Genomic DNA, 113,703 nt, shown 5'->3' on the forward strand with positions numbered 1-113,703 from the left:
ATGACATTGCTGAGCGAAGCCGTTGCCGCGTTCCGCCGGCACGGCGCGGTGAAGGTACCGGCACCGTCGCGGGAATTCCGTCAACTGGCAGATGAGGCACGGGCATTGGCGGAGCAGTACGGGGTCCGCCGGGAGCTGGAGTTCGCCGAGACCGGGCACACGCCGCGGCGGATGCGCAACGTCCGCTGCCAGGAGATCAGCGCCCACGGGCGCGCCATCCCCGCCCTGTACGACTCCCCGGAGATCCGCGCCGTCCTCGGTGAGGTGGCGGGCGAGGAGGTCCTCACCTGCCCCTACGAGCCCGAGCGGTTTGTGATCACCGAGCTGCGCGAGTCCGGCGACACCCATGGCTGGCACTGGGACGACTACAGCTTCGCGCTGGTCTGGGTGGTCGACTGCCCGCCGCCGCGCGACGGCGGCTCCGTCCAGTACGTACCCGGCACGACCTGGAACAAGGCCGATCCGCAGCTGCACCGGCAGCTCGCCGCGGGGCCGGTGCGGACCCTGGACCTGCGCCCGGGCGACCGCTACCTGATGCGTACCGACACCACCCTGCACCGCGTCACTCCCCTGCGCCGCGGCCGTCGGCTGATCGTCAACATGGCGTACGCGGCCCGCCGCGACCTGGCCAAGGAGATCAGCCACACGACCATGGACGGCCTCTGGGCCCCGCCGGCGTCACCGGGCGACCAGGCCGGCCGCGACGTCGGTGGTGACGCCGGTCGGCCGGGAGGCGGCGAGTAGCGGATGCGTACGTCCGCGAGAGGGTGGAAGGGTGGGACTGCCATCGAGCGAGGACAGGGAAGGCAGAGCACGTGAGCGACGAGAGTACGTGGCGTGGTGGAGTGATGCGACGGGCGATGCGGGGGCGTGACCCGGGTGAGGAACACCGTGCTTCGACGCCGCTGGAGCTGCTGTTCGACCTGACGTTCGTGGTCGCGGTCTCGCAGGCCGCCGCCGAGCTGCACCACGCGCTGGCCGAGGGGCACCTCGGCGCGGCGCTGTCCGGGTACGCCGCGGTGTTCTTCGCGATCTGGTGGGCGTGGATGAACTTCTCCTGGTTCGCCTCCGCCTACGACACGGACGACGTGCCGTACCGGCTGCTGACCCTGCTGCAGATGGCGGGGGTGCTGGTACTGGCCGCGGGCGTACAGTCCGCATTCGAGCACGGCGACTTCACCGTGGTGGTCGTCGGCTATGTGATCATGCGGGTGTCGATGGTCACCCAGTGGCTGCGGGCCGCGGTGGAGCATCCGCAGGGCCGTGGCGCGGCCGTGCGGTACGCCGTCGGGATCATCGTCGTGCAGGCCGGGTGGATCGCCCGGCTGTGGACGCCCGAGGCGTGGGCGTGGGTCACGTTCGTGGTGCTGGTGGCCGCGGAGCTGGCCGTGCCGGCCTGGGCGGAGTACCGGGGACGGGCCACGCACTGGCACCCCGGCCACATCGCCGAACGCTACGGCCTCTTCACCATCATCGTGCTCGGCGAGGTCATTCTCGCCGCCTTGGCGGCCGTGCGGTCCGCCGTGAGCGAGGGGGGACTGACCGCCGGGCTGTTGATGATCGTCGTCGGCGGTCTGCTGCTGGTCTTCTGCCTGTGGTGGACCTATTTCACCGGCCCCGAGGTCGCCCTGCCGAATCTGAAGACCGCCCTCACCTGGGGATACGGCCACTACGTGATCTTCGCCGCCGTCGCCGCCCTCGGCGCCGGCCTGGAAGTGGCTCTGGGGGCCACGGAGCACCACGGGCACCTGTCCGTCCGGGGCGCGGCGCTGGCCGTGGCCGTGCCGGTGGCGATCGTCCTGGTCGCCCTCGGCGTCCTGCACCGCCTGACCGGCACCGGCGCCGTGGGGCACGAGCTCTTGGTGGCCGCCGGCGCCCTCGTCGTGCTGGCGTTGGGTTTCGCCGCCCCGGGCATCGGGGTGGGCGGCGCGGTACTGGGAATGGGGCTGGCCGTCGCTGCCACGCTGGCCGCCAACCTGATCGGCATCCACCGCCGCACCGCCGCCGCGGCCTGACCCGCGGGGAGCTTTACCAGGAGATTGCCCACCGGCCGAAGACGCCGGTGAGGTGATCAGGAAACTCGGGGAACCGGCAGGTCACACGGCCTGCCGGCGCCCGTGTGCCGTCGGCGGCGGCGCCCGGTCATGGGCGGCCCGGTGCGCGGAACGGCGGTCGGTGCCGCTCGGGGACATCGTCGCCGCATGCGGGAAACCGCCTCCTCGTGCAGGGTGGAGGGAGTGGACCGCACCCGCGCGTTCGGCCGTCACCCGGCCGTCCCCGACGGAAGAGCACCACCGTGACCACTCTCTGCAAGCCCTCCGTGGCCGTCCCCGAACACGAGATCACACTGCGGGACAGCCTCGACCTCGCCCGCAGACTGCACGCGGGAAACCCGCAACTGCCCCTGGTGCTGCGGCTCATCGAGAACACGGGTGTCCGTACGCGCCGCCTGATCCAGCCCGTAGAGCAGACCCTGCGGCATCCGGGCTTCGAGGCCCGCAACGCCCTCTACGTGGAGCATTCCAAACGCCGCGTCCCGCCGGTCGTCGACCAGGCCCTCGCCAACGCCGAGCTGTCCGCCGAGGACGTCGACGCCATCGTCTACGTGTCGTGCACCGGCTTCACGATGCCCTCGATGACGGCGTGGCTGATCAACGAAATGGGTTTCCGCCCGGAGACCCGGCAGATACCGATCGCCCAACTGGGCTGCGCGGCAGGCGGCGCGGCCGTCAACCGGGCCCAGGACTTCTGCGCCGCCCACCCCGGCGCCAACGTACTGATCGTGGCCTGCGAGTTCTGCTCGCTGTGCTACCAGCCCGCGGACGACGGGGTCGGTTCCCTGCTGTCCGACGGCCTGTTCGGGGACGCGGTCGCCGCCGCTCTGGTCCGCGGGACCGGCGGCATTGGAGTACGCCTGGAACTCAACGGCTCGTACCTGATCCCGCACACCGAGGAATGGATCCGTTACGACGTACGGGAGACGGGCTTCCATTTCCGGCTGGACAAGCGCGTACCGACCACCATGGAACCGCTAGCCCCCGCGCTGCGGCAACTCGCGGCCCAGCACCTGTGGAACGCCTCCGCACTGGACTTCTACATCGTCCACGCCGGCGGGCCGCGGATCCTCGACGACCTGAGCCGGTTCCTGGACGTCGCGCCCTCCGCGTTCCGGCACAGCCGGGCCACGCTCACCGAGTACGGCAACATCGCCAGCGCCGTGGTCCTCGACGCCCTGCGCCGGCTCTTCGAGGAGGGCTCCGTCGCGGAGGGCGGGCAGGGCCTGATGGCGGGGTTCGGCCCCGGCATCACCGCGGAGATGACGCTCGGCTCCTGGACGGGCGAGGCCGCTCCATGACCAACGGAGCGGTCCCGCAGGCGCATTGGGACACCCCTCATCAGAGGACACGCCATGCCTTACACCGACCTCCACCAAGTCTCCTCCTCCGAGCGAAGAGCGGCCCCGCCGCCCAAACTGACGGCCCCGGAACGCATGGCGCTGCTCTTCGACGAGGGCACGTACACCGAGCTCGAGCCCCTGCGGCGGCACTGTGCCACCGGCTTCGGGCTGGAGGACAACCGCCCGTACGGCGACGGGGTGGTGACCGGCTGGGGCTCCGTGTACGGGCGCACGGTGTTCGCCTACGCCCATGACTCCCGGGTCTTCGGCGGATCCCTCGGCGCCGCCCATGCCGCGAAGATCCACAAGGTGATGGATCTGGCGCTGACCTCGGGAGCGCCCCTGGTGAGCCTCAACGACGGCGCGGGCGCCCGCATTCAGGAGGGGGTGAGCGCCCTGGCCGGGTACGGCGGCATCTTCCTCCGCAACGCGCGGGCGTCCGGGGTGATCCCGCAGATCTCCGTGATACTCGGCCCGTGCGCCGGCGGGGCCGCGTACTCGCCGGCCCTGACCGACTTCGTGTTCATGGTCCGCGGCCCCTCGCGGATGTACATCACCGGCCCGGACGTGGTGCACGCCGTCACCGGGGAACGGGTCTCCCACGACCGGCTGGGCGGCGCGGACGTGCACAGCGGGGAATCGGGGGTGGCCGCCTTCGTCCACGACGACGAGGCCGACTGCCTCGACGACGTGCGCTATCTGCTGTCGCTGCTGCCGTCCAACAACCGGCAGTTGCCGCCCGAGGAGCCCTCGGCCGACCCGCCCGACCGGGCCTGCGAGGCGCTGCGGGACCTGGTCCCGGCCGACGGCAGCCGCCCGTACGACATGCGCGAGGTGATCAGCGAGATCGCCGACGACGGGGAGACGTTCGAGGTCCACGAGTCCTGGGCGCGGAACATGGTGTGCGCGCTGGCCCGGCTGGACGGTCATGTCGTGGGCTTCGTGGCGAACCAACCGCTGGTCCTGGCCGGTGTGCTGGACATCGGCGCCAGCGAAAAGGCCGCGCGCTTCGTCCAGTTGTGTGACGCCTTCAACATCCCGCTGGTGACTCTCGTGGACGTGCCCGGCTTTCTGCCCGGCGTCGCTCAGGAGCACCAGGGCATCATCCGCCACGGGGCGAAGTTGCTGTACGCGTACTGCAACGCCACCGTGCCCCGCGTCTCCGTGGTGCTCCGCAAAGCCTACGGTGGCGCGTACATCGTCATGGACTCGCGCTCCGTCGGCGCGGATCTCTCCTTCGCCTGGCCGTCCAACGAGATCGCCGTGATGGGCGCCGAGGGCGCCGCCGACGTCGTCTTCCGCAAGGAGATCACCGCGGCCGAGGACCCGAGCGCGGTGCGGGCGCAGCGCATCGAGGAGTACCGCAGGGAGCTGATGCACCCTCAGCACGCCGCCGAACGGGGCCTGGTCGACGACATCATCGACCCGGCCGACACCCGGTCGATCCTGGCCCGTTCCCTCGCCATGCTCCGCACCAAGCACGCCGACCCGCCCCCGCGCGACCACGGGAACCCGCCGGCCTGACGGTTGGTCAGCGACTCACCTCGCCCTGGGCGACCTCGACCCGGTGGTGGAAGTCGAGCACGCCGTCGGCCGCGGCGGAGAAGGAGACGGCCGCGTGGACGGCGAGGAGCAGGGCGATCCAGGAAGCGGCCCGGGTGTGGCGTCGGGGAGCCGCGAGCAGGGCCGCCACTCGCTGCGGGACGGGGCCGGCGGTCGCGGCGGAGGCGAAGTCCGGCCGGGCGGAGCGGGTGACGCCGGTGGCCAGTGCCGCGCGGGCGATGGCCTGCGCGGTCAGCCGCCGGTCCCCGGTCGTGGCGGCGGCGGCCTCGTCCGCGGCGCGCTCCGCGGCGAGCCGGATCGCGGCGCGGGCCGGGCGCAGGCCGGGATGGCAGTGGGCGGCGAGCTCGGCGGCGGCGAGGAAGTAGTGGTGGCCGCCCGCGTTGTGGGCGCGCTCGTGGGCGAAGAGCGCTTCCCGTTCGGCGGGGCCGAGGCTGCGGAGCATGCCCATGGTGACGACGATGCGGTGCGGCCTGCCCGGCAGTGCGTACGCGTCGGGGTCCGGGGAGTCGACGATGCACAGGTCACCCGCCGCGGGCCGACGGGCGGCCTGCCGGTGGGCGACGCGGAACGCGCGGGCCTGACGCAGGGCCGAGCGCGCGAGCGTCCAGCAGCTGACGGCCAGTATGCCGGTGGCCACCGCCGCCGTCGGCAGGACCAGGAGGGCCGACGGGGTGTGGAGCGGGTGGATCAGCTCGCCGAGCCCGGCGAAGAGCGGCACCCTGAGCAGCCCGAGCAGGGCCAGCGCGCCGAGCGCGGCCACGGAGGAGGCGGCCAGGACCAGTACGACGAGCGTCAGTACCCACAGCGCGGCCACGGGCGCGAGCCGGTCGAGGCAGCGGCGGGCGAGCAAGGGCGCGGCGAAGGGCAGCAGCAGCGGGACGAGGAGCAGGACCGTCACTGCTCACCCGATTCCAGCAGGTCCCGCAGGAGCCGCTCGTCGTCGGGGCTGAGCTGGGCGACGAAGCGGGCCAGCACCGTCTCGCGGTCGATGTCCCCGTCGAGCGCGCTGTGCATACGGCGTGCGGTCAGCCCGGGAGCGTCCTGGACGGGGAAGTAGGCGTATCCCCGCCCCTCGCGGGCCCGGCCGGCCATGCCCTTCTCGTGCAGCCGGGACAGGATCGTCGTCACTGTCGTACGGGCGAGGCCGGAGCCGAGCTCCACCTGCACCCGGCCGGGCGTGAGCGGCCCGTCGGCGGCCCAGAGGGCGGCCATCACGGTGGCTTCCAGTTCGCCCGCCGGCCGGCGTTCGTCCTTCGAGTCGGTCATGGGAACGATCCTCACACCGCTATCGTCTACAGTCCAGTAGACCGTCTACAGCATTGTAGTCAGCGGGGTGCGCCTCCCGGCGCGCCCACCCCCGTGATGGAAAGAAGCACGGCCATGATCCTCGCCTTCGACGGCTCCTCCCTCGACGGTTCCGTCTACACCGAGGTGGTGGCCCTCGCCCACCACTCCCCCACCTGGCTGGACGGCCTGGTGTCCGGCTGGTCGGCCTATGGGCTCGCCCTGTTCGCCGTGCTCATGGTGGTCGCGTGGTGGCGCGCGAGAGGCACCAGCCCTTCAGCCGCGGTACTGGCGCTCGCCGCGCCGGTGATCGTGGTCCTGGCGTACGCCGTCGATGACGCGCTGAAACTCGCGGTGCGTGAGGACCGCCCGTGCCAGAGTCTGCATGTGATCACGCTGGAGGCGTGTCCGGCGCCGGGCGACTGGTCCTTCCCCAGCAATCACGCGGCCATCGCCGCGGCGGCCGCGGTCGCGCTGCTCGCCGTCGGGCGCCGCCTCGGCTCGGTCGCCGTCGGGCGTCGTCTCGGCCTGGTCGCCGTACTGGCCGCGTGTGCGATGGCGCTCTCCCGGATCTGGGTCGGCGCGCACTACCCGCACGACGTCGTGGCCGGTGCGCTCGTCGGCACCCTCGTCGCCGCCGCCGCGGTGTCCGTACTGCGCCGGTGGCCGGATGCCGTGGCCCGGCGGATCACGGCCACCCGGCTGCGTCCCCTGCTGACGACCTCATGAACCGCGAGGAAGCATGGGCCACAGGATCCTGATCGTCGAGGACGATCACGCCCTGCGCGACGTACTCCTGCGCGGCCTGCGCGAGGAGGGTTTCGATACCGTGCCCGCGCGGGACGGCGCCACCGCCCTGCGGCTGGCCACCGACGACATCGCCGCTGCCGTGCTGGACGTCGGGCTGCCCGACGCTGACGGACGGGACGTGTGCCAGGCGTTCCGGGCGAACGGCTTCCACTCCCCCGTCATCTTCCTGAGCGCCCAGCACGGGATCACGGACCGGCTCAGCGGCTTCTCCGCCGGCGGCGACGACTACCTGCCCAAGCCTTGCCACCTCGCCGAACTCGCCGCCCGCCTCCGCGCGGCACTGCGGCGCTCCGTTCCCCGCCCGGCCACCCTCGGCGCCCTGACCCTGGACGCCGTCCGGCACAGCTGCACCGCCCACGGCATCCGGATCGACCTGACCCCGACGGAGTTCCGCCTGCTCGCCGCCCTCATGGCGGCGCCCGGCGACCTCGTGCGCAGGCGCGAGCTGATCAGGGCGGGCTGGCCCGAGGGCGCCCACGTCAGCGAGAACACCCTCGACCAGTACCTGACCCGGCTGCGCCGCAAGCTGCGCGGCGCGGACAGCGACCTGACGATCAGCACCGCCCGCGGGCTCGGCCACCGCCTTTCATGACGACATGGGCGTACCCCATGAGGCCGGCCAGGAGGGCGAGAAGTACGGCCGAGGAGCCTGCCGTACCGAGGTCGAGGCCGCCCTTGGCGAGCGGCTTGGTGAGGAAGTCGCCGGCGGTCGCGCCAAGCGGCCGGGTGAGGACGAAGGCGATCCAGAACAGCAGGACGTTCGGTACGACGGGGACGCGCATGAGGACGAGCAGTACCGCCAGCAGCCCGGTGACGAGCAGCGCGCCTCCCGCGTAGCCCAGACCGGAGCTGTCGGACAGGAAGTCCCCCATGGAGGTGCCGAGCGTGTTCGAGACGAGGATCGCCGCCCAGAACAACGCCTCCGCACGGAAGGTGACGATGTCGCGGATCGAGAACGTCAGCCCCGTGCACCTCCAGACCACGAAGATGGCGATCAGGAGCGAGACGAGGATCGCGGCGCCGGTGGGGTACCCCAGCCCCAGCCCCTGCGGCCCCCAGCCCAGCGACGCGGCCCCATTGGTGAGGTACTTTGCGCTGGCGTCCCGGTTCGTGAAGTCGGACATCGTCGTGCCGGCCATGCTGGTCGACAGGATGACGGTCCAGTACAAGAACGGGTGGTAGCGCCGGGACCCGAGCTGGGTGACCAGCGTGACCACGAAGACCACGAACAGCGCGATCGTGGTGAGGAAATAGCCCAGCTGGAGAGTCTGGGCGAAGAGATCACCGGCCGTCTCGCCCAGCGTCGTCGCGGCGATCTTCATGATCCAGAAGGCCAGGGTGACCTCCGGCATCTTCTTCACCGCGCGCCTGCCGGCGTCGGTGGCATTCACATCGGTCAGGACTTCCGCTTCGTGCAACGCCCATCATCCCGTCTGGCACTTCCCGGCGTTCGCCGGCTGCTGACTGTCGCGCCCGACCGTGCCACCCGCAGCCTGAACACATCCTGAACGCCCGATGCCACCTCGACTGTCACGTTCTGCGCCTTCTCCTGGGTCCGCCCGGCGGCTGCCCCTGGGTACGTCGTACGGCTGCCGCCGGCGCGCGGAATTCCCGTACGAAAACGAGAATGAGCGCGAGGTCGGCTGGTACTCGTACGTCGTCACGGCACGAGAGAGGAACAAGGGACAGAAAATGGCACACGGCGGAAACGTCATCGAGGAGCTGACCACCGACCACCGGGAGGTCGACGAAATCTTCTCCCGGATCGAGGCATTGCCGCCCGGTGACCCGCAGCGCAAGGAACTCGCGGACCAGGCCATCATCGAATTGGTACGTCACTCCATCGCCGAGGAAATGCACCTCTATCCGACGGTGCGCCGCTGCCTCGCGAACGGCGACAGCGTGGCCGACAAGGAGATCGAGGACCATTCGTCGGCCGAGCGCACCATGAAGCAGCTGGAGAGCTGCCAGGCCGACGATCCCGACTTCGGCCGGCTCATCACCACCCTCATCAGCGAGATCCGCAGCCACGTCGCGGACGAGGAGAACAACCTCTTCCCCCAGCTGCGGCAGGCGGCGAGCGCGGAGGAACTCGACGAGCTGGGGGAAAAGGTCCGCCAGGCAAAGAAGGCCGCGCCGACCCGCCCGCACCCCGCGGCACCGTCCACTCCCCCCGCCAACAAGATCCTCGCTCCCGGCGCGGGTCTGGTCGACCGGGCCCGCGACGCGCTCTCCGGGCGCGGCAAGGGCCACTGACGTGAATTCGCGCCATGGGCCGCGGCGGCAGCGGGACGCCAGCGCTACGACAGCGGAACGTTAGTCGCCGCGGTCAACCTGGTACCACAGCGGGAACGACTCCGCGGAACTCACACCATCGCACGGGGGACCCCACATGCGTACATTCCAGCTCCGAGCCGCCACTCTGGCCGCCGCCACCGCCGCACTGGCCCTGGGCCTGACCGCCTGCGGCGGCGCGGGCAGCGCCGGCGACAGCGGTGCGAAGGGAACGAAGTCTTCCCCTGCGTACACCGCAAAGGACGCTTCCGGCACCGACACCGGCGTCGCCGCCGCGAACTCCGGCAAGGTCACCAACGCCCATGCCGCCGGCACGCGTCAGTGCGACGGCGACGAGATGTCGTACTCCGTACTGCACCGCTTCCCGAAGCAGCAGGGCGAGCACCTGCTGATCACCGCACGGAACGCCGACTCCAAGCCCTGCTGGGTCACTTCGTATCCGTCCGTCATCCTCGGGAACACCTCGAACGTCCTGCCCCACTCGAAGAAGGACGCCCCGGGCGGCAACACCCGGATCACGGTCCGGCCCGGCGGCAAGGTCTACTCCGCCGTGGCCCTCTTCACCGACAGCGCGAAGACGCACACCTCGTCGAAGCTCTCCCTCGCCATGCGCGACGGGACCGGCGACACCGGCCCGGCCACCGAGCAGGAAGCCTTCAACAGCAAGGGCAAGCCCTCGAAGTTCACCTGGTCCGACGCCGACGTCCTGAACTGGAACACCGCAAAGCCGTACGACTTCTGACCGCTCACCACTCAGGCGCTGCGCGGGCGGGGAGGGACGTCCCTCCCCGCCCGCGCAGCGCGCGGGACCGTCCGTCAGTCGTCGATCGTCTTCATCACGTCGGCGAGGTCCACGAACTTGAAGTCCGTGGCCTTGCGGTCGTCGTCCGCCGGTGCGTCGTGGCCGTCCTGGACGACGAGCAGGCCGTGCGGGTACTTCGCGCCCAGGGGTGCGTTGAGTACGGCGGCTCCGTCACACTCCTCGGAGCCGTCGACGCTCGCCGAGGCGGGGGTGACGCGGAATCCGCCCTCGTACTCGTTGTCGTCGCCCAGCTCACGGTCGTACGCGGCGAAGGTGTTGTCGCCCTGGCTGGAGGCGAGCAGATAACCGTCTCCGTCGTCCTCGGTGAGCAGCGTCAGCCCCTCGACGTCGGCCGTGATCCGGGTGCCGCCGTAGCCGGGGTCGGCGCCCGGGACGCACTCGTCGGTCCCCTCGTCGTACTTCCCCGGAATCCCGTACTCGCGCACCTTGTCGACGAGGTGCGGCGATCCCGTGAGGTCGGCCCGCATCCGCCAGATGCCGACGTCCTCCTGGCCGGCGTAGAGGGTGCCGTTGGCCGGGTCGACGGCCATGCCCTCGACCTGGGGCAGCTCGCCGGGCTCGGCACAGGGCGTCCACGAAGTGCCATTGGGGAGCCGGAAGGCGGACGGCAGGTCCAGGGTGCGGACCTTGTGGTAGCCGACCTTGCCGCCGGGCGCCGCGGTCAGTTCGAGCAGGGCGAGGGTGGTGCGGTTGCGCCGGCTGACGAGGGCGTAGGACCGCCCGGTCGAGGCGTCGGTCCAGGTGGCGAGGCCGTAGGCGGTCTGCTGCTCGTTGATCTCGCCCTGGTCCGCGGAGAACACCGGCGGCGCGGCGGGGTCGGTGACGTCGGTGAGCGGGCCACCAGGCCGGTCCCGGTCGATGCGGTAGATCCGCAGCGTGTCACGGCCGCGGTCGCTGGCCACCGCCACGTCGGCCCGGCCGCCGGACGACAGGCGCAGGCCGTGTACGAGGTCGACGTTGTTGAAGCGGCCGGGGGCGTCGTCCGGCCCCGGCGCGGGCGGTGCGGGGAGCGACTGTACGGGCCGGGCGTCGAGGTCGTAGACCCGCAGTCCGCCCTGCTTGGCCGTGGCGATCACCAGGCTGCGGCCGGGCTCGGCGGCGTCGCGCCAGATCGCCGGGTCGTCCGCGTCGGCGTCTCCGCCTGCCTTGTCGTCAAACAGCGCGGGGGTCTCGGCCTTGGGGCTCACGGCGGGGAGAGCGCCGGTGGTCTGGCCACCGGCCTCGGCGGGCGCGGCCGCGGCGAGGGCGGCGAGGGCCGTGCACAGTAACACGGTGATCGATCTGGCGGGCTGACGGTTGGTCAGTCGGCTGCTCATGCGAACGCTCCTCGGCGTGGGGGGTTGATCAAATACCGTGCTGAGCTTCGGACTTCGGCGTGTCGGTCGGGTGAACACCACATGGACCGGTGCCCGACCGGGGTATGAGCACGCGGTGAATCGGCCCGCCCGAGAGCGTCACCGCGCCCGAAATGAAGTAATGAAGGCACGCAGAAGGCACAACCGTGCCAACCGCCAGTGGGAACGAGCCCAATATCGCCGTGCGGGGCGGCACGGTCAAGAGGGCCTGGGCACTGTTTGAAGTATCGAACAGGCATTTTGAAAAAGGACTGCGCTGCCTCTGTTGCTTGAAGTCGCTTGGCGGTACCTTCCGAAAGCGGAAACCTCAGTGGGAACGATTCCATCAGTCGGCACATGCGTCCCCGTACGCATCCGAGCTGCAAGGAGTCGCTCATGCGACACCCCCCTCGTTTGTTCCTTCTGCTCTCCTCCCTCCTGGTCACCGCGGTGCTCACGACGACGAGCACCGCAACGGCAAGCGCCACCGGGCCCTTCGCCGCGAAGCCCGCCCCACGGGCTGCCGCGGACGCTCCGCCCGAACTGCACGTGGACGGCAGCCGTTTGGCCGATACGACCGGTGCCACCCGCCGCCTGCTCGGAGTCAACCGCTCCGGCGGTGAGTTCATGTGCGTCCAGGGCCACGGCATCTTCGACGGCCCGGTCGACGACGCGTCCGTCGCGGCCATCGCGGACTGGCGAGCCAACACGGTCCGGATACCGCTCAACGAACAGTGCTGGCTGGGTACGGACAACATCAAACCCGAGTACCGGGGCGCCAACTACATCGAACCCGTACGGCAGTTGGTCTCACGCGTCGAAGCACACGGCATGACGCCGGTCCTCGAACTCCACTGGAGCTGGGGCCAGTACACCGGCAACTCCGCCGGCTGCTCCGACATAAACGCCGGCTGCCAGAAACCAATGCCCGACGCGCGCTACAGCCCCGCGTTCTGGACCTCGGTGGCGAACACCTTCAAGAACGACCCGCGGGTGGCCTTCGACCTCTTCAACGAGCCCTACCCGGACCGTGCCACCGCGACCACGACGCAGGCGTGGACCTGCTGGCGGGACGGCGGCAACTGCCCCGGCATCGGCTACGAGGTCGCCGGCATGCAGGACCTGCTGGACGCGGTGCGGGCCACCGGCGCCCGCAACCTCGTCCTGGCCGGCGGCCTCGCGTACGCCAACGACCTGAGCCAGTGGCTCCCGTACGCGCCGCGCGACCCGGCCGGAAACCTCGCCGCCGCCTGGCACGGCTACAACTTCAACGCATGCGCGAACGAGACCTGTTGGGACTCCTCACTCGCGCCGGTCGCCGCCCGCGTGCCCCTCGTGGCCGGCGAGATCGGCGAGAACACCTGCGGGCACGCCTTCGTGGACCGCGTCACGAAGTGGTTCGACGACCGCGGGCTCTCCTACCTCGGCTGGACCTGGAACACCTGGGACTGTTCCGCCGGCCCGGCCCTGATCAGCGACTACCACGGCACACCGACCGCGTACGGCACCGGGCTGCGCGACCGGCTGCGCGCCCTCGACACACAAGGACGGACATCATGAGCCGCACATTCCCCACTCTGCCGCCCCGGCGGCGTACGGCACTGCTCGCCGCCTGCGCACTGCTCGCGGCCGGCGCCGGCACGGCCACGGTACTGAGCCCGGCGGCGAGCGCCGCGGCGCCCGGCTGCACCGCCGCCCACGGCACAGGGCAGGCATTACTCGCGGCCGCCACGTCGGACAGAGCCACCTGCGCGGCCGCACCGGCAGCCGCCAAGGTCGACAATCCGTACGCCGGCGCCAAGGGGTACGTGAACCCCGAGTGGTCCGCGAAGGCCGCGGCCGAACCCGGCGGCAGCAAGGTCGCCAACCAGCCGACCGGCGTCTGGCTCGACCGCATCGCCGCCATCAACGGCGTGAACGGCGGCATGGGCCTGCGCGACCACCTGAACGAGGCCCTGAAGCAGAAGGGCAACGGCGAACTCGTCGTCCAGCTGGTGATCTACAACCTCCCGGGGCGCGACTGCGCCGCGCTCGCCTCCAACGGCGAACTGGGCCCGACCGAGATCGACAAGTACAAGACGCAGTACATCAACCCGATCGCGGCGATCCTCGCCGACAGCAAGTACGCCTCACTGCGCATCGTCACCACGGTGGAGATCGACTCCCTGCCGAACCTGGTCACCAACGTCAGCGGCCGGCCGACGCAGACCCCGCAGTGCGATGTGATGAAGGCCAACGGCAACTACGTCAAGGGCGTCGGCTACGCCCTGAACAAGCTGGGTGCCATCCCCAACGTCTACAACTACCTCGACGCCGGACACCACGGCTGGATCGGCTGGGACGACAACTTCGGCCCCTCCGCCGAGCTGTTCAAGCAGGCGGCGACCGCCGAGGGCAGCACGGTCGACAACGTGCACGGCTTCATCGCCAACACCGCCAACTACAGCGCGCTCAAGGAGGACAACTTCTCGATCAACGATTCGGTCAACGGCGTGTCCGTGCGCCAGTCCAAGTGGGTGGACTGGAACCGGTACGTGGACGAGCAGTCCTTCGCGCAGGCCTTCCGCGACAAGCTGGTCTCCGTGGGCTTCAACTCCGGCATCGGCATGCTGATCGACACCTCCCGCAACGGCTGGGGCGGCACGGCACGGCCCACCGGCCCGGGAGCGAAGACGAGCGTGGACACGTACGTCGAGGGCGGCCGCTACGACCGGCGCATCCACCTGGGCAACTGGTGCAACCAGGCGGGCGCGGGCCTGGGCGAACGACCGAAGGCCGCTCCCGCACCGGGCATCGACGCGTACGTCTGGATGAAGCCGCCGGGCGAGTCCGACGGGGCCAGCAAGGAGATCCCCAACAACGAGGGCAAGGGCTTCGACCGGATGTGCGACCCGACGTACACGGGTAACGCCCGCAACGGCTACCACATGTCCGGCGCCCTGCCGAACGCCCCGCTCGCCGGGCAGTGGTTCTCGGCACAGTTCCAGGAACTCCTGAAGAACGCCTACCCGGCGCTGTAGGCCGGCCACGGCCGGCCGAAACAGCCATGGCCGGCAAGCAACGCGAGGAAGGCGGCTGCCCCACCCAGGAGGCAGCCGCCTTCCGTCTCGTCGAGCCGCACGAAGAGAAGCGCACCACGCTTCTGGGCACGGGGCGGGATGTGACGGGCCGTCAACCGTGCGCCTTACGCTTCGGCACGTCGCACGGACACAGGCGTACGCCCGATGAAGTCCCGTGCGGTACGCGCGAGGTGGGCCTGGTCGGCGAAGCCCGCGGTGGCTGCGGCCAGGGCGGCAGTCGAGTCCGGCAGGTCGGCGATCGCGGTGCGGAGCCGGCCCCATCGGCGCAAGCGTGCAAGCGCAATGCCCACGTCCTGCCGGACCAGGGCACGCAGCCGCGGGGCCGACAGGCCGACCTCGAGGGCGATGGAGGTGATGGGCATGTCCGGATCGCGCACCGTACACAGGTGCACAGCGTGGGCGACTCTCGGATCGAGCAGGGCTGGGCGCCCGGCGAGTGTCCGCAACTCGGCGTATCCGGCGGCCAGATCCACGCAGGTGCCGGGGCCGTCGGAACCGGTGGTACCGAGCGCGGCGAGCAGGCGGCGGACCTCACCGGCATCGAGCCGTATCGGCCCCGGGCAGGAGGGCAGCAGCCAGGAGTCGATGAACAGGGCGAGGTAGGGAGAGGTCGCCGCACAGGCGTGTGCCAGCTGGGGCGGAACGATCAGCCCGGGCGCCGCCACCGTGGGCCGCCCCGGCTGGAGGAGTTCGACATGGCCACCGATCGGCAGCACGGCTTTCCACGCCGGCAGCCGGTGTGGGGCCACGCGGAACGGGCGGGACTCGGCGAACATCGTCGCCTCGGGCCCAGAGGCGAAGACGATGCGGCGATCGTTTTGTTCAAGCGCCCAGGCACGAGGTGAATCGATCATCGTGCCATGCACGCTATCGGTTCCGTTGCCCTGGCGGTGTTCCTGATCGTCACAGGGGTCGCGCATTTCCTGGCGCCCGCCTACTTCCGCACGCTGGTACCCGCGTGGCTCCCCCGGGCGCGGCTCCTCGTCGCCGTCAGCGGGGCGGCGGAGATCGTGGTGGGTGCGCTGGTACTGGTCCCGTGCGGCAGGCAGTCCGGGGGCTGGGCCGCCACCGTCCTGATCACCTCCTACCTGGTGTCCCACGTGGACGCACTGCGCCGCGCGCACCCGGACCGGCCCCGGCTGCTGGAGCGGCCGGTCGGTGCGGTGGCTCGGCTGGTGACAAACGTCCTGTACATCGCCTGGGCGGTTGCCGTGGCCAAGCCGCCCGTACTCACAGTCACAATCACAGTCACAGAGGAAGTCATGCCATGAGTGCCATGAGCCATCGCATCGTCGTCGTGGGCGCCGGTTACGCCGGTCTGCTGGCGGCCAAGCGCCTCGCCCGCAAGCTGCGCCGGAGCGATGTCACGATCACGCTGGTCAACGCCTCGGACCGGTTCATCGAACGGGTCCGGCTCCATCAGCTGGCCGCCGGGCAGCCAGTGGCGGCGCTGTCATTGCGCCAGCAGCTCAGCGGTGCATCGGTCCAACTGGTCGTCGGACACGTGACCGCGATCGATACCACTGGCCGGACCGTGCGTATCGATACCACTGCCCGGACCGCGTGTATGGACGCCGAGCCCCGAGCGGTCGGCTACGACACCCTGGTGTACGCGCTGGGCAGTCGGGCGGCACGGCTCGACGACGTCCCGGGAGCAGCCGAGCACGCGTACGCTGTCGCCGGCCCTGAGCAGGCAACTCGGTTGCGGCACAGGATTGCCGGGATGGCGTCAGGCGGCACTGTCGCGGTGGTCGGCGCAGGCCTGACCGGGTTGGAAACCGCCTCGGAACTGGCCGAGAGTCGCCCCGAGTTGCGAGTCCGGCTGTTCACCGGTGCTGCTGACGCGGGATCCGGGCTCGCGCCACGCGCCCGGACCCACCTGCGGCGCGCGCTCGACCGGCTGGGCGTCTCGGTGCATCCGAAGTCCGTTGTCGCGGCGGTGCGGGAGGACGGCTTGGACACCCGCGACGGCGCGTCGTTCGCCGCTGACGCCGTCGTGTGGACCACCGGGTTCCAGGCGCCGGAGCTGGCGCGCGCGGCCGGATTCGCAACGGACGAGAGCGGCCGGATGCTCGTCGACACCACGCTGCGCTCGATCTCGCACCCCGAGGTGTACGCTGTCGGCGACGCGGCTGCCGCGGTGTCGGTGGGCGGAGCGCCGAGCCGAATGTCCTGCCAGGCGGCCCTGCCCATGGGCCGGGGTGTGGCCGACGTCGTTGCGGCTCGGCTGACGGGCCGGGAACCCGAACCCGTTCGGATCGGTTACACCTTCACCAACATCAGCCTTGGCCGGCGTGACGGTGTCGTCCAGTTCACCCACGCCGACGACCGCCCGCGCAGCCTCGTCCTGACAGGACGCGCCGCGGCGGCCTTCAAGGAGGCTGTCGTGCGAAGCACAGTACGGTCCGGGCCGCGGGGCGAGCCGGCCGGTGACGAGCCGGAGTTCTGAGCCAATCCCCCTACCGCAGAACGAAGTTGTGGCCTTTCGAGGTCCGCTGAGAAACGCGTCAGAAACGCGTCAGGAACGCGTCAGAACCACGACGGTCCGGCGTTCACGTACGGATCCTCCAGGGCGGCCGCTTCCTCGTCCGACAGCCGGAGCGTGAGCGCGTCGACGGCCTGCGGTAGATGGTGCCGCTCGGTGGCTCCGACGATGGACGCCGAGACCAGCGGATTGCGCAGCACCCAGGCGAGTGCGACCTGGGCCATGCTGACGCCACGGGCTTCGGCGAGTTGTTGCACAGTATCGATGACCGGCGCGTCGTGCTCGCTGTCAAAGGACCGCACGACGTGGTCGGTACGAGAGCGGGTGCTCTGCTCGCCGGCGGGGCGCGCAAGGCGGCCCTTCCCGTTGGGCGAATACGGCACCAGCCCCACGCCCATGTCGCCGCACATGGCCATGAGTTCCGGTTCGTCCTGCCTGCGCAGGAGGTTGTACTGGTTCTGCATGGACACGAAGCGGGTCCATCCGCCGAGGTCGGCGGCGTGCTGGAGCTTGGCGAACTGCCAGGCGTACATGGACGAGGCGCCGATGTAGCGGACCTTGCCGGCCTTGACGACGTCGTGCAGTGCCTCCATCGTCTCCTCGACCGGGGTGTCGTCATCGAAGCGGTGGATCTGGTACAGGTCGATGTAATCCGTGCCCAGCCGGGTCAGGGACGCATCCACCTGTTCCAGGATCGCCTTGCGGGACAGGCCCGCACCGCCCGGGCCGTCGTGCATCTTGCCGCGGACCTTGGTGGCGAGCACGATGTCCTCGCGCCGGGAGTACTCGGTGAGGGCGCGGCCGACGATCTCCTCGGAGGTCCCGGCCTGATAGACGTTGGCGGTGTCCCAGAAGGTGATGCCCAGCTCGACGGCCTGCCGGAAGAACGGTACAGCCTTGTCCTCAGTGAGCGCCCAGGGGTGGGCGCCGGGGACGGTCGGGTCGCCGTAACCGCGTTTTCGGTGGTCTTATCGGTGGCCTCAGTGGGTGGTGAAGCCGCCGTCGACCGGCAGGGCGACGCCGATGACGAAGCTGGCGCCGGGGCTGCACAGCCACAGGACGGCCTCGGCGATCTCCTCAGCACGGCCCAGCCTGCCGATGGGCTGCTGCTTCAGGATCTCGGCCATGGCGTCAGCCTGGCTTTCGAGCATGTCGGCGACCATGGGGGTGTCGATCGTGCCGGGGCACACTGCGTTGATGCGGATGCCCTTGGGGGCGTACTCGACCGCGGCGCTCTTGGTCAGGCCGATCACGCCGTGCTTGGAGGCGTGGTAGGCGGCGCGCTCGGGCAGCCCGACCAGGCCGCCGAGGGAGGAGCAGTTGACGATCGCGCCAGAGCCCTGGGTACGCATCTGGCGCAGCTCGTGCTTCTGAGCAGCCCAGACGCCGCGCAGGTTGACGGCGTTGACGCGGTCGAACTCCTCGGCCTTCTCATCGGCGGCGTCGGACGGCGGGGCCTGGATACCGGCGTTGTTGAAGGCCATGTCCAGGCGGCCGAAGGCGGAGACCGCGCGGTCGACTGCGGCGGCGGCCTGGTCCTCGTCGGTGACGTCGCACACCACACCGATGGCCTGGTGGCCGGCATCGATGAGTTCCTTGGCCGCCTTCTCCACGGCGTCCTTGTTGAGGTCGGCCAGGACGACGGCGGCACCGGCCTGGGCGAAGGCTCGGGCGGCGGCCAGTCCCATGCCGGAGGCGGCGCCGGTGACCAGGGCGACCTGGCCTTCGAAGTTGTACTGCGGGTTCACGAGAGGTCCCATCTGCTTGTTGTTGTGCTTTTCCGCGCGGATGCCCAGCGCCCCCCGCAGGGAGAGGCGGGCATCTGCTTCCCTTCCGTCCTGCGCCCTCCGTCCTGCGCCCTGCGCCCTGCGCCCTGCGCCCTGCGCCCGCCAGCGGTGCCGGCGGAGCGGCGGGGTGGCCAGTAGCTGGCCTGCTATCGATGAAACAGCAGGTCACAGGCGCGCGGAAGGACCCCTTGATACGTGTACTGGCAGTACACCCCTCGCACCCCAGGGGCGTCGTAACCTCGAAGACATGGACAACCGAAGCGAGGTCCGCGAGTTCCTCACCAGCCGCCGCGCCAAGATCACCCCGCAGCAGGCCGGCCTGCCCGCCGCAGGCCACCGGCGGGTGAAAGGGCTGCGCCGCGAGGAGGTCGCGATGCTCGCCGGCGTGAGCGCCGAGTACTACGCCCGCATGGAGCGCGGCAACCTCTCCGGTACCTCCGAGGCCGTCCTGGACGCCCTGGCCCGCGCACTGCAGCTCGACGACTCCGAGCGGGCCCACCTCATGGACCTGGCTCGCACCGCGAGCACCACCCGGCGTCCCATACGCCGCCGCACCGCCCAGCCCATCCGGCCCGGCCTGCAGCAATTGCTTGACGCGATGACCGAGGCGCCCGCGTTCATCCGCAACGGCCGCCTCGACGTCCTGGCCACCAACCGGCTCGGCAAGGCACTGTACTGGCCGCTGTTCCAGGACCCGGCCCGGCCGGTGAACATGGCCCGCTACCAGTTCCTCAACCCGGGCGCCGCCGAGTACATGACCGAACTGGACGCACAGCGTGCCACGGCTGCGGCACTGCTGCGCACCGAAGCGGGAAGGGACCCCTACAACCGTGAACTGAGCGACCTGATCGGCGAACTCTCCACCCAGAGCGAGGACTTCCGAACCCTGTGGGCCGCACACAACGTGCGCCTGCACCACACCGGCCTCAAGCGCTTCCACCACCCCGCCGTCGGCGACCTCACCCTCGCCTTCGAGGCCCTGCCCGTACCCAACGACCCCGGCCTCACCCTCACCGCCCTCAGCGCCGAAGCCGGCACGCCCGCCCACGACGCGCTGAAGCTGCTGGCCACCTGGTACGCCACCCTCGATCACAACGAGCCGCACCCGCATACCCGCACCAGGAAGTGAACCAGGATCCCCTCCCGTCTACGGCAACCGCCGGGTTCCGGGGCTGCGCCGGGGCGAGGTCGCGACGCTGGCCGGGGTGAGCGTCGAGTACTACACGCGGCTGGAGCGCGGCAGTCTCGGCGGGGTCTCCGACAGCGTCCTGGACGCGCTCGCCTCCGCACTGCGGCTCGATGACACCGAGCGGGCGCACCTGTACGACCTCGCGCGCGCCGCCAACACGCGCCCCGGCCGGGTGCGGCGCCGTCCCGAGCGGCCGAGTCTGCGGCCCGGGGTGGAGCGCATGGTCGGGGCGATGCCCACGCTGCCGGTGTGCGTGACGAACAGCCGCTTCGACGTCCTGCTCACCAATCCGCTCGGCCGCGCGCTGTACTCGGAGATGTACGCCGACCCGACCTGCGGGGCGAACACGGCCCGCTTCTGCTTCCTCAGCCCCGCGGCGCGACGGTTCTACACCGACTGGGAGCGCATCGCCCAGACGGCGGTGGGGGTGCCCCGGCGAACCCATGCGATCACAGCACTAGCTGAAGTCGAGATCAATCACCTGATAGATGGCGTCCCCCCGGTCAGCGATCTCCCAGGTCGCGAGGAGCACGTGATAGCCGGTGCGCTGTGGCAGTGGCACCTGGTGGGTGGTGGGATTGGAGGGAGTCAGCTCCGTCTGCATCGTCCAATAGGGCTGGGGCGTGAGCTCCACGGAATGGAACGGGTCTGTATCGAACTGGGAGCGCGCCAGGGGCTGGAAGGGGTTCCAGTTCTGCTTGGTGATGAAGTACGACCACCGACGCGTCGGATTGCTTACCGGGAATCGCCATTGCACGTCGAGCGTTTCGCCGGAAGCGACGTGGTGCTTCTGCCAGTGGGTGCCGGGCTCGTCCAGCTGGAAAGCTTCGGCCCTCCCGGCACTGGCGATCCGGCCGTCTGCGGGCGGCGCGGCGCTGGCGACGTCGGATTCGGCAATTCGATCGGTACCACCACTCTTCGTTGCGGGGAAGAACTTTCCCGCCGCAAGTTCCCCCCAGAGCCACTCAGGCAGGGAGGCGAATTCGGCACGGGTGGCTGGAGCGCTGATGTATCCGGGCACAGGAGTTCCTCCGATCGGTGAAGCACCAGTTTCTACGCGTCAGCAGGCGAGATCAACAACTCGATTCAGGCCACCACTGGGGCACTGGCTCAGTTGTTTCGAACGGACCGTCGGAAACGACCTAGGGCCGGCGCGCGTTGTTCGCCCTTTCGAGTGGACGGCCCATCTCCCTGACTACTGGGGCACTAATGTCCCCGTCATACAGAAGGTCACGCCTGCCTACAACGCAGAAGTCACCGGCACCGGCGGGCGCGACGGCACGGCCAAGTCCACTGACGGCAAGCTGGATACGAGACTCTCCACATCGAAGGAGCGGCGGCGCGGGGGGGCGATGGCACCAATCCGGAGCAACTGTTCGGCGCTGCCTACGCGAATGGCTTTCTGGGTTCGGTGAAGTTCGTCGCCGGCCAGCAGAAGATGAGCGACCCTTCGAGGGTTGGTTGGGTTTGCGCGTCGACGAGTGGGCTTCCAGTGCTCTCACCGCATAGGTTCACCGGATTGGTGTCTCCGGGTTCTGCGCCGGTTCAGGGAGCGATCGTGGTCGCCCAGGTACGGAACAGCGTGAGGGCCTCGGCGAGGTTTTCGGGGCCGCACGCGCCGTGGAAGGTCTTCTCAGCGGTCCAGGCCCAGACCCAGTTCTGCAGCTGGTCAAGACGCGCTGGACGCGGGCGTGCGGGACCGGAGGTCGGGCGGCCGCTCGACCGGGGCCGGCACCTCTTCAGCGTCGGTCGGATCGTTGTCATCCCGTCGACGGCGGCCGACGCGGCCGACGAGGTCGAGCAGTTTCCCGCCTACGCCCCTTACGCCATCCCGTACGTGGTGGTGGCGACCCTCGGTGTCGCCTGTGTGCAGGTCGCGCTCGTCGCCGTGTGGGGCCTGCTCGGCATGGTGCGGCACGGGGCGATCTTCACGCCGCGGGAGCCGCGTTCGCCATGCTCACCGTGATCATGCGCGGTCTCCTGCACCGGGCGACGGCGCTCCAGACGGAGATGGCCGAGGTCATCTGATGGCGATCGTCGTCGACCTGGACCGCCGGCTCGCCGAACGCGGCTTGGCGGTAGGGGAGTTCGCCGCCCTCATCGGCATCACCCCGGCCAACCTCGCCGTCCTCAAGAACGGCCGGGCGAAGGCGGTGCGGTTCACCACGCTCGACGCCATCTGCCGCGCCCTCGACTGCCGGCCCGGCGACGTACTGCGCTGGGTACCCGACGACGCCGGGGGAGACGTCCCGCTCCACTGACCCGCCGTGTGTTCTCCGCGTGGGGACGCCGCCGGCCGCCCGCACCGGCCCACCATGGCGGAGGCACCGCCGGGCCACGTATGGGGTGCGGTGCCTCCGCCGGTCGATCCGTATCCGTACTGCCGCTACACCCCGAGGGCGCCGAGTGCCGCCTGCATGGCGAAGACGCCGCCGAGGCCCAGGAGGGCGAGGACCGTGGTGTAGGTGGTGCGTGCCTTGATGGCGTCGAGGACCGACAGGTTGAAGTACTCCTTGAACATCCAGAAGCCGGGGTCGTTGACGTGCGAGAACGCGATGGAGCCGCAGGAGACCGCGAGCACCATCAGCTCCGGGTGGACACCGCTGCCGGCGGCGAGGGGTGCCGCGATGCCCGCCGCGGTGGTCACCGCGACCGTCGCGGAGCCGAGCGCGATGCGCAGGATGGCGGCGATCAGCCACGCCAGGAGGATCGGCGAGACGGTCCAGCCGTCGGTGAGGCTCTTGATGTAGTCGGCGATGCCCCCCTCGACCAGCACGTTCTTGAAGGCGCCGCCGGCACCGATGACCAGCAGGATCATCGCCATGGCCTTGGCCGCGTCACCGCACGACGCGGCCACGTCCCCCAGCGAGCGGCCGATGCGCGGGCCGAACGCCCAGGCTGCCAGGATCAGGGCGAGCAGCAGGGCGACCGGGGCCGAGCCGATGAAGGCGATCAGCGGCATCCCGGCGTGGTGTTCGCCGAGCGCCATCTCGGCCACCGAGGCGCCCGCGATGAGTACCACCGGGAAGAGCGCGACCGAGAGGGACCAGCCCATGCCGGGCATCTCCTCGTCGGTGAAGGAACGGTCGCTGACGAGTCCGGTGGGGATGGACGGGTTCATCCGGCGGACGAAGGCCAGCCGGGGCCATATCAGCGCGATGAGCGCGCCGGCCGGGACGGCGATGAACAGGCCGAAGAAGAGGGTCCTGCCGATGGAGGCGTCGAAGGTGGCAGCGACGGCGGTCGGGCCGGGGTGCGGCGGCAGGAAGCTGTGCATGGTGGACAGCGCGATGGACATCGGCAGGCCGATCCACAGCAGGTTCTTGCCGGTCACCCGGACCAGCGTGAACGCCACCGGCACGATGATGACGAAGGCCACCTCGTAGAACATGGTGACGCCGATGAGCATGGCCGTCACCACCATGGCGACCTGGACCCAGCGGTCGCCGAACCGGGCGGACATGGTGGTGGCGATCCGCTGGGCCGCACCGGAGTCGCCCATCACCCGGCCGACCATCGCACCGAGCCCGATCACGAGCATGGTGTCGCCGATCTGGCCGCCGACGCCCTCGCTGAGGACGTCGGGGATCTTCTCCGGGCTGATTCCCCGGACGACGGCCACGGCCACCGCGACCAGCAGCAGGGCGATGAACCCGTTGAGCTTGAGCCGGGTCATCAGGAACAGCAGCGCGACCACGCTGAGCGCCACGACGAGCAGGGGCATCTCACTTCTCCCTTGAAGTGATGCCGAGACGTGGGCCGCCGGAGGTGAGGACCTGGCGGGCCGGAATCCCGGGTGCTGAGTGGACGGGAAGAGGGTGCGAAGGCACAGGCCGGCTCAGCGCACCAGCGCCGGCCGCTTCGGATCGAACTTCCAGCCGGGGAGGAGGTACTGCATGCCCGCGGCGTCGTCGCGGCCGCCGAGGCCGAGGTCGAAGTAGAGCTGTTCGGCCGCCTCGACGCGTTCCATGTCGAGCTCGACGCCGAGCCCGGGGCGGTCGGGCAGGGCGATGGCACCGTCGCGGATGGCGAGCGGCTCGCGGGTCAGGTGCCGGCCGTCCTGCCAGATCCAGTGCGTGTCGATCGCGGTGATGTCGCCGGGCGCGGCGGCGGCGACGTGGGTGAACATCGCCAGTGACACGTCGAAGTGGTTGTTGGAGTGCGAGCCCCAGGTCAGTCCCCAGGCGTCGCACAGCTGGGCCACGCGGACCGAGCCGTTCATGGTCCAGAAGTGCGGGTCGGCGAGCGGGATGTCGACGGCGTCGGACTTGACCGCGTGGCCGAGCTGCCGCCAGTCCGTCGCGATCATGTTGGTGGCGGTGGGCAGGCCGGTGGCGCGCCGGAACTCGGCCATCGTCTCCCGTCCCGAGTAGCCGCCCTCGCCGCCGCAGGGGTCCTCGGCGTACGCCAGGACGTCGCGCAGTCCGCGCCCGAGCTCGATGGCGTCCTTCAGCAGCCAGGCGCCGTTGGGGTCGAGGGTGATGCGGGCCTCGGGGAAGCGCTCGGCGAGGGCCGTGACGGCGGCGGCCTCGGCGGGGCCGTCCAGTACGCCGCCCTTGAGCTTGAAGTCCTGGAAGCCGTACCGCTCCTGGGCCGCCTCGGCGAGCCGGACGACGGCCTCGGGCGTGAGCGCTTCCTCGTCGCGCAGCCGCAGCCAGTCGTCCTTGGCGTCGGGGTCGTGGCGGTAGGGCAGGTCGGTGCGCGTCCGGTCGCCGACGTAGAAGAGGTAGCCGAGGACGGGAACGCTGGTGCGCTGGACGCCCTCACCGAGCAGTGCGGCGGTCGGTACGCCGAGGTGCTGACCGAGCAGGTCGAGCAGGGCGGACTCGACGGCGGTCACCGCGTGCACGGTGACGCGCAGGTCGAAGGTCTGGGCGCCGCGGCCGCCGGAGTCGCGGTCGTTGAACCGCTCGCGTATCGCCCGCAGCACGGCGTGCGGGTCGCCGACGGACCGGCCGACGACCAGGTCGCGGGCCTCTTCCAGGGTGGTGCGGATGCCCTCTCCACCGGGTACCTCGCCGACGCCGGTGCGGCCCTCGGAGTCGGTGAGCAGCACCAGGTTGCGGGTGAAGTACGGGGCGTGGGCGCCACTGAGGTTCAGCAGCATGCTGTCCTGGCCGGCGACCGGGATGACGCGCATCGCGGTGACGACGGGCGTACCGGCAGGGGGTGTGGTGGTCATGGTGCGGTGCCTTTCGGAGCGGATGCGGCGGGTGTGCCCGGCGGCCGGGCGGCGGTGCCGGTGGTGCCGGGCGGGTGGCGGCGGCTCAGGCGCCGATGCGCCGGACGAGGGCGGTGAGCTGTTCCAGCTCGGCCGGTTCCAGGTCGGTGAGCGGCGCGCGCACCGGTCCCGCCGGGTGGCCGGTGACCGTCATGCCGGCCTTGACGATGGACACCGCGTAGCCCGGCTTGCGGTCACGGATCCGCGTGTAGGGCAGGACGAAGTCGCGGAGCATGCGCAGTACGTCGGTACGGCGGCGCTCCCGGACCGCCGCGTAGAAGTCGAGGGCGAACTCGGGTACGAAGTTGAAGAGGGCCGAGGAGTAGGTGGTCACGCCCACTTCGAGGAGCGGCAGGGCGTAGGTCTCGGCCGTGGGGAGGCCGCCGATGTAGGTGAGGCGGTCGCCCAGCCGGGCGTGCAGCCGGGTGAGGGGGTCGATGTCGCCGACGCCGTCCTTGAAGCCGATCAGGTTGGGGCAGCGCTCGGCGAGGCGGGCGACGGTGTCCGGCGCGTAGACGGCGTTGGACCGGCTGTAGACGATGACGCCGAGGCCGGTGGCCCGGCAGACCGCCTCGACGTGTGCGGCGAGCCCGTCCTGCGGGGCCTCGGTGAGGTACGGCGGGAAGAGCAGCAGGCCGTCGGCGCCGGCGCGCTCGGCGGCCTTGGCGAACTCGACGGCGGTCGACGTGCCGTGGCCGGCCGGGGCGACGATCGGGGTTCCGGCGGGCGCGCTGTCCACGGCGGCGGTGACGACCCGCTCCACCTCCGCCGGGGAGAGCGAAAAGAATTCCCCGGTGCCGCCGGCCGCGAAGAGGCCCGCCACGTCGTACTTGCCGAGGCGTGCGACGTTCGCCCGGTACGCGTCCTCGTCGAAGGCGTGGTCCTCGGTGCGGAAGTGGGTCACCGGGAAGGAGAGCAGGCCGGAGCCGAGGCGTCGGCCCAGGTCAGCAGGGGTGAGGTCGGTCATGGCAGGGGGCTCCTGGCGTAGCGCGGAGACGTGCGGCTCACGCGGCTTCCCGTCCCGGGCGCGGCCCGTCCACGGCCTCCGGAACTTCCGCGGGGGGGGGCGGGGCGCTCGGTGCTGCCCGGGCGGAAGCCGCTTCGAATTGCTGGCCGGAACGTTAAGAGCCTGTTGCGATGCGGGTCCAACACCATTTCGGCATCCTGCGATACCCGGCGCGTATCGTTCCGCGCGCCCGATGGTGCGGTGTCTCACCGGCCGGCACCGAGGCGCCGGGGGCATTCCTCACAGATGCCGCAGGAGGGCGTGCAGGGCCGGGTTGTCATTGGCCTTGCGCCACACCAGGTGCAGCTCGACGGGGGTGGGGTCGGGCAGTTCCAGGGGCCGGAAAGTGATGCCGGAGAACCGCATCTGGGCGGCCGCCTCGGGAACGAAGGCGATGCCCCAGCCCGCGTTGACCATCGCCAGCAGGCTGTGCACCTGGCTGAGGTACTGGGTGAAGCGCGGGGTGACGCGGGCCTCCCGGAAGATGCTGACCAGCAGTTCGTGGAAGTAGCGGGCCTCCACCGGCGAGTACATGAGCACCTGCTGCCCGTCGAAGTCGCCGATGCGCAGCGGATCGTCGCCGGCGCCGAGCGGGTGGTCGCGGGGCACGGCGGCCAGCAGGCCCTCCCGGATGGCGGGGCGGGTCGCCAGGTCGGGCCCGGTGCTGGAAGGGCGGATCATGCCGAGGTCGAGGGAGCCCTCGGTGATCGCTTCGAGCTGGTCGCGGGTGACCTTCTCGCGCAGCACGATCTCCGTGCCGGGCATCGTGGAGCGGGCCACGTCGAGCAGTGTGCCGAGTGCGGAGTAGGCGCTGGCCGCGGTGAATCCGATGGCGATGGCGCCGGCCTCTCCGGCGGAGACCTGCTTGGCGGAGAGGGTGGCCGCTTCGGCCTGGCGGAGGATGTTGCGTGCTTCGTTGAGGAAGGCCCGGCCGGCGGGCGTGAGGCGGACGGTGCGGTTCGTACGGTCCAGGAGCTGCACGCCCAGTTCGTGTTCGAGCAGTTGTATTTGCCGGCTCAGCGGGGGCTGGGTCATGCGCAGGCGCTCGGCAGCCCGGGTGAAGTGCAGCTCCTCGGCCACCGCGACAAAGCTCACCAACTGCACGAGCGTAAACACTGATGCCCTCCCGGTATTGAATCATCCAAAAACTAAGTTGGACGTGGATCAATCGCCGACCTTAGCGTCAGGAAAAACCCACGGAGAGCCGCCCCTCCCCCGCAGACGCTTCGCCACGAGCCCTTGCCGTACCGGGCCGGACTGGCGTATTCCCGCTCCGCCCGCCCACGCGGCCGACGGCGTCCGCAACCGCCTTCCGCTCCATCCGCCCACTACCCCAGGGACACAAGTGGTGACCATGACGCACACAGCCACCTCCGCCGCCGGCCGTCGCGGCGAGGTGACCCTCGACACCATCGCCTGGCTCAAGCTCTCCTCGGTGACCCTGCCGCTGGCCACGCCGATCAGCGACGCCAAGGTGCTCACCGGGCGGCAGAAGCCGATGACCGAGGTGGCCATGCTGTTCGTCGAGATCGAGACCGAGCAGGGGCACCGGGGCATCGGCTTCAGCTACTCCAAGCGCGCCGGCGGACCGGCCCAGTACGCCCACGCCAAGGAGATCGCCGACGAGCTGATCGGCGAGGACCCGAGCGACATCGGCAAGCTGTGGACCAAGCTCGTATGGGCCGGCGCCTCGGTCGGACGCAGTGGTGTCGCCACTCAGGCCATCGCCGCCGTCGACGTCGCCCTGTGGGACCTGAAGGCCAAGCGGGCCGGGCTGCCGCTGGCCAAGCTGCTGGGCGCCCACCGCGACTCGGTGCGCTGTTACAACACCTCCGGCGGCTTCCTGCACACCCCCACGGAGCAGGTCCTCGACAACGCCACCGCCTCACTGGCCAGCGGCATCGGCGGCATCAAGATCAAGGTCGGACACCCGGACGGCAAGGTGGACCTGCGCCGCCTCACCGCCGTACGCGAGCGCATCGGCGACGACGTGCCGTTGATGGTCGACGCCAACCAGCAGTGGGACCGGCCCACTGCCCAGCGCATGGGCCGCGCCATGGAGGAGTTCGGCCTCGTCTGGATCGAGGAACCGCTCGACGCCTACGACGCGGAGGGGCACGCGGCCCTCGCCGCCTCGCTGGACACCCCGGTCGCCACCGGCGAGATGCTGGCCAGCGTCGCCGAGCACTACGAACTCATCCGGCAGAAGGCCGCCGACGTCATCCAGCCGGACGCCCCGCGCATCGGCGGCATCACCCAGTTCCTGAAGCTCGCCGCGCTGGCCGAGCACCATCACCTCCAGCTCGCCCCGCACTTCGCCATGGAGATCCACCTCCACCTCGCCGCCGCCTACCCCATCGAGCCGTGGGTGGAGCACTTCGACTGGCTGGAGCCGCTGTTCAACGAGCGCCTCACGATCAGCGACGGACGAATGCACGTCCCCGCACGCCCCGGCCTCGGAATCACCCTCAGCGAGCAGGCCCGCGCCTGGACGCAGGCCACGCACGAGGCCGGCAAGCGCCCCTGAACCCTCCGTACCGCTCCCCCGACCGCCCGCCCGGCGCCTCGCCGCCGGCGGCACCCGCCCGGCGCGGGCCCCGCTGACCTGGACAGCGCGGGGCCCGCGCCGGGCGCGTTGCGTTCGGCGCGTGGTGCTCCCTGTTCGCTTCGGACGCCGGCGTCCGCCGAGCGGTCAACAGGGAAGCAGTGATGCCCGTTGAGTATTGATGGATGCGAAAAGGGTGTTGGACCTGCATGACTCGCGGCTCGTAGCGTCGTATCCACCGATCGGCACCCCACCCCACGACCAGACAGCGGAGACCACGGATGACGTCCTTCAGCCCGTCGGAGCTCGCCCAGCGCATCGGCTCGGGCCTGCTCTCCTTCCCCGTCACCCACTTCGACGCCGACGACCTCTCCTTCGCCGATGGCGCCTACCGCGACAACATCGAGCGGCTGGCGAAGTACGAGGTCGGCGGGTTGTTCGCGGCAGGCGGCACCGGCGAGTTCTTCTCGTTGACCGCCGCCGAGACCGAGCAGGTGGTGACCGCGGCCGTCCAGGCGGCCCCCGAAGGGACGCCCATCCTCGCCCCGGCCGGCTACGGCACGCGCACCGCCGTGGAGTACGCCAGGGCCGCCGAGCGCACCGGAGCCGACGGCATCCTGCTCTTCCCGCCCTACCTCACCGAGGCCGGGCAGGAGGGCCTCGCCCGGCATGTGGCCGCCGTCTGCCGCGAGACCTCCCTCGGCGTCATCGTCTACGGCCGCGCCAACGCCACGTACACCGATGAAACCCTCGCCCGCCTCGCCGACGAGTGCCCCAACCTCATCGGCTACAAGGACGGCACCGGCGACATCGACGCCATGACCCGCATCTACACCCGGCTCGGCGACCGCCTCACCTACGTGGGCGGCCTGCCCACCGCGGAGACCTACGCCCTGCCGTACCTCGAACTCGGCGTCACCACCTACTCCTCGGCCATCTTCAACTTCCTCCCCGACTTCGCCCTGGAGTTCTACGCCGCCGTCCGCGGCCGCGACCACGACACCGTGCGCACCCTGCTCAGGGACTTCGTCCTGCCGTACACCGAGATCCGCAACCGCAGGGCGGGGTACGCGGTGAGCATCGTCAAGGCCGGCATGACCGCCACGGGGAACGGCGCCGGTCCCGTACGGCCCCCGCTGACCGACCTGGCGGAGGCCGAACTCGCGGAGCTGACCGAGCTGATCGGGAAGCTGCCGGCCACCGCCGCCTGACGCTGCATCACATCGCACCGCACCCGTACGCGCACCCGTACAGAAGGACGATCCCAGGTGACCGCAACACCTCCCCCTCCGCACGAACTCCAGCCCCGGGGCACGATGTTCATCGGCGCCGACGCCGTCGCCGGCACCGGTACGGGCATCCGGTCCCGCAACCCGGAGACCGGCGAGGAACTCGACCCCGCCTACCCCACGGCCTCCCCCGCCGACATCGAGCGGGCCTGCCGGCTCGCCGAGGAAGCCTTCGACGCCTACCGCGCCGTCCACCCCCGGGACCGCGCCCGGTTCCTGGAGCGCATCGCCCATCACCTCACCCTGGCCGGTGACGCGCTCGTCGAGCGCGCCCGGCGCGAAACCGGCCTGTCCGCCGCCCGGCTCGCCGGAGAGGTGGTCCGCACCACCGGCCAGCTGCGGATGTTCGCCGAGGTGCTCGGCGAGGGCAGCTGGCACGGCGCCCGTATCGATCCCGCGCAGCCCGACCGCAGCCCGCAGCCCCGCGTCGACATCCGGCAGCGCCGCATCCCGCTGGGCCCCGTAGCCGTGTTCGGCGCCGGCAACTTCCCGCTCGCCTTCTCCGTCCTCGGCGGCGACACCGCGTCGGCCCTGGCCGCCGGCTGCCCCGTCGTCGTCAAGGCGCACGAGGCGCACCTCGGCACCTCCGAGCTGGCCGCCCGCGCCATCCGTGCCGCCGTCGCCGACACCGGCCTGCCCGAGGGGGTCTTCTCGCTGCTCATCGGCGCGGGACACGACACCGGGACCCGGCTCGTGACCGACCCCCGCATCCAAGCCGTCGGCTTCACCGGCTCCCGTACGGCGGGCCATGCACTGGTGCGGGCCGCCGCCGAGCGCCCCGTTCCCATCCCGGTGTACGCCGAGATGAGCAGCGTCAACCCGGTCGTCCTCCTGCCCGGCGCGCTCGCCGAACGCCCGGAGGAACTCGCCGACGCCTTCACCGAATCGCTCGTGCTGGGCGCGGGCCAGTTCTGCACCAACCCCGGCCTCGTGATCGCCGTCGAGGGCGACGGTCTCGACGCCTTCGCGGCACGGGCGGCCGGCACCATCGACGGCAACGCCGGCGGCACCATGCTCACGCCCGGCATCGCGGAGTCCTACCGGCGGGAGACGGCGGCGGTGGGCGCCCGGCCGGGCGTCCAGGTCCTGGCCCGCGGCGCGCAGCCGCCCACCGCGAGCGGCGGCCGCTCCCTGCTCATGGCCGTGGACGGTGACGACTTCCGCGCCGACCCCGAGTTGCAGCGCGAGATGTTCGGCGCGGCCTCGCTGCTCATCCGCTGCCGCGACCTGAAGCACGTCACCGATGTCCTCGAAGCGCTGGAGGGCCAGCTCACGGCCACCGTGCACACCGCCGACGCCGATCTCGACGAGGCGCGCGCACTGCTGCCGGTCCTCGAACGCCGGGCCGGGCGCGTGTTGTTCAACGGCTGGCCCACCGGCGTGGAGGTCGGTCACGCCATGGTCCACGGCGGACCGTACCCGGCCACCTCCGACGCCCGCACCACCTCCGTCGGCTCCCTGGCCATCGAGCGCTTCCTGCGCCCCGTCGCCTACCAGAACGTCCCCGACGGTCTCCTCCCGCCGCCCCTCCAGGACGCCAACCCGTACGGCATCCCCCGCCGCATCGACGGCCGGCTCGACCTCGGCTGACGCCCGGTCCCACTAACGGCAGTCGATCCGGGCACCGCCCGCCCCCGCGACCGGTCGGGGGCGGGCACGCGGGCTGCGCAGGCCCGTCGGTACGGCGTGATTGCCTGCTGAACGCCGCCGTTGCGCTGCTGCACGCTCGGGGGGGGAGCTCTACCGGGGCGCGCGGGCCGTGCCGCGCGAGCCACGACAGCGATCGCGCCACCGGGGGAACCATGGCCGTCGAACCGCAGCAGCAGGAGACCCCGCTGGGGCCTGCGGGACGCGCTGACCAAGTCCGCCGACGTGTGCCGCCGGCTGACCAGCGCTCCCACCGACAACCTGCTCGACCAGCTCGTGGAACACGCCGCCGAGCGTGCCGTGTTGCGGGTACTGCCGACCACCCCGCCGGAAACCGGCACGCTGACGCAGCTGGGTGCGGTCCGGAAGCTCGGTGACGAGACCGGCGCGACCGTCCCGGCGCGCACGGACGCCTGCGTGCCGCCCCCCTGGACGTGCGCATCGCCGAGCTCCTGCGCGACGCCGGCACCGACCTCGCCGACCTCGCCGACCGGTACCAGGTTCTGCGGGCCGAGATCAGTACCTCCGGACTCGCCTTCGCCCAGGCCAAGCTCGAGCTGGCGCTCGCCTTCCATCACGCGGTCCGCGACGACCAGGAGGGGACCGCCGCCGGCATCGGCCGGCTGCGCGAGCTCACCCGCGAGCGGTGGTTTGCGCTGGTCACCGCTCGGCGCGCGCACATGCGGACCCTGCAATAGCCCCAGTCGTCACGCAGATCTCGTGCGACACAGTGGGCGCAAATTGCAACAGCTACCCACAGTGTCGAGACGACCGTCGCGTCGCCAGAGGTGTCGAGCACGGCGAGGGTGGCGTCGGGGAGCATGCTGTCCGACGCCGGAGCGTGGGCAACAACTCGCGCATCGCAGCAGCCCTGATCAGGACCAGGGCCGCTGCACGGGCTTCTGGGCAAAGAGTTTCTCAATTAGTCGCACAAGTACGGGCGTTCAGGGTTGGCGGTTCATCTGGAATCCGACCCTCCTGTGTGACATTGGCGACTCCCCCAAGGGGAACTGGCACTCCGTTCCGCACGTACCGGAGAGAGTTGCTGCAGCTAAGAGACCCATCGCGCAGCACAGTTGACGATCCATGTATGGGGCAGTCGCTCAACGGGGCACGCAGTGCCGCGCTCCCCGTGCCGCAAGGGGGAGTTGGGGGCACCACGGATTACGCAGCGTGGGGGTACTCTGCTCTGCAATCAGTCACCCCAGGGGCTCGCGAACACTCGTGCCTCCCCGGGGAGTCCACGAAGGTTGTGGGCCCACCCGCCGACCTGCGAAATCCGCAGGTCGCACGGATAGGGGTGATGGATCCCGATGGCCGAGGAAGTTGATGAGCCGGAGGGGCACTGCCGCTGCTGCAGCAAGCGGATGCCGCCGCACCGAAGGGCGGCCCGCTGGCTGGGGCCGGTGCTCTACGTGATCTACAAGATCACGTGGGACCACTGGTCGCTGTAACGCGAAGAGCCCCGACCTAACGGTCGGGGCCGCGCTGCAGACGGAGTGCTGAGGGAGGGCCTCACCAGGATGCTTCGCGGGCGTCAGGTGGGGCCTTCCGCATATTCCGAATGCGGTTACCGCCGCGTATGCAAGAAAAAGACCGCCATTGTGGCGACGATCACACTCGGCTGCGACGATGCCCCCATCTTGCCTTGCACTGCTTCGGTTGTGCACCGTCTGGCCACATGTTGATCTGCCCCCTTCGGCCCGGCTTATACGGCAACACCCCAGGTTGGCAGCCCTTTGATCACCCCTGAGTGACACACTTCACAACCCCCAAGGGTGACTGGAAGCACACCCGCGCGGCCGAATTTAGGGGGGATTTGCTGGTGAAGACTGCACGCAAACGGACAGAACCGACCGCACGGCAGCGCGCGGGGGCACTGTACCCGCCCCCACTGACAATCGCCGGTCACCGACCACGGCTTCGTCGGCAGGGCGACAGTCTCCGGCCGCCTCGGCGGTGCATCGCGGCCATGACGCAAGCCCTGGATGCGCAAAGCCACCAAAGCGACAGTGCCGCGCTCGGTCACACCGGCAACTTCGGCATCGCTCCCAGTGGACTGATGGGCCGTCTTTTCGGCGACTCGTCGTAGTCCACAGAGGACCTGACGATCCCAAGAGACTTGGCTTCCTGCGCGACATCACCGTCGTCATCGCCACTCTCTGGGCCGCCGTACCTTCCAGCGGGGCTGACTCAGCGCGTCGACGGTCCTGACCCCCAGTCAGGAAAGTCAGCGTTGAGTCAGCATTGGGTCAGCATTGGTCCGCCCAGAGATGCTGCGACCTGCTTCGGGCGATCCCCCGCGTCGCCCGAAGCAGGCGGCTTGACCGGATACCGCCTCGGGTCGGGGCGGGTGTCCGGCGACTCGCTGAGTATATTGGCTGAGAGCCAGTCAACGCAGGAGTTACAGCATGTCCCCCCGCAGCGCATCGGTCAACGAAGAATTGCGGCGGCGTTCCCGGGAACGGCTGCTGCAGGCGACGGTCGAGCTGGTGGACGAGCGGGGGTACGAAGCGACGACGCTGGGGGACATCGCGGAGCGGGCCGGGTCGGCGCGTGGCCTGATCTCGTACTACTTCCCGAGTAAGCGGCAGCTCCTGCAGTCCGCCGTGCACCGGCTGATGCATCTGTCGCTGGAGGCCGGGCTGCGTCGGGAGCCGTATCCGGACGGGCCGGACGCCGGGCGGGAGTTGCTGGCCCGGGCGATCGACGCGATCCTGGGGCTGGCCCGGGACCGGCCCAAGCTGATGCGGACGCACATGGCGGGCATCCTGACCGCCGAGGGGTTCATCCAGTGCCCCGAGCAGCAGCGGCTCGCGCAGCTGCTGCGGGACACGGTCGTGGCGTACGGCTCGGCCGACCCCGACACCGACTATCCGCTGCTGCGCGCACTGCTCATGGGTGCGGTGGTCGCCGTACTGCTGCCGGGCGCGCCGATGCCGGTCACCCGGCTGCGCGGCGAGCTGTTCCAGCGGTACGGGCTGGACTGGGAGTTCGGCGCCCCGCCGGACGGTGAGCGAGAACCGTCCGGCGGGATGTTGCCGATGGAACAGACGGAGCAGACGGAACAGACACGACAGATGGGTCAGACGGGGCAGGTAGAGCAGCAGCCGGCGTTGGCGACGCCGGGTCAGCAGTAACCAGGCCCCGCCCAGCGGTGGCCGGGCCCCGTCAGCGGTAGTCGGGCCCCGTCAGCGGTAGTCGGGCTGGGTTTGGACGTTCAGTTCGGGGAGGTGGACCGAGCGCGCGCTGTCGGTGCGGCGGTCGTCGATCTTCAGGACGTCGAAGCCCTTGGCCATGTCGTTGGAGTAGATGTGGCCGTTGTAGTAGTACGCGGACCAGGAGCCACCGCCGACGAGGGTGTCGGCGGAGAGCGGGCCGCGCTCGAAGTAGCCGATCTCCTTGGGCGCGGTGGAGTCGGTGAAGTCCCAGATGGACACGCCGCCCTGGTACCACGCCTGCACCATGATGTCGCGGCCCTTGACCGGGATCAGTGAGCCGTTGTGCGCGACGCAGTTCTCGGTGTCGGCCTGGTGGCGCGGGATCTTGTAGTAGCCGCGGAAGACCAGCTTGCGGTCGTCGCCCTTGCCGGTGATGTCGTAGATGCCGTCGGCACCGCGGGTCGGGCCGGTCTTCTCGTTGCAGGTGGCCGCTCCGCCGCCGCCCAGTTCGTCGGTGAAGACGACCTTCTTGCCGCTCTCGTTGAACGTGGCGGAGTGCCAGAACGCGAAGTTCACGTTGTCCTGGACCCGGTCGATGACCTTGGGCGCCGCGGGGTTCTTGATGTCGAGCAGGATGCCGTCACCCATGCACGCGCCGGCCGCCAGCTTCAGCTTCGGGAAGGTGGTGAGGTCGTGGCAGCCCGTGGTCTTCGAGACGCCGGGGTTGTCGGGGCCGCCCGGGTTGCCGCCGTCGGGGAAGAGCACCGGGAAGTCGACGACCGCGGCCTTCTCGGGGGCCGAGCGCGGCACCTTGATGACGGAGATCCCGTCGTGCGGGGGTTTGCAGTCGGGGAACGTCTCGCTGGGCGAGTACGACGACACGTAGATGTAGACGTTCTTGCCGTCGGGCGCCAGGGTGTGGGTGTGCGAGCCGCACGCGGTCTCGACGGCGGCGACGTACTCGGGGTTTTCCTTGTCGCTGATGTCGAAGACCTTCATGCCCTCCCAGGAGGACTTCTCGGTCGCTGGCTGCGTGGTGCTGCTGCAGGAGTCGTCGCTGCGCGAGGAGTCCGTGGACAGGAAGAGCAGGTCGCCGGAGACCGACACGTCGTTCTGCGAGCCGGGACAGAGGACCTGGCTCACGGTACGGGGTGCGCTGGGCCGGGATATGTCGTAGATCGCGAAGCCGTCGTAGTTGCCGGCGAACGCGTACTTCCCCTGGAAGGCGAGGTCCGAATTGGTGCTCTTCAGCGCCGTCTTGGGGAGGTTGGCGAGGTGCCGGACGTTGTCGCTGTGGACGATCTCGTCCACGCCGGGGATCTCGCCGTTCGCCATGGCCGCCTTGGTGTCGGCCCGCTGACCGCTGCTCACTTCCTTGTGTACGGACGGGGTGTCGCCCGGGTCCGGGGTGGCGGCGGCCGGTCCGGCCGCGAACAGCGAGGCGACCAGGCCGCACGCGGCCACGGCCGCGCGGAGGTGCCCGCGGCGCCCGAGGACCCGGCGTGCGAGGGGCCGGCGTGCGAGGGGCCGACGTGCGAGTGGTCTTCGTACGGCGGAGCTGTCGGTGGGTCTGTCGGTGGGTCTGTCGGTGGGGATGTCGGTGAGCTTGACGGTGGAGCTGTCGGTGGGTCTGTGCGTCGATGACGTCACAGCGTCCTCCCTTGAGTCCGTCCGAGTGAGTCCGTCCGGGATGGGAACGGTTGTTCTGGGTCTGGGTTTGACCCTGGGTAGTATCGCGCTGCTCATGTACATCTCAATAGAGGGCAATGAAGATGTCATGCGTGGGCAACGAACCGGCCGGTCGAGGACAGGAGTTCCCGTGAAGCGTTCCAGGAGACCCGCCGCCGGGATCGTCGCGGCCGTCGCCGCCGCGGTCCTCGGACTGAGCGGGTGTTCGGCGGGTGGCGGCCGGGCGGACGCGGCCGCCGGTGACGCCGGGCAGCAGGTCATCGCGCCCGGGAAGCCCGGCGAACCGGCCCGCACGCTCTCCGCCGACGAGGCGCGCAAGGAAATCGGCGACGACTCGCCGAACTCCGCCGACTTCGGATACGTCCGGATGATGATCGAGCACCACGCGCAGGCCCTGGTGATGACCGAACTCGCCGGTAAACACGCCGAGTCGACGACGGTGCGGCGGATCGCCGACCGGATCGACGCCGCCCAGCGGCCCGAGATCGACGCGATGAAGGGCTGGTTGACGACCCACGGCGGCGACAAGGGGCAGGACGGTCATGGCCAGCACGGCAGCCATGGCGAACACAGCAGCCAGGGCGAGCACGGCAGCCAGGGTGAGCAGAGCAGTCATGGCGAACACGGCGCGGAGCACGCCGCCATGCCCGGTATGGCGACCGACGCCCAGCTCGGGCGGCTGCGCGCGGCCCGTGGCGAGCGCTTCGACGCGCTCTTCCTGAAGCTGATGATCACCCACCACCAGGGCGCGGTGACCATGGCCACGGATGTGCTGTCCGAAGGCAACAACGTCCGCGTGGAGGAGATGGCGACCGACGTCATCGCCCAGCAGACGGCCGAGATCGAGCGGATGCGGAAGGCGGCGCCGTAGGGCCTGTCGTCCCGTGCGGCGGGCGGGGCGGCGCAGGGCGCGTGTTTCGGATCATTCCCGTGGCGTTTTGCGCCACACCAGGGGGCACATCCGCGCGGCACACTCCCCTCACCCGCACGGCGGTGCGATCCTGGAGACATCCCGCGAAAGGGGCCTCCCAGTGCTTCGTGTCGCAGTGATCGGTTCGGGACCGAGCGGGGTCTACACCGCTCAGGCTCTCGTTCAGCAAGAGGCCGTCCCGGACGTCGAGGTGTACGTCCTGGACCGGCTGCCATGCCCGTACGGACTCGTGCGGTACGGCGTGGCGCCCGACCACGAGAAGATCAAGACCCTGCAGCGCACGCTCCGGACCGTGCTCGAACACCCACGGGTCCATTTCCTGGGCCACGTGGACGTCGGCACGGGCGGGCTCGACCACGCCGAGCTGCGCCGCATCTTCCACGCGGTGGTGTACTGCGTGGGCGCCGCCACCGACCGGCGGCTCGGCATCCCGGGCGAGGAGCTGCCGGGCAGCCGCTCCGCCACGGAGTTCGTGTCCTGGTACAGCGCGCACCCGGACGCGGCGGCGGCCGGCGGCTTCGCGCTCGGCAGGTCGTCCGCCGTGGTCATCGGCATGGGCAACGTCGCCGTCGACGTGGCGCGCATTCTCGCCCGCGCGGCCGGCGACCTGGTGCCGACGGACGTGCCGCAGCCCGCCCTGGAGGCGCTCGCCGGCAGTGGTGTGCGCGACGTCTGGATGGTGGGGCGGCGCGGCCCCACGCAGGCGAAGTTCACCACGAAGGAGCTGCGGGAGCTGGGTGCGCTGCCCGGCGCCGACGTGGTCGTACGCCCCGATGAGCTGGCGATGGATCCGGCGTGCGGCGCGGACCCGGGCGCGCTGCCGGCCGTGGTGCGGCGCAACGTCGACGTGCTGCGGGAGTGGGCGCAGCGGCCCGCATCGCCGCCGGACGGCCCACGGCGCCGCATTCACCTGCGGTTCTACCTGCGCCCCACCGAGCTGGTCGGCGATGCGCGGGACGGTGTGCGGGCCGTGCGGTTCGAGCGGACCGCGCCGGACGGGCAGGGCGGGGTGCGCGGCACCGGGGAGTACGAGGACATCGAGGCGGGGCTGGTGCTGCGCTCGGTGGGGTACCGCGGAGTGGCGCAGCCGGGGCTGCCGTTCGACGCGGCGACGGGGACGGTACCGAACGCGGAGGGGCGGGTGCTGCGGGACGGCACACCGTGCGCGGGCGAGTACGTCGCCGGGTGGATCAAGCGCGGGCCGACCGGCGTGATCGGCACGAACCGGCCGTGCGCGAAGCAGACGGTGGGCTCGCTGCTCGCCGACGCGCCGGGGCTGGCCGGGCAGGAGCTGCCGGCGAACCCGGTGGCGGCGCTGCGGCTGGCCGGGCAGCGGCCGGTGCCGTGGCCGGGCTGGCTGGGCATCGAGGCGGCGGAGGCGGCGCTGGGCCAGGAGCTGGGGCGTTCGACGGTCAAGATCCCGGACTGGGAGGGCTTGCTGGAGGCGGCGCGGGCGGGGAAGTGAGGACGGCCCCCAGCGGCTGCCCCGCTACAGCCTGCCCGCCGGGCCCCGTCACCCTCTCCCCGTCGGGAACCCCGCGCTGACCGCAAACCCGCCGTCGCCCGTCGGATGCGCGGCGAACGTGCCGCCGAGCAGCAGCGCGCGCTCCCGCAGGCCCAGCAGGCCGTGGCCGCCCTCTGGCAGCGCCGACTCCCCGGGTGCCGCGGCCGGGCCGTTGCGCACGTCCACGGTCAGCCACTCCCCCGCCGTACGGTTGTCCGTCACGTCCACGGTGACCCGGACATCCGCGCCGGGCGCGTGCTTGCGTACGTTCGTCAGCGCTTCCTGGACGGTCCGGTAGGCGGCGCGTTCGACCGCTTCGGGCCAGCCGCGCGCTGCCGCGTTGTCTCCACCGAACGTGGCGTCCCCGCCGAGCGCGCCGTCGAGGTCCAGGGCCACCCGCAGGCCGCTCTCCGCCGCCAGCCGGGGCAGGTCGGCCAGGCGGGGCTGCGGGGCGAGCCCGGCGCCCGTACCGCCGCCGGAGCGCAGCGCCCCGACCATGTGCCGCAGCTCCTCCAGGGTCTTCGCGGCGAGGTCGCGCACGGTGCCGGCGCGCTCCCGGGAGGCGTCGTCCCCGCAGGTCATCTGCAGCGCCCCGGCCTGCAGGCTGATCAGGCTCACCTGGTGCGCGACGACGTCGTGCATCTCGCGCGCGAGCCGGGCCCGCTCGGTGGTCACCGCCCGCTCGGCCCGCAGCTCCGCCTCCCGGTGGCGGCTCTCGGTGAGGTCCCGGACGCGCTCCCGCAGCTGGGTCCGCGCCCGCGCCCAGCGCCCGAACACGGCGGCGCCGGCGCCGAGGACGCAGGAGTCGAGCAGGTCCAGGAGGCTCTGGCGGTCCGCGGTGGGGGTGTAGTCGCCGAGGGGGTACGGGAGGTAGTGCACGAGGGCCAGGGCCGCGGCCCCCGCCACGACGAGGGCGGTGCCGGCGCGCCGGGCCGCGAGCGTGCAGAGGGCGATCATCGGGGCGAACCAGATGTACCCGATGTACATGCCCAGCAGCGTGACCACGAGGGCCACTTCGGGGCAGCGGCGCCGGAGCGGCAGGACGAGGGCGGACGCGAGCGAGGTCCACAGGCCGAGGCCCGGCCGCACGCCGTGGACCAGGAAGGCGTCCACCAGCCCGAGGGCCACGGGGAGCGTCGGTGCGAGGACGCCGCGTACCGGTAGCGGACGGCGGGGCAGCCGGGCGACGGCGGTCGCGCCGGCCGGACCGACGTCCGTACCGTCGTGCACGGCCGGGGCGCCGGCCGGCTTGGCGGCCGTGCCGTCGTTCACCGCCGCGCGTCCCCGTACGCCCCGTTCACCCCGTACGCCCGGTCCGCCTCGCCCAGCCGCACCAGTCCCGCCCGGTCGGCGATCACCGCGGCCTGTACGCGGTTGAGTCCGCCCAGCTTTCCGAGCAGCGCGCTGACGTGGTCCTTGACCGTGCCGTGCGCCAAGTGCAGGCGCAGCGCGATCTCGCCGTTCGGCAGGCCCTCGCCGACCAGCGCGAGCACCTGGCGCTCGCGGTCGGTGAGGCCGCCGACGCTGCGGGCCGCGGCCGCGTCCGGCTTGCCGCCGAGGTAACCGCCGATCACGGCCGGGGTGACGCCGGGCGCGAGCACCCGGCCGCCGTCGGCCAGTACGCGTACGGCGTGCACGAGTTGTTCGGGCGCGGTGTCCTTCAGGAGGAAGCCGGCGGCCCCGTCGTGCAGCGCGGCGCCGAGGTACTCCTCGCCGTCGAAGGTGGTCAGCATGGCGGTCTTCGGGGGCTGCGGCAGGTCGCGCAGCCCGCGCAGGATGGTCAGGCCGTCCACGTCCGGCATCCGGATGTCCAGCAGCAGCACGTCCGGGCGGTGGGCCAGCAGCGTGGCCCGCGCCTCGGCGCCGCCGCAGTCGGCGACCACCTCGATGTCGGGCGCGGAGCCGAGGATCAGCCGCAGCCCGGAACGCACCAGTTCCTCGTCGTCGACGACCACGACCCGAATCACCCGAGCTCCTCGTTCCCGCTGCCGGCCGCCGGTCCCGGAGGTCCGCGCGGTGCTTCCCGCGGTCGAGGTTACGGCAGGTAAGGGGCGCCGGAACGGGACCTGAAGAGGAGATCGCGGGTGTCCGCCCCCGCCGGTCGGCGGGGCGTGCCGCGGACCGGCGGGGGATCCGCCGGCGGGCCGGGGCGGCGAGGGTTGCGGGCATGACAGGAAAGCACGCAGCGCCCAAGGCGCGGTCCCGGCGCGGCGCGGCGCTCCGCAGGACCGTACTGACCACCACAGCGCTGACCGGCCTCTCGGCCACGCTGGTCGCCGCCGCGCCCGGTCACGCCGCCTCCGGGTACACCGCCGCTCCCGTCCGCGGCCTGGTGCCGGAGTACGCGAAGCCCGGCAGCGGCGGGGCGGACGAGCGGGCGTTCCTCCAGCGGAACCACCTGCTGGAGCGGGTCTCGGGCAAGCTCAACACCCGGCTGCGCATCCCGGCGAAGATCCGGATGACCGGCCGCTCGTGCGGGAACAGCGACATCGCGTACGACCCGGGCAGGGGCCGGATCGACGTCTGCTACGAGTTCGTCGCCGAGGTCCGCGACATGTTCAAGGACGCCGGGTACGGCAGGGTCGGCGAGCGGACGGCGGGCGTGGTGTCGGAGACGCTGTACCACGAGTCGGCGCACGCGCTGATCGACAAGCTGCACCTGCCGTTCACCGGCCACGAGGAGGACGCCGCCGACCAGTTCGCCGCGTACAACCTGATCCCGCAGGGCCGCGGGGGCCAGGAGTCGCTGCTCGCCGCAGCGGAGAACTACGACCTGTACGCGCGGGAGGAGGCGGGCCACATCGACCACTCCGACGAGCACTCCCCCAGCGCCGCGCGCGCCGCGAACTACCGCTCCTACCTCTACGGCGCCGACCCGAAGCGCTGGCGCTCACTCGTCGACGGCACGCACCTGACGCGCGCCCGCTCGGAGTACTCCCGGGAGGACTACCAGGACCTCAGGGCCGGCTGGTCGCACCTGTTGCGGCCGCACCTGCGCCGGCGCTGAGGCCGGCCGCCGCCTGCCGCCGGGCCGCGGCGAGGACGGTGTCCAGCAGGCCCGGGAAGAGCCCTTCCAGGTCGTCCCTGCGCAGCGCGTTCATCTTGGCCGTGCCGCGGTACGCCTGGGTGATCACGCCGTGTTCGCGCAGCACCCGGAAGTGGTGGGTGAGCGTCGACTTGCTGACGGGCGCGTCGAAGACCGAGCAGGAGCATTCCCCTTCGGCCTCGTCCAGCACCAGCACGATCCCGAGGCGGACGGGGTCGGCGAGCGCGTGCAGCACGTCCTCCAGCCGGATGTCGTCGCGGCTCGGGTGCCCCAGCACGCGCGGGGCGTTCCCGGTCGGCGTTGGGGTGACGGCGGGCGGCATGACGGCTCCTGTCGGTCGGCGCACGAGGGCCGGGCGGACGGTGAATGTACGAGACCTATCGTACTTCCCGGCCGCCCGGCCCGCCATGTTTCCGGCGCGTTCCGGCACGAAAGAACGGGGTGAACTCGCGCCACACCCCTTGCCAAGGCGAGATCGTACGTGTTCGGATTATCTCCATCGGGACGCGCCGACCGGCGCGTCACCGCAGATCAGAGCATGATCAGAGCATGTTCGGCGGGCTCATCACGCATGTCTGCGCACGCTTGCGCCCGCCCCGCACGACGCACTCCACGGGCTCACGAGCCCACGTTGCCCGTACGTTCCCCGTACGTCCTTGGAGGACCCGTGTTCGATCTTTCCTCCGTCGACCTGCTCGACGCCTTCACCCGCGAACTGCGCCTGTGCAAGCTCCGCAGCGACGAGCACGTCGTCGTGCTCGCCGAGCCGGGCAGCCGCGGCGACTACGTGGCGGCCGCCTTCGGCGCCGCCAAGGCGTGCGGCGCCCACGTCATCGCCGCCACCGTGCCCGGCGGCACCCCGGCCCCGATGCCCAGCACGCACACCGGCGCGGGCCCCGGCCTCACCTCCGTACTCCACGACACCACCGCCCAGGACCTGCTGAAATCCGCCGACCTGGTCGTCGACCTGACCCGCGAGGGATTCATCCACGCGCCCGTCCAGCAGGAGATCCTCAAGGCCGGCACGCGCATCATCTTCGTCTGCGACGCCCCCGACGTCCTCGTACGGAATCTGCCGAAGGAGGCGGACAAGGCGGCGGTGCTGGAAGGCGTCGAGCTGCTGAAGCGGTCGTCCGTCATGCGGGTCACGTCCGCGGCGGGCACCGATCTGACGGTGCGGCTCAGCGGCTCGAAGCCGGAGTTCCAGTGCGGCTTCGCGGACGACCCGGGGCGCTGGGACCACTGGCCCAGCACGATGGTGCTGTGCTGGCCGGAGATCTCCGACGGGCGGATCGTGCTCGCCGAGGGCGACATCCTGCTGCCGTTCAAGGAGTACGTACGGGAGCCGGTCACCCTGGAGATCGCCGCGGGCCACATCGAGAAGGTGACCGGCGGGGCCGAGGCCGCGCTGCTGAACACCTTCTTCGAGGACGCGGACGACAAGTGGGGCCGCAGCCTCTCCCACATGGGGTGGGGTCTGATGCGTACGGCGGACTGGTTCGCCACCGCGATGTACGGCAAGGACGAGCTGATGGGCATGGACGCCCGCGCCTTCGCCGGCAACTTCCTGTGGTCCACGGGCCCGCACCCGGTGCTCGGCCGCGAGTCCTACGCGCACCTCGACATCGCGATGCGCGGCTGCACCGTCTCGGTCGACGGCACCGAGGTCGTCGTGGCCGGCCGGCTCGCCGAGGACGGCTGACCGGCCCCGCCCTTCGTATCCCGACAACGCCTTGGAGGAACAGTGGCGCCCAGCCAGTCGTACCAAGTCACCATCGTCGGCGGCGGTCTCGGCGGCATGACCGCCGCGCTGGCCCTGCGTCATCAGGGCCTGCGGGTCACCGTCCTGGAGCAGGCGGCGCAGCTGGGCGAGGTCGGCGCGGGTATCCAGACCGCGCCCAACGCCAGCCGGGTCCTGCTCGGGCTCGGCCTGCGCCGGCAGCTGGCGGCCATCCACACCGAGCCGCTGGACCAGGTCAGGCGGCGCTGGCAGGACGGCAGCATCATCGGCCTCACGTCGCTGGGGCAGCACTGCAAGGACCGGTACAACGCCCCCTACTGGCACTACCACCGGGCCGACCTGCACCGCGTGATCATGGAGGCGTGCCTCGACCCGGCGGGTCCCGGGCCGGCCGTGGAGGTGCACACCTCCAGCCGGGTCGCGGAGCTGGACCGGTCCGACCCCGCCCGGCCGGTGGCCGTGACCGACGACGGCCGCCGGTACGCCGGGGACGTGCTGATCGGCGCCGACGGCATCCGCAGCCGGGTGCGCGACCTGATGGGCGCGGCCGACACGCTGGAGTTCTCCGGCGAGATGGCCTTCCGGGCGCTGATCCCCGGCGACCTGATCGCGGCCGACCCCGCCACCCGCTGGCTGGTCGACCGGTACCAGAGCACCATCTGGTACGGCCCGGACCGGCATCTGGTCCACTACATGATCCGGCGCGGGGAGTTCCTCAACATCGTCGCGTGTGTGCCTTGCACGGACGAGGTCGCCGAGAAGTGGACCGTCGCCGCGACCACGCAGGACCTGGTGGATGCCTTCCCCGGGTGGGACGACCGGGTGCCCGCGATGCTCTCCAAGGCCAAGGAGGACGTCAGCTGCTTCGCGCTCTACCACCGGCGCCGGGACCCGGTCTGGATGGACGGCCGCGTCGCGCTGCTGGGCGACTCCTGCCACGCCATGCTCCCGTACCAGGCGCAGGGCGCCTCGCAGGCGATGGAGGACGCGGCGGTGCTCGCGGAGGAGCTGGGCGGTGTGCACACCGGTGACGTCGAGGCGGCGCTGCGGCGCTATGTCTCCCGGCGGGCCAAGCACGCGGGGATGGTGCAGGACGCCTCGCTGCAGAACAAGACCTTCTACCACTTCCCCGACGGGCCCGAGCAGCGCGCCCGGGACGAGAAGCTCCGGCGCTTCGAGGGCGAGTCCGACCTGTCCTACGAGTGGCTGTGGGGCGGCACCCCGCTCCACGACCCCGACGCCGTCGCCTTCTCCTACCAGTTCGCCCGCTGACCCACCCGGCTGTCCCTTGGAGCGACCATGAAGACAGGCGATCAGATCGTCCAGGACCTCCCCTGGAGATGGGGAGTCCAGGGCCGGATCTTCCTCATCGGCGGCCTCGGCTACCTCTTCGACGCGTACGACATCGCGCTCAACGGCTTCCTGATGCCGCTGGTCGGCGCGCACTTCGACCTCTCGCTCGGCGCCCGCGGCCTGGTCGCCACCGCCAACCTGGTCGGCATGGCCGTCGGTGCGGTGGCGTGGGGCGCGGTCGCGGACCGCATCGGCCGCAAGAAGGCGTTCAGTGTCACTCTGCTGATCTTCGCGGTGTTCTCGGTGCTCGGCGCGCTCGCCCCGGCCTACCCGGTCTTCCTGGCCCTGCGCTTCCTGGCAGGCGTCGGGCTCGGCGGCTGCATCCCGGTCGACTACGCGCTGGTGGGCGAGTTCTCGCCGCGGAAGTACCGGGGGCGGGTGCTCACCGCGCTGGACGCGTGGTGGCCGGTGGGCGTGACACTGTGCGGCCTGGTGTCGACGGCGATGCTGACGCTGGACGACAACTGGCGGTGGATGCTCGCCACGATGAGCCTGCCCGCGCTGCTGCTCTTCTGGGTGCGCCGCGGCGTGCCCGAGTCGCCGGTCTACCTCACGCGGAAGGGCCGCGAGGCGGAGGCGCGAGCCGTCATCGACGACCTGGTGGCGCGCACCGGGGCGCCCGTCGAGCCGTACGTGATCCCGGATCCGGTGGTCGAGGAGCGGACGCGGGGCCCGCGGGCCGCGGTCGAACAGCTCGTCGGACTCTGGAAGTTCAGCCCGCGGATCACCTCCGCCGCCTGGCTGCTCTTCGCGACCGTCATGCTCGTCTACTACGCGGCGCTGAGCTGGCTGCCCTCCATCCTCAAGGAGGAGGGCCTCGGCGACACGGCGGCGTTCATGAACACCACACTGATGAGCGGCGTCGGCATCGTCGGCGTGCTGGTCTCCACCGCGCTGGTGGACCTGGTCGGCCGCAAGTGGCTGATCGGCGTCTCGGCGCCGATCGCTTCCCTGGCGCTGGTGGTCTTCGCGCTGGTGCTGAAGATGCCGACCGGGTCGGTCGTGGCCATCGGCGCCTTCGGCTTCCTGATGCAGCTGACCATCCCCGCGATGTACGCCTACGTCGCCGAGCTCTACCCGACGCGGCTGCGGGCGAGCGGCTTCGGCTGGGCCTCGTCCGTCAGCCGGGTGCTCACGGGATTCGCGCCGCTGCTGTTCGGCTCGGTGCTGTGGCCGGTGCTCGGGCTGCCGCTGACGTTCGCGGTACTCGGCCTGGCGGTACTGCTCGCCGTCGGCTGGATGGCGGTCGCGGCGCCCGAGACGAAGGGCCGGGCGCTGGACGGCACGGACCCGGACGCCCCGGCGGACGCGCCGCAGCCCGCACCCGAGCACACTCCCTGACCGCTCACCGTACCGAGAGGAGGACCATGAAACCCGCCCCCTTCCGCTACCACCGGGCGCGCAGTGCCGAGGACGCCACCCGGCTGCTGGCCGAGCTCGGCGACGAGGCGAAGGTCATCGCCGGCGGCCAGAGCCTGGTCGCGATGATGAACTACCGGCTGGCCCGGCCCGCCCACCTGGTCGACATCGGCGGTCTGCGCGCCCTCGACCACCTGCACACGGACGCCGACGGCGGCCTGCGCATCGGGGCGCTGACCACGCACCACACCGTGGAGACCGCCCCGCCGGGCGTCCTGGAGCCGGGGTTCGGCGTGCTGCGCCGGGCCATGCGCTGGATCGGGCATCTGCCGATCCGGACCCGCGGCACGGTCGGCGGCAGCCTCGCGCACGCCGACGCCACCGCCGAGTGGTGCCTGCTGGCCGTCGCGCTCGGCGCCGAGCTGGTGGCCGAGGGCCCGCACGGGCAACGCCGTATCCGCGCCGAGGACTTCTTCTTCGGGTACTACACCACCGCGCTGGACCCCGGCGAACTCCTCGTCGAGGTCGTCTTCCCGCGGCCCGCGCCGCACGCCGCGCTCACCGAATTCGCCGAGCGCCAAGGGGACTTCGCGATCGTGGCGGCCGCCGTGGACCTCGACGTCGAGGACGGGGCGGTACGCGGTGGGCGGGTGGCGCTGGGCGGCGTGGCCCCCGCGCCGGTACGGATTCCGGCGGCGGAAGCCGTGCTGGCCGGTGGCGGCACCTTCGCCGAGTGCGCGGCCGCCGCGGCCGACGCGAGCGATCCGCCCGGCGACGCCAACGGCAGCCCGGCATACCGCCGGCACCTCATCCGCACCCTTGTCGAGCGCGCCTGCGAGGAGGCGATGTCACCGTGACACCCCGTACGGAGGACCGGCTGGTCGGCCAATCGGTCGCCCGCCGCGAGGACCCACGGCTGCTCTCCGGCCGCGGCCGGTTCGTCGACGACATCGCGCTGCCGGGGATGCTGCACGCGCAGTTCGTCCGCAGCACCGTCGCGCACGCCGAGGTCACCGCCGTCGACCTGAGCGCGGTGCGCCACGTACCGGGCGTGGTCGCGGCGTTCACCGCCGAGGACCTGGAGCTGGCCGACATCACGGCCCGGCTGGACCGCCCGCTCACCGAATTCGTCCCCACGGCCATGCCGGTGCTCGCCCGGGACCGGGTCCGGTACGTCGGCGAGCCCCTCGCCATCGTCGTCGCCCGGGACGCGTACGCCGCCGAGGACGGCCTGGAGGCGGCCAAGGTGAGCTATGCGCCGCTGCCCCCGGTGACCTGCGAGGACGATGCGCTCGCGCCCGGTGCGCCGCTCCTCCACGACGACGCGCCGCGCAACACCCTCGTCGACGTCTCCCTCTTCGCCTCGGAAGGCATCGACGCGGTCTTCGCGGCCGCGCCGTGCGTGGTGCACGTCGACTCCCGGACGGGACGCCAGAACGCACTGCCGCTGGAGACCCGCGGCACGGTGGCGCACTGGGACGACCGCGAGGAACAGCTCGTACTGGAGACCTGTACGCAGGTACCGCACCAGGTGCGCACCGTCGCCGCGCGCTGCCTGGGGCTGGACGAGCGGGCCGTACGGGTGCGGGTGCCGGACATGGGCGGCGGCTTCGGCCTGAAGTGCGTCGTCGGCCGCGAGGAGATCGCCGCCGCCGCTGCCGCGCTGCGGCTGCGCCGGCCGGTCAAGTGGATCGAGGACCGCAAGGACGCGCTGACCGCGTCGTTCCTCGCCCGCGAGCAGCACTACGACGTGCGGGCCGCGTTCGACGCCGAGGGCCGCATCCTGGGGCTGGACGCGGAGGTGGTGTGCGACATGGGCGCGTACTCCTGCTACCCGTTCACCGCGGGCATCGAGCCGCTGATGGCGTCGGCCGAGATGCCGGGCGTGTACAAGGTGCCCGCGTACCGGGTGCGCGGCCGGGCGGTCACCACCAACAAGGCGCCGACCGCGCCGTACCGGGGCGTGAGCCGGCCGCAGTACGTGATGGTGATCGAGCGGCTCTTCGAGCGGGCCGCGCGCGAACTGGGCCTGGACCCGGTCGAGATCCGCCGCCGCAACGTCATCACCGACTTCCCGTACACGGGCGTCAACGGCATCACCTACGACCCGGGCTCCTACCGCGAGTCGCTGGACCTGTGCGAGCGGGCGGTGCGGGCGGAGGGCTGGTACGAGAAGCGGGCGACGGCCGCCGCCGAGGGGCGCCACCTGGGCATCGGGTACTCCTGCTTCAGCGAGCGCACCGGCTACGGCTCCACCGCCTTCGCGCAGCGCAAGATGGAGGTGGTCCCCGGCTTCGATCTCTCCGAGGTCCGGATGGACACCAGCGGCGCGGTCACGGTCACCACCGGCACGATGAGCCACGGCCAGAGCCATGAGACGACCATGGCGCAGATCGTCGCCGACGAGCTGGGGCTGCCGCTCGCGAAGGTGAAGCTGCACCAGGGCGACACCGACCGGATCACCTACGGCTGGGGCACCTTCGCCAGCCGCTCGATCGCCGTCGGCGGCAGCGCGGTCCGGCTCGCCGCCGCCGAGCTGGGGGCCAAGCTGCGCCGGATCGCCGCGGCCCGCTGGGGCGTCGCCCCGGAGGAGACGGAGTGCGGCGAGGGGCTGGTCCGCCGCCGCGACGCGCCTTCCGTGACGCTCACGTACGAGCAGCTGGCCGAGATCGCGTACCTCAAGGCGCATCTGCTGCCGAAGGACATCGCACCGGGGCTGACCGGCACCGCCGCGTTCGATGTCTTCAACGACGGCACGTTCTCCAACGCCACCCACGCCTGCGTGGTGGAGCTGCACGAAGGCACCGGGCAGGTGGAGATCCTGCGGTACGTCTGCGTCGAGGACTGCGGCGTGGCCATCAACCCGCAGGTGGTGGAGGGCCAGTGCCGGGGCGGCATCGCGCAGGGCATCGCGGGCGCGCTGTTCGAGCAGGTGACGTACGACGCGCAGGGCGAGCCGTCCGCGACCGGCTTCATGGACTACAAGGTGCCCACCGCGCACGAGATCCCCGAGGTGGCGATCCACCATCTGGAGACGCCGTGCGCGTTCACCGAGACCGGCGCGAAGGGCGCCGGCGAGGGCGGCACGATCGGCGCCCCGGCCGCCGTGCTGAACGCCGTCAACGACGCCCTGCGCACCACCGGCGTCGAGCTGGACCACACCCCGATCACGCCGGAGGCGGTGCACGACGCACTGCGGCGGCAGCGGACCCTGGAGCGCGCCCGATGACCGATGCAGCGACTGATCTGCAGTTGATGACACTTGATGTCAACGGTGAGGAGCACGAGGTGCTCGCCGAGTCCCGGCGCACCCTCGTGGACGTACTCCGGCACGATCTGCGGCTGACAGGCACGCATGTCGGATGCGAACACGGGATCTGCGGCGCCTGCACGGTGCTGGTCGACGACCGTCCCGTACGGGCCTGCCTGATGTTCGCGGCACAGGCGGAGGGGGCGCGAATCCGTACCGTCGAGTCCCTTTCACAGGGCACCGACGAGTGTGAACTCAGCGATCTGCAGCAAGCGTTCAGCGCACACCACGGGCTCCAGTGCGGCTTCTGCACGCCCGGGTTCCTGATGCTCGCCGAGGGGTTCCTCGCCGAGCGGCCGGACGCGAGCAAGGAGGAGATCCGCGAGGTGGTCGCGGCCAACCTGTGCCGGTGCACCGGCTACCAGACCATCGTCGAGGCCATCGACGGCTGTGCGGCGGCCCGTCGGCGCGCCGGGAAGGAGAACTGATGCAGCTGACCAACACGGTCCCCGTGAAGGCCCCGCCGGACCAGGTGTTCGCGCTGCTCAACGATGTCGAGCGGGTCGCGTCCTGCATGCCGGGCGGCACGCTCACGGGGCAGGACGGGGACGCCTGGCAGGGCAGGGTGACGGTCCGGGTCGGCCCGGTCACGGCGGCGTACGCGGGGACCGTACGGTTCCTGGAGGCCGATGCCGGGGAGCGGCGGCTGCGGGTGCAGGCGCGCGGCGCCGACACGCACGGCAGCGGTGACGCCGAGGCCGAGGTCACGCTGGTGGTGGCGGAGGCGCCGGAGGGCGCGCTGCTGCGGCTGGACACGGACCTGGTCATCCGCGGGAAGATCGCGCAGTTCGGGAAGGGCGCGATCGGCGCGGTCTCGGACCGGATCCTGCAGCAGTTCGCGCAGAATCTGGGGAGTCTGCTGGATCAGGAGCGGGTGCCGGCGGCGGGTCCGTCGGCGATGCCTGCTGCCGCCGGCACTCCGGTCACCGCGGCCGCCGCCCCGGCCCCCGAGCTGGACGGCCTGGCGATGCTCGGCGGGCCCGCGCTCGCCAAGTACGGCCCGGTGGCCGCCGCCTTCGCCTTCGGGCTGTTCGAGGGCTGGCTGCTCGGCCGGATGGCCGGGCTGCGCCGCGAGCTGAAGGCGGCGAGGCGGGCATGAGCGCGAGCCAGTACGGAACGGCCACCGACCGCACCTACGACCGGGCCGGCTTCGGCGCCCCCGTGCGCCGCGGCAGCCGCCCCGCGATCGTGGTCGTCGACCTCACCCGCGGCTTCACCGAGGACTCCTTCCCCTCCGGCGCCGATCTGACCGAAGTCGTGGGCGCGACAAGGGAATTGATCGAGGCCGGCCGGGCCGCCGGGGTCCCGGTCGTGTTCACCGCCATCGCGTACACCCCCGCAGAGGCGGCCGGTGACGGCATCACCTGGCTGCAGAAGGCACAGGGGATGCGCGCCCTGCACGAAGGCAGCGAGGCCGTCGCGATCGATCCCCGGCTGCCGCGCCGCCCCGAGGACCATCTCGTCGTGAAGAAGGGCGCGTCGGCGTTCTTCGGCACCTCGCTCGCCGCCACGCTGACCGGCCTGGGCTGCGACACGGTCCTGATCTGCGGCGCGACAACGAGTGGCTGCGTACGCGCCACCGCGGTGGACGCCGTGCAGTCCGGCTTCCCCGTCCTCGTACCGCGCGAGTGCGTGGGCGACCGCGCGCCCGGACCGCACGAAGCGAACCTCTTCGACATCCAGGCGAAGTACGGCGACGTCATCGGACTCGCCGAAGCGGTCGACTATCTCAAGGAACTCCCCATGCCGCAGCACGACATGCCGCAGCACGCACAGGACCGGCGGTCGATCAGCCAGGCCGCGTCGGCGGACCTCGCCGACATTCCCGCCACCAGCCGCTGGGTACGCTCCGGCGCCGCCCGGCTGCACGTACTCGACTACGGCGGTCCCGGCGTCCCCGTGGTGATCCTGCCCGGCATCACCAGCCCGGCCGTCACCATGGACTTCGTCGCACGCGAACTCACCGATCTGGCACGGCCGTTGGTGGTGGACGTGCGAGGGCGCGGGCTGTCGGACGGCGGCGGCACGTACACCCTGGAGGAGTACGCCGAGGACACCGAGGCCGTGGTGACCGGGCTCGGGCTGGAGCGCCCGGTGCTCTTCGGGCACTCGATGGGCGCGCGGATCGCCGCGGTCGCCGCGGTGCGCGGCAAGGTGCCCCTCGGCGGTACAGTGCTCGCCGACCCGCCGATGAGCGGTCCGGGGCGGGGCCCGTACCCGACCACGCTGGACGCGTTCCTCGGGCAGCTCGCGCAGGCCGTGCGCGGCACCGACGCCGACGAAGTCGCGGCCTCCTGGCCGCGCTGGCCGCGCCGGGAGCAGGAGCTGCGGGCCCGCTGGCTGAGCAGCTGCGAGCGGGCGGCGATCGTGGCCACGCACCGCGGCTTCGAGACGGAGGACTTCTTCGACTGGTGGCCTTCCGTGCCGGGGCCGACGGCGCTGCTGTACGGCGCGGACAGCCCGGTGGTCACGGCCGCGGGGGCCGCCGAGGCCGCCGCCGCACTGCCCTCCGCGGCCTTCACCGCGATCCCGGACGCCGGCCACATGATCTTCTGGGACAACCCGCCGGCGGCGCTCGCGGCCCTGCGCTCGGCACTCACCGCCGTGCTGCCGTGACCTGCTGGTCCGCCGCCGCCCCGGCAATCCACCGTGATTGAGTTGGCCCATGGCTGACGACACCGCTTCTGTAGCACCTTCGTCCGAAATTCCCAAGGTCCCCACGGCCCTCACCGCAGCGCCCGGCTACCAAGTACGCCGTCTCTACCAGGCGTATCTCGCGGTCTGGGTGCGGGCCGTGGACCCCACGCTCACCGGACCGCAGTTCGCGGTGCTGACCGCCGTGGACGCGGCACCGGGCCGCGACCAGAGATCGATGGCCTCGGCCGTGGCCCTGGACACCTCCACGATGGCGGACGTGGCCCGGCGGCTGGAGAACCGCGGCCTGATCGTCCGCCGCACCGCCGCCGATGACGGCCGCCGCAAGCTGCTCTACCTGACCGAGGAGGGCGAGCGGACCCTCCACGACGCCAACGACCGGGCGCGCGCCCTGGACGAACGGCTCCTCGGGCCGTACGACGCCGAGCGGCGCGCGGACCTCATGCACCTGCTGACATCCATGGCCGACCACTGGGAGGGCCTGGCCAGGGAGTCCTGACCCCACTGGAGAGACCCGTGACGGACCACCACATCGGCATGATCGTGCCGAGCTCGAACCTGACGATGGAGACCGAGCTGCCGCGCATGCTGCGGGCCCGGGAACAGGAGCGGCCGGGCGACCGCTTCGTCTTCCACAGCAGCCGGATGCGGATGCAGCACGTCACGCCCGAGCAGCTGCGCGGCATGAACGCGCAGACCGAGCGGGCCGCGCTCGAACTCGCCGACGCCCGCCCCGACGTCGTCGCCACGGCCTGTCTGGTCGCGATCATGGCGCAGGGTCCGGGCCACCACTGCACGGCCGAGGCCGAGATCACGAAGGCGCTGCGCGGCCAGGGCGCGCAGGCTCCGGTGGTCTCCAGCGCCGGTGCGCTGCTCGACGGCATCGCGGCGCTGGGCGCCCGCCGGGTCGCGATCCTCACCCCGTACATGAAGGACCTGACCCGGCTGGTCGTCGACTACATCGAGGACGCGGGCGTGGAGGTGGTCGACGCCCTCAGCCTGGAGGTCCCGGACAACCTCGCAGTCGCCCGGCTCGACCCGGACGACCTGCGCGACCACTGGCGGAAGCTGGACCTCGGCCGGGCCGACGCGCTGGTCCTCTCGGCGTGCGTGCAGATGCCGTCGCTGCCGGCGATCCAGCCGGTCGAGGACGAGGCGGGGCTGCCGGTGCTCTCGGCTGCCACCGCCACCACGTACCGCATCCTCACCGAACTGGGCCTGGATCCCGTCGTACCGGACGCGGGACGGCTGCTCGCCGGGGGCTGAGCGTTACGTGGTGCGGGCCGGCCGCTGCCACCAGTGGCGGCGCCTGGGGTGGACGGCGCGGCCGAGGCGGCGGCCCAGCAGGACGTAGCCGAGCAGCGCGCCCGTGGTGTTCAGGATGACATCGTCGATGTCGAAGGCGCGCCCGGTGACCAGGGCTCCTTGCACCAGCTCGACCAGCAGCATCACCAGCGCGGTCACCACGACCACCCGCAGCAGTCCGCGCGCCCTGGGCGCCACGACCGGCAGCAGCAGCCCGAAGGGCACACCGAGCAGGATGTTCCCGCCGAGCTGCTTGACGGTGTCGACGAACGCGGGCTGCGCGAGGTAGTCGCGGAGGGAGTCGCCGGGCCGCAGATTGGTGTGCGTGAGCGCCTCGGAGGCCGCCGACGGCTGGAGGGTGAGCCGGGCCAGTACGGCGCCGAAGGCCACCATGACGGCGAACGCCAGCAGCATCACCAACGCCCGCACGGGCGGCGGGAGTGGTGCCCCGCCGCCCGGCGCCGGTCGGCCGCGCTTCTTCTTCCTGGCATTGCTGCGCCGAAGTGGTCGCGGTGACCGCGCCATGAAGACCCCTCGCTTCAGGTGGACCTGTGGGAGTTGGTCTGTACGACGCTTCGGTTACCCGTGTGGCGGCAGGGCATGCGCGTCCTCGCGGGGCGCGGGGGCCGCCGGGGCCTCTTCCGTGGCGGCGGGCGCTTCGGACGGGGCGGGCGGCGCGGGCTTTCTGGAGGTGATCCCGAAGAGCGGCAGCAGGCCGGTCCGGGCGCGGTTGACCGCCGGTGCCGCCCAGCGTGCGGTCAGCGGGCCGAGGATGACCATGATCAGGACGTACGCGGTGGCGATCGGGCCGATGCGCGGCTCGACGGCCGTGGTGAGCCCGGCGATGACGATGGAGAACTCGCCGCGCGCCACGAGCGCGCCGCCCGCGCGCAGCCGCCCGTTCGGTCCGATGCCGGCGCGTCGGGCCGCGTACCAGCCCGTCAGGATCTTGGTCACGGCGGTGACGACGGCGAGCAGCAGCGCCGGGAGCAGTACCGGCGGGATGGCGGTCGGGTCGGTGGACAGGCCGAAGAAGACGAAGAAGATCGCGGCGAAGAGGTCGCGCAGCGGCGTGAGGAGCTTGCGCGCGCCCTCGGCGACCTCGCCGGACAGCGCGATGCCGACGAGGAACGCGCCGACGGCGGCGGAGACCTGGAGCTCCTGCGCGATGCCCGCGACGAGCACGGTCAGCCCGAGGACGACCAGGAGCAGCATCTCGGGGTTGTCCGAGGAGACCCAGCGGCTGATCAGCCGGCCGTGCCGGAGCGCGAGGTAGAGGACGAGGCCGACGGCGCCGAGGGCGATGAGCAGCGTGACGCTGCCACCGGCGAGTCCGACGCCGGCCAGCAGGGCGGTCAGCAGCGGCAGGTAGACCGCCATGGAGAGGTCTTCGAGGACGAGGACGCCGAGGATGACGGGGGTCTCGCGGTTGCCGAGCCGGCCGAGGTCGGTGAGGACCTTGGCGATGACGCCGGAGGAGGAGATCCAGGTGACGCCGGCGAGCGCGACGGCGGCGACCGGGCCCCAGCCCAGCAGCAGCGCGGCGACCGCGCCGGGTATCGCGTTCAGCAGGAAGTCGACGGCCCCGGAGGGGTATTGGGTCTTGAGGCTGGTGACCAGCTCGGAGGCGCTGTATTCGAGGCCGAGCAGGAGCAGCAGCAGGATGACGCCGATCTCGGCGCCGACGCCGACGAACTCCTCGCTGGCGTTGAGCGGCAGCAGCCCGCCGTGCCCGAAGGCGAGCCCGGCGAGGAGGTACAGGGGTATGGGCGAGAGGCCGACTCTCCCGGCCAGCCGGCCGAGGAGGCCGAGCGCGAGGATGACGGCGCCGAACTCCACGAGCAGTGCGGTGGTCTCGTGCATGGTCAGCCTCCGGCGATGATCGCGGCGAGGGCGTCGACGCCCTCACGGGTGCCGACCGCGACGAGGGTGTCGCCGATGGCGAAACGGAAGTCGGGGCCCGGCGACGGGTGGGCGCTCGTGCGGCGCAGCACCGCGACGATGGACGCGCCGGTGCGGGTGCGGGCCCCGGTGTCGCCGAGCAGCCGGCCGCCGTACGGGGAGCGGCTGCCTATCTGGATGTGCTCGGTGACCAGGTCGATGCCGTCGGTGCGGACGGCGTCCAGTGGCGCCGGGTCGATGAGGTGCGCGAGGGCCGTCGCCTCCTCCCGTTCCAAGGGGACCGAGGACTGGCAGGTATCGGGGTCGTCGGCGGCGTAGAAGCCGATGAAGCGGCGTCCGTCGTGGTGCACCACCACGGACAGGTGCTGTCCGGCGTGCGTGGTGAAGTCGTACCGCGTGCCGACGCCCGGCAGCGAAGTGCGTCGCGTCCCCATCGTGTCCTCCCCGGATGCCGCGCCGGCGCGCGCCGCGGCGCGGCCCCCACGCGATCTCCTTTACCTGGTCTTTGCCCTTTACCCAATCATTACAGGTGACTGGTGGGTACACCGGGGTGCCGCGCCAGGGGGCCGGTGGTCAGGAAACGGGCATGTGCCAGGGCTCTTCGGGCAGTGGGCTGCCGGTCTCCAGCAGGGTCTTGAGGTTGGACAGGACCGCCGCCCAGCCGCCGGCCGCGGCCGCGCGCTCGGCCTCGTCGGCCAGGTTCTCGTGGGTCACGGTGAGCCGGACGATCCCGCCGTACGGCTCGATGCCGAAGGTGACCTTCGACGGTCCGCCGGCCGGTTCCTCGCCCGGCTCGGCCCACGTGGTGACCAGCCGCCGCGGCGGGGCGCTCTCGACGACCAGCCCGACGACGTCGGCGATGCCGGAGCCGTCCGTCCGCTGGTGCTCCCAGGGGGAGCCGGTCTCCCAGTCGGAGACGTTGCTGTGGCCCCAGTACGCGGCCGTCAGCTCGGGGTCGGTCAGCGCGTGCCAGACCTTCTCCGGCGTGCTCTCGATGTAGGTGACGTAGGCAAAGGTCGGTCTGTCGGTCATGGCGTCCTCGGCTCGTCGTTTCGCTACCCTCTTCCAGCGTCTGCCCGCTCTGCCCGTGCGGCAGGTCAGGGCAGCGCCGAACGGAGTACGGAGACGCCCGCCGAGCAGAGGAGATTCATGTCCGCGCCCACCCCGCCCGACCCCTTCCACCCCGACCTTCCGCCCCGCGAGGACGACGGCGGCGAGGGGGTGACCCCGCTGCGGGCGCGGCTGCATCACGTACGGGCCGACGCGCTGGACGGCGACACCGCGCAGAGCGGCGGGATGCGGCGGTTCGCGGCGATCAGCGGCGGCACGGTCGGCTCCGAGCGGATCTGGATGGGCCAGACGCACGTGGCGCCGGGCACCGCCTCCGCCAACCACCACCACGGCGCCTCGGAGACGGCCATCCATGTGGTGAAGGGCCACCCGGAGTTCGTCTTCCTCGACGACTCCGGCGGCACGCCCGAGGAGGTCCGCATCCGCACGTCCCCTGGCGACTACATCTTCGTACCGCCCTACGTCCCGCACCGCGAGGAGAACCCGAGCCCGGACGACGAGGCGGTCGTCGTCATCGCCCGCTCCACACAGGAGGCGATCGTGGTCAACCTCCCCGAGCTGTACGTCCTCGGCGGCGACACCGGCCGCTCGTGAGGACCGGCCCCCGCGGCGGGTGCCGCGGGGGCCGGCGCGCACGGAAGAGGGCGCTGCGCACCGCCGCGGCGGCTCAGATCTCGGCCGCGATCCAGGCGATGTGCCAGCCGTTCTTGGCGGCGTACTCGGGGTCGATCGGCTGCCGGTCCACGCGGCGCACATAAATGCGGAAGCCGGTGGGGGTGGCCTTGTAGACCGTGTTGCCGCCGGTGGTCATCCACATCCGGTCGTCACCGGTGAGGGCCGCGATGTACGCGGGGGTGCCGGAGAATTTCCCCTCCGAGGTGTCGACGTCGAGGTACACGCCGTTTCCGTTGCGGTCGGGGTAGGGCTCCCACCCCTTGCCGGGCACCGTTTTGCCGGAAACGAGCTTGCCGTTGGTCATATCGGCTCCCGTCACTCACGTCATGTCCATAACAGCCGATCCGTATCGGCCGCCGCACCGAGTCTGCGCGGATTTCCCGGCCGGTCGCGGAGATTCCGGTGAGAATGGCCGGATACGAAACGCGGCGTACCGGGCTTGCGCGGGATGGCCGGAAAGGGCGTTGACCGGCAGCTACGGGTGACCGGCCCGCTGAATCCCGGGCGGCTGCGGGGGTTGACAGTTCAGGGCCGTATCAAGACTGTGGAGAACAGCCTCTGGCGGCCCCGACTCGATTCATCGGCGCATGAGGAGATCGCGATCCGGGCCTCGCGACGGTCCTTTCCGCAAGGCGGCGTCCGCCCCGGCGGAAATGACCTCGACTGCGGGCAGTGCGGCCTGTCCGTCATACGCGCCGACTGAATCCTTTTCCTGATGTGCTGCCCACTCGGGCATCAGCCGGAATCGGTCGGAGGTGTCCCGTGCATTCTTCCTCACCATTCCTTCCGGAACCGCAGTCACCGGAACCGCTGTCACCGGATTACGACTTCCGCGCTCCCGACGACTGGTCCGATTTCACCGAGGTGGTGGGACTCGCCTACGGCGGATACGACCATTCACCGGAACACCGCGCGGCCGTCGCCGAGTTGCTGGAGCCCAAGCGCTCGCTGCTCGCGTGCGCCGCGGGCCGGCCCTGCGCCACGCTGGCCGGCTACTCCTTGGACATGACGCTGCCGGGCACCGGCCCGCGCCCCGTGTTCGGCATCGGCTACGTGGCCGTCTCCCCCGCGCACCGCCGGCGCGGCCTGATGCGCGACATGATCCTGCGGGTCCTCGCCGACCTGCACACCACGCGGGCCGAGCCGGTCGCGGTCCTCAACTCCACCGAGCCGGCGCTCTACGGCCGCTTCGGCTTCGGGGCCGCCAGCCAGGCCGTCGGCCTCACCATTCCGCTGGAGGCCCGTGCGCTGGCCGAGGGCCCGGCCGACGACGGCCCGCCGCTCACCCTGGAGGTCACCTCGCCCGCCGAGGCCGAGGCCGCCATCGCCGCGGTCTGCCGCGCCTGCCTGGCCGAGCGCCCCGGAACGCTGCGCCGCGAGGGCGCCTGGCTGCGCCGCGCCCTCGCCGACCCGCCCGCCGACCGCGGCGGCGCCGGACGCCTGCTGTGCATGCTCGCGGTGGACGGCGCGGGCGTACGCGGCTACGCCCTCTACCGGCTCACCGCCGGCTGGACCCACTCCTACCCCCGGTACACCGTCTCCGTACAGGAGTTGAGCGCGTGCGACCCGGCCGCCTACGCCTTCCTGTGGCGTGCGCTGCTGGACGTGGACCTCGGCGGCACGGTCGTCGCCGACGCCCGCCCGGTCGACGACCCGGTACTGGCCCTGCTCGCGGACCCCCGCAGCGCGGCACCGACCGTGCGCGACCAGCTCTACGCCAGGGCCGTCGACGTCGACCGCGCGCTGTCCGGGCGCGGCTACGCCAACGAGACGGAGGTCGTCCTGGAGGTGACGGACCCGCTCTGCCCGTGGAACGAGGGCCGGTGGCGGCTCATCACGGGCACCACGGGGGCCGACTGCGTCCGGACCCGCGCGAACGCCGATCTGGCGCTCACCGCACGGGAGTTGGGCGCCGTCCTGCTGGGCGGCGGCTCCCTCGTGCAGCTCGCGCGGGCCGGCCGGGTGGCGGAGCTGCGCCCCGGCGCGGTGCGCGCCGCCGCTGCCGCCTTCCGGCACGACCCGGCACCGTACTGCCCCGTCGTCTTCTGAACTCCCCGCCCGCGACCAGCGGTTGTCACCCGCCGACCTGAGGAGCCCGCCCATGCCCGGTCCCGGCTACGCCTTCTTCGGGGACGAGGAACGCGCGAACGTCCAGCAGGTGCTGAACACGTGGTCCCGCACGACCGCGGCGCACTCCTACCCCCTCGGCGACCTCACCCAGACCCGGCTGTTCGAGGAGGAGGCCGCGCGCCGCCTGGCGAGCCCGTACTGCCTGTCCGTCAACAGCGGCACGTCGGCCCTCATGACGGCGCTGGCGGCGCTGGGCATCGGCCCGGGCGACGAGGTCATCGTCCCCGGGTACCTGTACGTCGCCTCGGTCGCCGCCATCGTGCACTGCGGGGCCACGCCCGTCGTGGCGGAGATCGACGAGACGCTGACCCTGGACCCGGCCGACGTCCGGGCCCGCATCACGCCGCACACGAAGGCACTGATGCCCCTTCACATGCTGGGCGCCCCCTGCGACATGGCCGCGCTGATGGAGATCGCCGAGGAGCACGGGCTGGTGGTGCTGGAGGACGCGGCGCAGGCGTGCGGCGGTACCTACCGCGGCAGGCCGCTGGGCAGCTTCGGCCGGGCCGGGGCGTTCTCGCTCAATATGTTCAAGGTGGTCACGGCCTGCGACGGTGGGTTCCTGCTGGCCGCCGACGAGCGCACCTTCCAGCGGGCCTACGGCTACCACGACCACGGCTGGTTCCCGTACCGCGCGGAGGAGGGGCCCGGCGACCGGATGCTGGGGCTGAACCTGCGGATGACCGAGCTGACGGCGGCGGTCGCCCGCGCCCAGCTGGCCCGGCTGGACGGCGTCCTCGCCCGCACCCGGGCGCAGCGGGACGCGCTGGCCGACCTCATCCCCGTACGGGACGGCTTCGTCCGCCGTCCGTCGCACGACGCCGCCGGGGACTGCGCGACCGTCCTGGTCCACGTCTTCGAGGAGCGGGCTGCGGCCGAGGCCGTGGCGAAGCGGCTGGGCACGAAGACGCTGCTGCACTCGCCCAAGCACTACTACGGCGGGCTGCCGGAGCTGCGCGCCCTGGCCGCCGGCGACACCGGGCCCTGCCCGTCCCGGCGCCCGGAACCGGCCTGGCGCCGCCAGGACTTCCGCCCCGGCGCCCTCCCCCGCACCGACGACGTCCTGAGCCGCGCGGTGGCCCTCACCGTGGGCCTGTCGGACACCTACCTGGGCGCCGACGCGGGCGTCACCGTGTTCAGCGGCCCCGACGAGATCGCCGCGGCCGCCGAGCGCTTCCGGGCCACGGCCGACGAGGTGCTGGGCTGACGCAGTACGGGCCGCAGCCGCCCTCGAACCGGCCGGGGCCCCGCCCGACGTGAGGAGACGACATGCCCTCGATCCCGCTGATCAGCGTGGTGGTGCCGTGCTACGACGAGGAGGCGGTGCTGGAGCGGACGCACCGGCGGCTCACCGCCGTGCTGCGCCGCCTCCCGGACTGCGCGCACGAGGTGGTCTACGTCGACGACGGCAGCCGGGACGGCACCTGGCGCACGCTGGCCTCCCTCACCGGCGGCGACCCGGCGGTCCGGCTCGTCCGGCTGACCCGGAATTTCGGCCACCAGCAGGCGATACTGGCCGGGCTGCGGGCCGCTGCCGGGGACGCGGTGGTCACCATGGACGCCGACCTCCAGGACCCGCCCGAGCTGATCCCGGAGCTGGTCGAACGGTGGCGGGCGGGCTGGTCGGTGGTGTCGGCACGGCGCACCTCGCGGGCCGGGGAGAGCCGCTTCAAGGTGATCACCGCGCATGTCTACTACCGGCTGCTGGCCGCGCTCGCCGACCAGCCGGTGGCCCTGGACACCGGCGACTTCCGGCTGCTGGACCGGGCCGTGGTCCACCTGCTCACCGGACTCCCCGAAGGGGAGCCGTACTTGCGCGGCTCGGTGTGCTGGGCGGGGTTCCCGGAGACGAGCGTGGCGTACGACCGGCTGCCGCGCCCGGCGGGACGCTCGAAGTACTCGCTGCGGAAGATGGCCGACCTCTCGCGGCGCGGCCTGGTGTCCTGCTCCCCCGCGCCCGCCCGGGTACCGGCCGTCATCGGCCTCACCTGGCTGGGCGGCGCGGCCATGACCGCGGCAGTGCGCCGTCACCGACTGCCGCTGGCCGCCTGGACGTTCGGCTGCGAGGCGGTACTCCTGGGGCTGCTCGGCGAGTATCTGCGGCTGGTCCACCGCGAGCTGCGCGGCCGGCCGCCGTACGTGCTGCTGGAGCGGCACCCGCCGCAGCCCGCCGGCCAGGCGGCCGGCGGCGTACCGGACGGCACCGTGCGACCGCTGGCCGTGGCCCGCAGCGCACAGGACCGGGCGGCGCAATGAGCACGGCACCCGGCGGCGACTGGGACGTCATCGTCGTGGGCGCCGGCTTCACCGGGCTCGGGGCGGCGCACGAGCTGGGCCGGGCGGGGCTGCGCTGCCTGGTCCTGGAGGCCGGGGACCGGGTGGGCGGCCTCGCGGGCACCTTCCCGGTCGGCGGGCGGCAGCTGGAGCGCTTCTACCACCACTGGTTCGCCTCCGACACGGACATCTTCCGGCTCTGCGCGGAGCTGGGCTGCGGCCACCTCGTCGAGCGGCACCAGGGCCGCACCGGCTTCTACCACGCGGGCGGCATCCACCGGCTGTCCACGCCGCTGGACGTGCTGCGCTTCGCGCCGCTGCCGCCCGCCGACCGGCTCCGGCTCGGCCGGTCGGTGCTGCGGGCCGGGCGGGTGCGGCACTGGCGGGAGCTGGAGGCGCTGACGGCCGAGGAGTGGCTGGTGCGGCTGGCGGGCCGCCGGGTGTACGACCGGGTCTGGCGGCCGCTCCTGGAGGGCAAGTTCGGGGAGTACGCGCCCCAGGTCGGCGCGACCTGGATGTGGACCAAGTTGCATCTGCGCGGCGGCAGCCGCAGCCGCGCGGGCCACGAGGTGCTGTACTACCTGCGCGGCGGCTGCGGCGCGCTGCTGGCCGCCTGGCTGCCGGAGCTGACCCGGCTCGGCGTGCGCGTCCGTACCTCCTGCCCGGTCACGGACGTCCTGGCCGACGCGCGGGGCGTCATCGGCGTACAGGCGGGCGGTGTCCGGTACGCCGCCCGGCGGGTGCTGGTGACGACCGCGCCAGGGCCCGCCGCCGCCCTGCTCGCCGGCCAGGAGCGCGCCCACCCCGCCGTCCCCGGCCTCCGACGACAGCTCACCGCGATCCCGTACCTGGCCAACATCTGCCTGGTACTGGAGAACGACCGCCCGCTGTCGGACACCTACTGGCTCAACGTCACCGACCCCGGTTTCCCCTACGTCGGCGTCATCGAGCACACCAACCTGGACCCCGCGTGGCACTACGGGGGACGGCACGTGGTCTACCTCTCGAAGTATCTGCCGGCCGGCACCGGGCTGTACCGGATGCCGGACGACCAGGTCTACCGCTACAGCCTGCTCCACCTGCGCCGGATGTTCCCCGCGTTCCGGGAGGAGTGGGTGCGCGGGTGGCACGTGTGGCGCGCGGAACACGCCCAGCCGGTGATCACCCGGTACTACTCGCGGACCGTCCCCGCCACCGAGAGCCCCCTGCCGGGCCTCTATCTGGCCGGCATGGCCCAGGTCTTCCCCGAGGACCGGGGCACCAACTACGCCCTCCGGGGCGGGCAGCGGGCCGGCCGGCTGATCGCCGACCGCATCCGGGCCGGGGCCCGGCCCGCGCACCCCGCCCCGCTCACCACGGGAGCGGCAGAATGACCGACCTCTTCACCGCCGAGGACTGCCTGCACATGACGCCGCGTCAGGTGCACGGCTTGTACCGCCGTTACGTCAGCCGCAGCCAGGTGTCACTGATCGGCTCCTTCGGCTTCGGGCACGACCTGGCCGAACGCGCCGAGGGCTGCTGGATCACCCTGCGCGACGGGCGGCGCATCCTGGACTTCACCGGCGGCATCGGCGTGCTGAACCACGGGCACAACCACCCGCGCATCCTCGCCGCGCGCCGCCGCTTCGCCGAACGCCAGGCGATGGAGGTGCACAAGAACTTCCTCTCCCCCTACGTCGCCGCGCTCGGCCACAACCTCGCGCAACTGCTCCCCGGCGACCTGAACATCAGCTACTTCCCGAACTCCGGCGCCGAGGCGGTCGAGGGCGCGGTCAAGCTGGCGTACAAGTACCACCGCGGCCGCCGCGGCACGGTGCTGCACTCCGACATCGCCTTCCACGGCAAGCTGCTCGGCGCGGGCAGCCTCACCGCGTCACCGGAGGTGGACTTCCCGTTCCCCGGGCTGCCGGGCACCGACGCGTTCGCCTACGACGACCTGCACTCCTTCGTCCTCGCGCTGGAGCGGCACACCGCCGGCGACGGCGGCAGCGACGTGTACGCGGTGGTGCTGGAGCCGTTCAGCGCCTCGGCGCTGCGCGAGTGCTCCGAGGATTTCCTGCGCGGGGTGCGGCGGCTGTGCACCGAGCGGGACATCGTGCTCGTCTTCGACGAGGTGTACACCGGCTGGGGCCGGACGGGGACGCTGTTCCACTTCATGCGGTACCCGGGGCTGGTCCCGGACGTGCTCACCACCTCCAAGTCCTTCGGCGGCGGCAAGGCGTCGATCTCCGGCTACATCGCCCGCGAGGCGCTGTTCCGGGCCGCGTACGACAACCTCGCCGACGCGACGCTGCACAGCACCACGTACTACGGCTTCGGGGAGGAGACCGTCACGGCGCTGGAGGCGGTGGCCATCGCGGTCGAGGACGACTATCCGGGTCGGGCCGTGCGGATCGGCGAGCAGCTCGCCGCCGGCCTGGCCCGGATCGCCGCCCGGCACCCGGGGCCGGTCGCGGGCACGGCCGGGCGGGGCGCGCTGCACGGCGTGTTCCTGCGGGCCGGTCATCCGGCGCTGGACCGCGTGCTGCGGCTGCTGCCCGGCTCCTTCGCGCGGGACCCGCGGCTGCGGCTCAAGCTGATCACCGCTGCCGTGATCGCCGCGCTGTACCGGGACCACGACGTGCTGGCGTTCTACGGCTCCAACCACGGCCTGCCGCTGATCGTCGCGCCGCCGCTGGTGGCCGGGGACAAGGAGGTCGAGGTGTTCCTGGAAGCGCTGGACGCCGTGCTGGACCAGGGCACGCCCCGGCTGCTGGCGGCGTTCGCCAAGGACAAGGCGGTCCGGCGATGAGGGCCCCGGGCACTGTGGAGCGGGCGCTGTCGGCGAGCGGGCTGCCCGCGGTGTGGGCCGCGCGTCATCCGGTACTGCGGGAGGCCGAGGCGCTGGAGCGCGCCGCCGCCCATGTCACCGGCAGCCTGCGGGTCCAGCCCCGCGCCTACCGGATCGCGGCCGGGCTCGCCCTGCGCCTTCTGCCGCTCGCGTTCCTGCTGGTCACCGGCCGGTGGGTGACCATGGCCGGGCCGGATGCGCTGGTGTGCGGGAGCGAGCGGCTGGCGCGGTTGCCGGGGTGCGCGCTGCTGCTGCGGTCGGTCGAGACGCTGGCGCTGTACGGCGGGCTGGACGGCCGGCCGGACCGGCTCGTGGCGGGCGCGGCACCGCCGTCGCCCGTGCCTCCGTCCGTGCCACCCTCCGTACCGCCCGTACCGCCCTCCGTGCCGACGGGAGCGCCGTCATGAGCGGCCGCCGCACGCCGCCACGTGCCGTCGACTGCGAAGCGCTGGTGATCGGCTCCGGAGCGGGCGGGGCCGTCGCGGCCCTGGAGCTGGCCAGGGCGGGCCGCCACCCCCGCGTACTGGAAGAGGGCCCGCGGGTGTCCCCCGCCGAACTCGCCGCCGCCGCACCGGCCGACAGCCTGCGCCGCCTGTACCGCAACGCGGGGCTCACCCCGGTCTTCGGCAGCCCCGTCATCCCGTACGGCGAGGGCCGCTGCGTGGGCGGCACCACCGTGGTCAACGGCGGCCTGCTGTGGGAGCCGCCGGCCGGACTGCTGGACCGCTGGGCGGACGGCCTCGGCACCGACGGCTACCGCCTGCGCCACCTGGCCGGGCACCTGAACGAGATCTCCCGGCGGCTGGCGGTGGACGTCCAGCGGCACGGCGCGGGCAACGAGGACTCCCGGCTGCTGGCCGCCGCGGCCGACGCGCTGGGCTGGGGCTGGACGCTCGCCCGGCGCGCCGCACCGGGCTGCGCGCACCGCAACCGCTGCCCCACCGGCTGCCCGTCGGGCGCCAAGCAGACGATGGCGACGACGTACCTCCCGGAGGCCGAGCGGTACGGCGCGCGGATCGAACCGGGCGTACGGGCCGTACGGCTGGACCACGACGGCGGTACGGTGCGCGCTGTACGGGCCGTGGGGCCCGACGGTGAGCCGGTGCGGTATCGCCCACGTACGGTCTTCCTCGCCGCCGGGGCCGTCGGCAGCGCCGTGCTCCTCCAGCGCAGCGGCATCCACCGCAGGACAGCCGGGCGCGCCATGGCCTTCCACGTCAATCTGCGGCTTCCGGTGCGCTTCGGCTCCGCGGTGCACGCCGGGCGGGGCACCATCTTCACCGCCCAGCTGAGCGAGTTCGGCGGGCTGGGCATCCATGTCATGGCCGCCAACCTCACGCCCGGGTCGCTGGCGGCGGCGCTCGCGCGCCAGGGCCCCGGGGTGGTCGACGCGGCGCTGTCCGACCTGCCGCGGATGGCGGTCTTCACCGTGCAGGTCCGGATGACGGGGCGGATACGCGTCGGCCGGTTCCCCGGCGCGGGCACGGTGCTGCGCCACCGCCTCACCCCGTACGACGTGGACCTGCTGCGGTTCGCGCTGGTGCGCGCCGCGCGGCTGCTGTTCCGGGCCGGTGCCGTCGAGCTGTACCCGCCGGCGCCGGGGGTGCTGGGCTCGCCGCGCGCCGCCGAGGAGTTCGCCCGCTGGTCCGACCCGCGCAGTTGGGACCTGGTCTCCGTGCACGCCATGGCGTCCTGCCCGATGGGGCCGCCCGGGCGGGGCGGGGTGTGCGACACGGACGGCCGCCCGTACGGCTTCCGCAATCTGTACGTCTGCGACGCGGCGGTGCTGCCGGGCCCGACCGGCATCAGCCCACAGGGAACGATCATGGCGTTCGCGCACGAGATCGCCACCCGGCACCTCACGGCCCCGGCAGCGGGCCCGCTAAGGAGGCACCGATGACGACCGGCCACCACCCGGACCTGCCCGGGCTGTTGCGGCCCTCCGGCCCCGAGGTGGACTGCGACATCGCGGTCATCGGGGCCGGTATGGGCGGCGCCACCCTGGCGTACGCGCTGCGCGACTCCGGCGCCCGGGTCCTCGTCGTCGAGCGCGGCGACTTCCTTCCCCGGGAAGCGGCGAACTGGTCGCCGCACGCGGTCTTCAGCCAGCGGCGGTACCGCAACGCCGAGCACTGGTACGACGCCGGTACCGGGCGGCGCTTCCAACCGGGCGTGCACTACTACGTCGGCGGCAACACCAAGGTCTTCGGAGCGACCCTGCCGCGGTTCCGGGAGGCGGACTTCGGCCCGGTGCGGCACCCCGAGGGCGTCTCGCGGGCCTGGCCGTTCTCCTACGCGGAGCTGGAGCCGTACTACGCCGAGGCCGAGCGGATCTACCGAGTGCACGGCACCGCCGGGCAGGACCCCACCGAGCCCTGGCGCTCTGCCGGCTTCCCGTACCCGGCCGTGCCGCACGAACCGGCGGTCGCCACGCTGGCCGACGCGCTGCGGGCGCAGGGCCTGGCCCCCTTCGACCTGCCCACCGGGATCGACCTGCGCCCGGGCGGGGCCTGCGTGCGCTGCGCCACCTGCGACGGCTTCCCGTGCCTGCTGGACGCCAAGAGCGACGCCGACGTGTGCGCGCTGCGGCCCGCGCTGGCCTCGGGGAACGTGTCCCTGCTGACCCGCACCACCGTGACCGGGCTGCGGACCGATCCGCCGGGGCGGCGGGTGACCCTCGCCGCTGCCCGGCACGACGGTACGGAGCTGCGCATCCGCGCCGACCGGTACGTACTGGCCTGCGGCGCGGTCAACACCGCCGCGCTGCTGCTGCATTCCCGCACCGGGCGGCCCGAGGGCCTGGCGAACTCCTCCGGGCAGGTCGGCCGGAACTACATGGTGCACAACAGCACCTTCCTCGTCGCCGTCGATCCCCGCCGCCCGAGCGGGACGGTCTTCCAGAAGACCCTGGGCCTGAACGACTGGTACCTGGCCAACGGCGCGCACGGCCCGCTGGGCAACGTCCAGACCCTCGGCAAGCTCGGGCCGGTCACCGCCCGTGGCCTCCGCCCCCATCTCCCCACCGCGGTACTGGACTTCCTCACCCGGCACAGCGTCGACCTCTACCTCACCAGTGAGGATCTGCCGGCCCCGGACAACCGCGTCACGGTCGGCCCGAGCGGCGCGATCCGGGTGGGGTGGCGGCCGGTCAACCTCGCGCCGCACCGCGAACTGGTGCGCAGGACCGCCCGGATGATGCGCCGGGCCGGCTATCCGCTGGTGTCGGCGCGGCGCATGGGCATCGACGTCACCTCGCACCAGTGCGGTACGGCGGTCGCCGGCACCGACCCGGCCACCAGCGTCGTCGACCCCGGATGCAAGGCACACGACCTGGCCAACCTGTGGATCGCCGACAGTTCGTGGTTCCCGTCGTCGGCGGCCGTCAACCCCGGCCTGACCATCGCCGCCAACGCGCTCCGCGTCGCGGACGGGCTGCTCCCCCGCACGCCGCCCGGTGCCGGGAGCGCGCGGACGGCCCGCCCGGCTCCGTGAAGGGAGAATCCTGATGACCGCCCCACCGCTGCAGGACCTGTACTGGCCGCCCGTACGGCCCTTCGGAGGGCTTGCCCCCGAGCTGGCCCGGTTCCTGAGTGCGCCGGCCGACGCCCAGACGGAGCTGCTGGCCCGGCTCCGCCACGACCCGGAGGCGCACGGCAGGTTCCTGCACGAACACCTGGCCACGCTCTGCTCCCGGTCCCTGGGCTACCGCGACGGACCGGCCACCCTCACCCGCGACGACGACCTGGAGATCGCCCTGTTCGCCGCGCGGACCCGGCTGGAACGCGAACTCTTCGACGTCTGGGCCACGCCCGCGCCGGTCCCCGAACCGGACGGGCAGGAGGCGGCGGCCGACCACCTGGACGCGCTGGCCGCCGACAACACCGGCGTCGGCCACCCGCTCTTCCGCTACCTGGCGCGGGACGCGACCCGCGACCGGATCGAGTACTTCGTGCGCTGCGAGCTGATCCGCAACGAGGTCGTGGACGACGAGGTCGCGCTCCTCGTGGTCGGGCTCCAGGGCAAGCAGAAGGCGGTCGCGGCGGCCAACCTCTGGGACGAGTGCGGCCGCGGCCGGCTGGAGAACTTCCACACCTACTGGCTGCGCCGCCAGCTCGGCTCGGCCGCCGGCTGGGAGGAGCTGGCCCGCTACCGCAGCGCCCATCCCTGGTACGCCAAGATCACCTCCAATCTCTTCACGGCGCTGCTCACCCGCCCGTCCCGCACCCAGGCCGCCTACGGCTGCTTCTTCGTCTTCGAGAGCTGGGTCGAGCCGCACTTCCGGCTGCTCCTGGAGGGCATGGACCGGGTGGGCCTGCACGACGAGGACACCCGCCTCTACTTCACCGCGCACACCCGGATCGATCCCCGGCACAGCCAGGAGCTCTCCGACGGGCTGCGCGCCCAGCGCCCCCGCCTGTCCCCCGCCGAGCTCTGCCAGGTACTGCGCGGCGCCCATCTGGCGGTCGACGCGGGGACCCGCCAGTACGACCGCCTGCTCCGGCACCTCGAAGGGTGGCGGGGCCCGGAGACCGGGTAAGGGATCGGGAGGCACACACATCCCGCTAAGTTGTGACGTACTGTCACTTGATCAGGAGGCGTCGTGAGCCGTACCGCAGAGGGCGCACCGGCGAGGGACGGTGCGTGGGTGCTCGGCCTGGACATCGGCGGCACGGTCATCAAGTCCGCGCTGATCGCCCCGGACGGCACTGCCGTCGCCGAGCGCCGCTCCCCCACCCGCCCCGAGGACGGTCCGGACGCCGTGCTGACGGCCGTACTGGACCACGCCGAGCGGGCCGTGGCCGAGGCCCGCGCCCACGACGTCACGGTGCGGGCGGCGGGCATCGCCTCCTGTGGGCTGGTGGACGAGGCCGCCGGCACGGTCGTGTTCTCCTCTGTCGTCAAGTGGCGGGACGTCCCGCTGCGGCGGCTGGCGGCCGAGCGGCTCGGCCTGCCGGTCGTTCTCGGCCACGACGTGCGCTCCGGCGGCGTCGCCGAGGCCCGGCTCGGCGCGGGCCGCGGCCACCCCGTCGTCCTCTTCGTCCCCGTCGGCACCGGCGTCGGCGGCGCGCTGCTGCTGGACGGCCGGCCGTTCCCCGGCAGCCACTGGCGCTCGGCGGAGATCGGCCATGTGGTGCTGCGGCCCGAGGGCGAGCCGTGCGGCTGCGGGCAGCGGGGCTGCCTGGACACGATCGCGGGCGGCGCCGCGGTCGCCCGGCGGTACACGGCGGCGTGCGGTGCGACGACGGGCGGCGCGACCATGGGCGGCGCGGGGCCCATGGTGGACGCGGCCGAGGTGGCCCGGCGGGCGGCGGCGGGCGATCCGGCCGCCGGCCGGGTGTGGGACGAGGCGGCCGACGCGATGGCGCAGGCGCTGCTGACCGCGGTGACGCTCTTCGACCCCGACGTGCTTGTCCTGGGCGGCGGCCTCAGCCAGGCGGGCGACCAGCTCCTCGTCCCGCTGCGGCGGCACTTGGAGCGCCGGGTCGCCTTCCAGGTGCTGCCCGACCTCGTCCGCGCGTCCCTCGGCGAACGCGCGGGCCGCGTCGGTGCCGGCCTGCTGGCGTGGGACCTGCTGCACGCCGGACGAGCCGGCGCGGTCGGCACCACGGCCTCCGCCTCCGCGGCCTCCCTTCCCTGAGCCGGGCCCCGCGGGCTCGGCGCCCTCTTCGAGAGGTCCACGATGCGCCCACGTCCCCCCACGCCCGCCCGGTTCGTCGAGGGCCGCACCATCGACGCCGTACCGGCGGATGAGCGGCACGGCCGGCCGCGCGACCTGTTCGCCCTCTGGTTCGCCGCGAACATCAGCCCCCTCACCCTCGTCTCCGGCACCCTCGCGCCGGTCGTCTACGGCCTCGGCCTGTGGCCCGGCATCGCCGCGGTCCTCCTGGGCAACCTCGCCGGCGGGTTCCTCATGGCCCTGCACGCGGCCCAGGGGCCGAAACTGGGCGTGCCCCAACTGATCCAGAGCCGCGGCCAGTTCGGCAGCCACGGCGCGCTGCTCGTCACCGTGCTGGTCGTGTTCATGTACGCGGGCTGGTTCGCCTCCAACCTCGTCATCGCCGGGCAGGCGCTCCACCAGGTCGTGCCCGCGCTGTCCGTCCCGGCCTGGCTGGTGGTCTGCGCTCTCGCGGGTCTGGTCGTCGCCACGGTCGGCTACGACCTCATCCACCGGGTCGGCCGCTGGGCGACGCTCCTCGCCCTGGCCCTGCTCGCGCTCTGCGCCGTACGCGTCCTGGCCACTCCCGACGTACTCCAACGGGCGGCGGGCAACGAGGACTTCACCCTCGCCGGCTTCGTCGGCATGGCCGCGACCGGCGTCCTGCTGCAGATCGCCTACGCACCGTACGTCTCGGACTACACCCGCTACATGCCCGCCGACGCCGCCGGGCGCCGCTCCACGCTGTGGTTCACCTACTGGGGCTGCGTGCTGGGCAGCGCGCTGCCGATGCTGCTCGGCGTGGTCATGGGCCTGGCCGTGTCCGACGACGCGATCGGCGGGCTCGCCGCGGTCCTCGGCACCACCCTGTCCGCCGTCGTGCTCTTCGGCTTCGCCGTCGTCGTCGTGCACATCAACTCGATGAACCTCTACGGCACAGCACTGTGTCTGGTCACCGCGGGCCAGACGTTCCGGCACCGCTGGCTGCCCGGCCGCGCCGCCCGCACCGCGCTGATCGCCGCGCCGCTGGCCGCGAGCCTGACCATGGCGCTGGCCTTCCAGAACTCCTTCCTGGCCGCCTACACCGACTTCCTCTCCGTCCTCCAGTACGTCCTGATCCCGTGGACCGCCATCAACCTCGTCGACTTCTATCTGATCCGGCGCGGCACGTACGACGTGGCGTCCTTCTTCGCTCCCGCGGGCGGGATCTACGGCCGCTTCCGCACCCCCGCGCTGCTGCTCTACGCCGCGAGCTTCGCGCTCCAGATCCCCTTCATGCACACCTCGGCCTACACCGGCCCCGTCGCCCGTGCCCTGGGCGGTACGGACCTGGCCTGGGCCGTCGGCCTGACCGCGGCGGCCACCGCGTACGGGGCGGTGGCGCGGTTACGTGGTGTGCATTCCATTGACACTCCCCAAGGCCCTCCCTACTGTTCCGGCGAATCGCTTCGACGGCCGTAGTCGAAACGGTTCGACGCCCCGGTCCGGGGGACGCGGTTTCGAGGAGAGTGCAATGGTCAAGATCACTGATGTGGCGCAGCGCGCCGGCGTCTCGCCGAGCACGGTGTCGTACGTCCTCAGTGGCAAGCGCTCCATCTCCGCCGCGACCCGGCAGCGCGTCGAGGCGAGCATCCGCGAGCTCGGCTACCGCCCGCACGCCGGGGCGCGGGCCCTGGCGAGCAGCCGGTCCAATGTGGTGGCGCTCGTGATGCCGCTGCGCACCGGCATCCACGTGCCCGTACAGATGCAGTTCGCGGCGTCCGTGGTCACCACCGCCCGCACGCACGACCACGACGTGCTGCTGCTGACCCAGGAGGAGGGCGAGGACGGGCTGCGGCGGGTGGCGGACAGCGCGCTGGTGGACGCGCTCGTGGTGATGGACGTACAGCTGCACGACGCCCGCATCCCGCTGCTGCGCTCCCTCGGCCTGCCCTCCGTGCTCATCGGTTTCCCCGCCGAAGCCGCGGGACTGACCTGCATCGACCTCGACTTCACGGCGACCGGCGCGGAGTGCGTCGGCCACCTGGCACGGCTCGGGCACCGCTGTGTGGCGCTGCTGGGGTCGCCGCCGGAGGTGTACGCGCGCGACACCGGCTTCGCCCGGCGGACGGCGGCGGGCTTCACGGCCGCGGCCCACCGGTACGGCATGACCTCGACCGTGCTCCCGTGCGCACCCGGCGCGCAGGCCGCACGGGAGACGGTCGACCGGCTGCTGCGCGAGCATCCGGACCTGACGGGCGTCGTCATTCACAACGAGCCCGCCGTCGGCCCGCTGCTGGAGGCGTTCCAACGGGCCGGGCTGCGCATCCCGGAGGACCTGTCCGTCGTCGCGTTGTGTCCGGACGAGCTGGCCGAGGGGGCCACCGTGCCCCTCACCTCCGTCGCCCTCCCCGCCGCCGAGGTGGGCGAGCGGTCGGTGGAGCTGCTGATGGCGAAGCTGGCCGGCCGCGAGGTCCCCGAGGCCACGCTGCTGCCCCCGCAGCTGACCGAGCGGGCCAGTACGGCAGCGCGCGCACACCTGAACTGACGAGCCCGGGCAACCGCCCTCCGCACCACCGGCATCACCGGCACCACGTACCCCGTTATCGAAGCGCTTCGACTCGAAGGAGTCCCGTGAAGCCACAGGGCATTTCCCGACGTGCCGTGCTCGCCCTCGGCCTGGCGGCCGCTCCGCTGACCGCCGGCCTGGACCTGGCAGGAGCCTCTCCCGCCGCCGCGCGCACGCGTACCGCGCACCCCTTCCGCGATCCCGGCCTGCCGCTGAAGGACCGTGTGGACGACCTGCTGCGCCGGCTGACGAAGGACGAGAAGATCGGCCTGCTGCACCAGTACCAGGCGGCCGTCCCCCGGCTCGGCATACGCCCGTTCCGCACCGGGACCGAGGCCCTGCACGGCGTCGCCTGGCTCGGTCCGGCCACCGTCTTCCCGCAGGCCGTCGGTCTGGCGAGTACCTGGAATCCCGCCCTGATCAGACGCGTCGGCGCGGCCGTCGGCGACGAGGCGCGCGGCTTCCAGCACGAGCGGCCCGAGGGCTGGGGCCTGAACCTGTGGGCGCCGGTGGTGAACCTGCTGCGTGACCCGCGCTGGGGCCGTAACGAGGAAGGGTACTCCGAAGACCCCTACCTGACCGGCGCGATCTCCACGGCGTACGGCACGGGCCTGCAGGGCGACGATCCCGTCCATCTGAAGACGGCGCCCACCATCAAGCACTACCTGGCCAACAACAACGAGACCCGCCGGACCACCTCCGACTCGGTCCTGCGCCCCCGCGTCCTCAAGGAGTACGACGAGGCGGCCTTCCGGCCGGCCCTCAGCGCGGACGCCGTCACCGGCGTGATGTCGTCCTACAACCTCGTCAACGGCCGCCCCGCCACCGTCCATCCGGGCCTGACCGACACCGTCCGCACATGGGCGAAGAAGGACCTGTTCAACGTCACGGACGCGGACGCCCCCAACAACCTGCTCCCCGGCAACCAGGACTACTACCCCACCCGCGCCGAGGGGGACGCCGCCGCCCTGCGAGCCGGCATCGACAGCTTCACCACCGACAGCGCCGAGCCCGGCAAGACCGTCCAGGCGCTCACCACCGCACTGGCGAAGGGGCTGATCGACGAGGCCGACCTCGACACCGCGGTCCGACACGCTCTCGGCATCCGGTTCCGGCTCGGCGAGTTCGACCCGGACGGCGGCCCGTACGCGAAGATCGACAAGTCGGTCATCGACAGCCCGGCGCACCGCGCCCTGGCCCGCGAGACCGCCGCCGAGGCGGTCGTCCTGCTGAAGAACGAGCACGCGGCCCTGCCGCTGGACGCGAAGGCCCTCAAGAAGGTCGCCGTCGTCGGCCCGCTGGCCGACACCCTCTACACCGACTGGTACTCCGGCTCCCTGCCGTACGCCGTCACCCCGCTCAAGGGCGTCACGGAGCGGCTCGGGCCCGGCGGGACCGTCACCACGAGCGAGGGCGTGGACCGGGTCGCCTTCCGGAACAAGGCCACCGGCGGGTACCTCACCGGGGGCGGCGGCGCGAGCGGTGCGGTCCTCACGGAGCAGGGCGGCGACGCGGGCGCCACCGGGCAGTTCGACGTCTTCGACTGGGGCCAGGGCGTGGTGACACTGCGCAACGTGGCCAACGGCAAGTACGTGGGCTACGACGGGAAGGCGTTCCGCAACGACCAGGAACAGCCGAACGGCTGGTACGTACAGCAGCAGTTCGTCCTGGAGCGGCAGGACGACGGCAGTCGGCTGATCCGCTACGCCGGGTACGAGACCGCCGCCGACTGGTTCGGCGACAAGACGTACCTCACGGCGGACGCCGCCGGCACGCTGCGGCTGACCACCCAGGACGATGCCGCCCGCTACGAGGCGGAGGTGGTGCGCGGCGGCGTCGAGCACGCGGTCGAGGCCGTACGGGGCGCCGACGCGGCGGTCGTGGTGGTCGGCAGCATGCCGTGCATCAACGGCCGCGAGGACCACGACCGTGCGGACAGGGCGCTGGCCGCGGGGCAGACCGCCCTGGTCAAGGCCGTCCGGGCGGCCAATCCGCGCACGGTCGTCGTCCTGGAGACCAGCTACCCCGTCACCACCACCTGGGAGCAGGAGCACGTGCCGGCGATCGTGTGGACCACCCACGCGGGCCAGGAGACCGGACACGCCGTCGCCGGCGTCCTGTTCGGCGACCACAACCCGGCAGGGCGGCTCACCCAGACCTGGTACCGCTCCGAGGACGACCTGCCGGACCTGCTCGACTACGACATCATCGCGGCGGACCGCACCTACCTCTACTTCCGTGGCGACCCGCTCTACCCCTTCGGGCACGGCCTGTCCTACACCACGTTCCGCTACGGCCGGCCCGAGCTGTCCGCACGCACGGTGGACGGCGACGGCACGGTGACCGTCTCCGTTCAGGTGACCAACACCGGTGAGCGGGACGGCGACGAGGTCGTGCAGCTCTACACCCACCAGCGCGCCTCGCGGGACAAGCAGCCGCTGAAGCAGCTCCGCGGCTTCGCCCGCGTGCCTCTCAAGGCGGGCCGGAGCACGACCGTACGGCTGCCGCTGCGCGCCGCCGACCTCGCCCACTGGGACGTCACCCGCGGCCGTTGGGTCGTGGAGAGCAGCGTCCACGACGTCTGGGTGGGCGCGTCGTCGGGGGACGTACGGGGGCGGGTGACACTGCGCGTGAACGGCGCGGAGATCCCCGCCCGGGACCTGGCCAGGACCACGCGCGCCGCCGACTTCGACGACTACCGGGGCGTGCGGATCGTCGACGAGAGCAAGGTGCGCGGGGACGCGGTCGGCGCCACCGGGAAGGGTGACTGGATCGTCTTCCGCGACGCCGAACTCGGCGCGGGCGTAAGGATGTTCACCGCGCGCGTCGCGAAGGAGAGCGGCGGCAGCGGGACCGTACAGATCCGGCTCGGCTCGCCGGACGGGCCGCTCGCCGGGACGGCCGAGGTCTGCAGCACCGGCGACCGGTACGCCTACCACACCGTCACCGCCCGGCTGCGTGGCGCCCGCGGCCGGCACGACGTCCACCTCGTCTTCTCGGACGCGATGCGTCTGAGCACCTTCTCGCTGCGCTGACGCGGCCTCTTCCGGCGCCGCACCGGACGTCCCGGCGCCTTACCCACCGCACCGCATCTCCCTGAGCCGCCTCCGAACGGAGAACCGCCCATGCACTCCCGTGCAGCCAGACCGGTGCTCGCCGCGATCACCGCGGCGGCCACGGTCGCACTCGGCCTCACCGGCTGCGCCGCCGCCCCGGACCCCGGCACGGTCACCGTGCTCAACTCGGCCACCGACACCGCCGAACACACCAAGAACCAGCGGTTCTTCGACCGCTGCGCCCGGCCGCTGGGCCTGCGCGTCGAGCAGATCAGCGTGCCCGCCGACCAGGTGTCCTCCAAGGCGCTGCGGATGGCCTCGTCCCACTCGCTCACCGACATCCTGGAGCTGGACGGGTCCGAGCTGCCGCAGTTCGCCCGGACCGGCGGCCTGCGGCGGCTGAGCGACCTCGGCGTCGGCGCCTCCGGTTTCTCCCGCAGCGCCGTCTCCCTCGGCTCGTACCGTGGTGCCCGTTACGGTGTGGCCCGCGCCGCCAACTCCCTCGCGCTGTACTACAACCGCGACCTGCTGGAGAAGGCCGGCGTGGCCCCGCCCCGCACCTGGGAGGAGCTGCGGGCGGCGGCGCGGAAACTGACCGGGGGCGGCACCTACGGCCTGGCCTTCAGCGCCAGTCCGGACGCCGACGGCGTCTACCAGTTCCTGCCCTTCTTCTGGTCGGCGGGCGGCGACGAGGCGCGCCTCGACGACGGCAAGGGCGAGGCCGCACTCGGGCTGTGGAAGCGGCTGGTCGGGGACCGGTCGGTCTCCAGGGCCGTCGTCAACTGGAACCAGCAGGACGTCAACGACCAGTTCGTCGCGGGGCGCGCCGCCATGATGGTCAACGGCCCGTGGCAGGTGCCGGTGCTCGCCGCCCAGAAGAAGGTGGACTGGGCCGTCGCCAAGATCCCCGTGCCCGAGGCGGGCGGCAGGGCCGTCTCGCCCATCGGCGGCACCGTCATGACCGTGCCGAAGAGCGACGACCCCGGCCGCGAGCGCAACGCCGCAAGGATCCTCGACTGCCTCAACTCGCCAGCGAACCAGCTCGCTTGGGGCCAGGCGACCAACAACGTACCCACTCGAACCGCCGCGGCCCGCACCTACGCGGCGAAGAACCCCGAGCTCGCCCCGTTCGCCGAGCTGGTCTCCACCGCCCGCTCCCGCACCGCCCGGGTCGGCACCCGCTGGCCCCCCGTGGGCGATGCCCTCTCGGGCGCGTTCCAGTCCGTACTGACCGGCCGGAGCAGCCCCGGAGCGGCGCTGCAACGGGCGCAGCAGCAAGCGACGACGGGGAAGTGAGACACCGGTCATGAGAACCCTCCCACGGCACACCGAACTCCTCCGCTGGCTCTTCGTCGCCCCCGCGCTCGTCTACATGGCCGCATTCTTCGGCTATCCGCTCGTCCGCAACGTGCTGATGAGCTTTCAGCACTTCACGCCCACCACGTACTTCACCGGAGAAGCGCCCTTCAACGGCCTCGCCAACTGGCGGGCCGTCCTCGCCGATCCGCTCTTCACCGACGCCCTGTGGCACACGGCGCTCTTCACCGCCGGCTCGCTGCTCGGCCAGTTCACCATCGGTCTGGCCCTGGCCGTCTTCTTCTCCCGGCGCTTCCGCCTCTCCGGTGTCGTACGGGCGGTCCTGCTGCTGCCCTGGCTCGTGCCCATGGTGGTGTCCGCCGTCGTGTGGCGGCGCATCCTCGACCAGGAGCACGGTGTCCTCAACACCGCCCTGCAGGCGCTCGGCCTGGCCGACGGCGGGGTGCCGTGGCTGAGCAGCCCGAGCGTGGCACTGCTGTCCGCCGTCCTGGTCAACATCTGGATCGGCATCCCGTTCAACATGGTCATCCTCTACGGCGGTCTGCAGGAAATACCGCGCGAGCTGTACGAGGCGGCCTCCCTGGACGGCGCGAGCGCCTGGCGGGCGTTCCGCAGTGTCACCCTGCCGATGCTGCGGCCGGTGATCACCGTGGTGCTCGTCCTCGGCTTCATGTCGACGGTCAAGATCCTCGATCTGATCCTGGCCCTCACCGCGGGCGGCCCCGCCGACGCGACCCAGACCCTGGGCACCGTCACCTACCAACTGTCCTTCCTGCGTCTCGACTTCGGCCAGGGCGCCGTCGTCGGCAACGTCCTCATCCTGGTCAGCGCGGTCTTCGCCGTGCTGTACCTCCGCGCCAACCGCGCCGACTTCGGCCAGGGGAAGTGATCGTCGTGGCCCCTTCGCGTACCCGCAGGCTGCGCAGCGCCTGGAACACGGCCACCGCGCTGCTGATCCTCGCCGTGCTGCTCTTCCCCGTCTACTGGATGCTGGACACCGCGCTCCAGCCCGCGTCGGGCATCGCCGTTTCCTGGTTCCCGACCCGTCCCAGCCTGGACAGCTTCCGGCTGGCGCTGGGGAGCCAGGGCCGCTCGATGCTCACCAGCCTCGTCGTCGCGCTCGGCGCCGTCGTCGTCTGCCTGGCGCTCGCCGCGCCCGCCGCGTACGGCCTGGCGCAGTCCGCGCTGCGCGGTGGCCGCAGCGTCGTCTTCACCACCCTCATCACCCAGATGGTGCCGGGCATCGTCATCGCCAACGCCCTCTACAGCGCGTACGCGGAACTGGGCCTGGTCAATTCCTACCTCGGGCTGATCCTGGCCGACGCCTCGCTCGGGCTGCCGTTCTCCATCGTGCTGCTGCGCGCCTTCATGGTGTCCATTCCCGGGGAGGTCATCGAGGCGGCGTTGGTCGACGGCGCGAACCGGTTCACCGCCTTCGTCCGCATCGTGCTCCCGATGAGCCGCAACGCGCTCATCACGGCCGGGCTGTTCACGTTCCTGTTCGCCTGGTCGGACTTCATGTTCGCGCTGACCCTCAACACCACCGACGACGTCAAGCCGGTCACGCTCGGCATCTACCAGTTCGTCGGCGCCCACGTCAGCGACTGGGGCGCGGTCATGGCCACGGCCGTGCTGTCCGCCGTCCCCGCGGCGGTCCTGCTGGTCGTCGCCCAGAAGTACATCGCCGCCGGCATCGCCGGCGGCTCGATCAAGTAGCCACCGCGCGCGGCTCGAAAGGCAGGCACCACCCGATGAAGTTCACCGACGGCTACTGGCTGATGCGGGACGGCGTCGACGCGTCGTACGCCACCGAGATCGTCGACACCCGCGTCGAGGACGACCGGTTCACCCTCTACGCCGCCGCACGCCACCTCCGGCACCGGGGCGACACCCTCAACAGCCCTTTGCTGACCGTTACTTGCTTCTCACCCGCCGAGGGCGTGATCGGCGTCCGCGCCACCCACCACGCCGGCACGGCCGACCACGGCCCCCACTTCGCCCTGGGTACGGGGCAGGACGACACGACCGCGGGCAAGGTCCACCGCGAGGGCACTTTCCTCGAACTGTCCAGCGGCGCCCTGTCGTTGCGCGTGGACACCACCGCTCCGTACCGGCTGGACTTCACCGCCGACGGCCGCACGCTCACCTCCGCCGAGGCGCGCGGCACCGGCTTCGCCCGCACCCCCGACGGTGCCCACCACTCCCTCGCGCAGCTCTCCCTCGGCGTCGGCGAGCTGGTGTACGGCATGGGCGAACGCTTCACCCCGTTCACCCGCAATGGCCAGAGCGTCGACATCTGGCAGGCCGACGGCGGCACGGCCAGCGAACAGGCGTACAAGAACGTCCCGTTCCACCTCACCAACCGCGGCTATGGCATCTTCGTGAACCACCCGGGCCAGGTCTCCTACGAGGTGGGTTCCGAGGCGGTCGGCCAGGTCCAGTTCAGCGTCGAGGACCAGACGCTGGAGTACTACATCGTGCACGGCCCCTCCCCCAAGGAGATCCTGGACCGCTACACCGCGCTGACGGGCCGCCCCGCGCTGCCGCCCGCCTGGTCGTTCGGGCTGTGGCTGTCCACCTCCTTCACCACCTCCTACGACGAGGAGACCGTCACCCGCTTCGTACGCGGCATGGCGGACCGCGACATACCGCTCGGCGTCTTCCACTTCGACTGCTTCTGGATGCGCGCCTACCAGTGGTGCGACTTCACCTGGGACCCGGAGGTCTTCCCGGACCCGGAAGGCATGCTGCGGCGCCTCAAGGAGGAGCACGGCCTGAAGATCTGCGTCTGGATCAACCCGTACATCGCCCAGAAGTCCCCCCTCTTCGACGAGGCCGCCCGGCTCGGCTACCTCGTACGGCGGGCGGACGGCAGCGTGTGGCAGTGGGACATGTGGCAGGCGGGCATGGGCCTGGTCGACTTCACCCACCCCGAAGCGCGGCAGTGGTACGCGGACAAGCTGCGCGGCCTGCTCGGACAGGGCGTCGACTGCTTCAAGACCGACTTCGGCGAGCGCATCCCCACCGATGTCGTCTGGCACGACGGCTCCGACCCCGCACGCATGCACAACTACTACACCCACCTATACAACCGCACCGTCTTCGAGACGCTCGCCGCCGAACGCGGCGCGGACGAGGCGGTCCTCTTCGCCCGCTCGGCGACGGCCGGCGGCCAGCAGTTCCCCGTCCACTGGGGCGGTGACTGCGAGTCCACCTTCGGTGCGATGGCCGAGTCGCTGCGCGGCGGGCTCTCGCTCGGGCTGTCCGGTTTCGGCTTCTGGAGCCATGACATCGGCGGCTTCGAAGGCACGCCGAGCCCCGAAGTCTTCAAGCGCTGGGTGCAGTTCGGGCTGCTGTCCTCGCACAGCCGGCTGCACGGCAGTACCTCCTACCGCGTGCCGTGGGACTACGACGAGGAGGCCGTCGCGGTCACCCGCGACTTCACCCGGCTCAAGCACCGCCTGATGCCGTACCTCTTCCACGCCGCGCGGCAGGCCGCCACGCACGGCACGCCGGTGATGCGCGCGATGCTGCTGGAGTTCCCCGGCGACCCGGCCTGCGACACCCTGGACCGGCAGTACATGCTCGGCGACGACCTGCTGGTGGCGCCCGTCTTCACCGCCGACGGCACCGTCGAGTACTACGTACCGGACGGGGAGTGGACCCATCTGCTCTCCGGCGAGCGGGTACGGGGACCGGGCTGGCGGCGCGAGCGGTACGGCTTCGACAGCCTGCCGCTGCTGGCCCGGCCCGGCTCGGTGATCCCCTTCGGAAGCGTGGCCGACAGCGCCGTCTACGACTGGGCGCACGGCGTGACGCTGAACGTGTACCGGCTGCGCGACGGCGACACCGTGACGACCAGGGTCCCGGCACCGGACGGCGCCCCCGACGCCGTCTTCCGCACCCGCAGGGACGGCGCGCGCCTCGTCATCGAGGCCACCGGAGCGACCGGCCCGTGGCACGCGCTTCTCGTGGGCGAGCGTTTCACACTGCCCGAGAATGCACCGGGCACGGCGGCCCACACCGAAGAGGGCACGCTGCTGTCGGCCGGGCCCGGCACGTCTCGGCTGATGGCGGTACTCGACGAGCGCGAGAGCTGAGCCGGGAACGGCAACCTTTCCCCGGGCCCAGGCAACCAACCGATGAACAGTGCGACCTTCCCCCACCTCTGAAAGGACTGTTCATGACACAGCGCACCCGGAGACTCGGCATACGGCTCCCGCTGACCGTCACGGCGGCCTTCGCGGCAGTGCTCGGATTCGCCGCCGCACCGGCCCAGGCCGCGGCCTGGTCCTCGTCCGAGCGCTTCGGCTCGTACACCACCCCCGACGGCTACACGCTCTACAACAACATCTGGGGATCGGGCGCCGGCACCCAGACGATCCGGGCCGAGTCCGCGTCGGACTGGGACGTGTCGGCCGATCACCCGGGCACCCCGGGAATCAAGTCCTACCCCAACGCGAAGAAGGTCATCGGCAAGCCCCTCAGCGGCCTCTCCTCGCTGACCAGCACGTACGACGTGACCGTGCCGGCGTCGGGCGCGTACAACACCTCGTACGACATCTGGGACAGCGACTACGACCACGAGGTCATGCTCTGGGTCAATCACACCGGCGCCGTCGGTCCGATCGGCACCGAACAGGCCACCGTCACCCTCGGCGGCAGCACCTGGAAGGTCTACAAGGGCGACAACGGAGCCAATCAGGTGTACTCCTTCCTGCGCACCTCCGACTCCTCCGCCGGCACCGTGGACATCCTGCCGGTCCTGAAGTGGATCCAGGGGAAGGGCTGGTGGGGCGACGAGACCATCGGCGACGTCCAGTTCGGCTACGAGATCACCTCTTCGCCGGGCGGCCTCGACTTCGCCACCAACCGCTTCAGCGTCTCCAGCCGCTAGGCGGTGCGACCGGGCACCGGCCGGGGCGGCTGACCGCTCCGGCCGGTGCCCGGCGTGCGCAGGGACCGGACCGGTTCGCGGTCATCCCCCCAGGGACGCCGCCAGGCGCTCCAGCGCGGGTATCGCCTTGTCGACGGCGGCGCGGTCGCCCGGCGGCAGACCGTGCAGCGCCTCCTGGAGCGCCCTGGTGCTGGCCCGGTCGTAGCGCGCCAGCAGTTCCAGCGCGGCCGGGGTCGCGGAGAGGCCCACACTCCTCGCGTCCGTCGCGGAGGGCCGTCGCTCGACCAGGCCCGCCGCGGCCATCGCGCGGACGAGGTTGCTGACCGTGGAGGGCGACACGCTGAGCCGCGCCGCCACCGCGCCCGTACCCAGCGGCCCGTCGGCGGAGAGGACCCGCAGCAGTTCGATGTGGGCCTCGGGCAGGTCGGGGAGGCCTTCGGCGGTGCGCGTGGAGCGGAGGACGGCCCGGCGCAGGGGGCCGAGGAGGTGGCTGAGGGAGGCTGCGGTGTCCATGGAGCGATTGTCGCAGCGCAACCCGATGTTTTGTCGCAAAACTGTTTTGTGACAAACTAAAGGGGTGGCCACCGGAAGCGGCCACAGCACAGCAAGGAGCCACCATGACCACCACCGTCGCGAACCCCGTCCCCGCACAGGACCTCTCCGGCATCACCGGCAAGCGGTTCATCTACACGTACGCCAACGGCTGGCAGTACGAGATGTACGTGAAGAACGCGCGGACCATCGACTACCGGATCCACACCGGCATGGTCGGCGGGCGCTGGGTCAAGGACCAAGCGGTCGATCTCGTCCGGCTGGACGAGGACGTGTACAAGGTGTCCTGGACCGAGCCGACCGGCACCTCCGTCTCCGTGACCGTCTCCCCCGCCAAGCGGCAGCTGCACGGCGTGATCTTCTTCCCGCACTGGGTCGAGCAGCACCCCGAGCGCACCGTCTGCTTCCAGAACGACCACCTGGACGAGATGGCCAAGTACCGCGACGAGGGCCCGGCCTACCCGGTCTACGTCGTCCCGGAGTTCGCGAAGATCACACTCTTCGAGCACGTGGGCGAGGACGACGAGAGCGTCGTCGCCGCAGGCCCGGCCGACCTGCCCGCCGGCTTCGCCGACCGCACGAACTGACCCGCCCCTGGTCCCGGTGGCCGCTCAGCCGGCCGTCCGGGAAGGCGCGGGGAGCGTCGCGAGGACCCGGAAACCGCCGCCGTCCAGCGGGCCCGACTCGATGTCGCCGCCGGCCAGCCGCACCCGCTCGCCCAGCCCGATCAGCCCGTGACCGCCGCTGGGCAGCAGGGGGCCGTCGCCGTCGGGGGACGCGTCCGCCGCGCGGTCCGCCGGACCGTTGGTCACACTCACACACAACGCCCGCGGCCCGTACTCGACACGGATGTCCGTCGCCGCACCGGGCGCGTGCTTGTGCACGTTCGTGAGCGCTTCCTGCACGACCCGGTACGCGGCCCGCTCGACCGGCTCGGCGAGCGGCCGCGGATCGCCCTCGGTGCGCAGCGAGACGGGCAGCCCGGCGGCCCGGGAGCTGTCGGCCAGCGCGGCGATCCGGTCGACGGCGGCACCGTCGGCCGCAGCCACCTCCGCCTGCTGCCCCTGCTTCACCTGCTCCGTCCCGTCCCCGGCCGCCGCCTCGCCCCTGAGCAGCCCCAGCATCTCGCGCAGTTCCGTGAGCGCCTGCCGCCCGGCCGTCTGGATGATCGCCGCGGCCTCGGCCGTCACCTTCGGGTCGTGCGCCACGGCGGCCAGCGCGTTCGCGTGCACCACGATCAGGCTCACCTGGTGCGAGACGACATCGTGCATCTCCCCGGCGATCCGCTGCCGCTCCTCGGCACGCGCGGCCTCGGCCAGGAGCCGCTGCTCCCGCTCTGCGCGCTCGGCCCGTTCCACCAACCCCGCGAGTACGGCGCGCCGTTCACCCACGTACAGCCCGAGGAGCAGCGGTACGAGCATGGCGAGGACGAAGTTCACCAGGAACCCACCGGCCAGGCTCCGCGGATGCGACCAGGCGTCGGCGTCGCCCCAGGGGATGACGTACAGCAGGCCCACCCCCGCCGCCGCCCACACCGTCCGGCGGCTGCGCGGCCCCCGGTACGCGCCCTCGGCGTAGTACGCGCACGGCAGCGCGAAGATCGAGATGTGCAGCGCCTCCGCGACGAGCGCCACCGCGAGCACCACCTCGGGCACCCGTCGCCGCGCCAGCAGCGGCACCGCGCTCACGCCCGCGAGCAGCAGATTCGCCCACGGCATCGCCGGTCCGAGGTATGGATTCTTGGTGCTGTTCCACACCGACAGCGCCAGTACGGCCGCGGTCACCACCACGTCCGCGACGACCGGCGACCTGAACGGATGCCGCGCGGAACGCGCCGGCGCCGTCGCCCGGTGGCCCTCCGGCACGACCACCCAGGACCGGACGAAGTTACGGAAGTGCTGACTGCGGCTGCTGGTACTCACCCGGCGAGGATAGGCGTATCCGGTCATCCCTCTTCCCGGTGCTCACCCTGCCGGTCGGCGGCCCGGCGTCCCTCGTCACCGTCCCCCGCCGCATCGATCACCTCATCCAGTACGTCACGCGAGCGGACCAGGTCGGCGATCATCCGGTCGATGCGTCCCCGCTCCGTCGTGAGGTCGGCGACCAGCCGCGGCGTGGCGATCTCGGACGGTCCCCCGTCGGCGTCCCGCATACAGGGCAGCAGCTGCCGGATCTTCGCGCTGCCCAGTCCGGCGGCGAAGAGCTCCTGGATGCGGATGACGCGGTCGACGGCGCTGCCGGGAAATTCGCGGTGCCCGCCTGCGGTACGTTCGGCCACCAGCAGCCCCTGCTTCTCGTAGTACCGCAGCGAGCGTTCGCTGACTCCCGTACGCCGGGCCAGCTCACCGATCCTCATCGCGCACCCTCCCCCTCCGCATCGCGCACTCTCCCCCACCTCGATGACTTGAACCTGACACCAATGTCAACTTCTACCGTTCCGGCATGACGCACACAACACTCGGCTCCCGCCTCTTCGCCCCCGCCCGCCTCGGCACCCTCCACCTGCCGAACCGCCTGGTGATGGCGCCGCTGACACGCAATCGCGCCACCGCCGACGGCGTACCCACCCCGCTGATGGCCACGTACTACGCGCAGCGCGCCTCCGCCGGGCTGATCATCGCCGAGGCGTCCACGCCGAATGCCGTCGGCCAGACGTACCCGAACATCACCGCGATCCACAACGCGGCCCACGTGGCCGGCTGGCGGCAGATCACCGATGCCGTGCACGCCGCGGGCGGCCGGATGTTCCTGCAGTTGCAGCACGGTGGCCGGGTCGGCCATCCCGACACCAGCGGCCTGACGCCCCTCGCGCCCTCGCCGATCCCCCTCCCGGAAACGATCCACACGCCCAGCGGCCGCCGGCCCGCGGTCGTCCCCCGCGAGATGACCACCGACGACATCCGTACCACCGTCGCCGACTTCGCCGCCGCCGCACGCAACGCCCGCGCCGCGGGCTTCGCCGGGGTCGAGGTGCACAGCGCCAACGGCCACCTCCTCCACCAGTTCCTGGCCAAGAACACCAACCACCGCACCGACGCGTACGGCGGCCCGGTGGCCCGCCGCATCCGCTTCGTGACCGAGGTGGTCCGGGCCGTCGCCGACGCGATCGGCCCCGACCGAGTGGGCCTGCGCATCTCCCCCGGCCACACGGTCAACGGCGTCCAGGAAGGCGACACCGACGACATCTACCCGGCACTCATCACCGCACTCGCCGACAGCGGCCTGGCCGGCCTGGCCTACCTGCACGTCGCCTTCGCCGACCCCGACCAGCCGGTCTACCAGCACATCCGCAAAAACTGGCCGAGCACCCTCATCGCCAACCCGATACTCCCCGACCCCCTCCCCACCGACGGCGGCAGGCACGAGTCCGAACGCCTCCTCTCAGCAGGCGCCGACCTCATCGCCCTCGGCCGCCCCTTCCTCGCCAACCCCGACCTCGTCCACCGCCTCCACACCCACGCCCCCCTCAACCCCGTACGCGACAAGTACCTGATGTACGTAGGCGGCGAGACGGGCTACACGGACTACCCGCCACTGCCCACCACTTGACTTGACGCACGGCAAATTGACGCACGGCAAAGCGGGGGCCGACGCCCTTCAGGCGCCGACCCCCGCATGCACTGTTGTTTCAGATCACTCAGACCGCTTACGCGCGGTGGTACTGCTGTGCCACGTGCGGAGTGGCACCCAGCTCGCGGGCCGCCTGCTGCGCGAAGTACGGGCTCCGCAGCAGCTCCCGACCGATCAGCACCGCATCGGCCTCGCCATCCACCACAATCTTCTCGGCCTGCTGCGCTTCAGTGATCAGACCAACGGCACCCACCGCCAGCCCGGTCTCCTTCTTCACCTGCGCGGCGAACGGCACCTGGTAATTCGGCACCGCCGTGATCTTCGCGTCCGGCGCGTTGCCACCCGTGGAGGTGTCCAGCAGGTCCACACCGTGCTCCTTGAGCTCGGCCGCGAACCGCACGGTCTCCTCGGCGGTCCACCCCTCCCGCTCATCCTCCGCGTTCTCCGACAGCCAGTCGGTCGCCGAGATCCGGAAGAACAGCGGCAGCTCCTCGGGCCACACCGCACGCACCGCGTCCACGACCTCCAGCGCGAACCGCGTCCGGTTCTCGTACGAGCCGCCGTACTCATCGGTGCGCCGGTTGGTGAACGGCGACAGGAACTCATTGATCAGGTAGCCGTGCGCACCGTGAATCTCGGCGACCTGGAAACCGGCCTCCAGCGCCCGCCGCGCGGTCGCCGCAAACTGCTCCACAATCTCCTTGATCTGCGCTACCGACAGCTCCTCGGGAGCCGTCGACTTCTCATCGAAGGCGAGTGCACTCGGCCCGACCGGCTGCCAGCCATGCCCCTCACCAGGAGCGATCGGCGCACCCCGGTCCACCCACGTGCGCTCCGTCGAAGCCTTACGCCCGGCGTGCGCTATCTGAATACCGACGGTGGCGCCCTGCGCCTTGACGAAGTCGGTGATGCGGCGGAAGGCGGCGGTCTGGGTGTCGTTCCACAGTCCCAGGTCGTACGGGCTGATGCGACCCTCGGGACTGACGGCGGTGGCCTCGGTGATGATCAGGCCCGTGCCGCCGACGGCGCGCGCCGCCAGGTGCTGGAAGTGCCAGTCGTTGGGCACACCCTGCTCGGCACCGTCCGGAGCCGCCGAGTACTGGCACATCGCGGCCATCCACAGGCGGTTCGGAATGGTCAGCGAGCGAAGGGTGATCGGCTCGAACAGTGCGCTCACAGCAGACTCCTGTACGTGAACGGGGCGGGGCTCCGAATGAAGCCGGGCTTATACGATACCCATCGTAGTACGGAGGTTGTCAAACTACGACACTTCTCGTACGAGGGCGCTATGGGTCACCACAGAACCTGGTGAGGCGGGTCACGCCGGTCTGGCGCGGAAGCGTGGCCGCCTGAACTACAGCGAACGCCTGCACCTTCCACTCACGGCCGTTGATGATCGACAGGCTGGATTCCGTCCCGACTGCTGGTTACGCCAGCTTGTCCAGCAATGCCTGGAATGCCTGCTCCTCAGGCCGCAGCAGCGACACCCCCGCCGCTCAGGTGCGTCCCCGCGGTTCCCGGCGCCGCCCCATCGTTCCCCGCCAACCCGTCACGCTAGGTGGGTCGCATCCGGCGCCGAGAGTCTCAACCTGACAGAACCACATCGCTCGCCTTTTCGTCCGTCGGCGCGACCGACTCGGCTACGTCCTCCATACAGATCGGCAGGCCGATTGACCGATAAAGAAGACCATCGGCACTCACAGAGCAAGCTGTACAAGGGAGAGCAGAGCAACGAGACTCGAAGGCGTCACTCGACTCCGGCCCCGGCGCTGCGCAGGAAGGTGAGGACGGCAAGTACGCGCAAGTTGACGTCGGCCCGTTCCGGGGCGTCGGCTTGCGGCAACCTCAGCTTCTGGGACAGCGCCGTGGCCCGCTTCTCGACCGTCTTGGGACGACAGCACAACTTCCGTGCGATGGCAGAGTTCGACAGTCCCTCTGCCATTAGCACCAGAACGTCCCGCTCGCCGTCAGTCAGACACTCCAGCGGATCGACGGTTCTCCGGCGCATCAACATCCGCTGGACGGCGTCCGGATCGATGACGATTTCCCCAGCAGCGACCCTGTTGATGGCCTCGACAAGCCGGTCAGTGTCCTGCACCCGATCCTTGACCAGGTAGCCGACCGCTCTGTTGGAAGCTTCCAATAGCCGCATCGCATAGGACGTCTCAGCATAGTGGGACAGCACCAGCAGACCGACATCGGGACGATCGGCCTTAATCGCCTCCGCGGCCCGAATCCCTTCGTCTCGGTAGCCCGGCGGCATACGGATGTCTAGCAGAACCACATTGGGCGGCTCGGCTGCAACCAGGTTAAGAAGCTCCGTGGGGGTGCCTGCGAGGCCGGCCACGACGAAGCCCCGGCTGATGAGTACCTGAGCAAGTAGCTGGCGCAGCAGGCCGGAGTCGTCGGCGATCATGACGCGCACGGCAGCTCCACGGCCAGCCTGGTCCCCGCATGCCGCGAGCTATCCAGCGTCAACGTGCCGCCCAGCGCGCCGATCCGGTCCTTCAATCCGCGCAGTCCCGTTCCCGCCATGGGGTCAGCTCCGCCGAGGCCGTTGTCCCACAATTCCAGATCCAGCGTTCGCAGGGAGCGAGCCACCCTGACCGCGGCACTCGCGGCTCGGGCGTGCCGGTACACATTCATCAGCCCCTCGGCGAGCGTACGCAGCTCACGGTTGGCCTCGCGCAGTTCGGCCGCCGCCCGGGCGAGCACCCCGGCCGCATCGGACCCGGTGCCCATCCGCGAGGGGGCGGCTGACCTGTCGTGCGCGGCCAGTTCATTGCGCAATGGCGGTGACCGCCCGGCCGTTCGATGGCGGGAGCGAGTCGTTGACCGGACTACCAACGAGCGCGCCAGCCTTCCCCTTCACTCAACGGCTGGCACTGGCAGCGCTCGCCGCTGCGACCATCTCGCGGAACCCTTCCTCGTGTTCCAGTCGATAGCGCTTCACCAAAGCACAGAGATTGACAAGAATGACTGGGTGCTCGCACTGCTCAGCAGCTGAGGTGAACGTTTCTGGCAGCACATGCTGGTATTCATATCCGAACCGGTTGAGAGTGGCGAGCAGAGACAGTTGAACTGCGACGAGTCGATCAAAACGAAAGCGCCCCTCCTCCTGTCGGCGGGCACCATCGAGAAAATTGAAGATCACGCAGTATTCGGCATCATCCGCCGCCAAGCGGTTGCGAAATTCCCTGAGCGAGAGTAGGTGCCCACCTATGTACAAAGTATCCGCCATGTCGGCCAGTCGGTCACGCAGAAAGTGATCAGTAGCCCTGCCGCCATCGTATTCAAGGCCATCGTAGAGATCGACCTTGATCCATACAGCGATGTTCAGCTTCATCGCTTCCATGAACTTCCTGTCTGCTCCTGCCGCAACAACACTGTCCACGAACAGTGCTTGACGCTCAATGAGGCGACAGACAGCAATCAGACACAAGATGCGATACGCAAAGGACCGGATGTAGTAGCCAGACGCGGCGCATGAGCCGTTCATCCGGAGCCACCCATGCCCTTCGTGTCGAAAAAAATTCCACAACCTATTACTCATGGAACCACCTGTTTCAAGCAGTAGCCCCTTATAGAGGGCGATTCGGTTGCGTAGCTCTTTCTGTTGCTCGTAAGCGTATTCGATATCGAGCTTACGCCGATGAAAGCGCTTGTCGAATCCATATTTGAGTGATGGGCCAAGGATGGAAACGACCAGTGCCACCACAGCAGAGATCAGTGCGCTGGCGAGTGGAGTTGGCATGCCTAGCCATGTCTGCGTCATGCGCCTAGACAAGTCCTGTGTTCATGGTCTGTAAAGACCAAGCGCGGGACCTGCTGCGCAGTGCCGGGGTGATCCACTCTCAGGAGCGCTCGAGAACGCGCTGGGCACGGGTAGCGGCCCACCGCCGAACTGGTCGACTTCTACAACCTTTAGTTGCACGCCCATCCGCAACGCGACAGTCCACTATCTCGAAGAGCGCCGCCCCGACGTTGAATACGGCACTATCCACGGACGGGTGCACGAGCACGAAGAGGTCGCCGGTGACGCGGGCATCACCACGGAGGAGCCTCGTGTGTTCCGCCGATCGGGCAGGCCCCAATAGGCTCGGTTGGGGAAGTGGGCTGGCCCGGTGCTTTCCGATCACCGGCTGTCCCGCACCGGTGGTCCGATGTCGAGCGCACGAGGGCCGCTCAAGAGTGCCCGATAGGATCCATGCCGTAGGGACAGGCTGACCACACACCATGGCCCACGCGGCCACGTCCACTTCGCCGCCCCGAAACCAGCCACCTTCCAGGCATATCCCGAGGCCGCCCAGCTCGGCGAAACCCTGCGTCCGGCCTGTACGGCATTGCCTGTCTTTCCTGGATCTCCGCGTTCTTCTGCGGTTTCACGCGGGCACTGGGGCCCCTCTGTTTCCCCCGTGGGGCCCCAGCGCTCGTAGTGTGGGTGGCTTCTGGTCCCGGCGTCAGGTGACCTGTGCCCTCAACTGGTCGGGAAGCTGTCGGGGACGCTCCTTTGGTGTCACTGCGGTGTACCTGCCGTTCCTACCGCGGCAGGTACACCGCCACGCGCGTGCCACCTGCAGGGCCGGGCCCGACCGTGAGGCTCCCGCCGAGTTCGGCCGCACGTTCCCGCATCGACGTCAGGCCCACGCCCGGGGAGTTGTCGACTGCCAAGCCTTTCCCGTCGTCGGTGATTTCCAGCTGCAAGTCGGCGTCGTTGCCCAGCCCGAGTACGATGCGGCAGTGCTCGGCGCCTGCATGGCGAACGACATTCGTCAGGGCCTCTGTCACGATGCGGTATGCCGCCACCTCGATGGCCGCGGACAAGGGTGGCAATTCCTGCGGGGCGCACACCTCCACCTCAATGCGCTTCGCCAAGGGGTGGAAGCTGTGCGAGGCCGTTGTGTACAGCGCGGCATGGGTCTCGATGGCCCTGAGCAGACCGAGTTCGTCCAGGGCGGGAGGGCGCAGGCCATCAACCAGTCGGCGGATCTCGGCGATGGCTTGTCGCACGTCTGCACTCAACCCCTCGAGCAGGCCTACTGCTTGGGGAACGTCGTTCTCCACTGTGATGCGAGCGCCATCGAGCTTGTACGCCACGCCGGCAAGGGTCGGCCCCAAGCCGTCGTGAAGATCGTGGCGCAGTCGGCGGCGCTCTTCCTCGCGCGCGGCCACCAGCCGCTCCCGGGAGCGTTGCAGGTCCGCCGTCAGCCGGGCACTGTGTAGGGCTAGCCCAGCCTGCCGGGTCAGGTCCTGAAGCAGGCGGAGCTCCGCGGCGGAGAATTCTTCGCCAGGTGCTCGAGGCCCGAGAACCATCCGGCCCAGCAGTTCGCCGTGATGGGAGAGGGGGAGCCGCACCGGCTCCGTGCCGAGCGTGCCGTGCTCGGCCGCTGTGTGAAAGCCGTCCTGCTGACGCAGCTCGATGGCGACATAGGGAAGCTTCAGAGTGCGGGCAACTGTCCGAACGATCATCGGCGAGACGGCAGTCGGCGCCAAAGCGGCGGAAAGTCGCACCCCGAGTTCGGAGATGACGGCATACGGTTCACCGCGCTGACCGTACAACAGGCGATCCACGCCCCGTTGCAGTCGAGCGCGTAGAGGAGTGGCGATCACCGCTATCACCGTCGTGGCGGCAAGAAACGCCCCTCGCTCGCTCTGCTTGAACAGTGCACCCAGTAGCGCGACGACAAGAACGTATACACCTCCAATGCAAGCGGTCAGAGCACTGTAGAGGATAGTGCGGTTGATAATACGGTCAATGTCGTAGAGCCGGTATCGCAGGACTGCTACACCGATTGCGATCGAGATGGTCCACAGCACCATATTCGCTACGACGCGAGCCCAGCTGCCCAGTTCCTGGGAGGGCGGAAACGACCACACCGTCACCACTAGGCTGCCTGCATAGGCGAGCCACTTGATTTGGGCGCGCTCCTCTCCGTCGGCCTGACGGTATCTCACCAGCACCGAGGAAACCGCACCGGCCAAGAGGACTGGGAAAGCATAGAAGGTTTTCGATGCCAGATCTCCCCATGCCTCGGGAAGTAACTTATCGCACCACCGTGCGGGCACGAGGGCCGGGCCACTGTAAACTCCCTCGCCCAGCGCGGCAAGCAAGAGCAACACCAGCGTCCATGCTCCGGTGGCCCAGGCCAGTGCCCGCCAGCGGGGGGAGACAAGATGCCCATTGGGGTAGACCAGTAAAGCGGCAAGGAGCAGCGCCACCGGGACTGTCCACATGCAATTCCCCAACCATCCGGCGATGTTCGCACCTGGGAAATCATGCGCATGTCCGTACAGGAAATAGTTCCAAGAAAACTGATCCAGCGCGATCGCGAAACCAGCGCCGATCATCATAATACCGATGCGATTTCCCGGCCGGCGGGCTGTGATGATTGCGCCGATCAAGGTGCTCGGTACGGCGGTACCGATGTACGTCACCCTGCCTAACCGAACCGGCAGATCATCGTGGGGCCGTCCGGGAACGTCGAGGACCAGCGTGGAGACAATGAGCGTTGCGATGAGCAAGCAGCCTGTCCAGACGAGCCAAGCAGGCATCCTGCGAGACATGTGGTGACCTTCATCCAGACGTCCCCACATCCGCATCACAGGCATGTGTCGGCGCACAAGAGCACTGACACGCAAGGATCGTGATGCGGGTAAGTGAAAGATGTGAGCGTGCGTATGGCGCTCAGCCCACTATATTGCCGGGCATGTGATAGACCAAGTACCTGCGGAGACCGCAGAGAGAATCGGGCCAGTCAGGGGGCGGCATGGATCGGGTCAGGCTCCTACTCGCAGATGACCATCCGATGTTCCTCGAAGGGCTGCGATGCCTGCTCGCATCAGCCCCGGATCTTGAGGTGGTCGGCGAAGCAGGAACCGGAGAGCAAGCAGTTAAATATGCGACCTCACTGTCTCCGGATGTCATCATTATGGACTTACACATGCCGGATGGTGATGGGGTAGAAGCAACTCGGCACATCGCAAGTTCCTTACCGCAGGCGAAAGTCCTTGTTCTCACCATGTTCGAAGATGACGAATGGGTATTCACTGCGATGCAAGCCGGGGCGCGAGGATACTTACTCAAGGACGCCGAGCGGGCCGACATACTGCATGCCATCCGGGCTGTGGCAAGCGGCGATGTGCTTTTTGGATCGGGCATTGCTCAACGCGTCATCAGCTACTTCTCGACAGCGGTTGGCAGTGGCCTGATTCATCCGTTCCCAGAACTTACCGGTCGAGAGCGCGAAGTGCTCGACTTGATGGCGGGAGGGCTGAAGAACACCGACATAGCTCAACGGCTTTCACTGCAGCCGAAAACCGTGCGCAATCGAATCTCAAGTATCTTTGCGAAACTGCAGGTGGCAGATCGCGCACAAGCTATCGTCCGGGCCCGCGAGGCCGGCCTCGGACGCGGACACCCTGGCAGTCCGCGATCTTCCTGACCGCCGCCAGGCGTGCGCGCCTGCGGCGACATCGAGTACCCGGCAGGTGGTGCCAACGATATGCCGGGTAGCGGCATCCACGGTGACCCTGCTGAGCGCTCTTCATCCCTACCCAAGCCAGTGCGTTTATCCGACGATGACTACAGAGGAAGTTCGACCATTAGGGGGGATGCGATGGGTCGCGACCGATGGTTCTTGAAACTATCCCTTAGCATGAGGATTTCGGGACACGGGCACAGGTATTTCCCACCTCCCTGTGATCCGGCATCGACCCCGATCGTCTCGGAACGCAAGTTCGCGAGAACGGGGTACCTATTCCGGACGCGGTCGGACCCGCCTGCGGGAAGCTCTGGGCGCTGCACTCGACGGCGACCAAGCACTTGTGGCTCTGTAGGGGTTCGCGAGAGCCACGGTCAAGGGCGTTCTACTGCACGCTTGGTGCGGCACCTCAGACCATTCGCATGCCCCTGCGCAAGCAACTCCCTGGAGTTCCTGGCTTTCCCGCTTGCTGAAGGAAGAGCGGCACATGGACGACAAGATCATAGCGGCGCTCATCGCAGCTGCAGTGTCCACATTCGGGATCTGGCTCTCCTACCGCATGAACCGGGTTCGCCTCCGGAGTGAGCTCGTCAGCCAGAGAGAGCGGCTGGAGCGGGAGATGCAAGCTCATGAAAACCGACTGCGCATGGAATTGCGCACGGAATTCATGGCAGAGGAAGCGATCCAGAATCTTCTCTGTCACCCCAAATGGAAGAAGCGGTCATTTCAACAAATAAAGGCACGTATCGGTGGCTTCGATGACAATCACCTACGGCAGCTTCTCGTGCGATCTGGTGCAGTGCGGTTCGGAGAGCCGGGAGAGCGGGAGGGTTGGGGATTGCGTGAACTGCATACGAATCAGTTGTGAAACAACATCTAACTGAGCGTTTCACCCATGAAAGGTGAGAAGCATTGCGGTTCTTCCCGCTCAGAGATTGAGGCCGGTGGGACGGGTCAGGAGTTCGGCATGCGGTGCGGCAGGAGGGAGTCGCTTCCGGTCCGGCTCGTCCTGTCTGGCCCCCAAACCGGCCAACCTGCGGGCCTTGGCCCGCTGAGCGCTGATCGAGCCCGTCCTGACCGCCTGGTGGGCCAAGCGCCGCCGCCGCAGGCTGGCCATCGGCCGCCGCCCGAACGCGACCTGCGCGCCCTACTGAACGCCGTCCTCTACGTGGAACGCACCGGCATCCCCTGGCGGTACCTGCCTCACGACTCCCCGCCCTGGCAGACGGCCTACGCCTACTTCGCCCACTGGCAACAAGACGGGGTGTTCGAGCAGCTCACCGGCCTGCTGCGACGCCTGGTCCCCGAGACCGACGGCCGCAGCGGCGAACCGTCGGCCTGTCTCCTAGGCTCCCAGAGGCGTCAAGACCTCCGCCAACGTGCCTCGCCGCGACCAGGACACCGATGTAGGCAAGCGCATCATCGGGCGCAAGCGCCGCCTCGGAACAGACATCCTCGGCCTACTGCTGAACGTGCTCGTCACCGCCGCCAGCGTCTCTGACACCGCCGCCGGCACCCATCTGCTGTACCGCATCACCGCCATCAACCACAGCACCCGCCTTGTCATCGACGTCCACCCCACCCAGCGGCCCTCCGGCATCCGCGGATTCACGGTCATCCAACCGCAGATGGACCATCGAGCGCACCTTCGGCCGGCCCATGCACCATCGCCGTCTCGCCCGCGACTACGAGACCCACCCACACCGCTCCGAAGCCGTGACCTACCTCACGATGATCGACCTCATGACCCACCGCCTCACTGGCGCAACCACCCTCAACTGGCGCGACACCTAACCATGGGAGCAAAGCAAACACACCCCCCAGAGCGAAACACGCAGTTAGCCCGTCGCGGTGCGCCTGCTGCGGTGGAACCACGCGAACCGCTGGCATAGCGCCACCAGGTAGAGCTCGGATGGCAAGGGACCGGGCAGACGGACCGCCTGCCATCGCCTGGCGGCAAATGACGCCAGCAGGTCGGGCGTTGCCGGAAACCCGATGGTCAACATCGCTGCGACGACAGGATTTGAACCAGCGCCCCCGTGTTCCCAGCTCCCACCCGATGACCCACATATGTGGGGTCGACTTACGACGAATACGGCAAGCAGCCCGTGTTGACGTACCGTGTACGACTGGCGAACTGCGTCGGCTCCTGGCCGAGATGGGCAATCCCTGGGCAGTCGATCACCGGCCACACTGCGACTCAGCCAAGCCGCTCCACTCCGCCCGCTACCCGGGCAATTACCCGTGAGCCAGCGGCCGCTTCCAAGGCCTCGTGTCCGTGGTCGGCCGCCCAGGCAGTCATGTCGTCGAGATCTCACCGGGCAAGCAGGCCGCAGGCAAAAACCGGGGGCGGTGCCGTTGCGTACGGCCAGGAACGGCGGCCCCGCAGTCCCTGTCTCTCGGTGGGACCGCCCCCGTGCCTGGGGCGCCACCCGTACAAGCAGCCCAGGTCGGATCTCCTAGGCATCGAAGAGCTGTCCCTGGGCCAGCCGGTGGTAGAGGTCGCTGGTACGGAGGAGCTCCTGGTGGGTGCCTATGGCACGGACGTGTCCGGCGTCGAGGACGACGATACGGTCCGCAGAGCTGACCGTGGAGATGCGGTGGGCGATGATGAGCAGGGCCGCGTCGGCGGCTACCTGCTCGATGGTCTCGGCCAGTGCGGCTTCGTTCACGGAGTCCATGTGTGAGGTGGGTTCGTCCAAAAGCAGCAGGGAAGGCCGGGGCAGCAGCGCGCGGGCGATGGCCACGCGCTGGCGTTCACCGCCGGACAGGAGCGCTCCTCGGTCGCCGACCGGGGTATCGAGACCGGCCGGCAGCCTGCGGACCAGCTCGTCCAGGTTGGTCATTTCGATGACGCGAAGTAGTTCGGCGTCGGTGGCCTGCGGGACGCCGTAACTGAGGTTGTCGCGCAAAGTGCCGTGGAGGACAGGGGCGTCCTGTTCGACCAGGCCGATGCGGGCGCGACAGCCGGCTCGGGTGAGGGTGCTGTTGGTGTCCTGCCCGTCCAGGAAGATCGTGCCCCGGTCGGGGTCGTAGAAGCGGGCGATGAGGGCGAAGATGGTCGACTTCCCGGCTCCGGACGGACCGACGAGGGCCGTGCGGGAGTTGTGCGGCACGGTGAGAGAGACGCCCTGCAGGACCGGGCGGTCACGGTACGCGAAGTGAACGTCGTGCAGCTCCAATACGGACCCGCTCGCCCCATCCAACACCTGCGCCCTTACAGCACCGTTGGGGCGGGGAAGGGCATGGCGAACGGCCGGTTCCGGACCGTCCTCGACAGGCAGACGGGCCGTGTCTTCGATGCGTTTGAGCGCGCCACGGCCCCTTTGCATCAGGCTCGCGGCCCCGAAGAGGTCGGTCAACGGTAAGGCGAGATAGGTGAGATACAGGAGGAACGCCACGAGCTGCGAAAGCGAGAGCGTGCCGTGGGCGACCCGCACACCGCCCACGACCAGGACAAGGATGTAGGAGCCGTTGGCGGCGAGTCCGATCGCGGGACTCACCACGGAATCGAGTTTGGCGACGCGCACCCCCGCGCACCAGGCTGCGCGCGCCTGTTCGGTGATGCGCCGGGTTTCGCGGGCCTCGGCGTGGTTGATTTTGACGGTGCGGATGGCGGACATGGCCCGGTCGAGGTCGGCCGCCATGCTGCCGATGCTGTCCTGCGCCTGTTCGGTGGCAGTCCGGACTCCCCTGAGCACCAGTGCGGTGACACCGGCCGCGACGGCAACCACGGCGCAGACGCAAGCGAAGAGGACGGGGTCGAGCCAGAGCATCATGATCGTCGTCCCGGTCACGATGAGCATCCCGGACAGCACGTCCACCGATCCGTAGGCGACCACGTCGCGCAACAAGGTGGTGTCGGCGTTGACGCGGGAGATCAGGTCGGCGACCCGGTGGTTGTCGTACGTCCGCATCCGCAACCGCAGCAGACGAGAAACGAGTCCGGTCCGCAACCCCAGGACGATGCCTTCGCCGGCGCGCTGCAGCAGGTAGTGCGCGACGGCCTCAGTGATTGCCTGCGCCAGGAATACGAGGGCAAGCAGCGCTATGAGCGGGCCGAGGCCGTCGCCGGTGCGGGTGGCGTCGACGGTACGCATCGCCAGCACCGGCTGAGCCAAGGTGAACGCGGAGGCGGCCAGCGCGAGCACCAGGGCGAGAAGGATGACCCTGCCGTGGCCGCGCGCGGTGGCGAGAAGTGTCCGGAGGGGCACAAGATCAACAGCGCTGCGCTGCGTTGCGAGCCCGCTGTCGGCGTTCGGCCCACGTGTGCCCACCTCCTCGTGCGGGTGCCCATTGTCAAGACCGGGCATTGCTCGCCTCCGCGTTCGTCGGCGACGCAGCTCGGTCGGGACGGTGTGCTGCGACGCGCATGATGACGCGGTAGCGATCGGTGCCGGGCGGCTCGTCCACGAGCCGGTCCTGGGCTTCGACCCAAGCGTGTGCGCTGAAGGGATAGGTCCGTGTCCCGGCGCACCACGTGGGCCATACGCCCCGGGCCCGGCACAGCAGAGCGGTGGCGAGTGAACGGGGCACGCACCCCTCCCCCGCGCACACTCGGCTCACTGCCACCACGTCCCGCCTGGCGCGGCCGGCCTGTTGGTATGTGGCGGGAGCGGCACCGTGGCGCAACACCATGAGGACAGCACGCATACGTGCGGGCGACTGCCGTGCCAGTAAGCGTGCCGCACCCACCGCCGCGCGTGCCGCCACCTTGTGGTGAAGCGCCATGGCGCTCCGGTCGTGCTGCGGGGCGGCGGGGCGCACCGTCGTGGCGGGGGCAGCGGACACGAGCCGGTCCGGTTCGCTCATGGCTTCTCCACCTCCACGAGGTGTGCGTCGCGCAGCGAGGCGATCAGCTGCCTCACGTCGGCACCCGCTTGATCGGCCGGGACGCGGTGGTGCGCGGAGAGCAGGCGGACCGCGTCTGCCGTGGTGCCGCCCTCCAGCAGCGTATCGAGGACCGCGGCGCCAGTGCCGTTGAGTTGCCAGTAGTCACCGCGGCGTTCATCGAGCAGCACGACTCCGTCGTCGTTCTTCGTCATGGATACATGCGGGGACAGCCGAGTGGTCATGTCGGCCCTTCTGAGTGTGTTGACGGTCGGTTGGCGGCGGCCTCCACATCGCGCAGCCATGCCTCGCAGGCGATGGTGCGTGCCAAGGCCGCAGGCGGAAGGCCGGGCAGGAAACCACTGGCGCACATGCGGCGCAACAGCGTGGGGTCGATGAGTCCCCGGGCGGCCAGCCGGGAGTCGTGGGTGAGCGTGAGCAGCTCCGCGCGGTGTGTGCGCAGGCCCTTGTACTCCAGCTCGTCCGCGCCGCTGCCGCCCTTGGTCGTACGCCGCAGGATCTCGTGAGGGACGATGCCCCGCATCGCCTCGGTGATGAGCGGTTTGAAACGCCAGGGTGTGGTGCGCTCATACGGCCGTACGGCCAGGCATGCCTCGACCACACGGTCGTCCAGCAGGGGTGCGGTCATCGGCAGGCCGTTGTCCGCCATCAGCCAGGCCAGCAGCCGGGCGTCCCGGCCGCTGCGGCGGATGCCTTCCAGCGTCTCGTGCTCTCCGCGGCGGTCCGCGAGCGGTTCACCGTCGGACTCGGCGGCAAGTGAACGGACCGCATCAGCGGCCCGTGGGGTGGCCCACGGAGGCAGGCGGGACGACAGGCCCCAGGCCAGGTCCTCGGTCGCGCTGGGCTGTGGTTGCGGTTGGGTGAGGCGGGACATCGTGGCGGTGAGCCATTGGGCGTAGTTCTGGCGATCCGCCAGCGCGGTCAGCGCGCTGCGCAGCGGCCAGCGGTAGGCGTATCGGTGGCCTCGCAGATGGTTCCAGGCCAGGCGAGGACGGGTGCGGGCGAGATCGTGCAGATAGTTCGGCGGGCACTCGAATACCTCGTCGCCACCGTGGCCGGTCAGGTGCATCCGCGAGCGCCCCGAGAGACGCCGCGCGACCTCCAGATTGGCGCTGCGGTCCTCCAGCCCCAGGAACGGCTCGTCCATTGCCGTACCGGGTGCGCTGACACCGTCGAACGGCATCGGGGCTTCGTCGTCGGAGACGGAGATCCACTCCACCTCGGGCAGGGCCGCCAGTGCCGTTTTCACCGAGTACGGGTCGTCATCGGTGGGATCGGTAGTGGAGAAGGTGAAGGCGGTGAGGTGGTCCGCCCGGCGTGCCGCCAGGAAGCAGAGGGAGGTGGAGTCCATCCCCCCGGACAGATCGCAGCTCAGCCTCCCGCCACCGCGTGTTGCGGCGGTGACTGCCGCATCGAGGGCTTCGCGTAGCCGCAGGGCTCCCTTCGCGAGGGAGAGGTCGGGGGTGGGCGGCTGCCACCATGGCACTACCGTGCCGGGCCGGGCGCCGCTGATGTGCACGTAGGCGTCCTCCGGCACGGCATCGACGCCGGTCCACAGGGACTGGCCTTGCAGCGGGTACGGGCCGTCGGGGACCAGCAGTCGGGTCGCCAGCTGGCGCTCGTCGATCCCCGTTCCCACCAGACGGGCGAGAACGTCGGCGCGGCTGGCGGCAAGATCGACCTCCCCGGCCCGCGCATGGAAGACGCGCCGGATACCGGTGATCGTTCCTTGGACTCGTAACCCGCTCGCATCAGCCGCCACGAGATGGCAGGACCCCGACAGTCGGGGCAGCAGCCGATCCAGGGCGCGCACGCTGTGCAGGGGCCGGATGGCCTCGGTCAGCTCCGCGCTGGTCACGGAACAGCGGCCGACCAGCGCGACCCGCACGGAGCCAGTGTCGGCGAGGGTGACGGCTTCGTCGTTCCACTGGCCCAGAAGCCAGGGTCGGCCGGAAGCGTAGTCGACTCGCCGGGTGTCGGACATGGTCGGTGATTTGGACACGGCGAGGGTGGCGTCGTGGTCGGGTAGGGCCACGAACCACACCTCGCCGTGCACCGACCCAGAGATATGGGTCATTGCGTTCCTATCGAGCTCAGTGGCTGTCCTTGCGGTAGCCGCCGTGGCAGGAGTCCCTGTGGCAGCAGTGGTACTGGCCTCGTGTCAGCTTGGTGAAGGAACCAACCTTCACCAGCGTCGGGATCTCGTACGTTGAGTTGCGCATCGTGCACCTCCCTCCTTCGATCTCGGCCGGGGGCCGCTGCACCAGGGCCGCAGGGCTTGCGCTTCCCCCCGCGCCGCCGTGTGTGCGGTCCTGGTGGGCGGCCTGTTGTGCGAAGCCACTGTCCATCGCCCAGCTACCCGTCCGCATGAGGCGGAGGTCCCGAGTGACGAGGGACATTGCCCGGAAGAGCGGGGCCCTGAGCGGGTGCTCAAATTCTGGCTACCGCCCGCTTGTTCGGTACCTGCCTGCAAGGGCTGACGTGGCTCCGGGAGAAGTGCCTGCGACGGTCAGGACCCTTGCCCCATGTGCCCGCCGACCAGGCGCACCAGTCTGGGATTACGGCGGGGCGCCGAGCTGCCCGATGAGATGGCCTCGGCGCCCGGCCGCCAATGGCAGAAGCCGGCACCGGTTCACAAACTGGCGCCGTGCCTCAGCAGCGAGCGCCCGGCGCGCCTGGGTCTGACGGATTCATTCGGGATCGATGTGCTCTCAGTACGGCAGTGAGCACGGCGCGATGCCTATCCCATGCGCGGGTTCGGTAGTTGAAGATGCGCGATCACGGCTGGCGCTCTGATTCGTGCAACAGATTCTTCGGCGGCCCTGCGTGCGCCTCCCTTGCCGCCGTTCGAGTCCTGGTTTCCATGAACCCCTTCAGAACCGAAGTCCTGTACCGGTCGGGCACTTTTCCCGAAGCGCCCGGGACATTGTGTATGGCTCCAGGGAGCGGAAGAACGGCAAACTGAAGAGATGACGGCCCGTGCTGTGGCATGGACGGCGGCGCTGTTGAGCGCTGCTGCGGTGGGTTTCGCGCTCTGGGTGAGTACCCTGCCCGGAGCCGGCGCGGTCGGGCCCGCCACGAGCACACGGTATGTGGCGGTAGTGGGCACCGCGGCCCTGCTGTGGGCTGTGACGGGTGCCGTCCTCGCCACCCTCCGCCCGCACAATGTCGTGGGGTGGATCGTGCTCGGCAGCAACGCTGCCTTGGTCCTCGGGCCCGCAGCATATGGTGGCTACGGAGCGATCGTGGCCGATCCGCCCTGGCCCGGCGCCTCTGCATCCGCCTTCCTCACCTGCGGGCTGTTCGTTCCTGGCTGGCTGATACCGCAGTCGGTGCTGCTGGCCGTGTATCCCGACGGCCGGCTGCCGGCACGCTGGTGGCGATGGCCGGTTGCCGGGGCGCTGATGGGGACGGCCCTGCTGACGGTCACCGCCGCCTTCGATCCGAGCACCTACCGATATTTCTTTCCGGGGCTCGAACCGCCGGTCCGCCTGCCCGGGCCGACCATCACCGTCCTGTTGATGGCCGTGTGCCTGCCTCTGGTGGCCGTATCCATGGTCACTATTTGGGCGGCAACGCTGCTGCGCCTGATGCGCGCGCAGCCGCCGCACCGTCAGCGACTGGCCCTCTTGGTGAGTGCGGCCGCACCGACCTCCCTCGCCAGCACCATCACAGTGGGGCGGCTGAGCGAGGAAGCGGCGCTCGTACTCGCCGCGTTATCTTGTTTCTTGCCGGTCGCGGTGGCCATCGGGATGCTGCGCTACCGGATGTCCGCCGTCGAGATCCTGCTGCGTCGCGGTCTGGTCTACGGTTTGCTGACTGCCGCCATCATCCTTGTGTACATGGCCATCAGCGCCCTGGTGGGCGCCGCTTTCGACCGGCGGCCGCTGCCCGGTGTCGTGTGCGCCACTCTGGTCACCATGCTCTTCGCGCCGGCTCGGGACCGGCTGCAACGGGCTGTCGAGCGCTTCGTGTACGGCGCACACAGAGATCCTCTGCGTGCCATGACACATTTGGGCAGACGTGTCGCAGCAGCAGAAGAGACCGACCTCTTGCCGGCCGCGCTCGTCGCCATCATGCAGTCGGTACGCTCGTCGGGAGTCGCCGTCCTGGCGCCTGACGGGCGGTTGCTGAGCGCCGTGGGGAGCCCCGCGACCGGGCAGGCTCTCCCTCTGCGCGTCGGCGGGCGGGACGTCGGCACCTTGCGCCTGGATCCCCCGTACGCGCGTAGGTACTACACTCGCTCGGCTAGACAGCTACTCCAGGCGCTCTCCTCCCAAATAGCCGTACTCGTACTGGCCTTGAGCCTGACGGAGGCTCTCAAACACGAGCGGGACCGCGTGTACGTAGCCGTTCGCAGCGAACGCGTGCGACTCCGTCACGACTTGCATGACGGACTCGGCCCCTCATTGTCCGGCGTCGGCCTCGGGCTGCAGGCGGTCACCGACCTCCTCAACAGCAAGGACGACTCCCGGTGCCAGGTGTTGCTGCTCCGTATCCGCGCCGAAGTGGACGCCGCAGTGCAGGAGATCCGCCGCATAATCGACGGTCTCCGACCGGCGGTGCTGGACGCGGTGGGGCTCGTCGCCGCCATCCACCGCCAGGCCGGGACAATAGAACCAGCCCTGCCCGTCAAAGTCCTCGCGGAGGAACTTCCCGACCTGCCACGGGATGTGGAGGCCGCCGCCTACCACATCGTGACAGAAGCCCTGACCAACTGCGTCCGCCACGCGCACGCCCACAGTGCTGTCGTCACGCTCGCGGTATCCGCCGATCCCGAGGCCGGGGACCGAGCTTCGTTGCACATCACCGTCGCGGACGACGGCACCGGAGTAGGTGACGCGCTTCCGGGCGTCGGTCTGACGTCCATGCGGCGACGAGCCGCGGCGCTCGGCGGCACGTTCGCCGTCGACGCCGGCTGGCCTGGAACCGTGGTCACCGCCGTTCTGCCGCTGGAGGCGACATGACCGAACACCCTGCCGTGCGCGTGGTCATCGCCGATGACCACCCCATGTTCCGATACGGGCTGGCGGCGGCTCTGGCCGCGGCTCCTGAAGTCGAGGTCATCGGCGAAGCGGCCACGGGTGACGACCTGCTTCTCGTTGTTGACCGTACCGTTCCGGATGTCGTGATCACCGACCTGGCCATGCCAGGCTTGGACGGGGCTGCGGCGACGGCTCGAATACTCGCCCGCCATGCCAGTACCGGCGTGCTCATCCTCACCATGCATGAGGAGGACAAAGCTCTGTTCGGCGCTCTGCGCGCGGGAGCCGGTGGGTATCTCCTCAAGGGCGCTGACCGCCAAGAGATCATCCGTGCCGTGTTGGCCATCGCAGCGGGCAACGCGGTCTACGGGCGGCCCGTGGCCCGCCGCATCGCCGCCTTCTTCACGAGCGCGGAACAGGAATACGCCGCCCAGGTCTTCCCCGAGCTCACTGAACGCGAACGGGAGGTACTGCGCCTGATAGCCACCGGTTGCGGCAACCACGAAATCGCCCGCCAGCTGTACCTGTCCGAGAAGACCGTACGCAACCACGTCTCCGTGATCCTCACCAAGCTCGGCGTGAACAGCCGAGCCGCCGTCGTGGCACGAGCCCGGGACGCCGGCCTCACGTGATCGGCTCCTGCGCAGTGCGTCATGACTCCGGTGGGAGCCGGAAGAGCAACCCCATACGGGAGCTGATGCCGAGCTTGGGATAGGCGTTGCTGAGGTCATACTCGATGGTCTTGGTGCTGAGGACGAGTTCCCGGGCGATCTGGCGGTTGGACAGCCCGCGCGCTGCGAGTCGCTCGGCCGCGGGCCGTCAGCTCTGTTTCACACCGATCCACATACGGTGTGGGTTGAAGTCGGTGGAACGTCTCCCGGGCGGCTTCGAGCTGTCGGACCGCTGCACGGCGTTTGCCGGCGCGGCGCAGAAAGGCGCCGTAGGCCAGGCGCAGTAACGCCTGCTCCCACGAGGGTTTCACCGCGCTCGCAGTGCCTCAAGCCCTCCTGGAAGGCACAGTCAGCGGGACAGCAGGGCACCGACTACGACCGCGAGCCCTCACGCGCCGAGTCATACGCAACGTTCGAGCGCCCAGGGCCGCGGCGGCCGGGCGTATTCGCTGGTTATTGTCCGAGGTGCACCGTCCCGCCACCTCTCACCCTCCGATACGGCGGCCGTACACCAACGCTGCGCCCCTCCCTCAGGGCCGGCCGGACGGCTGCGGGGCCTGGGCGAGCGGCGCGTGCACAATGGCACTCTTATTCGCCTCGGGGATCAGGCCGTACGCGAGGATCGCGGAGGCGTCGATCCGGCCCGGCGGGGCCGGGTCGGTGGGCATCCACGTGATCCACTCGCGTTCGAGGTCGGTGAATACGCCCCGGAACCGAATCTTGTCCTGGACCATCAACTGTGCGACCGGCTCCGCCCTGAGCAGCTTGCCTTGCTTGGCCCGCACCGGCTGAACCGCCGGCATCAGCTTCTCCTTCGGGATCTCGCCGTCGTTCTGCAGCTTCTCCCACACGGTCTGAATGGCCAGACCGCACATGTCCCGGCCGAAGTTCCACTCGACGTAGATGATCGCCGCGTCCGTCTCGTGCGCGAGGAGACAGGCCGCGGTGGACCAGTCGGCCGACGACACCGGCGCCGATACCTCGCGCGTGACCCACACGCGGCCGTCGTCGCCGAGGAAGCCACCGACGACGCCGACGACGTCGCGGCCACCGCCGGACGGGTCGATCGCCACAGCGATCTTCTGAGCCTCGACCTTGCTGCTCGTGTCCAGGAGCAGGCGCAGCAGCTCCTCGGAGACCAGCGCGCCCTCTGCGGGCTGCGGGTCGCCCTGGTACAGGGCGTGCCGGTACCCGGTTGATGGACGTCTTCTTCAAGCCCGACCACCACGTCCGTAGCGCCGGCTTGCCCCGGGTGGGGATCTTCGGGTGCGACAGCGGCTCCCCGTGCTCCCGGACAAGTGGATGGGGCCCGAACTTGGGGTCGGCGAACGCGGGCAGGTGCACGACCTTCCACCGGCCGCCGTCCTCGGCGCGGCCCTCCTCCTGCAGCCGTCGGCCGGCAAAGTCGTCCGGGTGCCACCTGGTCCGGATCGCCACGACGGCGTTCCGGTCGGGCTGTAGACGCGTAGGCGCCGTCGACGAGTACCACTCGTGCAGCGCGCTGCACGCGGCCTGCGACTCGGCGTCAGCGCGACCCTTGTGCGGTTCGTCCGTCCACGATCAGCAGGTTCACCGAGTGGCCGGTCAGACCCCCGAGCCCGTGAGGGGCCGTGGGCGAGAGGTGTGTCAGCCTTCGGTCTTCTTGCCGGAGGCGGTCAGGACGTACCACTCGGCGCCGAACTGGTTGAGTTCCTGCCCGTTGGTGTCACCGGGCTTCTTGTCGCCCGCGTAGTAGTAAAGCGGGTGGTTGTTGTAGGTGACTTCGGTGGTGCCGTCGGAGCGCTTGGTCGAACCGAGGAGCCCGGCCTTGATGCCCTTTCCGGCGTGGGGTTCGCCGGCGGTGGTCAGCGGGGGCCACGCGGCCGCGCAGGTGCCCGTGCAGGTCGACTTCTTCGACTTGTCGGCCTCGAAGAGGTAGAGCGTGCGGCCCTTGGCGTCCGTGAGGATCTTGCCGTACTTGCTGGAGCCGAGCGACACGGTGGCCGGGCCCTTTGGCGTGCCACTGGGAGCAGCCGTACTGGCCTTCGTGGCGTGCGTAGGCGTGGCGGACGGCTTCTCGCCCTTGCCACTGGAACAGCCGCTGGTGCCGGCGGTGAGCAAGGCTGCGGCCACTGCGCACGTGGCCGCCATGGCGATGCGCTTCATGAGGGTTCCTCCGTCGCCGACTGTCGTCGGGCGGCGCCGCCCGGACGGCGGTGCGCTTCTTCTACTACGGAACAGCCCAACGCGTCTGTCAATCCGGGTGGGCCATTCAGCATGCCGGACGGCAACAACCCGGCCACGGCGTACTGACGGCCGCCGCGCGGTCCGTGACGAGTGGGCCGCTGGCCGAGCTGTCGGGGTGTTCATTTTTGGCTGTCGTCCGCGGGTGCGTGTGGTGTGCGGCGACCGGTGATGAGTACGGCCATCGGGCCCACCGCCAGGAGTATCGGTCCGACCGCCAGGAGCAGGGCGAGGGCCGCGTAGCCGTAGGTGAGGGTGGCCCATGTCGCGATCGTGGCGACGAGGAGGGGGCCGCCCGCGTCGCCGAGTTCGCGGCCGAGTTCGGCGGAACCCATCGTCTGGCCCAGGCGTTCAGGAGGTGTGGACGTAGCCAGGGCGGCGAAGCCGAGGGGGGTGATCAGGCCGGTGCCGATGCCGATCAGTGCCGCGGCGAGCAACATGCCGGCCAGTCCGGGCAGCATCGCGCAAGCCAGGCCCAGAGCCGTGGTCAGCAGGCCGATACCGATGCCGGTGCGCGCGGTGAGGCGACCGGCGTCCAGCGCCCGTCCGGCCCTGGGCTGGACGATCGCCGCGCAGGCGGCAAGGGCGGAGACCGCCGCGCCGGTGGCGACGGTGCCCAGACCGGCCGCCGCGCCGGAGACGGGCAGGAAACCGACTCCGGCCGAGAGCGCCGCGGTCGCGCCCGCCAGGGCCGCGGTGGGCTTCAGGAAGACCGGGTCGGTGAGACGCCTGGCCAGGTCGGCGACGGTCTGCCGGGTGCGCGGCAGCGGCGGCACGTGGGGTACGACGAGTGCGGCCCACACCGCGACGGCCGCGGCGAGCAGCGACAGTACGGTGAACAGCAGCCGCAGCCCGCCGGCCCGGACCAGTACGCCGCCGAGCAGCGGACCCAGGGTGTAGCCGATGGACTTGTAGAAGCCGTAACTGCCGAACGCCCGGCCGTGCTTGGCGGCCGGATTGAGCCGGGCGACCAGCGCGGAGGCCGAGGGTGAGAAGGCGGAGGCGGCGGCTCCCTGCCCGAGGCGGGCCGCCCAGAGCATGCCGGGGCTGTCCGCCACCGCGTACAGCGCCGAGGCCGCCGCGAAGGCGAGCAGTCCGCCGAGGAGTACGGGGCGCGCGCCGATACGGTCCGCGAGGGTTCCGAAGAGCGGCTTGAGGAGTACCTCAGCGCCGTCATAGAGCGCGAGCAGCCCCCCGAGGACCATGAGTGAGGTCACCGCGTCCCCGGAGAAGCCGCCGAGGTTGGCCGCGATGCCGTGCGCGCCGAAGGCGGTGGTGAACGCGGCCGCGTACAGCGGCCACAGCATCCGGCCCGGCACCGGCTTGCCCGGCTTCGGCTTTCCCGGCACCGACTCCCCCGGCTTCGGCTTCGCCGGCTTCTTGCGCATCAGCTGTCCTCCGGAGTCCCGTGCAGGCGCGGAAGACCAGTTCCGTTCCGCCTGTTCCCAACTTACTGGCCCGGCTGCGGCAGGTAGGCCGTCCAGCCGGTCCCGCGGAGGCGGTGCGCGGTCCAGCCGTGGGCGTAGTGAGGGGGTGCGTGGCCTGTGGGGCGGAGCGCGGCGGTGGGTTCGTGCGTGGCGCGCCGCAGGAGGGCGTGCGTGGTCGTGGAGCGGTTGTTGCCGACGGTCTCGGCGGAGGCGCAGCCCGCGTAGTAAGCGACGGGCAGGGCGTGTTTGCCGGTGATCAGACAGGGGGGTCGCAGGCCGAGGGCGTGCAGGCGGTCGGCAGCGGTGCCGTAGCGGGCTGCGGTGATGCGGGCGTCGTCGGCGTTGTGGCGCAGTACGGCGTACTGGCCCGCCAGGTGCGCGGCGAAGAGCGCGGTGAGCAGGGCGGCGACGAGAACGCGCGCTGGGGCGTGGTGGATTGCTCCGATCGTACGGGCCGCGAGCGCGGCGATCGGTAGGGAGAGCAGCGCGTACGTGGGCAGGAGGAAGCGCGGCGCCGAGTAGTCGATGAGGAGGAGGTATTGGACGCTGACGGCGGCGGCGCAGGCGACCGGCAAGAGGGTGGTGGAAGGGCGGGGAGTACGCAACGCCACCGCGCAGGCGATCGCGGCCAGGGGCGGGAGAGCGAGCCACCACAGGGTGAGGGCCGGGTGCGGTGGCGGGCCGGGATGGCAGGGGCGGCACAGCAGCGGACCGTTGAGGCTGCGCAGGGCGTAGCCACCCGCCCAGTGGGCGCCCATGCCGCCCTCGGTCGCACTGGAGACGTGCAGCCGCGCGCCGATGCCGCCCCACCGTGCGTACGCCTCGACGACCCATTCGGCGCTGCCGAGTGCCGCTCCCGCGACGAGGGCGAGGGCGGGCGCCGGGCGTCGCCGCCAGCCCGGTACCACTGCCCAGGCGACCAGCAGCGACAGGGCCAGCCAGGCGCCGTCCGGCATACGGAAGAGGGTCGCGGCCGCCACGGCGGCGGCGAGGCCGACGAGGGTGCACCGCCGCGAGGCCACCGGAGAGGTGGCACGCAGGAACCAGCCGACGGCGGCCACGGTGGCCAGCGCCACCCACAGGTTCGGCATGGCCTGCGGGCCGTAGAGCACTGTGATCCACAAGCTGCCGAACAGCAGGGCGGCGAGCGCGGTGCGGTGCGCCCCCAGCAGCGGCCGCCAGACCGCGAAGGCCGCGTAGAGCGCCGCCGCGGACAGCAGCGCCAGGAAGACCCGGAGGGCGAGGGTGGAGCCGGACACCGCCAGCAGGGGCGCCGCCAGCAGGCTGATGCCGCGCGAGCGCGGAGCGCTGAACCAGGCGGCGGGATTCCGCGGGTCGACCTGCGAGACGTACACGGTCTCGTCCCAGCCCAGGCCGAGGTGCGGGACGGCCAGTGCGAGCTGGAGCGCGGCGTATCCGACGGCGACCAGGACGAGCCACGGGACGGTACGGGGTGGCCGACGCTCCGCCGGGCTGTGCGGCGGCGGTCGGACGGCTGTCAGCGCGGTCATGTCCTCCCCTTTCGGGGCGGCTGCCTTCGAGGCGACTGCCTTCGGGGCAACTGCTTTCGGGGCGGCTGCCGCGGTATGCAGGTCACCGCGGCGCTCGTGGTGCGGGCGGGGCGAGCGCTGTGGCCGGTGTGAGGGACCGGCGGGAGAGCCGACGTGCCGCCCGCAGCGCCGTACGGGCCACGCCCAGCAGCCGGAGACGGCCGGCGAGGCTCCGCAGCCGCGCGCGGGCGGCGGCACGTTCGCGTTCCCTGGCACGCTCGCGGCGGGTTTCCGCGAGCTCGGCGAAGAGCTGCTCGTAACGGTGGGCGATCGGCACCGGGTCGAAGCGGGCGGAGGCCTCCAGGGCGACCGCGCCCATCCGCCGGCGCTCCGCGTCGTCCGCGATGAGTTCGCACAACGCGGTGGCGAGCGCGTCCGAGTCTCCCACCGGTACGAGCCGCCCGTCGATGCCGTCACGGATGATCTCGGCGGGGCCGAGCGGGCAGTCGGTACTGACCACCGGTACCCCGCAGCGCATCGCCTCCACGATCGTCATGCCGAACGACTCGGCGTCGGAGGAGACCGCGACGATCGACGCCTTCGCGAACTCGTCCTCGATCGGCGAGTGCATGCCCATGAGCCGTACGGTTCCCGTCAGTCCGAGCTCGTCGACGAGCCGGGCGAGCCGGTCGTGCTCGGCGCCGCCGCCGTACAGCCGCAGCCGCCAGTCCGGGTGCTTGGCCGCGACCTGGGCGAACGCCTCGATCAGCAGGTCGTAGCGCTTGCCGGGGACGAGGCGCCCGGCCGCCGCGACGACCTTGGCGGTGCCGTCGGACGGGCGGACGGCCGGCTCGGGGATGCTGTTGGGGACGGCCAGCACGCGGACGCCCGGCAGCGGCATCCTGGCCCGGTATACGGCGGCGTCCGCCCTGGTCGTGGTGGTGAGCGCGTCCAGGCCGCCGTAGTGCCGGGCCAGGTCGGCGCGCAGCCGCTTGCTGTGGACGTCGTGGCTGAGGTGCTCCTGACCGATGCGCAGTGCGCGGCGTGGGCCGAAGCGGGCCAGGTAGACGTTGATGCCGGGCCGGGTACCGAAGATCACGTCGGCGTCGCTGTGCCGCAGGTACTCCTCGACCCGGGTGTCGATGAGCCGGTTGTACTGCCGGTAGCGCTTCTCTGTCGCGGGGAACACCCGCGAGGGCTCGGCGTACTGCGGATTCCGCAGGTCGGCGCTGTCCGCCCGGGTGTCCACCAGCGGGACGAGCCCGACCCGCGGGTCGAGGGCGAAGCGCGGGTGCGCGCGGTGCCGCATCATCGAGACGATCTCCACCTCGTGCCGGTCGGCCAGGGCGGCGGCGAGGTTGAGGGTGGTGCGAATGGTCCCGCCAATGCCGTAGGCGTTGTGCAGCAGAAAAACGATCTTCATTGGTGCCCTTCCAGCCGACTCGGCCACCACCATGATCGGTGGAGGTAAGCCGTCGGCAGGGAGAGGGTGAGAGCCGGGTAAGAAGACGGTCGGACTTCTGTGACAGCGTCCGTGACGCCCTCCGTGACGCCTTCTGTGACAGCCTCCCGTGACGTCTTCTGCGACAGCCTCCCGTGACGTCTTCTGTGACAGCACCGCAGAGCCGTGGCCTTGGCACACTGGCCGGGTGACGAACACCGTGCTGCTTGCCGAGGACGACCGAGCGATCCGTACCTCCCTCGAACGCGCCCTGACGCTGGAGGGCTACCGGGTCCTCGTCGTGCCCGACGGCGTCGGGGCGCTGGCCGCCGTGCACCGGGACCGCCCTGACATGATCGTTCTGGACGTGATGATGCCGGGCATCGACGGGCTGGCGGTCTGCCGGGTGCTGCGCGCGGAGGGCGACCGCACGCCGGTGCTCATGCTCACCGCGCGGGTGGAGACGGCCGACCGGGTGGCGGGCCTGGACGCGGGAGCGGACGACTACGTCGCCAAGCCGTTCGAGATCGAGGAGCTCTTCGCGCGGCTGCGGGCGCTGCTGCGCCGGGCGGCCCCCGACACCCCACCGACGGAGGACGGCCTGGTCGAGGCCGCCGACCTGCGGCTCGATGCCCACGCGAGGCGGGCCTGGCGGGGCGAGCGGGAGCTGGATCTGACCCGTACGGAGTTCAACCTGCTGGAGCTGCTGGCCCGCAACGCCGGCATCGTGCTGGACCACACCACGATCTACGAGCGGATCTGGGGCTATGACTTCGAACCCGGTTCGAAGAACCTCGCCGTGTACATCGGCTATCTCCGGCGCAAGGTCGACCTGCCGGACCGGCCGCCGCTCATCCATACTGTACGCGGTGTCGGCTACACCCTCAGAGAGGTGTGACCATGTCCTCGGGCGCGACGAGGCGCTCCGTCATGAGTACGCTGCTGCGCCGCCTGCCGTCGCCGCGCCGCAGCGTGCGCACCGCGTTCGCCGTCTCCTTCGCGGCCATGGCGGCCCTGGTGACCGTGCTCGTCGGCTTCCTGAGCTATGACGCGGCCGCCCGCATGGTGCGCGTGGACGAGCACGACGTCTTCCAGGGGGTCGTCCACGACCTGCGGCAACAGGTCGAACAGCAGCACCTCACCCCGCGGGACTACTACGGCTCCGACCCCGACCACGACGGGCCCCGTGACGACCTGACCCGGCGGATCCGCACCGATGTCCAGGTGCTCGGTCCCAGCGGCGGCGTCGAGGACCACGGCAGCCCGGCGCTGCCGGTCCTCGCCGAGGACCGCGAGGCCGCCGCCCACGACACGGCCGGAACCACCCGCCGGTACGTGACCGAGCTCGGCGACGACCGGTACCGCGTGGCCACCGTCGCGCTCGGCGGAGGACGCGGCGCGGTGCAGGTCGCCCAGCAGTTCAGCGACACCGAGGACCTGCTCGACAACCTGCAACGGCGCACCGCCGCGCTCACGGTGGCGGTCGTGCTCGCCACGGGCCTGGCCGGCTGGTGGCTGGCCCGCCGGATCACCGGACGCCTGGTACGCCTGACCGGCGTCGCGGAGACGGTCGCGGAGACCGGACGCCTCGACATGGCCGTGCCGGTCGCCGGCCCCGACGAGGTGGGTCGCCTCGGGCGCGCCTTCGACGACATGCTCGGCCGCCTCGCCCGCTCCGAGGAGGACCAACGGCGCCTGGTCCAGGACGCCGGGCACGAGCTGCGCACCCCGCTGACCTCCCTGCGTACCAACATCGCCCTGCTCCGCCGCCTCTCCGAACTGCCGCCGCGGGCCAGGGAGGAGCTCGTTGAGGACATGGCGGGCGAGGCGCGCGAGCTGACCGACCTGGTCAACGAGCTCGTCGAACTGGCCGCCGGACACCGCAACGACGAGGAACCGGTAGAGACCGCGCTGAGCGAGGTGGCGGAAAAGGCCGCGGCACGCGCCCGGCGCCGCACCGGCCGGGAGATCGTCGTCCAGGCCGACGACACCGTGGCCGAAGCGCGCCCCGGAGCCCTCCAACGGGCCATCTCCAACCTCCTTGAGAACGCGGCGAAGTTCGACGCGGACGGCACCGCCCCCGTCGAGGTCGTCGTCACCGGCCCGCGCATCGAGGTACGCGACCGCGGCCCCGGCGTCCCCGAAGCGGACCTCCCCCGGGTCTTCGACCGCTTCTACCGCGCCGACGCCGCCCGCAGCCTGCCGGGCTCCGGCCTCGGCCTCGCCATCGTCCACGAGGTCGCCACCGCCCACAACGGCACAGCCTTCGCCCACAACCGCCCGGACGGCGGCGCCACCATCGGCTTCACGCTCGGCACGGCGGTACGGCGCTGAGCGGGGCCGGTGAGCGGGGCCGGTGAGCGCGGCACGTTCTGTACTGAGCGACGTCACACGGAACAAAATGTCACACCGAACAAGGGGGCCACGTGACCGAGCGCAGCCGCAACCGCAACCGCAGCGGTCGGTGGAGGCCGAGCCGGCGTCCACAGGGCGAAGCCGTGACGCGGCGGCCGGCGCGTCGCCGCAGTAAGGCGGCGCGGCAGAATCAGCAGCTGGCGACCATCGCGTGCCTGGTCATAGCGGCCACCGTGCTCATCGCGGTCGTCCAGTGGCTGCTCCTCCACTGGTGGCTGCTTCTCCTGCTCGCGGTAATCGTTGCGGCGGCCGGCGGTTACTGGTTGCACCACCGGGCCCAGCAGGCACGGTGGGAGCGGATCCGGATGCAGGGGCTGCGCTATCAGCTGGCGCAACTGGACGCCCTGCACCACCGGCAGTTCGAGCACGCGATACGGGACCTGATGCACCGCGACGGCTGCCGGGATGCGGTACAGGTCGGCGGGGCCGGCG

The 113,703-nt window shown here is 71.0% G+C and carries 100 protein-coding genes and 5 pseudogenes (1 of these 105 running past the window's edge); 65 read left to right on the forward strand and 40 right to left on the reverse strand.

The genetic code is table 11. The features are described from left to right. The 4 genes from ACZ4MH_RS01255 to ACZ4MH_RS01270 all read left to right on the forward strand — a co-directional run bounded on the left by ACZ4MH_RS01255 (position 1) and on the right by ACZ4MH_RS01270 (position 4,921). Entirely contained in the window at positions 1 to 744 is a 744-nt protein-coding gene (locus ACZ4MH_RS01255; RefSeq protein WP_351599333.1) for a HalD/BesD family halogenase, read from the forward strand. A 116-nt stretch (positions 745 to 860) separates the two neighbouring features. Then, positions 861 to 2,015, forward strand: a complete 1,155-nt coding sequence (locus tag ACZ4MH_RS01260; protein WP_351599337.1) for a low temperature requirement protein A — start codon at positions 861 to 863, stop codon at positions 2,013 to 2,015. A gap of 281 nt (positions 2,016 to 2,296) precedes the next feature. Next, positions 2,297 to 3,355 carry a type III polyketide synthase gene (locus tag ACZ4MH_RS01265; RefSeq protein WP_351599334.1) on the forward strand — a complete coding sequence of 353 codons (1,059 nt, stop codon included), beginning with the start codon at positions 2,297 to 2,299 and terminating at the stop codon, positions 3,353 to 3,355. A gap of 54 nt (positions 3,356 to 3,409) precedes the next feature. After that, positions 3,410 to 4,921, forward strand: a complete 1,512-nt coding sequence (locus ACZ4MH_RS01270) for an acyl-CoA carboxylase subunit beta (protein ID WP_351599335.1) — start codon at positions 3,410 to 3,412, stop codon at positions 4,919 to 4,921. A gap of 7 nt (positions 4,922 to 4,928) precedes the next feature. Here the strand turns inward: ACZ4MH_RS01270 and ACZ4MH_RS01275 are convergent, their stop codons facing one another. Both ACZ4MH_RS01275 and ACZ4MH_RS01280 read right to left on the reverse strand, forming a co-directional pair. Continuing rightward, positions 4,929 to 5,858, reverse strand: coding sequence for a M48 family metalloprotease (locus ACZ4MH_RS01275; RefSeq protein ID WP_467753713.1), 930 nt, complete (start codon positions 5,856 to 5,858; stop codon positions 4,929 to 4,931). Continuing rightward, positions 5,855 to 6,226 (reverse strand): BlaI/MecI/CopY family transcriptional regulator, encoded by a 372-nt coding sequence (locus ACZ4MH_RS01280; protein WP_351599114.1) that lies wholly within the window; start codon positions 6,224 to 6,226, stop codon positions 5,855 to 5,857. Before ACZ4MH_RS01280 ends, ACZ4MH_RS01275 begins: the two co-directional genes overlap by 4 nt. A 114-nt stretch (positions 6,227 to 6,340) precedes the next feature. Between ACZ4MH_RS01280 and ACZ4MH_RS01285 the strand changes: the two genes are divergently transcribed. Together ACZ4MH_RS01285 and ACZ4MH_RS01290 are read left to right on the forward strand one after the other, a co-directional pair. After that, a complete protein-coding gene (locus tag ACZ4MH_RS01285) occupies positions 6,341 to 6,973 on the forward strand; it encodes a phosphatase PAP2 family protein (protein ID WP_351599115.1) in 633 nt (210 codons plus the stop codon). Between the two features lie 13 nt (positions 6,974 to 6,986). Further along, positions 6,987 to 7,646, forward strand: coding sequence for a response regulator transcription factor (locus ACZ4MH_RS01290; RefSeq protein ID WP_351599116.1), 660 nt, complete (start codon positions 6,987 to 6,989; stop codon positions 7,644 to 7,646). Here the strand turns inward: ACZ4MH_RS01290 and ACZ4MH_RS01295 are convergent. Further along, positions 7,609 to 8,472, reverse strand: a complete 864-nt coding sequence (locus ACZ4MH_RS01295) for a COG4705 family protein (RefSeq protein WP_351599117.1) — start codon at positions 8,470 to 8,472, stop codon at positions 7,609 to 7,611. The two genes, ACZ4MH_RS01290 and ACZ4MH_RS01295, sit on opposite strands and share 38 nt — an antisense overlap. Before the next feature lie 274 nt (positions 8,473 to 8,746). Here ACZ4MH_RS01295 and ACZ4MH_RS01300 point away from each other — a divergent pair, with 274 nt between their 5' ends. Next, on the forward strand, positions 8,747 to 9,310 hold the full coding sequence (locus ACZ4MH_RS01300; RefSeq protein ID WP_351599118.1) for a hemerythrin domain-containing protein: 564 nt from the start codon (positions 8,747 to 8,749) through the stop codon (positions 9,308 to 9,310). A gap of 136 nt (positions 9,311 to 9,446) precedes the next feature. Further along, entirely contained in the window at positions 9,447 to 10,091 is a 645-nt protein-coding gene (locus ACZ4MH_RS01305; RefSeq protein WP_351599119.1) for a DUF4232 domain-containing protein, read from the forward strand. 74 nt (positions 10,092 to 10,165) lie between these two features. On the opposite strand, the gene ACZ4MH_RS01310 is transcribed toward ACZ4MH_RS01305, so the two are convergent. Then, the gene (locus tag ACZ4MH_RS01310; RefSeq protein ID WP_351599120.1) at positions 10,166 to 11,488 is read right to left on the reverse strand and encodes a phytase; all 1,323 of its coding nucleotides are present in this window, start codon (positions 11,486 to 11,488) and stop codon (positions 10,166 to 10,168) included. 414 nt (positions 11,489 to 11,902) lie between these two features. Here ACZ4MH_RS01310 and ACZ4MH_RS01315 point away from each other — a divergent pair, with 414 nt between their 5' ends. Together ACZ4MH_RS01315 and ACZ4MH_RS01320 are read left to right on the forward strand one after the other, a co-directional pair. Continuing rightward, positions 11,903 to 13,066, forward strand: a complete 1,164-nt coding sequence (locus ACZ4MH_RS01315) for a glycoside hydrolase family 5 protein (RefSeq protein WP_351599121.1) — start codon at positions 11,903 to 11,905, stop codon at positions 13,064 to 13,066. Beyond that, positions 13,063 to 14,526 (forward strand): glycoside hydrolase family 6 protein, encoded by a 1,464-nt coding sequence (locus ACZ4MH_RS01320; protein ID WP_351599122.1) that lies wholly within the window; start codon positions 13,063 to 13,065, stop codon positions 14,524 to 14,526. Before ACZ4MH_RS01315 ends, ACZ4MH_RS01320 begins: the two co-directional genes overlap by 4 nt. A 164-nt stretch (positions 14,527 to 14,690) precedes the next feature. On the opposite strand, the gene ACZ4MH_RS01325 is transcribed toward ACZ4MH_RS01320, so the two are convergent. Further along, positions 14,691 to 15,440: a helix-turn-helix domain-containing protein gene (locus ACZ4MH_RS01325; RefSeq protein ID WP_351599123.1), complete on the reverse strand. Its 750-nt coding sequence runs from the start codon at positions 15,438 to 15,440 to the stop codon at positions 14,691 to 14,693. 6 nt (positions 15,441 to 15,446) lie between these two features. Between ACZ4MH_RS01325 and ACZ4MH_RS01330 the strand changes: the two genes are divergently transcribed. Both ACZ4MH_RS01330 and ACZ4MH_RS01335 read left to right on the forward strand, forming a co-directional pair. Beyond that, positions 15,447 to 15,857, forward strand: a complete 411-nt coding sequence (locus ACZ4MH_RS01330) for a DoxX family protein (RefSeq protein ID WP_351599124.1) — start codon at positions 15,447 to 15,449, stop codon at positions 15,855 to 15,857. Beyond that, entirely contained in the window at positions 15,854 to 17,035 is a 1,182-nt protein-coding gene (locus ACZ4MH_RS01335) for an NAD(P)/FAD-dependent oxidoreductase (protein ID WP_351599125.1), read from the forward strand. The genes ACZ4MH_RS01330 and ACZ4MH_RS01335 overlap by 4 nt, the downstream gene beginning before the upstream one ends. 80 nt (positions 17,036 to 17,115) lie before the next feature. Here the strand turns inward: ACZ4MH_RS01335 and ACZ4MH_RS01340 are convergent. Then, a pseudogene (locus ACZ4MH_RS01340) lies at positions 17,116 to 18,021 on the reverse strand (aldo/keto reductase); the annotation flags it as partial. Positions 18,022 to 18,051: 30 nt separating this feature from the next. Further along, positions 18,052 to 18,819 carry a glucose 1-dehydrogenase gene (locus ACZ4MH_RS01345; RefSeq protein WP_351599135.1) on the reverse strand — a complete coding sequence of 256 codons (768 nt, stop codon included), beginning with the start codon at positions 18,817 to 18,819 and terminating at the stop codon, positions 18,052 to 18,054. A gap of 286 nt (positions 18,820 to 19,105) precedes the next feature. On the opposite strand from ACZ4MH_RS01345, the gene ACZ4MH_RS01350 reads away from it, so the two are divergent. Together ACZ4MH_RS01350 and ACZ4MH_RS01355 are read left to right on the forward strand one after the other, a co-directional pair. Further along, positions 19,106 to 19,987, forward strand: coding sequence for a helix-turn-helix transcriptional regulator (locus ACZ4MH_RS01350; protein WP_351599126.1), 882 nt, complete (start codon positions 19,106 to 19,108; stop codon positions 19,985 to 19,987). Between the two features lie 43 nt (positions 19,988 to 20,030). Continuing rightward, positions 20,031 to 20,477: pseudogene (locus ACZ4MH_RS01355) on the forward strand (helix-turn-helix transcriptional regulator); the annotation flags it as partial. Between the two features lie 27 nt (positions 20,478 to 20,504). Here the strand turns inward: ACZ4MH_RS01355 and ACZ4MH_RS01360 are convergent. Beyond that, positions 20,505 to 21,068 carry a lytic polysaccharide monooxygenase auxiliary activity family 9 protein gene (locus ACZ4MH_RS01360; RefSeq protein WP_351599127.1) on the reverse strand — a complete coding sequence of 188 codons (564 nt, stop codon included), beginning with the start codon at positions 21,066 to 21,068 and terminating at the stop codon, positions 20,505 to 20,507. Positions 21,069 to 21,605: 537 nt separating this feature from the next. On the opposite strand from ACZ4MH_RS01360, the gene ACZ4MH_RS01365 reads away from it, so the two are divergent. Beyond that, complete coding sequence (locus ACZ4MH_RS01365; RefSeq protein WP_351599128.1) at positions 21,606 to 22,013, forward strand: DUF2975 domain-containing protein; 408 nt, start codon at positions 21,606 to 21,608, stop codon at positions 22,011 to 22,013. A gap of 61 nt (positions 22,014 to 22,074) precedes the next feature. Continuing rightward, entirely contained in the window at positions 22,075 to 22,308 is a 234-nt protein-coding gene (locus ACZ4MH_RS01370) for a helix-turn-helix domain-containing protein (RefSeq protein WP_351599129.1), read from the forward strand. A 125-nt stretch (positions 22,309 to 22,433) separates the two neighbouring features. Here ACZ4MH_RS01370 and ACZ4MH_RS01375 read toward each other — a convergent pair whose 3' ends face one another. From ACZ4MH_RS01375 to ACZ4MH_RS01390, 4 genes are all read right to left on the reverse strand, one after another. Next, the gene (locus tag ACZ4MH_RS01375) at positions 22,434 to 23,771 is read right to left on the reverse strand and encodes a gluconate:H+ symporter (protein WP_351599130.1); all 1,338 of its coding nucleotides are present in this window, start codon (positions 23,769 to 23,771) and stop codon (positions 22,434 to 22,436) included. 114 nt (positions 23,772 to 23,885) lie between these two features. Beyond that, entirely contained in the window at positions 23,886 to 25,229 is a 1,344-nt protein-coding gene (gene gudD / locus ACZ4MH_RS01380) for a glucarate dehydratase (RefSeq protein WP_351599131.1), read from the reverse strand. Between the two features lie 85 nt (positions 25,230 to 25,314). Next, complete coding sequence (gene kdgD / locus ACZ4MH_RS01385; RefSeq protein WP_351599132.1) at positions 25,315 to 26,235, reverse strand: 5-dehydro-4-deoxyglucarate dehydratase; 921 nt, start codon at positions 26,233 to 26,235, stop codon at positions 25,315 to 25,317. A 279-nt stretch (positions 26,236 to 26,514) separates the two neighbouring features. Then, complete coding sequence (locus tag ACZ4MH_RS01390) at positions 26,515 to 27,390, reverse strand: LysR family transcriptional regulator (protein ID WP_351599133.1); 876 nt, start codon at positions 27,388 to 27,390, stop codon at positions 26,515 to 26,517. Positions 27,391 to 27,628: 238 nt separating this feature from the next. Between ACZ4MH_RS01390 and ACZ4MH_RS01395 the strand changes: the two genes are divergently transcribed. From ACZ4MH_RS01395 to ACZ4MH_RS01420, 6 genes are all read left to right on the forward strand, one after another. Beyond that, entirely contained in the window at positions 27,629 to 28,801 is a 1,173-nt protein-coding gene (locus tag ACZ4MH_RS01395; protein ID WP_351599134.1) for an L-talarate/galactarate dehydratase, read from the forward strand. Positions 28,802 to 29,100: 299 nt separating this feature from the next. After that, positions 29,101 to 30,030, forward strand: coding sequence for a 5-dehydro-4-deoxyglucarate dehydratase (gene kdgD / locus ACZ4MH_RS01400; RefSeq protein ID WP_351587115.1), 930 nt, complete (start codon positions 29,101 to 29,103; stop codon positions 30,028 to 30,030). A 57-nt stretch (positions 30,031 to 30,087) separates the two neighbouring features. After that, positions 30,088 to 31,698: an aldehyde dehydrogenase (NADP(+)) gene (locus ACZ4MH_RS01405; protein WP_351587117.1), complete on the forward strand. Its 1,611-nt coding sequence runs from the start codon at positions 30,088 to 30,090 to the stop codon at positions 31,696 to 31,698. Positions 31,699 to 32,189: 491 nt separating this feature from the next. Beyond that, positions 32,190 to 32,453, forward strand: a complete 264-nt coding sequence (locus ACZ4MH_RS01410) for a hypothetical protein (RefSeq protein WP_351587119.1) — start codon at positions 32,190 to 32,192, stop codon at positions 32,451 to 32,453. 615 nt (positions 32,454 to 33,068) lie between these two features. After that, positions 33,069 to 33,209, forward strand: coding sequence for a hypothetical protein (locus ACZ4MH_RS01415; RefSeq protein WP_351587121.1), 141 nt, complete (start codon positions 33,069 to 33,071; stop codon positions 33,207 to 33,209). 957 nt (positions 33,210 to 34,166) lie between these two features. Further along, positions 34,167 to 34,895, forward strand: a complete 729-nt coding sequence (locus ACZ4MH_RS01420; protein WP_351587123.1) for a TetR/AcrR family transcriptional regulator — start codon at positions 34,167 to 34,169, stop codon at positions 34,893 to 34,895. Positions 34,896 to 34,946: 51 nt separating this feature from the next. Here the strand turns inward: ACZ4MH_RS01420 and ACZ4MH_RS01425 are convergent, their stop codons facing one another. Beyond that, a complete protein-coding gene (locus tag ACZ4MH_RS01425) occupies positions 34,947 to 36,380 on the reverse strand; it encodes an LVIVD repeat-containing protein (protein ID WP_351587291.1) in 1,434 nt (477 codons plus the stop codon). 313 nt (positions 36,381 to 36,693) lie between these two features. Here ACZ4MH_RS01425 and ACZ4MH_RS01430 point away from each other — a divergent pair, with 313 nt between their 5' ends. Together ACZ4MH_RS01430 and ACZ4MH_RS01435 are read left to right on the forward strand one after the other, a co-directional pair. Further along, positions 36,694 to 37,476 (forward strand): DUF305 domain-containing protein, encoded by a 783-nt coding sequence (locus tag ACZ4MH_RS01430; RefSeq protein ID WP_351587125.1) that lies wholly within the window; start codon positions 36,694 to 36,696, stop codon positions 37,474 to 37,476. Between the two features lie 160 nt (positions 37,477 to 37,636). Then, positions 37,637 to 39,001, forward strand: a complete 1,365-nt coding sequence (locus ACZ4MH_RS01435) for an FAD-dependent oxidoreductase (protein ID WP_351587127.1) — start codon at positions 37,637 to 37,639, stop codon at positions 38,999 to 39,001. Between the two features lie 48 nt (positions 39,002 to 39,049). On the opposite strand, the gene ACZ4MH_RS01440 is transcribed toward ACZ4MH_RS01435, so the two are convergent. Both ACZ4MH_RS01440 and ACZ4MH_RS01445 read right to left on the reverse strand, forming a co-directional pair. Beyond that, a complete protein-coding gene (locus tag ACZ4MH_RS01440; protein WP_351587129.1) occupies positions 39,050 to 40,312 on the reverse strand; it encodes a sensor histidine kinase in 1,263 nt (420 codons plus the stop codon). Further along, the gene (locus ACZ4MH_RS01445; RefSeq protein WP_351587131.1) at positions 40,309 to 41,007 is read right to left on the reverse strand and encodes a response regulator transcription factor; all 699 of its coding nucleotides are present in this window, start codon (positions 41,005 to 41,007) and stop codon (positions 40,309 to 40,311) included. The genes ACZ4MH_RS01440 and ACZ4MH_RS01445 overlap by 4 nt, the downstream gene beginning before the upstream one ends. Positions 41,008 to 41,207: 200 nt before the next feature. Between ACZ4MH_RS01445 and ACZ4MH_RS01450 the strand changes: the two genes are divergently transcribed. Continuing rightward, positions 41,208 to 42,047 carry a DUF4344 domain-containing metallopeptidase gene (locus ACZ4MH_RS01450; RefSeq protein ID WP_351587133.1) on the forward strand — a complete coding sequence of 280 codons (840 nt, stop codon included), beginning with the start codon at positions 41,208 to 41,210 and terminating at the stop codon, positions 42,045 to 42,047. Here the strand turns inward: ACZ4MH_RS01450 and ACZ4MH_RS01455 are convergent. Then, positions 41,998 to 42,408: an ArsR/SmtB family transcription factor gene (locus tag ACZ4MH_RS01455; RefSeq protein WP_351587135.1), complete on the reverse strand. Its 411-nt coding sequence runs from the start codon at positions 42,406 to 42,408 to the stop codon at positions 41,998 to 42,000. The two genes, ACZ4MH_RS01450 and ACZ4MH_RS01455, sit on opposite strands and share 50 nt — an antisense overlap. 345 nt (positions 42,409 to 42,753) lie before the next feature. Between ACZ4MH_RS01455 and ACZ4MH_RS01460 the strand changes: the two genes are divergently transcribed. From ACZ4MH_RS01460 to ACZ4MH_RS01510, 11 genes and pseudogenes are all read left to right on the forward strand, one after another. After that, positions 42,754 to 43,788, forward strand: a complete 1,035-nt coding sequence (locus ACZ4MH_RS01460) for a 2,5-dihydroxypyridine 5,6-dioxygenase NicX family protein (RefSeq protein ID WP_351587137.1) — start codon at positions 42,754 to 42,756, stop codon at positions 43,786 to 43,788. A 42-nt stretch (positions 43,789 to 43,830) separates the two neighbouring features. Next, positions 43,831 to 45,099, forward strand: coding sequence for an FAD-dependent monooxygenase (locus ACZ4MH_RS01465; RefSeq protein ID WP_351587139.1), 1,269 nt, complete (start codon positions 43,831 to 43,833; stop codon positions 45,097 to 45,099). 27 nt (positions 45,100 to 45,126) lie between these two features. Next, positions 45,127 to 46,521, forward strand: a complete 1,395-nt coding sequence (locus tag ACZ4MH_RS01470) for an MFS transporter (protein WP_351587141.1) — start codon at positions 45,127 to 45,129, stop codon at positions 46,519 to 46,521. Between the two features lie 26 nt (positions 46,522 to 46,547). Continuing rightward, entirely contained in the window at positions 46,548 to 47,396 is an 849-nt protein-coding gene (locus ACZ4MH_RS01475; RefSeq protein WP_351587143.1) for an FAD binding domain-containing protein, read from the forward strand. Continuing rightward, positions 47,393 to 49,768, forward strand: coding sequence for a xanthine dehydrogenase family protein molybdopterin-binding subunit (locus tag ACZ4MH_RS01480; RefSeq protein WP_351587145.1), 2,376 nt, complete (start codon positions 47,393 to 47,395; stop codon positions 49,766 to 49,768). Before ACZ4MH_RS01475 ends, ACZ4MH_RS01480 begins: the two co-directional genes overlap by 4 nt. Next, positions 49,765 to 50,277 (forward strand): (2Fe-2S)-binding protein, encoded by a 513-nt coding sequence (locus tag ACZ4MH_RS01485; protein ID WP_351587147.1) that lies wholly within the window; start codon positions 49,765 to 49,767, stop codon positions 50,275 to 50,277. The genes ACZ4MH_RS01480 and ACZ4MH_RS01485 overlap by 4 nt, the downstream gene beginning before the upstream one ends. After that, positions 50,277 to 50,948, forward strand: a complete 672-nt coding sequence (locus tag ACZ4MH_RS01490; protein WP_351587149.1) for an SRPBCC family protein — start codon at positions 50,277 to 50,279, stop codon at positions 50,946 to 50,948. Before ACZ4MH_RS01485 ends, ACZ4MH_RS01490 begins: the two co-directional genes overlap by 1 nt. Then, positions 50,945 to 51,592: pseudogene (locus ACZ4MH_RS01495) on the forward strand (isochorismatase family protein); the annotation flags it as partial. The gene ACZ4MH_RS01490 and the pseudogene ACZ4MH_RS01495, both read left to right, overlap by 4 nt. Before the next feature lie 165 nt (positions 51,593 to 51,757). Next, positions 51,758 to 52,465: pseudogene (locus tag ACZ4MH_RS01500) on the forward strand (alpha/beta fold hydrolase); the annotation flags it as partial. A 49-nt stretch (positions 52,466 to 52,514) separates the two neighbouring features. Further along, positions 52,515 to 53,003, forward strand: coding sequence for a MarR family winged helix-turn-helix transcriptional regulator (locus ACZ4MH_RS01505; protein WP_351587151.1), 489 nt, complete (start codon positions 52,515 to 52,517; stop codon positions 53,001 to 53,003). A gap of 17 nt (positions 53,004 to 53,020) precedes the next feature. Then, the gene (locus ACZ4MH_RS01510; protein ID WP_351587153.1) at positions 53,021 to 53,770 is read left to right on the forward strand and encodes a maleate cis-trans isomerase family protein; all 750 of its coding nucleotides are present in this window, start codon (positions 53,021 to 53,023) and stop codon (positions 53,768 to 53,770) included. Positions 53,771 to 53,773: 3 nt separating this feature from the next. Here ACZ4MH_RS01510 and ACZ4MH_RS01515 read toward each other — a convergent pair whose 3' ends face one another. The 4 genes from ACZ4MH_RS01515 to ACZ4MH_RS01530 all read right to left on the reverse strand — a co-directional run bounded on the left by ACZ4MH_RS01515 (position 53,774) and on the right by ACZ4MH_RS01530 (position 56,743). Next, positions 53,774 to 54,334, reverse strand: coding sequence for a VanZ family protein (locus ACZ4MH_RS01515; RefSeq protein ID WP_351587155.1), 561 nt, complete (start codon positions 54,332 to 54,334; stop codon positions 53,774 to 53,776). Between the two features lie 54 nt (positions 54,335 to 54,388). Further along, positions 54,389 to 55,672, reverse strand: a complete 1,284-nt coding sequence (locus ACZ4MH_RS01520; RefSeq protein ID WP_351587157.1) for a cation:proton antiporter — start codon at positions 55,670 to 55,672, stop codon at positions 54,389 to 54,391. A gap of 2 nt (positions 55,673 to 55,674) precedes the next feature. After that, entirely contained in the window at positions 55,675 to 56,145 is a 471-nt protein-coding gene (locus ACZ4MH_RS01525; protein ID WP_030261727.1) for a cation:proton antiporter regulatory subunit, read from the reverse strand. A gap of 139 nt (positions 56,146 to 56,284) precedes the next feature. Then, entirely contained in the window at positions 56,285 to 56,743 is a 459-nt protein-coding gene (locus tag ACZ4MH_RS01530) for an SRPBCC family protein (RefSeq protein WP_351587160.1), read from the reverse strand. A 117-nt stretch (positions 56,744 to 56,860) separates the two neighbouring features. On the opposite strand from ACZ4MH_RS01530, the gene ACZ4MH_RS01535 reads away from it, so the two are divergent. Then, on the forward strand, positions 56,861 to 57,376 hold the full coding sequence (locus ACZ4MH_RS01535; RefSeq protein ID WP_351587162.1) for a cupin domain-containing protein: 516 nt from the start codon (positions 56,861 to 56,863) through the stop codon (positions 57,374 to 57,376). Between the two features lie 73 nt (positions 57,377 to 57,449). Here ACZ4MH_RS01535 and ACZ4MH_RS01540 read toward each other — a convergent pair whose 3' ends face one another. Then, positions 57,450 to 57,761 carry a hypothetical protein gene (locus ACZ4MH_RS01540; RefSeq protein ID WP_351587164.1) on the reverse strand — a complete coding sequence of 104 codons (312 nt, stop codon included), beginning with the start codon at positions 57,759 to 57,761 and terminating at the stop codon, positions 57,450 to 57,452. Positions 57,762 to 58,219: 458 nt separating this feature from the next. On the opposite strand from ACZ4MH_RS01540, the gene ACZ4MH_RS01545 reads away from it, so the two are divergent. From ACZ4MH_RS01545 to ACZ4MH_RS01630, 18 genes are all read left to right on the forward strand, one after another. Next, complete coding sequence (locus ACZ4MH_RS01545) at positions 58,220 to 59,506, forward strand: GNAT family N-acetyltransferase (protein ID WP_351587166.1); 1,287 nt, start codon at positions 58,220 to 58,222, stop codon at positions 59,504 to 59,506. Positions 59,507 to 59,558: 52 nt separating this feature from the next. Further along, positions 59,559 to 60,794, forward strand: coding sequence for a DegT/DnrJ/EryC1/StrS family aminotransferase (locus ACZ4MH_RS01550; protein WP_351587168.1), 1,236 nt, complete (start codon positions 59,559 to 59,561; stop codon positions 60,792 to 60,794). A 62-nt stretch (positions 60,795 to 60,856) separates the two neighbouring features. After that, complete coding sequence (locus tag ACZ4MH_RS01555) at positions 60,857 to 61,843, forward strand: glycosyltransferase family 2 protein (RefSeq protein ID WP_351587170.1); 987 nt, start codon at positions 60,857 to 60,859, stop codon at positions 61,841 to 61,843. Beyond that, the gene (locus ACZ4MH_RS01560; RefSeq protein WP_351587172.1) at positions 61,840 to 63,234 is read left to right on the forward strand and encodes an NAD(P)/FAD-dependent oxidoreductase; all 1,395 of its coding nucleotides are present in this window, start codon (positions 61,840 to 61,842) and stop codon (positions 63,232 to 63,234) included. The genes ACZ4MH_RS01555 and ACZ4MH_RS01560 overlap by 4 nt, the downstream gene beginning before the upstream one ends. Next, positions 63,231 to 64,652, forward strand: coding sequence for an aspartate aminotransferase family protein (locus ACZ4MH_RS01565; RefSeq protein WP_351587174.1), 1,422 nt, complete (start codon positions 63,231 to 63,233; stop codon positions 64,650 to 64,652). Before ACZ4MH_RS01560 ends, ACZ4MH_RS01565 begins: the two co-directional genes overlap by 4 nt. After that, on the forward strand, positions 64,649 to 65,098 hold the full coding sequence (locus ACZ4MH_RS01570; RefSeq protein ID WP_351587176.1) for a hypothetical protein: 450 nt from the start codon (positions 64,649 to 64,651) through the stop codon (positions 65,096 to 65,098). The genes ACZ4MH_RS01565 and ACZ4MH_RS01570 overlap by 4 nt, the downstream gene beginning before the upstream one ends. Then, complete coding sequence (locus tag ACZ4MH_RS01575) at positions 65,095 to 66,591, forward strand: GMC family oxidoreductase N-terminal domain-containing protein (RefSeq protein WP_351587178.1); 1,497 nt, start codon at positions 65,095 to 65,097, stop codon at positions 66,589 to 66,591. Before ACZ4MH_RS01570 ends, ACZ4MH_RS01575 begins: the two co-directional genes overlap by 4 nt. Further along, positions 66,588 to 68,183, forward strand: coding sequence for a GMC family oxidoreductase (locus ACZ4MH_RS01580; protein WP_351587180.1), 1,596 nt, complete (start codon positions 66,588 to 66,590; stop codon positions 68,181 to 68,183). The genes ACZ4MH_RS01575 and ACZ4MH_RS01580 overlap by 4 nt, the downstream gene beginning before the upstream one ends. A gap of 13 nt (positions 68,184 to 68,196) precedes the next feature. Further along, positions 68,197 to 69,228 (forward strand): iron-containing redox enzyme family protein, encoded by a 1,032-nt coding sequence (locus tag ACZ4MH_RS01585; RefSeq protein ID WP_351587182.1) that lies wholly within the window; start codon positions 68,197 to 68,199, stop codon positions 69,226 to 69,228. 63 nt (positions 69,229 to 69,291) lie between these two features. Continuing rightward, complete coding sequence (locus ACZ4MH_RS01590) at positions 69,292 to 70,329, forward strand: ROK family protein (RefSeq protein WP_351587184.1); 1,038 nt, start codon at positions 69,292 to 69,294, stop codon at positions 70,327 to 70,329. Positions 70,330 to 70,371: 42 nt separating this feature from the next. Beyond that, positions 70,372 to 71,808, forward strand: coding sequence for a purine-cytosine permease family protein (locus ACZ4MH_RS01595; RefSeq protein ID WP_351587186.1), 1,437 nt, complete (start codon positions 70,372 to 70,374; stop codon positions 71,806 to 71,808). 52 nt (positions 71,809 to 71,860) lie between these two features. After that, on the forward strand, positions 71,861 to 72,874 hold the full coding sequence (locus tag ACZ4MH_RS01600; RefSeq protein ID WP_351587188.1) for a LacI family DNA-binding transcriptional regulator: 1,014 nt from the start codon (positions 71,861 to 71,863) through the stop codon (positions 72,872 to 72,874). Between the two features lie 101 nt (positions 72,875 to 72,975). Next, entirely contained in the window at positions 72,976 to 75,930 is a 2,955-nt protein-coding gene (locus ACZ4MH_RS01605; protein ID WP_467753900.1) for a glycoside hydrolase family 3 protein, read from the forward strand. 90 nt (positions 75,931 to 76,020) lie between these two features. Continuing rightward, a complete protein-coding gene (locus ACZ4MH_RS01610) occupies positions 76,021 to 77,247 on the forward strand; it encodes an ABC transporter substrate-binding protein (protein WP_351587190.1) in 1,227 nt (408 codons plus the stop codon). Positions 77,248 to 77,257: 10 nt separating this feature from the next. Then, a complete protein-coding gene (locus ACZ4MH_RS01615; protein ID WP_351587192.1) occupies positions 77,258 to 78,157 on the forward strand; it encodes a carbohydrate ABC transporter permease in 900 nt (299 codons plus the stop codon). Beyond that, complete coding sequence (locus ACZ4MH_RS01620) at positions 78,154 to 78,984, forward strand: carbohydrate ABC transporter permease (RefSeq protein WP_467753743.1); 831 nt, start codon at positions 78,154 to 78,156, stop codon at positions 78,982 to 78,984. Before ACZ4MH_RS01615 ends, ACZ4MH_RS01620 begins: the two co-directional genes overlap by 4 nt. 35 nt (positions 78,985 to 79,019) lie before the next feature. Continuing rightward, on the forward strand, positions 79,020 to 81,368 hold the full coding sequence (gene yicI, locus ACZ4MH_RS01625) for an alpha-xylosidase (RefSeq protein WP_351587194.1): 2,349 nt from the start codon (positions 79,020 to 79,022) through the stop codon (positions 81,366 to 81,368). Between the two features lie 83 nt (positions 81,369 to 81,451). Continuing rightward, complete coding sequence (locus ACZ4MH_RS01630) at positions 81,452 to 82,165, forward strand: GH12 family glycosyl hydrolase domain-containing protein (RefSeq protein WP_351587196.1); 714 nt, start codon at positions 81,452 to 81,454, stop codon at positions 82,163 to 82,165. An 81-nt stretch (positions 82,166 to 82,246) separates the two neighbouring features. Here ACZ4MH_RS01630 and ACZ4MH_RS01635 read toward each other — a convergent pair whose 3' ends face one another. After that, positions 82,247 to 82,678, reverse strand: coding sequence for a MarR family winged helix-turn-helix transcriptional regulator (locus ACZ4MH_RS01635; protein ID WP_351587197.1), 432 nt, complete (start codon positions 82,676 to 82,678; stop codon positions 82,247 to 82,249). Between the two features lie 104 nt (positions 82,679 to 82,782). Between ACZ4MH_RS01635 and ACZ4MH_RS01640 the strand changes: the two genes are divergently transcribed. Continuing rightward, entirely contained in the window at positions 82,783 to 83,304 is a 522-nt protein-coding gene (locus ACZ4MH_RS01640; RefSeq protein ID WP_351587198.1) for a phenolic acid decarboxylase, read from the forward strand. 24 nt (positions 83,305 to 83,328) lie between these two features. Here the strand turns inward: ACZ4MH_RS01640 and ACZ4MH_RS01645 are convergent, their stop codons facing one another. Further along, the gene (locus ACZ4MH_RS01645; protein ID WP_351587200.1) at positions 83,329 to 84,639 is read right to left on the reverse strand and encodes a sensor histidine kinase; all 1,311 of its coding nucleotides are present in this window, start codon (positions 84,637 to 84,639) and stop codon (positions 83,329 to 83,331) included. 23 nt (positions 84,640 to 84,662) lie between these two features. Continuing rightward, positions 84,663 to 85,073, reverse strand: coding sequence for a MerR family transcriptional regulator (locus ACZ4MH_RS01650; protein ID WP_351587202.1), 411 nt, complete (start codon positions 85,071 to 85,073; stop codon positions 84,663 to 84,665). 86 nt (positions 85,074 to 85,159) lie between these two features. Here ACZ4MH_RS01650 and ACZ4MH_RS01655 point away from each other — a divergent pair, with 86 nt between their 5' ends. Next, on the forward strand, positions 85,160 to 86,266 hold the full coding sequence (locus ACZ4MH_RS01655) for an alkene reductase (protein WP_351587204.1): 1,107 nt from the start codon (positions 85,160 to 85,162) through the stop codon (positions 86,264 to 86,266). A 97-nt stretch (positions 86,267 to 86,363) separates the two neighbouring features. Here ACZ4MH_RS01655 and ACZ4MH_RS01660 read toward each other — a convergent pair whose 3' ends face one another. The 5 genes from ACZ4MH_RS01660 to ACZ4MH_RS01680 form a co-directional block, all read right to left on the reverse strand. Continuing rightward, entirely contained in the window at positions 86,364 to 87,464 is a 1,101-nt protein-coding gene (locus ACZ4MH_RS01660; RefSeq protein WP_351587206.1) for an NADH:flavin oxidoreductase/NADH oxidase, read from the reverse strand. Positions 87,465 to 88,034: 570 nt separating this feature from the next. Continuing rightward, positions 88,035 to 88,703: a response regulator transcription factor gene (locus tag ACZ4MH_RS01665; RefSeq protein ID WP_351587208.1), complete on the reverse strand. Its 669-nt coding sequence runs from the start codon at positions 88,701 to 88,703 to the stop codon at positions 88,035 to 88,037. Beyond that, a complete protein-coding gene (locus ACZ4MH_RS01670) occupies positions 88,700 to 89,077 on the reverse strand; it encodes a hypothetical protein (RefSeq protein WP_351587210.1) in 378 nt (125 codons plus the stop codon). Before ACZ4MH_RS01670 ends, ACZ4MH_RS01665 begins: the two co-directional genes overlap by 4 nt. Positions 89,078 to 89,159: 82 nt before the next feature. Next, positions 89,160 to 90,062 carry a hypothetical protein gene (locus ACZ4MH_RS01675; protein ID WP_351587212.1) on the reverse strand — a complete coding sequence of 301 codons (903 nt, stop codon included), beginning with the start codon at positions 90,060 to 90,062 and terminating at the stop codon, positions 89,160 to 89,162. Positions 90,063 to 90,826: 764 nt separating this feature from the next. Further along, entirely contained in the window at positions 90,827 to 92,809 is a 1,983-nt protein-coding gene (locus ACZ4MH_RS01680) for a GAF domain-containing sensor histidine kinase (RefSeq protein WP_351587214.1), read from the reverse strand. A gap of 245 nt (positions 92,810 to 93,054) precedes the next feature. Between ACZ4MH_RS01680 and ACZ4MH_RS01685 the strand changes: the two genes are divergently transcribed. The 3 genes and pseudogenes from ACZ4MH_RS01685 (at position 93,055) to ACZ4MH_RS01695 (ending at position 95,562) form a co-directional block, all read left to right on the forward strand. Continuing rightward, positions 93,055 to 93,729, forward strand: coding sequence for a response regulator transcription factor (locus ACZ4MH_RS01685; RefSeq protein WP_351587216.1), 675 nt, complete (start codon positions 93,055 to 93,057; stop codon positions 93,727 to 93,729). Between the two features lie 526 nt (positions 93,730 to 94,255). Continuing rightward, positions 94,256 to 94,636 (forward strand): hypothetical protein, encoded by a 381-nt coding sequence (locus ACZ4MH_RS01690; protein WP_351587218.1) that lies wholly within the window; start codon positions 94,256 to 94,258, stop codon positions 94,634 to 94,636. A 190-nt stretch (positions 94,637 to 94,826) separates the two neighbouring features. Further along, positions 94,827 to 95,562: pseudogene (locus ACZ4MH_RS01695) on the forward strand (transposase). A 665-nt stretch (positions 95,563 to 96,227) separates the two neighbouring features. Here the strand turns inward: ACZ4MH_RS01695 and ACZ4MH_RS01700 are convergent. The 5 genes from ACZ4MH_RS01700 to ACZ4MH_RS01720 are packed head-to-tail and all read right to left on the reverse strand — an operon-like array spanning position 96,228 to position 100,841. Further along, positions 96,228 to 98,081: an ABC transporter ATP-binding protein gene (locus tag ACZ4MH_RS01700; protein ID WP_351587220.1), complete on the reverse strand. Its 1,854-nt coding sequence runs from the start codon at positions 98,079 to 98,081 to the stop codon at positions 96,228 to 96,230. After that, the gene (locus tag ACZ4MH_RS01705; RefSeq protein ID WP_351587222.1) at positions 98,068 to 98,580 is read right to left on the reverse strand and encodes a lasso peptide biosynthesis B2 protein; all 513 of its coding nucleotides are present in this window, start codon (positions 98,578 to 98,580) and stop codon (positions 98,068 to 98,070) included. Before ACZ4MH_RS01705 ends, ACZ4MH_RS01700 begins: the two co-directional genes overlap by 14 nt. After that, on the reverse strand, positions 98,577 to 98,813 hold the full coding sequence (locus ACZ4MH_RS01710) for a lasso peptide biosynthesis PqqD family chaperone (protein WP_351587223.1): 237 nt from the start codon (positions 98,811 to 98,813) through the stop codon (positions 98,577 to 98,579). Before ACZ4MH_RS01710 ends, ACZ4MH_RS01705 begins: the two co-directional genes overlap by 4 nt. A gap of 26 nt (positions 98,814 to 98,839) precedes the next feature. Further along, a complete protein-coding gene (locus ACZ4MH_RS01715) occupies positions 98,840 to 100,696 on the reverse strand; it encodes an asparagine synthase-related protein (protein WP_351587224.1) in 1,857 nt (618 codons plus the stop codon). Positions 100,697 to 100,712: 16 nt separating this feature from the next. Further along, positions 100,713 to 100,841 (reverse strand): lasso RiPP family leader peptide-containing protein, encoded by a 129-nt coding sequence (locus ACZ4MH_RS01720; protein WP_351587226.1) that lies wholly within the window; start codon positions 100,839 to 100,841, stop codon positions 100,713 to 100,715. Between the two features lie 747 nt (positions 100,842 to 101,588). Here ACZ4MH_RS01720 and ACZ4MH_RS01725 point away from each other — a divergent pair. Next, the gene (locus ACZ4MH_RS01725; RefSeq protein WP_351587228.1) at positions 101,589 to 103,586 is read left to right on the forward strand and encodes a histidine kinase; all 1,998 of its coding nucleotides are present in this window, start codon (positions 101,589 to 101,591) and stop codon (positions 103,584 to 103,586) included. Next, on the forward strand, positions 103,583 to 104,236 hold the full coding sequence (locus ACZ4MH_RS01730) for a response regulator transcription factor (RefSeq protein ID WP_351587230.1): 654 nt from the start codon (positions 103,583 to 103,585) through the stop codon (positions 104,234 to 104,236). Before ACZ4MH_RS01725 ends, ACZ4MH_RS01730 begins: the two co-directional genes overlap by 4 nt. A gap of 19 nt (positions 104,237 to 104,255) precedes the next feature. On the opposite strand, the gene ACZ4MH_RS01735 is transcribed toward ACZ4MH_RS01730, so the two are convergent. The 6 genes from ACZ4MH_RS01735 to ACZ4MH_RS01760 form a co-directional block, all read right to left on the reverse strand. Continuing rightward, entirely contained in the window at positions 104,256 to 104,390 is a 135-nt protein-coding gene (locus tag ACZ4MH_RS01735; RefSeq protein ID WP_351587299.1) for a LuxR C-terminal-related transcriptional regulator, read from the reverse strand. A gap of 415 nt (positions 104,391 to 104,805) precedes the next feature. Continuing rightward, positions 104,806 to 105,348, reverse strand: a complete 543-nt coding sequence (locus tag ACZ4MH_RS01740; RefSeq protein WP_351587232.1) for a hypothetical protein — start codon at positions 105,346 to 105,348, stop codon at positions 104,806 to 104,808. Between the two features lie 553 nt (positions 105,349 to 105,901). Then, entirely contained in the window at positions 105,902 to 106,420 is a 519-nt protein-coding gene (locus ACZ4MH_RS01745) for a COG4315 family predicted lipoprotein (RefSeq protein WP_351587234.1), read from the reverse strand. 200 nt (positions 106,421 to 106,620) lie between these two features. Next, entirely contained in the window at positions 106,621 to 107,805 is a 1,185-nt protein-coding gene (locus ACZ4MH_RS01750; protein ID WP_351587301.1) for an MFS transporter, read from the reverse strand. 143 nt (positions 107,806 to 107,948) lie between these two features. Then, entirely contained in the window at positions 107,949 to 109,436 is a 1,488-nt protein-coding gene (locus ACZ4MH_RS01755; RefSeq protein WP_351587236.1) for a hypothetical protein, read from the reverse strand. A gap of 82 nt (positions 109,437 to 109,518) precedes the next feature. Beyond that, the gene (locus ACZ4MH_RS01760) at positions 109,519 to 110,838 is read right to left on the reverse strand and encodes a glycosyltransferase family 4 protein (RefSeq protein ID WP_351587238.1); all 1,320 of its coding nucleotides are present in this window, start codon (positions 110,836 to 110,838) and stop codon (positions 109,519 to 109,521) included. Between the two features lie 226 nt (positions 110,839 to 111,064). Here ACZ4MH_RS01760 and ACZ4MH_RS01765 point away from each other — a divergent pair, with 226 nt between their 5' ends. From ACZ4MH_RS01765 to ACZ4MH_RS01775, 3 genes are all read left to right on the forward strand, one after another. Next, a complete protein-coding gene (locus ACZ4MH_RS01765) occupies positions 111,065 to 111,754 on the forward strand; it encodes a response regulator transcription factor (protein ID WP_351587240.1) in 690 nt (229 codons plus the stop codon). Positions 111,755 to 111,786: 32 nt separating this feature from the next. Further along, the gene (locus ACZ4MH_RS01770) at positions 111,787 to 113,190 is read left to right on the forward strand and encodes a sensor histidine kinase (RefSeq protein WP_351587242.1); all 1,404 of its coding nucleotides are present in this window, start codon (positions 111,787 to 111,789) and stop codon (positions 113,188 to 113,190) included. Between the two features lie 164 nt (positions 113,191 to 113,354). After that, positions 113,355 to 113,703, forward strand: partial view of a restriction endonuclease gene (locus ACZ4MH_RS01775; RefSeq protein WP_467753756.1) — the 5' portion only. 329 nt of this gene lie beyond the right edge of the window; the window shows 349 of its 678 coding nt (coding positions 1-349); the start codon lies at positions 113,355 to 113,357; its stop codon lies beyond the right edge, outside the window.

Source organism: Streptomyces sp. NPDC026301, assembly GCF_055567935.1.

Coding starts and splice junctions, on each gene's coding strand:
- ACZ4MH_RS01280 (WP_351599114.1), bottom strand. CDS start 6,226: ATGACCGACTCGAAGGACGAACGCCGGCCGGCGGGCGAACTGGAAGCC.
- ACZ4MH_RS01490 (WP_351587149.1), top strand. CDS start 50,277: ATGCAGCTGACCAACACGGTCCCCGTGAAGGCCCCGCCGGACCAGGTG.
- kdgD (WP_351599132.1), bottom strand. CDS start 26,235: ATGACCGACCTCACCCCTGCTGACCTGGGCCGACGCCTCGGCTCCGGC.
- ACZ4MH_RS01375 (WP_351599130.1), bottom strand. CDS start 23,771: ATGCCCCTGCTCGTCGTGGCGCTCAGCGTGGTCGCGCTGCTGTTCCTG.
- ACZ4MH_RS01310 (WP_351599120.1), bottom strand. CDS start 11,488: ATGAGCAGCCGACTGACCAACCGTCAGCCCGCCAGATCGATCACCGTG.
- ACZ4MH_RS01530 (WP_351587160.1), bottom strand. CDS start 56,743: ATGACCGACAGACCGACCTTTGCCTACGTCACCTACATCGAGAGCACG.
- ACZ4MH_RS01700 (WP_351587220.1), bottom strand. CDS start 98,081: ATGCCCGGTCTTGACAATGGGCACCCGCACGAGGAGGTGGGCACACGT.
- ACZ4MH_RS01710 (WP_351587223.1), bottom strand. CDS start 98,813: ATGACGAAGAACGACGACGGAGTCGTGCTGCTCGATGAACGCCGCGGT.
- ACZ4MH_RS01535 (WP_351587162.1), top strand. CDS start 56,861: ATGTCCGCGCCCACCCCGCCCGACCCCTTCCACCCCGACCTTCCGCCC.
- ACZ4MH_RS01730 (WP_351587230.1), top strand. CDS start 103,583: ATGACCGAACACCCTGCCGTGCGCGTGGTCATCGCCGATGACCACCCC.
- ACZ4MH_RS01570 (WP_351587176.1), top strand. CDS start 64,649: ATGAGGGCCCCGGGCACTGTGGAGCGGGCGCTGTCGGCGAGCGGGCTG.
- ACZ4MH_RS01475 (WP_351587143.1), top strand. CDS start 46,548: ATGAAACCCGCCCCCTTCCGCTACCACCGGGCGCGCAGTGCCGAGGAC.
- ACZ4MH_RS01395 (WP_351599134.1), top strand. CDS start 27,629: ATGACGCACACAGCCACCTCCGCCGCCGGCCGTCGCGGCGAGGTGACC.
- ACZ4MH_RS01595 (WP_351587186.1), top strand. CDS start 70,372: ATGCGCCCACGTCCCCCCACGCCCGCCCGGTTCGTCGAGGGCCGCACC.
- ACZ4MH_RS01285 (WP_351599115.1), top strand. CDS start 6,341: ATGATCCTCGCCTTCGACGGCTCCTCCCTCGACGGTTCCGTCTACACC.
- ACZ4MH_RS01675 (WP_351587212.1), bottom strand. CDS start 90,062: ATGACGCAGACATGGCTAGGCATGCCAACTCCACTCGCCAGCGCACTG.
- ACZ4MH_RS01635 (WP_351587197.1), bottom strand. CDS start 82,678: ATGGACACCGCAGCCTCCCTCAGCCACCTCCTCGGCCCCCTGCGCCGG.
- kdgD (WP_351587115.1), top strand. CDS start 29,101: ATGACGTCCTTCAGCCCGTCGGAGCTCGCCCAGCGCATCGGCTCGGGC.
- ACZ4MH_RS01455 (WP_351587135.1), bottom strand. CDS start 42,408: ATGCCGCCCGCCGTCACCCCAACGCCGACCGGGAACGCCCCGCGCGTG.
- ACZ4MH_RS01555 (WP_351587170.1), top strand. CDS start 60,857: ATGCCCTCGATCCCGCTGATCAGCGTGGTGGTGCCGTGCTACGACGAG.
- gudD (WP_351599131.1), bottom strand. CDS start 25,229: ATGACCACCACACCCCCTGCCGGTACGCCCGTCGTCACCGCGATGCGC.
- ACZ4MH_RS01750 (WP_351587301.1), bottom strand. CDS start 107,805: ATGCTGTGGCCGCTGTACGCGGCCGCGTTCACCACCGCCTTCGGCGCG.
- ACZ4MH_RS01350 (WP_351599126.1), top strand. CDS start 19,106: ATGGACAACCGAAGCGAGGTCCGCGAGTTCCTCACCAGCCGCCGCGCC.
- ACZ4MH_RS01655 (WP_351587204.1), top strand. CDS start 85,160: ATGACGCACACAACACTCGGCTCCCGCCTCTTCGCCCCCGCCCGCCTC.
- ACZ4MH_RS01420 (WP_351587123.1), top strand. CDS start 34,167: ATGTCCCCCCGCAGCGCATCGGTCAACGAAGAATTGCGGCGGCGTTCC.
- ACZ4MH_RS01505 (WP_351587151.1), top strand. CDS start 52,515: ATGGCTGACGACACCGCTTCTGTAGCACCTTCGTCCGAAATTCCCAAG.
- ACZ4MH_RS01615 (WP_351587192.1), top strand. CDS start 77,258: ATGAGAACCCTCCCACGGCACACCGAACTCCTCCGCTGGCTCTTCGTC.
- ACZ4MH_RS01255 (WP_351599333.1), top strand. CDS start 1: ATGACATTGCTGAGCGAAGCCGTTGCCGCGTTCCGCCGGCACGGCGCG.
- ACZ4MH_RS01705 (WP_351587222.1), bottom strand. CDS start 98,580: ATGAGCGAACCGGACCGGCTCGTGTCCGCTGCCCCCGCCACGACGGTG.
- ACZ4MH_RS01720 (WP_351587226.1), bottom strand. CDS start 100,841: ATGCGCAACTCAACGTACGAGATCCCGACGCTGGTGAAGGTTGGTTCC.
- ACZ4MH_RS01650 (WP_351587202.1), bottom strand. CDS start 85,073: ATGAGGATCGGTGAGCTGGCCCGGCGTACGGGAGTCAGCGAACGCTCG.
- ACZ4MH_RS01725 (WP_351587228.1), top strand. CDS start 101,589: ATGACGGCCCGTGCTGTGGCATGGACGGCGGCGCTGTTGAGCGCTGCT.
- ACZ4MH_RS01290 (WP_351599116.1), top strand. CDS start 6,987: ATGGGCCACAGGATCCTGATCGTCGAGGACGATCACGCCCTGCGCGAC.
- ACZ4MH_RS01525 (WP_030261727.1), bottom strand. CDS start 56,145: ATGGGGACGCGACGCACTTCGCTGCCGGGCGTCGGCACGCGGTACGAC.
- ACZ4MH_RS01370 (WP_351599129.1), top strand. CDS start 22,075: ATGGCGATCGTCGTCGACCTGGACCGCCGGCTCGCCGAACGCGGCTTG.
- ACZ4MH_RS01580 (WP_351587180.1), top strand. CDS start 66,588: ATGACGACCGGCCACCACCCGGACCTGCCCGGGCTGTTGCGGCCCTCC.
- ACZ4MH_RS01630 (WP_351587196.1), top strand. CDS start 81,452: ATGACACAGCGCACCCGGAGACTCGGCATACGGCTCCCGCTGACCGTC.
- ACZ4MH_RS01430 (WP_351587125.1), top strand. CDS start 36,694: ATGCGTGGGCAACGAACCGGCCGGTCGAGGACAGGAGTTCCCGTGAAG.
- ACZ4MH_RS01485 (WP_351587147.1), top strand. CDS start 49,765: ATGACCGATGCAGCGACTGATCTGCAGTTGATGACACTTGATGTCAAC.
- ACZ4MH_RS01690 (WP_351587218.1), top strand. CDS start 94,256: ATGGACGACAAGATCATAGCGGCGCTCATCGCAGCTGCAGTGTCCACA.
- ACZ4MH_RS01415 (WP_351587121.1), top strand. CDS start 33,069: ATGGCCGAGGAAGTTGATGAGCCGGAGGGGCACTGCCGCTGCTGCAGC.
- ACZ4MH_RS01320 (WP_351599122.1), top strand. CDS start 13,063: ATGAGCCGCACATTCCCCACTCTGCCGCCCCGGCGGCGTACGGCACTG.
- yicI (WP_351587194.1), top strand. CDS start 79,020: ATGAAGTTCACCGACGGCTACTGGCTGATGCGGGACGGCGTCGACGCG.
- ACZ4MH_RS01515 (WP_351587155.1), bottom strand. CDS start 54,334: ATGGCGCGGTCACCGCGACCACTTCGGCGCAGCAATGCCAGGAAGAAG.
- ACZ4MH_RS01600 (WP_351587188.1), top strand. CDS start 71,861: ATGGTCAAGATCACTGATGTGGCGCAGCGCGCCGGCGTCTCGCCGAGC.
- ACZ4MH_RS01470 (WP_351587141.1), top strand. CDS start 45,127: ATGAAGACAGGCGATCAGATCGTCCAGGACCTCCCCTGGAGATGGGGA.
- ACZ4MH_RS01760 (WP_351587238.1), bottom strand. CDS start 110,838: ATGAAGATCGTTTTTCTGCTGCACAACGCCTACGGCATTGGCGGGACC.
- ACZ4MH_RS01335 (WP_351599125.1), top strand. CDS start 15,854: ATGAGTGCCATGAGCCATCGCATCGTCGTCGTGGGCGCCGGTTACGCC.
- ACZ4MH_RS01565 (WP_351587174.1), top strand. CDS start 63,231: ATGACCGACCTCTTCACCGCCGAGGACTGCCTGCACATGACGCCGCGT.
- ACZ4MH_RS01610 (WP_351587190.1), top strand. CDS start 76,021: ATGCACTCCCGTGCAGCCAGACCGGTGCTCGCCGCGATCACCGCGGCG.
- ACZ4MH_RS01540 (WP_351587164.1), bottom strand. CDS start 57,761: ATGACCAACGGCAAGCTCGTTTCCGGCAAAACGGTGCCCGGCAAGGGG.
- ACZ4MH_RS01715 (WP_351587224.1), bottom strand. CDS start 100,696: ATGACCCATATCTCTGGGTCGGTGCACGGCGAGGTGTGGTTCGTGGCC.
- ACZ4MH_RS01685 (WP_351587216.1), top strand. CDS start 93,055: ATGGATCGGGTCAGGCTCCTACTCGCAGATGACCATCCGATGTTCCTC.
- ACZ4MH_RS01450 (WP_351587133.1), top strand. CDS start 41,208: ATGACAGGAAAGCACGCAGCGCCCAAGGCGCGGTCCCGGCGCGGCGCG.
- ACZ4MH_RS01665 (WP_351587208.1), bottom strand. CDS start 88,703: ATGATCGCCGACGACTCCGGCCTGCTGCGCCAGCTACTTGCTCAGGTA.
- ACZ4MH_RS01755 (WP_351587236.1), bottom strand. CDS start 109,436: ATGACCGCGCTGACAGCCGTCCGACCGCCGCCGCACAGCCCGGCGGAG.
- ACZ4MH_RS01745 (WP_351587234.1), bottom strand. CDS start 106,420: ATGAAGCGCATCGCCATGGCGGCCACGTGCGCAGTGGCCGCAGCCTTG.
- ACZ4MH_RS01260 (WP_351599337.1), top strand. CDS start 861: ATGCGGGGGCGTGACCCGGGTGAGGAACACCGTGCTTCGACGCCGCTG.
- ACZ4MH_RS01640 (WP_351587198.1), top strand. CDS start 82,783: ATGACCACCACCGTCGCGAACCCCGTCCCCGCACAGGACCTCTCCGGC.
- ACZ4MH_RS01315 (WP_351599121.1), top strand. CDS start 11,903: ATGCGACACCCCCCTCGTTTGTTCCTTCTGCTCTCCTCCCTCCTGGTC.
- ACZ4MH_RS01305 (WP_351599119.1), top strand. CDS start 9,447: ATGCGTACATTCCAGCTCCGAGCCGCCACTCTGGCCGCCGCCACCGCC.
- ACZ4MH_RS01585 (WP_351587182.1), top strand. CDS start 68,197: ATGACCGCCCCACCGCTGCAGGACCTGTACTGGCCGCCCGTACGGCCC.
- ACZ4MH_RS01770 (WP_351587242.1), top strand. CDS start 111,787: ATGAGTACGCTGCTGCGCCGCCTGCCGTCGCCGCGCCGCAGCGTGCGC.
- ACZ4MH_RS01560 (WP_351587172.1), top strand. CDS start 61,840: ATGAGCACGGCACCCGGCGGCGACTGGGACGTCATCGTCGTGGGCGCC.
- ACZ4MH_RS01520 (WP_351587157.1), bottom strand. CDS start 55,672: ATGCACGAGACCACCGCACTGCTCGTGGAGTTCGGCGCCGTCATCCTC.
- ACZ4MH_RS01330 (WP_351599124.1), top strand. CDS start 15,447: ATGCACGCTATCGGTTCCGTTGCCCTGGCGGTGTTCCTGATCGTCACA.
- ACZ4MH_RS01325 (WP_351599123.1), bottom strand. CDS start 15,440: ATGATCGATTCACCTCGTGCCTGGGCGCTTGAACAAAACGATCGCCGC.
- ACZ4MH_RS01300 (WP_351599118.1), top strand. CDS start 8,747: ATGGCACACGGCGGAAACGTCATCGAGGAGCTGACCACCGACCACCGG.
- ACZ4MH_RS01270 (WP_351599335.1), top strand. CDS start 3,410: ATGCCTTACACCGACCTCCACCAAGTCTCCTCCTCCGAGCGAAGAGCG.
- ACZ4MH_RS01575 (WP_351587178.1), top strand. CDS start 65,095: ATGAGCGGCCGCCGCACGCCGCCACGTGCCGTCGACTGCGAAGCGCTG.
- ACZ4MH_RS01550 (WP_351587168.1), top strand. CDS start 59,559: ATGCCCGGTCCCGGCTACGCCTTCTTCGGGGACGAGGAACGCGCGAAC.